Annotated in this window: 108 protein-coding genes, 5 tRNA genes, 6 pseudogenes and 1 riboswitch (1 of these 120 running past the window's edge); of the genes and pseudogenes, 65 read left to right on the top strand and 54 right to left on the bottom strand. The window is 36.6% G+C overall.

What is annotated here, in order from left to right; genetic code table 11:
- The 3 genes from ACYH9I_RS05940 to mdtH form a co-directional block, all read left to right on the top strand.
- Window positions 1–992: the 3' portion of a porin gene (locus tag ACYH9I_RS05940; RefSeq protein WP_483559626.1), read on the top strand. Its footprint begins 151 nt before the window's first position; only the last 992 of its 1,143 coding nucleotides appear in the window; its start codon lies off the left edge, out of view; it ends in the stop codon at window positions 990–992.
- Between the two features lie 135 nt (window positions 993–1,127).
- The gene (locus tag ACYH9I_RS05935; protein ID WP_091346288.1) at window positions 1,128–1,586 is read left to right on the top strand and encodes a methylglyoxal synthase; all 459 of its coding nucleotides are present in this window, start codon (window positions 1,128–1,130) and stop codon (window positions 1,584–1,586) included.
- Window positions 1,587–2,798, top strand: coding sequence for a multidrug efflux MFS transporter MdtH (gene mdtH / locus ACYH9I_RS05930; RefSeq protein WP_483559624.1), 1,212 nt, complete (start codon window positions 1,587–1,589; stop codon window positions 2,796–2,798).
- Here mdtH and ACYH9I_RS05925 read toward each other — a convergent pair.
- Window positions 2,776–3,555: a class II glutamine amidotransferase gene (locus ACYH9I_RS05925; RefSeq protein WP_483559622.1), complete on the bottom strand. Its 780-nt coding sequence runs from the start codon at window positions 3,553–3,555 to the stop codon at window positions 2,776–2,778. The two genes, mdtH and ACYH9I_RS05925, sit on opposite strands and share 23 nt — an antisense overlap.
- A gap of 1 nt (window position 3,556) precedes the next feature.
- Window positions 3,557–4,135 carry a D-sedoheptulose 7-phosphate isomerase gene (gene lpcA / locus ACYH9I_RS05920; RefSeq protein WP_483559620.1) on the bottom strand — a complete coding sequence of 193 codons (579 nt, stop codon included), beginning with the start codon at window positions 4,133–4,135 and terminating at the stop codon, window positions 3,557–3,559.
- Window positions 4,136–4,529: 394 nt separating this feature from the next.
- Between lpcA and ribH the strand changes: the two genes are divergently transcribed.
- The 11 genes and pseudogenes from ribH to gorA all read left to right on the top strand — a co-directional run bounded on the left by ribH (window position 4,530) and on the right by gorA (window position 14,525).
- Window positions 4,530–5,000: a 6,7-dimethyl-8-ribityllumazine synthase gene (gene ribH, locus ACYH9I_RS05915; RefSeq protein WP_091346282.1), complete on the top strand. Its 471-nt coding sequence runs from the start codon at window positions 4,530–4,532 to the stop codon at window positions 4,998–5,000.
- Window positions 5,001–5,004: 4 nt separating this feature from the next.
- Entirely contained in the window at window positions 5,005–5,424 is a 420-nt protein-coding gene (nusB, locus tag ACYH9I_RS05910; protein ID WP_091346280.1) for a transcription antitermination factor NusB, read from the top strand.
- A 21-nt stretch (window positions 5,425–5,445) separates the two neighbouring features.
- Window positions 5,446–6,501, top strand: a complete 1,056-nt coding sequence (locus ACYH9I_RS05905) for a TrmH family RNA methyltransferase (protein WP_483559618.1) — start codon at window positions 5,446–5,448, stop codon at window positions 6,499–6,501.
- Between the two features lie 159 nt (window positions 6,502–6,660).
- Complete coding sequence (gene nadR, locus ACYH9I_RS05900; RefSeq protein WP_483559616.1) at window positions 6,661–7,593, top strand: multifunctional transcriptional regulator/nicotinamide-nucleotide adenylyltransferase/ribosylnicotinamide kinase NadR; 933 nt, start codon at window positions 6,661–6,663, stop codon at window positions 7,591–7,593.
- Between the two features lie 61 nt (window positions 7,594–7,654).
- Window positions 7,655–8,431, top strand: coding sequence for a bifunctional demethylmenaquinone methyltransferase/2-methoxy-6-polyprenyl-1,4-benzoquinol methylase UbiE (ubiE, locus tag ACYH9I_RS05895; RefSeq protein WP_483559615.1), 777 nt, complete (start codon window positions 7,655–7,657; stop codon window positions 8,429–8,431).
- A gap of 14 nt (window positions 8,432–8,445) precedes the next feature.
- Window positions 8,446–9,987, top strand: coding sequence for a ubiquinone biosynthesis regulatory protein kinase UbiB (ubiB, locus tag ACYH9I_RS05890; protein WP_483559613.1), 1,542 nt, complete (start codon window positions 8,446–8,448; stop codon window positions 9,985–9,987).
- A gap of 98 nt (window positions 9,988–10,085) precedes the next feature.
- Entirely contained in the window at window positions 10,086–10,304 is a 219-nt protein-coding gene (gene tatA, locus ACYH9I_RS05885; RefSeq protein ID WP_483559611.1) for a twin-arginine translocase TatA/TatE family subunit, read from the top strand.
- Window positions 10,305–10,307: 3 nt separating this feature from the next.
- Window positions 10,308–10,586: pseudogene (gene tatB, locus ACYH9I_RS05880) on the top strand (Sec-independent protein translocase protein TatB); the annotation flags it as partial.
- Window positions 10,587–10,642: 56 nt separating this feature from the next.
- Window positions 10,643–11,404, top strand: a complete 762-nt coding sequence (gene tatC / locus ACYH9I_RS05875) for a twin-arginine translocase subunit TatC (RefSeq protein ID WP_483559610.1) — start codon at window positions 10,643–10,645, stop codon at window positions 11,402–11,404.
- A gap of 54 nt (window positions 11,405–11,458) precedes the next feature.
- Window positions 11,459–12,883 carry a bifunctional D-glycero-beta-D-manno-heptose-7-phosphate kinase/D-glycero-beta-D-manno-heptose 1-phosphate adenylyltransferase HldE gene (hldE, locus tag ACYH9I_RS05870; protein WP_483559608.1) on the top strand — a complete coding sequence of 475 codons (1,425 nt, stop codon included), beginning with the start codon at window positions 11,459–11,461 and terminating at the stop codon, window positions 12,881–12,883.
- Between the two features lie 289 nt (window positions 12,884–13,172).
- Window positions 13,173–14,525 (top strand): glutathione-disulfide reductase, encoded by a 1,353-nt coding sequence (gorA, locus tag ACYH9I_RS05865; RefSeq protein ID WP_483559606.1) that lies wholly within the window; start codon window positions 13,173–13,175, stop codon window positions 14,523–14,525.
- An 89-nt stretch (window positions 14,526–14,614) separates the two neighbouring features.
- On the opposite strand, the gene ACYH9I_RS05860 is transcribed toward gorA, so the two are convergent.
- Complete coding sequence (locus ACYH9I_RS05860) at window positions 14,615–15,976, bottom strand: MFS transporter (protein ID WP_483559605.1); 1,362 nt, start codon at window positions 15,974–15,976, stop codon at window positions 14,615–14,617.
- A gap of 237 nt (window positions 15,977–16,213) precedes the next feature.
- On the opposite strand from ACYH9I_RS05860, the gene ACYH9I_RS05855 reads away from it, so the two are divergent.
- The 3 genes from ACYH9I_RS05855 (at window position 16,214) to mnmE (ending at window position 18,892) form a co-directional block, all read left to right on the top strand.
- Window positions 16,214–16,786, top strand: coding sequence for a DNA-3-methyladenine glycosylase I (locus ACYH9I_RS05855; RefSeq protein ID WP_483559603.1), 573 nt, complete (start codon window positions 16,214–16,216; stop codon window positions 16,784–16,786).
- The gene (locus tag ACYH9I_RS05850) at window positions 16,787–17,386 is read left to right on the top strand and encodes a YdcF family protein (RefSeq protein WP_483559601.1); all 600 of its coding nucleotides are present in this window, start codon (window positions 16,787–16,789) and stop codon (window positions 17,384–17,386) included. It abuts the gene before it with no gap.
- A gap of 144 nt (window positions 17,387–17,530) precedes the next feature.
- Entirely contained in the window at window positions 17,531–18,892 is a 1,362-nt protein-coding gene (gene mnmE / locus ACYH9I_RS05845; RefSeq protein WP_483559599.1) for a tRNA uridine-5-carboxymethylaminomethyl(34) synthesis GTPase MnmE, read from the top strand.
- A gap of 373 nt (window positions 18,893–19,265) precedes the next feature.
- Here mnmE and ACYH9I_RS05840 read toward each other — a convergent pair whose 3' ends face one another.
- The gene (locus ACYH9I_RS05840; RefSeq protein WP_483559597.1) at window positions 19,266–20,297 is read right to left on the bottom strand and encodes an AI-2E family transporter; all 1,032 of its coding nucleotides are present in this window, start codon (window positions 20,295–20,297) and stop codon (window positions 19,266–19,268) included.
- 532 nt (window positions 20,298–20,829) lie between these two features.
- On the opposite strand from ACYH9I_RS05840, the gene ACYH9I_RS05835 reads away from it, so the two are divergent.
- Both ACYH9I_RS05835 and ACYH9I_RS05830 read left to right on the top strand, forming a co-directional pair.
- The gene (locus ACYH9I_RS05835) at window positions 20,830–22,416 is read left to right on the top strand and encodes a hypothetical protein (RefSeq protein WP_483559595.1); all 1,587 of its coding nucleotides are present in this window, start codon (window positions 20,830–20,832) and stop codon (window positions 22,414–22,416) included.
- 822 nt (window positions 22,417–23,238) lie between these two features.
- Entirely contained in the window at window positions 23,239–24,774 is a 1,536-nt protein-coding gene (locus ACYH9I_RS05830) for a hypothetical protein (protein WP_483559594.1), read from the top strand.
- A gap of 894 nt (window positions 24,775–25,668) precedes the next feature.
- On the opposite strand, the gene ACYH9I_RS05825 is transcribed toward ACYH9I_RS05830, so the two are convergent.
- Complete coding sequence (locus ACYH9I_RS05825; RefSeq protein WP_483559592.1) at window positions 25,669–26,613, bottom strand: hypothetical protein; 945 nt, start codon at window positions 26,611–26,613, stop codon at window positions 25,669–25,671.
- Window positions 26,614–26,738: 125 nt separating this feature from the next.
- On the opposite strand from ACYH9I_RS05825, the gene ACYH9I_RS05820 reads away from it, so the two are divergent.
- Together ACYH9I_RS05820 and ACYH9I_RS05815 are read left to right on the top strand one after the other, a co-directional pair.
- The gene (locus ACYH9I_RS05820; protein ID WP_483559590.1) at window positions 26,739–26,942 is read left to right on the top strand and encodes a heavy-metal-associated domain-containing protein; all 204 of its coding nucleotides are present in this window, start codon (window positions 26,739–26,741) and stop codon (window positions 26,940–26,942) included.
- A gap of 178 nt (window positions 26,943–27,120) precedes the next feature.
- Window positions 27,121–27,579 carry an STY0301 family protein gene (locus tag ACYH9I_RS05815; protein WP_483559589.1) on the top strand — a complete coding sequence of 153 codons (459 nt, stop codon included), beginning with the start codon at window positions 27,121–27,123 and terminating at the stop codon, window positions 27,577–27,579.
- A gap of 72 nt (window positions 27,580–27,651) precedes the next feature.
- Here ACYH9I_RS05815 and thiD read toward each other — a convergent pair whose 3' ends face one another.
- From thiD to ACYH9I_RS05750, 13 genes are all read right to left on the bottom strand, one after another.
- Window positions 27,652–28,446, bottom strand: coding sequence for a bifunctional hydroxymethylpyrimidine kinase/phosphomethylpyrimidine kinase (thiD, locus tag ACYH9I_RS05810; RefSeq protein WP_483559588.1), 795 nt, complete (start codon window positions 28,444–28,446; stop codon window positions 27,652–27,654).
- 11 nt (window positions 28,447–28,457) lie between these two features.
- Window positions 28,458–29,099 (bottom strand): thiamine phosphate synthase, encoded by a 642-nt coding sequence (gene thiE / locus ACYH9I_RS05805; RefSeq protein WP_483559586.1) that lies wholly within the window; start codon window positions 29,097–29,099, stop codon window positions 28,458–28,460.
- Window positions 29,100–29,108: 9 nt separating this feature from the next.
- Window positions 29,109–29,897: a hydroxyethylthiazole kinase gene (thiM, locus tag ACYH9I_RS05800; protein ID WP_483559584.1), complete on the bottom strand. Its 789-nt coding sequence runs from the start codon at window positions 29,895–29,897 to the stop codon at window positions 29,109–29,111.
- 54 nt (window positions 29,898–29,951) lie between these two features.
- Window positions 29,952–30,053: riboswitch (TPP riboswitch) on the bottom strand.
- A gap of 39 nt (window positions 30,054–30,092) precedes the next feature.
- On the bottom strand, window positions 30,093–31,454 hold the full coding sequence (trkA, locus tag ACYH9I_RS05795) for a Trk system potassium transporter TrkA (RefSeq protein WP_483559583.1): 1,362 nt from the start codon (window positions 31,452–31,454) through the stop codon (window positions 30,093–30,095).
- A gap of 108 nt (window positions 31,455–31,562) precedes the next feature.
- Complete coding sequence (gene trpS, locus ACYH9I_RS05790; protein ID WP_483559581.1) at window positions 31,563–32,558, bottom strand: tryptophan--tRNA ligase; 996 nt, start codon at window positions 32,556–32,558, stop codon at window positions 31,563–31,565.
- A gap of 23 nt (window positions 32,559–32,581) precedes the next feature.
- A complete protein-coding gene (locus ACYH9I_RS05785; RefSeq protein ID WP_483559579.1) occupies window positions 32,582–33,277 on the bottom strand; it encodes a phosphoglycolate phosphatase in 696 nt (231 codons plus the stop codon).
- Window positions 33,270–33,947: a ribulose-phosphate 3-epimerase gene (gene rpe / locus ACYH9I_RS05780; protein ID WP_483559577.1), complete on the bottom strand. Its 678-nt coding sequence runs from the start codon at window positions 33,945–33,947 to the stop codon at window positions 33,270–33,272. The genes ACYH9I_RS05785 and rpe overlap by 8 nt, the downstream gene beginning before the upstream one ends.
- A 38-nt stretch (window positions 33,948–33,985) precedes the next feature.
- The gene (locus tag ACYH9I_RS05775; RefSeq protein WP_483559575.1) at window positions 33,986–34,807 is read right to left on the bottom strand and encodes a Dam family site-specific DNA-(adenine-N6)-methyltransferase; all 822 of its coding nucleotides are present in this window, start codon (window positions 34,805–34,807) and stop codon (window positions 33,986–33,988) included.
- 48 nt (window positions 34,808–34,855) lie between these two features.
- Window positions 34,856–35,695 carry an SPOR domain-containing protein gene (locus ACYH9I_RS05770; protein ID WP_483559574.1) on the bottom strand — a complete coding sequence of 280 codons (840 nt, stop codon included), beginning with the start codon at window positions 35,693–35,695 and terminating at the stop codon, window positions 34,856–34,858.
- Between the two features lie 70 nt (window positions 35,696–35,765).
- The gene (gene aroK / locus ACYH9I_RS05765; RefSeq protein ID WP_091346226.1) at window positions 35,766–36,287 is read right to left on the bottom strand and encodes a shikimate kinase AroK; all 522 of its coding nucleotides are present in this window, start codon (window positions 36,285–36,287) and stop codon (window positions 35,766–35,768) included.
- 186 nt (window positions 36,288–36,473) lie between these two features.
- Complete coding sequence (gene gutQ / locus ACYH9I_RS05760) at window positions 36,474–37,436, bottom strand: arabinose-5-phosphate isomerase GutQ (protein WP_483559572.1); 963 nt, start codon at window positions 37,434–37,436, stop codon at window positions 36,474–36,476.
- A gap of 166 nt (window positions 37,437–37,602) precedes the next feature.
- Complete coding sequence (locus tag ACYH9I_RS05755) at window positions 37,603–38,226, bottom strand: LysE family translocator (protein WP_483559570.1); 624 nt, start codon at window positions 38,224–38,226, stop codon at window positions 37,603–37,605.
- Window positions 38,227–38,234: 8 nt separating this feature from the next.
- Window positions 38,235–39,677 (bottom strand): LTA synthase family protein, encoded by a 1,443-nt coding sequence (locus ACYH9I_RS05750; protein ID WP_483559569.1) that lies wholly within the window; start codon window positions 39,675–39,677, stop codon window positions 38,235–38,237.
- 219 nt (window positions 39,678–39,896) lie between these two features.
- Between ACYH9I_RS05750 and ACYH9I_RS05745 the strand changes: the two genes are divergently transcribed.
- The 10 genes from ACYH9I_RS05745 (at window position 39,897) to ACYH9I_RS05700 (ending at window position 49,453) form a co-directional block, all read left to right on the top strand.
- On the top strand, window positions 39,897–40,529 hold the full coding sequence (locus tag ACYH9I_RS05745; protein ID WP_483559567.1) for a nitroreductase family protein: 633 nt from the start codon (window positions 39,897–39,899) through the stop codon (window positions 40,527–40,529).
- A 15-nt stretch (window positions 40,530–40,544) separates the two neighbouring features.
- Window positions 40,545–41,747, top strand: a complete 1,203-nt coding sequence (locus ACYH9I_RS05740) for an FTR1 family iron permease (RefSeq protein ID WP_483559565.1) — start codon at window positions 40,545–40,547, stop codon at window positions 41,745–41,747.
- Window positions 41,748–41,869: 122 nt separating this feature from the next.
- Complete coding sequence (locus ACYH9I_RS05735) at window positions 41,870–42,433, top strand: iron transporter (protein ID WP_091346214.1); 564 nt, start codon at window positions 41,870–41,872, stop codon at window positions 42,431–42,433.
- Window positions 42,434–42,535: 102 nt separating this feature from the next.
- Entirely contained in the window at window positions 42,536–43,795 is a 1,260-nt protein-coding gene (locus tag ACYH9I_RS05730; RefSeq protein ID WP_483559563.1) for a Fe-S-containing protein, read from the top strand.
- 22 nt (window positions 43,796–43,817) lie between these two features.
- Window positions 43,818–45,104, top strand: coding sequence for an ABC transporter permease (locus ACYH9I_RS05725; RefSeq protein WP_483559562.1), 1,287 nt, complete (start codon window positions 43,818–43,820; stop codon window positions 45,102–45,104).
- A gap of 17 nt (window positions 45,105–45,121) precedes the next feature.
- Window positions 45,122–46,264, top strand: a complete 1,143-nt coding sequence (locus tag ACYH9I_RS05720) for an ABC transporter permease (protein WP_483559560.1) — start codon at window positions 45,122–45,124, stop codon at window positions 46,262–46,264.
- 10 nt (window positions 46,265–46,274) lie between these two features.
- Entirely contained in the window at window positions 46,275–46,934 is a 660-nt protein-coding gene (locus ACYH9I_RS05715) for an ABC transporter ATP-binding protein (RefSeq protein WP_483559559.1), read from the top strand.
- A gap of 20 nt (window positions 46,935–46,954) precedes the next feature.
- Window positions 46,955–47,488 (top strand): DUF4418 family protein, encoded by a 534-nt coding sequence (locus ACYH9I_RS05710; RefSeq protein ID WP_483559557.1) that lies wholly within the window; start codon window positions 46,955–46,957, stop codon window positions 47,486–47,488.
- A gap of 85 nt (window positions 47,489–47,573) precedes the next feature.
- Window positions 47,574–48,785, top strand: coding sequence for an ABC transporter permease (locus tag ACYH9I_RS05705; RefSeq protein ID WP_483559555.1), 1,212 nt, complete (start codon window positions 47,574–47,576; stop codon window positions 48,783–48,785).
- A gap of 2 nt (window positions 48,786–48,787) precedes the next feature.
- Window positions 48,788–49,453 carry an ABC transporter ATP-binding protein gene (locus tag ACYH9I_RS05700; protein WP_483559553.1) on the top strand — a complete coding sequence of 222 codons (666 nt, stop codon included), beginning with the start codon at window positions 48,788–48,790 and terminating at the stop codon, window positions 49,451–49,453.
- A gap of 24 nt (window positions 49,454–49,477) precedes the next feature.
- Here ACYH9I_RS05700 and ACYH9I_RS05695 read toward each other — a convergent pair whose 3' ends face one another.
- Together ACYH9I_RS05695 and ACYH9I_RS05690 are read right to left on the bottom strand one after the other, a co-directional pair.
- Complete coding sequence (locus ACYH9I_RS05695) at window positions 49,478–50,059, bottom strand: Maf family protein (protein WP_483559551.1); 582 nt, start codon at window positions 50,057–50,059, stop codon at window positions 49,478–49,480.
- A 1-nt stretch (window position 50,060) separates the two neighbouring features.
- Window positions 50,061–50,465 carry a GNAT family N-acetyltransferase gene (locus ACYH9I_RS05690; RefSeq protein WP_483559549.1) on the bottom strand — a complete coding sequence of 135 codons (405 nt, stop codon included), beginning with the start codon at window positions 50,463–50,465 and terminating at the stop codon, window positions 50,061–50,063.
- 128 nt (window positions 50,466–50,593) lie between these two features.
- Here ACYH9I_RS05690 and ACYH9I_RS05685 point away from each other — a divergent pair, with 128 nt between their 5' ends.
- Window positions 50,594–51,022, top strand: coding sequence for a universal stress protein (locus tag ACYH9I_RS05685; RefSeq protein ID WP_174786922.1), 429 nt, complete (start codon window positions 50,594–50,596; stop codon window positions 51,020–51,022).
- A 239-nt stretch (window positions 51,023–51,261) separates the two neighbouring features.
- On the opposite strand, the gene ACYH9I_RS05680 is transcribed toward ACYH9I_RS05685, so the two are convergent.
- Together ACYH9I_RS05680 and ACYH9I_RS05675 are read right to left on the bottom strand one after the other, a co-directional pair.
- Complete coding sequence (locus ACYH9I_RS05680) at window positions 51,262–52,344, bottom strand: hypothetical protein (RefSeq protein ID WP_483559548.1); 1,083 nt, start codon at window positions 52,342–52,344, stop codon at window positions 51,262–51,264.
- A gap of 252 nt (window positions 52,345–52,596) precedes the next feature.
- Window positions 52,597–53,082: pseudogene (locus tag ACYH9I_RS05675) on the bottom strand (RsmD family RNA methyltransferase); the annotation flags it as partial.
- On the opposite strand from ACYH9I_RS05675, the pseudogene ACYH9I_RS05670 reads away from it, so the two are divergent.
- Window positions 53,080–53,334: pseudogene (locus tag ACYH9I_RS05670) on the top strand (universal stress protein); the annotation flags it as partial. The pseudogenes ACYH9I_RS05675 and ACYH9I_RS05670 overlap by 3 nt on opposite strands.
- A gap of 300 nt (window positions 53,335–53,634) precedes the next feature.
- A complete protein-coding gene (locus ACYH9I_RS05665) occupies window positions 53,635–55,182 on the top strand; it encodes a hypothetical protein (RefSeq protein WP_483559546.1) in 1,548 nt (515 codons plus the stop codon).
- A 110-nt stretch (window positions 55,183–55,292) separates the two neighbouring features.
- On the opposite strand, the gene rlmKL is transcribed toward ACYH9I_RS05665, so the two are convergent.
- Window positions 55,293–57,413 carry a bifunctional 23S rRNA (guanine(2069)-N(7))-methyltransferase RlmK/23S rRNA (guanine(2445)-N(2))-methyltransferase RlmL gene (rlmKL, locus tag ACYH9I_RS05660; protein ID WP_483559545.1) on the bottom strand — a complete coding sequence of 707 codons (2,121 nt, stop codon included), beginning with the start codon at window positions 57,411–57,413 and terminating at the stop codon, window positions 55,293–55,295.
- Window positions 57,414–57,610: 197 nt separating this feature from the next.
- Between rlmKL and ACYH9I_RS05655 the strand changes: the two genes are divergently transcribed.
- On the top strand, window positions 57,611–58,363 hold the full coding sequence (locus tag ACYH9I_RS05655; protein ID WP_483559543.1) for a hypothetical protein: 753 nt from the start codon (window positions 57,611–57,613) through the stop codon (window positions 58,361–58,363).
- Between the two features lie 564 nt (window positions 58,364–58,927).
- Here the strand turns inward: ACYH9I_RS05655 and ACYH9I_RS05650 are convergent.
- The 3 genes from ACYH9I_RS05650 to glmU all read right to left on the bottom strand — a co-directional run bounded on the left by ACYH9I_RS05650 (window position 58,928) and on the right by glmU (window position 62,976).
- Window positions 58,928–59,263 carry a hypothetical protein gene (locus ACYH9I_RS05650; RefSeq protein WP_483559541.1) on the bottom strand — a complete coding sequence of 112 codons (336 nt, stop codon included), beginning with the start codon at window positions 59,261–59,263 and terminating at the stop codon, window positions 58,928–58,930.
- Window positions 59,264–59,754: 491 nt separating this feature from the next.
- Window positions 59,755–61,587, bottom strand: a complete 1,833-nt coding sequence (gene glmS, locus ACYH9I_RS05645) for a glutamine--fructose-6-phosphate transaminase (isomerizing) (protein WP_483559540.1) — start codon at window positions 61,585–61,587, stop codon at window positions 59,755–59,757.
- A gap of 3 nt (window positions 61,588–61,590) precedes the next feature.
- Window positions 61,591–62,976 carry a bifunctional UDP-N-acetylglucosamine diphosphorylase/glucosamine-1-phosphate N-acetyltransferase GlmU gene (gene glmU, locus ACYH9I_RS05640; protein WP_483559538.1) on the bottom strand — a complete coding sequence of 462 codons (1,386 nt, stop codon included), beginning with the start codon at window positions 62,974–62,976 and terminating at the stop codon, window positions 61,591–61,593.
- Between the two features lie 142 nt (window positions 62,977–63,118).
- On the opposite strand from glmU, the gene hemG reads away from it, so the two are divergent.
- The gene (gene hemG / locus ACYH9I_RS05635) at window positions 63,119–63,652 is read left to right on the top strand and encodes a menaquinone-dependent protoporphyrinogen IX dehydrogenase (protein WP_483559536.1); all 534 of its coding nucleotides are present in this window, start codon (window positions 63,119–63,121) and stop codon (window positions 63,650–63,652) included.
- Window positions 63,653–63,817: 165 nt separating this feature from the next.
- Window positions 63,818–65,644 carry a ribosome-dependent GTPase TypA gene (gene typA / locus ACYH9I_RS05630; RefSeq protein ID WP_483559534.1) on the top strand — a complete coding sequence of 609 codons (1,827 nt, stop codon included), beginning with the start codon at window positions 63,818–63,820 and terminating at the stop codon, window positions 65,642–65,644.
- Window positions 65,645–65,681: 37 nt separating this feature from the next.
- Here typA and ACYH9I_RS05625 read toward each other — a convergent pair.
- Window positions 65,682–66,068, bottom strand: a pseudogene (locus ACYH9I_RS05625) (RnfABCDGE type electron transport complex subunit B); the annotation flags it as partial.
- Window positions 66,069–66,094: 26 nt separating this feature from the next.
- Window positions 66,095–67,807: a formate--tetrahydrofolate ligase gene (locus ACYH9I_RS05620; RefSeq protein WP_483559532.1), complete on the bottom strand. Its 1,713-nt coding sequence runs from the start codon at window positions 67,805–67,807 to the stop codon at window positions 66,095–66,097.
- Between the two features lie 140 nt (window positions 67,808–67,947).
- Here ACYH9I_RS05620 and sohB point away from each other — a divergent pair, with 140 nt between their 5' ends.
- From sohB to ACYH9I_RS05605, 3 genes are all read left to right on the top strand, one after another.
- Window positions 67,948–69,057 (top strand): protease SohB, encoded by a 1,110-nt coding sequence (gene sohB / locus ACYH9I_RS05615; protein WP_483559530.1) that lies wholly within the window; start codon window positions 67,948–67,950, stop codon window positions 69,055–69,057.
- A gap of 285 nt (window positions 69,058–69,342) precedes the next feature.
- Window positions 69,343–71,043: an aspartate-alanine antiporter gene (gene aspT / locus ACYH9I_RS05610; RefSeq protein ID WP_483559528.1), complete on the top strand. Its 1,701-nt coding sequence runs from the start codon at window positions 69,343–69,345 to the stop codon at window positions 71,041–71,043.
- A gap of 29 nt (window positions 71,044–71,072) precedes the next feature.
- On the top strand, window positions 71,073–72,668 hold the full coding sequence (locus ACYH9I_RS05605; RefSeq protein WP_483559526.1) for a bifunctional aspartate transaminase/aspartate 4-decarboxylase: 1,596 nt from the start codon (window positions 71,073–71,075) through the stop codon (window positions 72,666–72,668).
- A 279-nt stretch (window positions 72,669–72,947) separates the two neighbouring features.
- On the opposite strand, the gene ACYH9I_RS05600 is transcribed toward ACYH9I_RS05605, so the two are convergent.
- Window positions 72,948–73,520: a hypothetical protein gene (locus ACYH9I_RS05600; protein WP_483559524.1), complete on the bottom strand. Its 573-nt coding sequence runs from the start codon at window positions 73,518–73,520 to the stop codon at window positions 72,948–72,950.
- A gap of 503 nt (window positions 73,521–74,023) precedes the next feature.
- Between ACYH9I_RS05600 and ACYH9I_RS05595 the strand changes: the two are divergent.
- A pseudogene (locus ACYH9I_RS05595) lies at window positions 74,024–74,119 on the top strand (hypothetical protein); the annotation flags it as partial.
- A gap of 41 nt (window positions 74,120–74,160) precedes the next feature.
- Here ACYH9I_RS05595 and ACYH9I_RS05590 read toward each other — a convergent pair.
- Both ACYH9I_RS05590 and ACYH9I_RS05585 read right to left on the bottom strand, forming a co-directional pair.
- Window positions 74,161–75,151 (bottom strand): annotated as a pseudogene (locus tag ACYH9I_RS05590) (integrase core domain-containing protein).
- 263 nt (window positions 75,152–75,414) lie between these two features.
- Window positions 75,415–75,502, bottom strand: a tRNA-Ser gene (locus ACYH9I_RS05585).
- Between the two features lie 193 nt (window positions 75,503–75,695).
- Between ACYH9I_RS05585 and ACYH9I_RS05580 the strand changes: the two genes are divergently transcribed.
- The 6 genes from ACYH9I_RS05580 to ACYH9I_RS05555 are packed head-to-tail and all read left to right on the top strand — an operon-like array spanning window position 75,696 to window position 79,207.
- The gene (locus ACYH9I_RS05580) at window positions 75,696–76,013 is read left to right on the top strand and encodes a TusE/DsrC/DsvC family sulfur relay protein (protein ID WP_483559522.1); all 318 of its coding nucleotides are present in this window, start codon (window positions 75,696–75,698) and stop codon (window positions 76,011–76,013) included.
- Between the two features lie 21 nt (window positions 76,014–76,034).
- Window positions 76,035–76,331, top strand: coding sequence for a cell division protein FtsB (ftsB, locus tag ACYH9I_RS05575; RefSeq protein WP_483559520.1), 297 nt, complete (start codon window positions 76,035–76,037; stop codon window positions 76,329–76,331).
- A complete protein-coding gene (gene ispD, locus ACYH9I_RS05570; protein WP_483559518.1) occupies window positions 76,331–77,041 on the top strand; it encodes a 2-C-methyl-D-erythritol 4-phosphate cytidylyltransferase in 711 nt (236 codons plus the stop codon). Before ftsB ends, ispD begins: the two co-directional genes overlap by 1 nt.
- A 4-nt stretch (window positions 77,042–77,045) precedes the next feature.
- A complete protein-coding gene (gene ispF / locus ACYH9I_RS05565; RefSeq protein ID WP_483559516.1) occupies window positions 77,046–77,531 on the top strand; it encodes a 2-C-methyl-D-erythritol 2,4-cyclodiphosphate synthase in 486 nt (161 codons plus the stop codon).
- 21 nt (window positions 77,532–77,552) lie between these two features.
- Window positions 77,553–78,575, top strand: a complete 1,023-nt coding sequence (gene truD / locus ACYH9I_RS05560; protein ID WP_483559515.1) for a tRNA pseudouridine(13) synthase TruD — start codon at window positions 77,553–77,555, stop codon at window positions 78,573–78,575.
- Window positions 78,576–78,580: 5 nt separating this feature from the next.
- The gene (locus ACYH9I_RS05555) at window positions 78,581–79,207 is read left to right on the top strand and encodes a protein-L-isoaspartate(D-aspartate) O-methyltransferase (protein WP_160401827.1); all 627 of its coding nucleotides are present in this window, start codon (window positions 78,581–78,583) and stop codon (window positions 79,205–79,207) included.
- Window positions 79,208–79,298: 91 nt separating this feature from the next.
- Here the strand turns inward: ACYH9I_RS05555 and pnuC are convergent, their stop codons facing one another.
- Together pnuC and nadR (ACYH9I_RS05545) are read right to left on the bottom strand one after the other, a co-directional pair.
- On the bottom strand, window positions 79,299–79,988 hold the full coding sequence (gene pnuC / locus ACYH9I_RS05550; protein WP_483559513.1) for a nicotinamide riboside transporter PnuC: 690 nt from the start codon (window positions 79,986–79,988) through the stop codon (window positions 79,299–79,301).
- A gap of 2 nt (window positions 79,989–79,990) precedes the next feature.
- Window positions 79,991–81,226, bottom strand: a complete 1,236-nt coding sequence (gene nadR, locus ACYH9I_RS05545; RefSeq protein WP_483559511.1) for a multifunctional transcriptional regulator/nicotinamide-nucleotide adenylyltransferase/ribosylnicotinamide kinase NadR — start codon at window positions 81,224–81,226, stop codon at window positions 79,991–79,993.
- Window positions 81,227–81,553: 327 nt separating this feature from the next.
- On the opposite strand from nadR (ACYH9I_RS05545), the gene ACYH9I_RS05540 reads away from it, so the two are divergent.
- Window positions 81,554–81,733, top strand: a complete 180-nt coding sequence (locus ACYH9I_RS05540; protein ID WP_483559509.1) for a hypothetical protein — start codon at window positions 81,554–81,556, stop codon at window positions 81,731–81,733.
- Between the two features lie 24 nt (window positions 81,734–81,757).
- Window positions 81,758–83,608 carry an exodeoxyribonuclease V subunit alpha gene (recD, locus tag ACYH9I_RS05535; RefSeq protein WP_483559507.1) on the top strand — a complete coding sequence of 617 codons (1,851 nt, stop codon included), beginning with the start codon at window positions 81,758–81,760 and terminating at the stop codon, window positions 83,606–83,608.
- 102 nt (window positions 83,609–83,710) lie between these two features.
- On the opposite strand, the gene ACYH9I_RS05530 is transcribed toward recD, so the two are convergent.
- The 13 genes from ACYH9I_RS05530 to trxB form a co-directional block, all read right to left on the bottom strand.
- Window positions 83,711–84,436 (bottom strand): amino acid ABC transporter ATP-binding protein, encoded by a 726-nt coding sequence (locus ACYH9I_RS05530; RefSeq protein WP_160401819.1) that lies wholly within the window; start codon window positions 84,434–84,436, stop codon window positions 83,711–83,713.
- Complete coding sequence (locus ACYH9I_RS05525) at window positions 84,433–85,167, bottom strand: ABC transporter permease subunit (RefSeq protein ID WP_483559505.1); 735 nt, start codon at window positions 85,165–85,167, stop codon at window positions 84,433–84,435. Before ACYH9I_RS05525 ends, ACYH9I_RS05530 begins: the two co-directional genes overlap by 4 nt.
- 1 nt (window position 85,168) lies before the next feature.
- Window positions 85,169–85,903 (bottom strand): amino acid ABC transporter permease, encoded by a 735-nt coding sequence (locus ACYH9I_RS05520; RefSeq protein WP_160401817.1) that lies wholly within the window; start codon window positions 85,901–85,903, stop codon window positions 85,169–85,171.
- A 152-nt stretch (window positions 85,904–86,055) separates the two neighbouring features.
- Entirely contained in the window at window positions 86,056–86,964 is a 909-nt protein-coding gene (locus ACYH9I_RS05515; protein ID WP_160401816.1) for a glutamate/aspartate ABC transporter substrate-binding protein, read from the bottom strand.
- A gap of 225 nt (window positions 86,965–87,189) precedes the next feature.
- A complete protein-coding gene (gene lnt / locus ACYH9I_RS05510; protein WP_483559503.1) occupies window positions 87,190–88,731 on the bottom strand; it encodes an apolipoprotein N-acyltransferase in 1,542 nt (513 codons plus the stop codon).
- On the bottom strand, window positions 88,724–89,596 hold the full coding sequence (gene corC, locus ACYH9I_RS05505; protein ID WP_091346132.1) for a CNNM family magnesium/cobalt transport protein CorC: 873 nt from the start codon (window positions 89,594–89,596) through the stop codon (window positions 88,724–88,726). Before corC ends, lnt begins: the two co-directional genes overlap by 8 nt.
- Before the next feature lie 117 nt (window positions 89,597–89,713).
- Window positions 89,714–90,181 (bottom strand): rRNA maturation RNase YbeY, encoded by a 468-nt coding sequence (gene ybeY, locus ACYH9I_RS05500; RefSeq protein WP_483559501.1) that lies wholly within the window; start codon window positions 90,179–90,181, stop codon window positions 89,714–89,716.
- 23 nt (window positions 90,182–90,204) lie between these two features.
- Window positions 90,205–90,675, bottom strand: a complete 471-nt coding sequence (gene rlmH / locus ACYH9I_RS05495) for a 23S rRNA (pseudouridine(1915)-N(3))-methyltransferase RlmH (RefSeq protein WP_091346129.1) — start codon at window positions 90,673–90,675, stop codon at window positions 90,205–90,207.
- Window positions 90,676–90,679: 4 nt separating this feature from the next.
- A complete protein-coding gene (gene rsfS / locus ACYH9I_RS05490; protein WP_141671935.1) occupies window positions 90,680–90,997 on the bottom strand; it encodes a ribosome silencing factor in 318 nt (105 codons plus the stop codon).
- A gap of 87 nt (window positions 90,998–91,084) precedes the next feature.
- Window positions 91,085–91,483 carry a hypothetical protein gene (locus ACYH9I_RS05485; protein WP_483559499.1) on the bottom strand — a complete coding sequence of 133 codons (399 nt, stop codon included), beginning with the start codon at window positions 91,481–91,483 and terminating at the stop codon, window positions 91,085–91,087.
- 255 nt (window positions 91,484–91,738) lie between these two features.
- The gene (cydC, locus tag ACYH9I_RS05480) at window positions 91,739–93,373 is read right to left on the bottom strand and encodes a heme ABC transporter ATP-binding protein/permease CydC (RefSeq protein WP_483559497.1); all 1,635 of its coding nucleotides are present in this window, start codon (window positions 93,371–93,373) and stop codon (window positions 91,739–91,741) included.
- Window positions 93,367–95,082 (bottom strand): heme ABC transporter permease/ATP-binding protein CydD, encoded by a 1,716-nt coding sequence (cydD, locus tag ACYH9I_RS05475; protein WP_483559495.1) that lies wholly within the window; start codon window positions 95,080–95,082, stop codon window positions 93,367–93,369. Before cydD ends, cydC begins: the two co-directional genes overlap by 7 nt.
- Before the next feature lie 15 nt (window positions 95,083–95,097).
- Window positions 95,098–96,051 carry a thioredoxin-disulfide reductase gene (gene trxB / locus ACYH9I_RS05470; RefSeq protein WP_091346121.1) on the bottom strand — a complete coding sequence of 318 codons (954 nt, stop codon included), beginning with the start codon at window positions 96,049–96,051 and terminating at the stop codon, window positions 95,098–95,100.
- Between the two features lie 342 nt (window positions 96,052–96,393).
- Here trxB and ACYH9I_RS05465 point away from each other — a divergent pair, with 342 nt between their 5' ends.
- Window positions 96,394–96,579 carry a hypothetical protein gene (locus ACYH9I_RS05465; protein WP_483559493.1) on the top strand — a complete coding sequence of 62 codons (186 nt, stop codon included), beginning with the start codon at window positions 96,394–96,396 and terminating at the stop codon, window positions 96,577–96,579.
- 78 nt (window positions 96,580–96,657) lie between these two features.
- Here ACYH9I_RS05465 and ACYH9I_RS05460 read toward each other — a convergent pair whose 3' ends face one another.
- Complete coding sequence (locus ACYH9I_RS05460; protein ID WP_483559491.1) at window positions 96,658–97,320, bottom strand: NAD(P)H-dependent oxidoreductase; 663 nt, start codon at window positions 97,318–97,320, stop codon at window positions 96,658–96,660.
- A gap of 8 nt (window positions 97,321–97,328) precedes the next feature.
- Complete coding sequence (locus ACYH9I_RS05455; protein WP_483559489.1) at window positions 97,329–98,579, bottom strand: AmpG family muropeptide MFS transporter; 1,251 nt, start codon at window positions 98,577–98,579, stop codon at window positions 97,329–97,331.
- 222 nt (window positions 98,580–98,801) lie between these two features.
- Between ACYH9I_RS05455 and ACYH9I_RS05450 the strand changes: the two genes are divergently transcribed.
- Window positions 98,802–99,791 (top strand): 2-hydroxyacid dehydrogenase, encoded by a 990-nt coding sequence (locus tag ACYH9I_RS05450; protein ID WP_483559673.1) that lies wholly within the window; start codon window positions 98,802–98,804, stop codon window positions 99,789–99,791.
- A 57-nt stretch (window positions 99,792–99,848) separates the two neighbouring features.
- Window positions 99,849–100,922: a lytic murein transglycosylase B gene (mltB, locus tag ACYH9I_RS05445; protein WP_483559487.1), complete on the top strand. Its 1,074-nt coding sequence runs from the start codon at window positions 99,849–99,851 to the stop codon at window positions 100,920–100,922.
- A gap of 99 nt (window positions 100,923–101,021) precedes the next feature.
- Here mltB and ACYH9I_RS05440 read toward each other — a convergent pair whose 3' ends face one another.
- The gene (locus ACYH9I_RS05440; RefSeq protein ID WP_483559486.1) at window positions 101,022–101,903 is read right to left on the bottom strand and encodes a sulfite exporter TauE/SafE family protein; all 882 of its coding nucleotides are present in this window, start codon (window positions 101,901–101,903) and stop codon (window positions 101,022–101,024) included.
- Window positions 101,904–102,058: 155 nt separating this feature from the next.
- Here ACYH9I_RS05440 and ACYH9I_RS05435 point away from each other — a divergent pair, with 155 nt between their 5' ends.
- Entirely contained in the window at window positions 102,059–102,676 is a 618-nt protein-coding gene (locus ACYH9I_RS05435; protein ID WP_483559485.1) for a LysE/ArgO family amino acid transporter, read from the top strand.
- A gap of 158 nt (window positions 102,677–102,834) precedes the next feature.
- On the opposite strand, the gene ACYH9I_RS05430 is transcribed toward ACYH9I_RS05435, so the two are convergent.
- From ACYH9I_RS05430 to ACYH9I_RS05415, 4 genes are all read right to left on the bottom strand, one after another.
- The gene (locus ACYH9I_RS05430; protein ID WP_091346111.1) at window positions 102,835–103,440 is read right to left on the bottom strand and encodes a tetratricopeptide repeat protein; all 606 of its coding nucleotides are present in this window, start codon (window positions 103,438–103,440) and stop codon (window positions 102,835–102,837) included.
- Window positions 103,441–103,778: 338 nt separating this feature from the next.
- Window positions 103,779–103,854, bottom strand: a tRNA-Lys gene (locus ACYH9I_RS05425).
- A 9-nt stretch (window positions 103,855–103,863) separates the two neighbouring features.
- Window positions 103,864–103,939 (bottom strand) — tRNA-Val (locus ACYH9I_RS05420).
- A 35-nt stretch (window positions 103,940–103,974) separates the two neighbouring features.
- A tRNA-Val gene (locus ACYH9I_RS05415) sits at window positions 103,975–104,050 on the bottom strand.
- A 202-nt stretch (window positions 104,051–104,252) separates the two neighbouring features.
- Between ACYH9I_RS05415 and ACYH9I_RS05410 the strand changes: the two genes are divergently transcribed.
- From ACYH9I_RS05410 to tusA, 6 genes are all read left to right on the top strand, one after another.
- Window positions 104,253–105,203, top strand: coding sequence for a PilN domain-containing protein (locus ACYH9I_RS05410; protein ID WP_483559484.1), 951 nt, complete (start codon window positions 104,253–104,255; stop codon window positions 105,201–105,203).
- Entirely contained in the window at window positions 105,193–105,666 is a 474-nt protein-coding gene (locus tag ACYH9I_RS05405) for a hypothetical protein (RefSeq protein WP_483559483.1), read from the top strand. The genes ACYH9I_RS05410 and ACYH9I_RS05405 overlap by 11 nt, the downstream gene beginning before the upstream one ends.
- Complete coding sequence (locus ACYH9I_RS05400; RefSeq protein ID WP_483559481.1) at window positions 105,663–106,034, top strand: hypothetical protein; 372 nt, start codon at window positions 105,663–105,665, stop codon at window positions 106,032–106,034. Before ACYH9I_RS05405 ends, ACYH9I_RS05400 begins: the two co-directional genes overlap by 4 nt.
- Complete coding sequence (locus tag ACYH9I_RS05395) at window positions 106,027–107,355, top strand: secretin N-terminal domain-containing protein (protein WP_483559479.1); 1,329 nt, start codon at window positions 106,027–106,029, stop codon at window positions 107,353–107,355. Before ACYH9I_RS05400 ends, ACYH9I_RS05395 begins: the two co-directional genes overlap by 8 nt.
- A 120-nt stretch (window positions 107,356–107,475) precedes the next feature.
- The gene (locus ACYH9I_RS05390) at window positions 107,476–108,282 is read left to right on the top strand and encodes a Cof-type HAD-IIB family hydrolase (protein ID WP_483559672.1); all 807 of its coding nucleotides are present in this window, start codon (window positions 107,476–107,478) and stop codon (window positions 108,280–108,282) included.
- Between the two features lie 18 nt (window positions 108,283–108,300).
- Window positions 108,301–108,537 carry a sulfurtransferase TusA gene (tusA, locus tag ACYH9I_RS05385; RefSeq protein ID WP_091346100.1) on the top strand — a complete coding sequence of 79 codons (237 nt, stop codon included), beginning with the start codon at window positions 108,301–108,303 and terminating at the stop codon, window positions 108,535–108,537.
- Between the two features lie 46 nt (window positions 108,538–108,583).
- Here tusA and ACYH9I_RS05380 read toward each other — a convergent pair whose 3' ends face one another.
- Window positions 108,584–108,988 carry a protein YgfX gene (locus tag ACYH9I_RS05380; RefSeq protein ID WP_483559477.1) on the bottom strand — a complete coding sequence of 135 codons (405 nt, stop codon included), beginning with the start codon at window positions 108,986–108,988 and terminating at the stop codon, window positions 108,584–108,586.
- A gap of 256 nt (window positions 108,989–109,244) precedes the next feature.
- Here ACYH9I_RS05380 and ACYH9I_RS05375 point away from each other — a divergent pair, with 256 nt between their 5' ends.
- From ACYH9I_RS05375 to ACYH9I_RS05350, 6 genes are all read left to right on the top strand, one after another.
- Window positions 109,245–111,767 (top strand): PBP1A family penicillin-binding protein, encoded by a 2,523-nt coding sequence (locus ACYH9I_RS05375; RefSeq protein ID WP_483559670.1) that lies wholly within the window; start codon window positions 109,245–109,247, stop codon window positions 111,765–111,767.
- Between the two features lie 13 nt (window positions 111,768–111,780).
- Window positions 111,781–112,344 carry a 16S rRNA (guanine(966)-N(2))-methyltransferase RsmD gene (gene rsmD / locus ACYH9I_RS05370; RefSeq protein WP_483559476.1) on the top strand — a complete coding sequence of 188 codons (564 nt, stop codon included), beginning with the start codon at window positions 111,781–111,783 and terminating at the stop codon, window positions 112,342–112,344.
- On the top strand, window positions 112,344–112,601 hold the full coding sequence (locus ACYH9I_RS05365) for a DUF1145 domain-containing protein (RefSeq protein WP_091346096.1): 258 nt from the start codon (window positions 112,344–112,346) through the stop codon (window positions 112,599–112,601). The genes rsmD and ACYH9I_RS05365 overlap by 1 nt, the downstream gene beginning before the upstream one ends.
- Window positions 112,602–112,673: 72 nt before the next feature.
- Window positions 112,674–112,749 (top strand) — tRNA-Gly (locus ACYH9I_RS05360).
- A gap of 388 nt (window positions 112,750–113,137) precedes the next feature.
- Window positions 113,138–114,796, top strand: coding sequence for a hypothetical protein (locus ACYH9I_RS05355; protein ID WP_483559475.1), 1,659 nt, complete (start codon window positions 113,138–113,140; stop codon window positions 114,794–114,796).
- Between the two features lie 225 nt (window positions 114,797–115,021).
- Window positions 115,022–115,261: a hypothetical protein gene (locus ACYH9I_RS05350; protein WP_483559473.1), complete on the top strand. Its 240-nt coding sequence runs from the start codon at window positions 115,022–115,024 to the stop codon at window positions 115,259–115,261.
- The last annotated feature ends 82 nt before the right edge of the window (window positions 115,262–115,343 follow it).

Below are 115,343 nucleotides of genomic sequence, written 5' to 3'. Positions count from 1 at the left end.
AAACAGGCGAAGGTGATAAAACCACTGCACGTTTAGGTATGTCAGGTCAAACTCAAGTGACTGATAGTGTTACTGGCTATGGGCGTTGGGAATATGAAGCTAAAACAGGTACTAATGCCGATAATGAAACACGTTATGCATTTGCTGGTTTAAACTTTGGTGATTTTGGTTCATTCGACTATGGTCGTAATGATGGCGTGTTAAAAACGTTAACGTCTTATACTGACGTATTACCTGAATTTGGTGGTGATGCTTCAGATAATGATCTTTATGCATTAACAGCTCGTACAAAAGCCGTTGCTACTTATCGTAATGCTGATTTCTTTGGCTTAGTTAATGGTTTACGTTTTGCAGTTCAATACGCTGATAATGGTGATAATAGTTCAACTAGTCATTTCAATAAACATGCTAGTGACGATAAACGTGATAGTGCTGAAGCATGGGGATCAGTTGTTGATTGGGATGTGCTTGATACAGGTTTATCTGTTGGTGCTGGTTATGCTCAAACTGGTGGTCATAAAGATGCTAAAGCGTGGTCAGCTGGTATTAAATATGACAACGATAACCTTTATTTAGCAGCATTATATATCCAAGGCAAACAAAAATATGGTTGGGATAATGCATCAACTACTCACAGTGCAAGTGATTTAAAAACTAAAGGCTATGAACTTGTTGCACAATATGGTATTGACTTTGAAGTGGGTCGTTTAACACCATCTGTTGCTTATATTCAACATAAAGTTAAAGATGCATCTAATTATTCAAGTGATGCAGGACTTAAAAGTAATGATTTAGTTAAATATGTTGATGTTGGTTTAACTTATGATTTTAACAAAAACTTACAAGCTATTATCGATTATAAAATCAACTTGTTAGATAAAGATGATATCGGTGCACGCCGTGCTTTATATGAAGATCACTCATTTACCAAATCGCAAATCAATGGCACAACCAAAGATACAGTTGCACTTGGTTTAATTTATCAATTTTAATTGATTGTATGTGATTTTTTTAAAAGGCACTTTGGTGCCTTTTTTATTATCTGTTACCAATTAAATACTCCTTGCACTTTAATTGATACTCTGTTAAAAAATCGATAAAGATAATAATAAATTAGGATAACAATAATGCTCTATACCACACGTAGATTATTGGCTAGAAAAAACATTGCATTAGTTGCTCACGATCACTTGAAGGAATCTTTGCTAAATTGGTGTAACAAAAATCGCGAAATACTCTCTCAGCATAACTTATGCGGTACAGGTACGACAGGGACATTAATTAATAAAGAGACGGGTTTAGATATCAATCCAATGCTTAGTGGACCAATGGGGGGTGATCAACAAATTGGTGCATTAATTGCAGAAGGTAAAATTGATATCCTAATCTTTTTTTGGGATCCACTGAATGCAGTACCCCATGATCCCGATGTCAAAGCACTTTTACGGTTATCGACGGTTTGGAATATTCCTGTTGCCACTAATCAAGCAACAGCCAATGCATTAATTCAGTCTGCTATTTTTACGCAAGAAGTTGATATTGAAATTCCTGATTATCAAAGTTATTTAGCTGACAGAGTCAAATAAATGCCAATACCCTCTCAAATTCGCAAAACAGGTCGACAAATATTACTACTTGATAATTTGTTTATTGTCTTAGGTTTTTATGTCGTTTTCCCACTTGTATCAACCCATTTTGTTAGCCAAGTGGGCTGGAGTGCACTCTTTGTTGGTTTTGCGTTAGGATTTAGGCAATTTGTTCAACAAGGTTTTGGTATTATTGGCGGTGCTATTGCCGATCGATTTGGTGCAAAACCTATGATTGTTGTAGGTATGTTTTTACGCTGTGTTGGTTTTATTTCCATGGCGATTGCAGGTGAGCCTTGGTTATTATTACTTTCTTGCTTACTTTCAGCTTTAGGAGGACTATTATTTGATCCGCCTCGTATGGGACTAACTATTAAATTTACTCGTCCACATGAGCGAGGTAAGTTCATATCACTGTTAATGATACAAGATAATGCTGGAGCAGTAATAGGTGCTCTTATTGGTGGAATTTTGATTGATTATGACTTCCATTTAGTATGTTGGTGCGGTGCTTTTATTTTTTTCTTATGTGGGATTTTTAATATTTTCTTCCTACCGGCTTACCATATTGCTGTTGGTAAAGTTCCTATTGTGAATGGTATGAAAATGGTTGTGAAAGATAAAAAATTTACACGCTATGTTCTTACATTGACTGGTTATTATGTGCTATGGGTGCAAATTATGTTGATGTTACCTTTAACAATCACAAACGTATCAGGTAGCCCAAGTTATGTAAAATGGATGTATGCCATTCAAGCTAGTATTTCACTCATATTGCTTTATCCATTAGCTCGTTGGAGTGAAAAATATTTCAGATTAGATCAGCGCCTTAAATTTGGTTTATTTTTGATGTCATTTGCTTTTATCATTATTGGGTTTACAACACAATTAACATTATTATTATCACTTATTGCGTTATTCTATTTAGGAGCAATTATTGCAGAACCGGCCCGTGAAACCTTATCAACAGTACTAAGTAATCCTAAGGCAAAAGGTAGTTATATGGGATTTAGTCGTTTAGGGCTTGCTCTCGGTGGATTTATTGGTTATACCGGTGCTGGTTGGTTATATGATATCGCTATACAAATGGGATTCCCTCATTTGCCATGGATAGCGTTGACCACAATTGGTCTATTAACTTTAAGCTATCTGCAATATCAATTTAAAAATGAGCCACCAATGCAGCGTGTTAAAATGAGGAAGATTGGTTAATCTTACCATCTTTAAATAAGATTGCCTCGCCCGTATTGAGCTTATGCCATGTTTCATTTGAAGTTAATGGTAATGTAGAAATAATCGTAACAACGTCATTCGGTGTTGTATGTTGTTGAAAGTCAATTTCGACATCTTCGTCCAGCAATTTTGCTTTGCCAAAAGGCGCTTTACGGGTTATCCAATGTAAATTGGTTGAGCAGTAGGCAAACACATATCGCCCATCAGACAATAGCATATTAAATATACCAAGTTGGCTTAACTGACTGGCACATTGTTGAATAAAATTAAATAGCTCAAGATCATTAGTCGGTTTTTGCGAATACTTTTGATGTAGTTGATTTATTAAGTAACAGAAAGCATATTCGCTATCGGTTTCACCAATGGGTTGAAATAGCCCTGTATCTAAATGTTGGTAATCGGTTAATTGCCCATTGTGCGCAAAAGTCCAGTTCTTTCCCCATAGTTCGCGGGTGAATGGGTGGGTATTTTCTAGGGCAACACCACCTCGATTTGCTTGTCGAATATGGGCAATTACGGCTTTAGATTTGATGGGATATTCTTTCACCATTTTAGCAATAGGTGAATAACTGCATGGCTCGGGATCTTTGAATGTTCGGCAGCCTTTTCCTTCATAAAAAGTAATTCCCCAGCCATCTTTGTGGGGACCTTTGTCCCCACCACGTTTAATTAGGCTAGTAAAACTAAAGCAGATATCGGTTGGCACATTAGCGCTCATACCCAATAATTCACACATATTATTTAGCCATCTCTTTTTCAATAAGTAGGATTAGAATATGAATAACTTTGATATGAATTTCTTGCACACGATCTGCATAGCCAAAATGCGGAACACGAATATCGACATCAGCAAGTCCATTCATCTTACCGCCATCTTTACCCGTTAATGTAATGACTTTCATGCCTTTCTGTTTTGCTGCTTCAATTGCTTTCAACACATTAGCAGAATTACCTGAAGTTGAAATACCTAAAAGCACATCGCCTTTTTGTCCAACACCTTCAATATAACGAGAAAAAATATAGTCAAATCCATAATCGTTACCAACACAAGAAATATGACTTACATCAGATATTGCTATTGCAGGGTAAGCCGGACGATTGTCACGATAACGCCCGGTTAACTCTTCAGCAAAATGCATCGCATCACAATGAGAACCACCATTACCACATGATAAAACTTTGCCTCCTTGTTTAAACGAATTGGCAATTAAAATTGCGGCTTGTTGAATCAGTTCAAGGTTTTTATCATCTGAAACAAATTTAGTTAATACGTCAACGGCTTGATTTAACTCATTACGAATATTGTTAATGTACACTACCATTTCTCCTTAATAAATTTATATACCATTTTAATTCGTTCCAAATAGCTTGCAAGTGATAAAAATAAAATTCCTAATTTTGACCAATATTTTCAGGAAAGAATGTGTTTAAGTATAAAAATGAATATCTAAATGAAAATGAATTAAAATCATTACTAGTAGCAAGAAATAAAATAACAACAAAATTTAAATTAATTTTAATATTAACAAATAATATATTTGCAATAGTGAAATTATTTGCGTTTTTTTTAAATAATACCTTGTATATAACTTGGTCGTAACGCTATTTGCCAATAGGATAAGTCTTTAATTTGTGATACAATTTGGTTAGTATTTTTTCACTTAAAAGAAAGTGAAATAACCTTTAAAATAGAATCGATAAGGAATTAATATGCAAACAATTGAGGGTAAAGTGGCTGCACCAAAAGCCAAAGTTGCAATTGTGGTGGCACGTTTTAATCATTTTATTAATGATAGTCTAGTAAGTGGTGCAATTGATGCATTAACACGTATTGGTCAAATTGATGATAAAAATATTACTGTTATCTGGGTTCCTGGTGCTTATGAAATTCCACTTGCCGCAAAAGTTGCTGCGCAGTCGAAAAAATATGATGCAATTGTGGCATTAGGCACGGTTATTCGTGGAAGCACTGCGCATTTCGATTTTGTTGCAGGTGAATCAAGCTCAGGTTTATTAAGTGCAAGCTTAGATAACACTATTCCAGTTGGATTTGGTATTTTAACTACCGAAAGTATAGAACAAGCTATTGAACGTGCAGGCACAAAAGCGGGTAATAAAGGTGCTGAAGCGGCATTAACTGCGCTGGAAATGCTAAATATTATTAAAGCAATTAAGGAGTAATTTAGTGGCATTAGTCAATCCTCGTCGTCGAGCAAGAGAGTGTGCGGTACAAGCAATCTACTCTTGGCAAGTTTCTAAAAACGATCTTGCCGATGTTGAGACCAGTTTTATTGCAGAACAAGACATGAAAGGCGTTGATGCCAAGTATTTTCGTGAGTTATTAAACGGTGTGGCAAAAAATACCATTGAATTAGATGAAAAAATGGCGCCATACCTCACTGAACGCACTGTTGATGAATTGGGGCAAGTTGAATTAGCGATACTTCGAATCGCACTGTATGAATTAATGAAACGTCAAGATGTACCTTATAAAGTAGTGATTAATGAAGCCATTGATCTCACAAAAACGTTTGGTGCAGCTGACAGTCATAAATTTGTTAATGGTGTATTAGATAAAATTGCCCCAACCATTCGTACGCGATAACCGATTAATAGTGAGATTGATATGAACGACAATACCGAAAAAAGCAAACCAACTATTTTTTATGCTAAAAATAGTGAACCGAAAAAGTACTCTCGCTCAGCTAAAGAAAAGCTTAGTGGGTGGAAAGGTAAGCGTAAAGATGATTTATCTCCGTTTAACGCTAAACGTGATCATAATGACCGTATTGAAACGTTCAAACCTCGAAATGATAAATCTGAGTTTTTCAAAAAGAGTTTTACTGTTGAACTTAATCAATCTCAATCAGCCATTGCAAATGATTCTCCATGGCAAAAAAAAGTACGTACTAATGATCAAGCGCCTACATTTGGGTATGATGGTTATCGTCAGTGTAAAGAAGAAACGTTAGTTTATAGTGAAAATAGCTGTAAAGCGGTTTTTAAACATCGACGCACAGCCATTATAAAGCTATTTATTACCCAAGAGATGACTTATCAGTTTAAGAATTTAATCGACTGGTTAGTCAAACAGCGGCTGGGTTATGATGTTGTCTCTAGCGAGCAAATTAGCAAAATAACCCAAACTCAGCACCATGGTGGTGTTTGTTTAATTGTTAAAAAGCGTGTGCCGCTCACATTATTGGATTATTTAGAAAAAAGCAATGATAAAGATCATGATTGCATTTTAGCCATTGACGATGTTAACAATCCTCATAATCTAGGTGGGCTAATACGAAGTGCTGCTTTTTATGGAGTAAATGGCGTGATGTTACGCCAAACCAATTTACTTGATAGTGGTTCAGCTATGCGAGTAGCAGAAGGTGGGATAGAAGCCGTTGCAGCAATTAAAAGTGATGATTTTATTGCTTCAATTGATATGCTTAAACAACATGGCTATCAAGTTGTTGCATTATTACCTTGCCAATCAAAGTCTATTGCATCAAGCGAATTGCACAAAACTCGGTTTAACAAAAAGGTGGTTTTAGTTATCTTTCAGCAAATCAACATGAAGTTGATTAATAATGCTGATGTCACCTTACATATACAAGGTAATGAGAATATGCCCGCGCTTAATATTTCAGTGGCAACAGGCATTTTATTATCAAATTTGAAAAAATAAGCCATGAGGAATTTAGCTTTTATCATCGCCTAATCTATCATTGAAGTGATAAAAGCTATTTTTAATTATTGATAGCTATCAAATAGCATCATTTGGTTAGAAATTGCGTTTTTTTTCTGTAGAGTATTAACAAGTATTTGAATATGGTCGGTAGTAGCTATGGCTAAGTATAAAGTTGGTTTAATTTTTGGTAAGTTTTATCCTTTACATTGTGGTCATATTTATTTGATTGAAAAGGCAATGAGCCAAGTTGATGAATTACATATCCTGCTTGGTTGTGAAGCATCACGCGATAAACAACTTTTTGATAAAAGCCGGCTCCCCAAATACCCTCAAGTAAGTGATCGTTTTTCGTGGTTAAAAGAAACGTTTAAAGATCGCCATAATATTCATATCCATGTACTTGATGAAGCAGGTATTGAGTTTTATCCTAACGGTTGGCAAGATTGGAGTGATCGTGTTAAGCAGCTGCTTGCTGAGCATAAAATTATCCCAAATGTTGTTTTTACCAGCGAACCTCAAGATGTCAAAAATCATGAACACTATTTTGGTTGTTCGGTGGCCATTGTTGATGCTGATCGACATTTTATGAACATTAGTGCCACACAAATCCGTGAAAACCCTTATAAAAATTGGTCTTTTATTGCACAAGCAGCAAAACCATTTTTTGTTAAAAAAGTGGCTATTATAGGTCAAAATGGATTTTGTGATTTACCGATTCAACTGGCTAATATTTATAATACGCAATATGTACCAAATGGATATATTAATTATATTGAGCGGGAAATTTCTATCCACCATAACAAACGCTATTTAAGTGAATCTGATTATATTAAAATTGCAATGTTACACGTTGAACGAGTTACAAAAGCAGTAGAAACAGCAAATAAGATTATTTTTACCGCGATTGATTTTGAAACATTAGCGCAGTATTACAGCCAAATCTTCGATAAAGAAAACGATGTTTTAAAAGCTCTAAAAGACAGTTATCATTTTGATTTAGTCATTCACGAAAAAGACTTAAAACCACTACATTCCCAACTTGAATATTTTGAAACAGTCTCAAAGAAGGTTGAAGCATTATTGATTTAGTTCATCACATTTATTATGGCTTATGCTAAAATAAGGTAAATCTTTGTGATAGGTAAATTTTATGTCTCAACCTTTTGATAATAAAGACAATATAAATCAAGAAAAAATTGATTTTGGTTACACGCAAGTTCCAAAACAAGAAAAAGTAAAACGTGTTGCTGAAGTATTTCACTCTGTTGCCGATAAATATGACGTTATGAATGATCTCATGTCATTCGGTATTCATCGTATTTGGAAAAAAATCACCATTGAATATAGCAGTGTGCGTAAAGGCCAAAAAGTTCTGGATCTTGCTGGTGGCACAGGTGATTTAACGGCAAAATTCTCACAACTGGTCGGTGACGATGGATTAGTTGTTTTAGCTGACATTAATGAATCGATGTTAAAAGTTGGACGAGATAAACTCCGTGATAAAGGCTTATTTAAAAATATCGAGTATGTACAAGCTAATGCGGAAGAATTACCCTTTTCTGACAACTATTTTGATTGTATCACTATCTCATTTGGTTTACGTAATGTCACCGATAAAGAAAAGGCTTTACGATCCATGTGGCGGGTACTGAAGCCTGGCGGACGCTTATTAATTCTTGAATTTTCTAAACCACAATATCAAATACTAAATAAAGCGTATGATTTGTATTCATTTTCCATGTTACCGCTAATGGGGAAAATTGTGGCAAATGATTCTGAAAGTTATCGCTATTTAGCCGAATCAATTCGTATGCATCCCGATCAAAACACCCTGAAAAAAATGATGGAAGATGCAGGATTTGTTGATGTGAAATATCACAATATGACCGGTGGTATTGTTGCGTTACATACTGGCTTTAAATTTTGATGCGATGAATAATAATGACCTTTTTTAGAATTTTTAAAATCTTAACTGTATTTCGAGCCTATAAGTTAAAAGAATTGTTGCCAAAACATCGTTCATCAAAATGGCTTCGCACTTTATTATTCTGCTTTTTTTGGGTTAGACCTAAGGCAAAACATCAAGAAATTGGCGAACGTTTACGACAAGCATTACAAGAATTAGGTCCCGTTTGGATCAAGTTCGGGCAAATGATCTCAACTCGGCGTGATGTTCTACCTAAACACATAGCCGATGCTTTAGCAAAATTACAAGACCAAGTTCCCCCTTTTGACGGTAAAATAGCGAAACAACTGATTGAACAAGCATTAGAACAACCAATTGATTATTATTTTTCCAACTTTGATGAAACTCCGTTAGCGTCAGCATCAATTGCACAGGTGCATACTGCGGTATTAAAATCTAGCCAAGCCGAGATTGTCATCAAGGTTTTACGTCCTAATATTTTACCTATTATCCAAGCTGATATTGGTTTAATGTATTGGGTCGCTAAACAATGTACGAAGCGAATAAAATCAGGCGAAAGGTTACGTGCGGTTGAAATAGTGCATGATTATGAAATGACACTATTAAAAGAGTTAGATTTACGCAAAGAGGCTTACAACACAGCAAGACTACGCGATAATTTTATCAATAGCGATATTCTGTATATTCCTTATGTATACCAAGATTTATGTCGAAAAAATGTCATAGTCGAAGAACGCATTAAAGGCGTACCCATCGCCGATATTAACCAGCTAAAACAACATAAAGTCGATATGAAATTGCTGGCAGAGCGGGGTGTTCAAGCCTTTTTTACCCAAGTTTTCCGCGATAACTTCTTCCATGCTGATATGCACCCGGGCAATATCTTTGTTGATATTACCGAGCCACAAAATCCACGTTATATTGGAATTGATTGTGCCATTGTTGGCATATTGAGTGATGATGACCAGCACTATCTTGCCGAAAACTTCTTGGCATTTTTTAATCGAGATTATCGGAAAATAGCCGAAATTTATATCGCATCGGGTTGGGTGCCAGAAACTACTGATGTTATCGCACTTGAAATGGCCATGCGCAATGTCTGTGAGCCTGCATTTGAAAAACCACTAGCTGAAATATCATTTTCACAGATTTTACTACAGTTATTTCAAGTTGCACGGCAATTTGAAATGGATATTCAACCACAACTTACACTTCTTGAAAAAACGCTATTTTATATCGAAGGGCTTGGACGTCAACTTTATCCTGAACTTGATTTATGGCAAACAGCAAAACCATTTTTAGAAAAGTGGTATCAAGATAAATACAGTGCAAAAAAGATACTACAACAAGCGTTGGAATCGCTACCTAAATGGCGCAACATATTGCCACAATTACCTAAAAAATTAAATGATTACGAACGAATCACTAAACAGATGAATGCGCAATTAAAGCAAATTGATCAACAACTACAGCGTAGCAAAAAACGTGAACGAAATCTGTATGGAATGCTGGGATTAATTTGTGCTTTATGCATTACGATATTAGTCATAAATTAATGATTGAAAACTAATAATTACCTATTAAATTGGTCATATTGGGAATATTATAATTTACGTGTATAATTTGGTTAAATACCACCATTGGAGACAATCAGATGCCAAGCTTACCGCAACTACTCATATTAATCGCTGTAGTAGTATTATTATTTGGAACAAAAAAATTACGTTCATTGGGTTCGGATCTTGGTGAGTCGATTAAAGGCTTTAAAAAAGCAATGAATGATGATGATGGTAAAAAAGATAGTGATAAGTCACAAAAAATCGAAAATACCGACTCATTTGATACTAATACCGATAATAACAAAAAAGAGTAATCCGTGTTTGACATCAGTTTTGGGCAATTACTATTAGTATTAATTATTGGCCTGGTGGTATTAGGGCCAGAACGATTACCTATTGCAATAAAAACCGTCGCAGGGTGGATAAAAGTACTACGCCGAATGTCAGCCACGGTACAGCTAGAGTTGAATAAAGAACTTAAACTGCAAGAATTACAAGACAGCCTAAAAAAGGCTGAACAAAGTGGGCTAACAACGTTGACGCCAGAAATTCAAGAATCCATTAACGATTTAAAGCGTGTAACTGAATCATTACAAAACGAAATCGACTCAGCAACGCAAATCGATCCACAAACACATTCAGATAAAAAATCATGACAGACGACGCTACTCAACCATTAATTGGACATCTTGTTGAACTCAGAACACGGCTTTTACGTTGTATTATCTGTATTTTATTGGTATTAATTTGTTTACTTTATTTTTCTAATGATATTTATCATATTGTAGCAAATCCGCTCATCAGCCAGTTACCACAAGGTAGTAGCATGATAGCAACTGACATTGCCGCGCCATTTTTTACACCGATTAAACTGACTGCGGTGGTTGCGATATTCATCTCTATTCCGTATGTGCTATACCAAATTTGGGGCTTTATTGCGCCAGCACTCTACCAACACGAAAGACGTTTGGTGATGCCTTTAATAGTATCAAGCACGATCCTATTTTATATGGGGATAGCGTTTGCTTATTTTGTGGTGTTTCCATTAGCGTTTTATTTTTTTATTCATACTGCACCGGTTGATGTTGCAATCAATACTGACATTACCAAATACCTCGATTTTGTCATGACTCTTTTTGTGGTATTTGGCTTTGCTTTCGAAGTGCCTGTGGCAATTATTTTGCTTTGCTGGACTGGAATCACTACACCTAAAAGCCTACGTAAAAAACGCCCTTATATTATTGTTGGTGTTTTTGCCGTTGCAATGTTTGTTACTCCACCAGATGTCTTTTCGCAAATATTATTAGCTGTACCTATCTGTTTATTGTTTGAAATTGGCACCTTTTTTGCTCGTTTTTACCAACCGCGTCAAAATGACAATATAGAAGACGATAGCCAAGAATCTGAACAATAGACATAAACAGATAACCAATGAATTAAACAGAACAAGTAAGGATAACGAGTCATAATGAAAACATCATTACCTGATTTTAATTGCGCCAATGTATTAGTTGTGGGCGATATTATGTTAGATCGCTACTGGTATGGGGGGACTAATCGCATATCACCTGAAGCCCCGGTACCTGTCGTTAAAATTGACTCTTTAGAAGAACGCCCAGGCGGTGCAGCCAATGTTGCCATGAATATAACTTCACTTTGTGGTAACGCGCGACTGATTGGCTTAACAGGCATTGATGAACCAGCTAAAATTCTTGATGAACAACTCAGTAAACATAACGTTCACTGTGATTTTGTATCCGTTTCAACGCACCCAACTATCACCAAATTGCGAGTCCTATCACGCAATCAACAATTAATTCGTATCGATTTTGAAGAAGGGTTTGGCAATGTTGATGCAACACCTATTCTTGAACGCATTCAAACAGCATTAACGACTTATAAAGTGTTGGTTCTGTCGGATTATGCTAAGGGCGCATTATCGGCAGTTCAAGAAATGATTAAGCTTGCCAATCAAGCTAATGTACCGATTTTAGTTGATCCCAAAGGTACGGATTTTGAGCGTTATCGTGGAGCAACATTATTAACGCCAAATATGACTGAATTTGAAGCCGTGGTTGGGCATTGTCAAAACGAAGAAGACATTGTCGAAAAAGGTTATCAGCTTATCAAAAAGTATGATCTTAAAGCCTTGTTGGTCACACGTAGTGAAAAAGGTATGACATTACTACAATTAGACAAACCAATTTACCACCTGCCAACTCAAGCCAAAGAAGTTTTTGATGTCACCGGTGCCGGCGATACCGTAATTGCGACATTAGCTGCGGCTTTAGCTGCTGGGCAATCTTTAGAAGAAAGCTGCTTTTTAGCTAATGCCGCAGCCGGTGTGGTTGTTGGCAAACTTGGCACATCGACCGTTTCACAAGTCGAACTAGAAAACGCCATCCGTGCACGAGCTGATGATGGTTTTGGTGTTATGAGCGAAGACGAGCTAAAAGAAGAAGTCCGAAAGGCGCGCATGCGTGGTGAAAAAATTGTCATGACCAATGGCTGTTTTGATATTTTACATGCAGGGCATGTTTCTTATTTGGCAAATGCTCGGAAACTTGGCGATCGCCTAATTGTTGCTGTAAACAGCGATACCTCGGTAAAAAAACTAAAAGGCGAATCCAGACCAATTAACCCACTCATGCAACGAATGATTGTACTAGGTGCACTTGATTCGGTTGATTGGGTTGTTCCATTTGAAGAAGAGACCCCTCAACGACTCATTGCTAATGTCTTGCCCGATGTCTTAGTCAAAGGTGGCGATTATAAACCCGAAGATATCGCTGGGGGCAAAGAAGTTATCGCTGCTGGCGGTAGCGTTAAAGTGCTTAACTTTGAAGATGGCTGTTCCACGACTAATATTATTAATGCTATAAAAAATCGCTAAATCTTATTGTCAAGCAAATCGGTTACTCATTGGAATAACCGATTTGCTTTAGAACGGGAAAAAACAACTATTTATTTTCTTATTTTAATTACGCCTTAAGACAAACTTTAAAAAAATTATCAAAAAACACTCGCAATGTTGACCAAGTCTTTAATAAAAAAATTATTAACAGTTATTGAAAATTAATAGGTAATAGCTATTGTTAAATTTCAAAATTAATACTTTTTTTATTATGCGCTTTATGCAAAGCTAGTGACCAAATTCTGAAAAAGAGTATTAAGGATATTTTATGACCAAACATTATGATTATATTGCCATTGGTGGCGGTAGTGGTGGGATAGCATCGGTTAATCGAGCTGCATCCTATGGAAAAAAATGTGCCATTATTGAAGCAAAATTATTAGGTGGAACCTGTGTGAATGTTGGTTGTGTGCCTAAAAAAGTGATGTGGTATGGTGCACAAATTGCTGAAGCCATTAATCACTATGGTCCTGATTACGGTTTTGATACTACTATTAATCAATTCAGTTGGGATAAATTAATTGCTAGCCGAACTGCTTATATTGATAGAATCCATCAATCTTATGATCGGGTTCTGAATAATAACAACGTTGATGTGATTCATGGATATGCTAAGTTTGTTGATTCTCATACAGTTGAGGTAAATGGTGAACATTATAGTGCCGATCATATTCTGATAGCTGTGGGGGGCAAACCAACGATTCCGAATATCCCAGGTGCGCAATATGGTATCACATCTGATGGATTTTTTGCGCTAAAAGCCTTACCTAAGCGTGTGGCAGTTGTAGGCGCTGGTTATATTGCTTGCGAAATCGCAAGTGTATTACATGCACTTGGCGCACAAACTCATCAATTTGTTCGCAATGCCACGCCATTACGCACTTTTGATCCATTAATTGTTGAAACCTTAATGGAGGTGATAAAAACAGAAGGGCAACAACTTCATACTTTTGCAGTGCCAAAATCCGTTACTAAAAACAGTGATGAGTCATTAACTTTAACACTAGAAAATGGCGAAAGTTATACTGTCGATTGTTTAATTTGGGCAATTGGTCGTGAACCGGCTACAAATGACATGAATTTACAGGCAGCAGGAATTGAAATTGATAATAAAGGCTTTGTGGTCGTGGATAAATATCAAAATACCAATGTACCGGGCATTTATTCAGTCGGTGATGATACAGGTGCCATGGCATTAACACCGGTTGCGGTTGCCGCGGGTCGTCGCTTATCAGAAAGACTTTTTAACAATAAACCTGATGAACATTTAGATTATAATAACATTCCTACTGTTGTATTTACTCACCCCGCTATTGGTACAGTAGGCTTAACTGAGCCAGAGGCGATACAGCAATATGGTCAAGAAAACGTCAAAGTTTATAAATCCACCTTTACGGCCATGTACACTGCAGTTACACAACATCGTCAGCCATGTCGTATGAAGTTAGTGTGCGTCGGTAAAGATGAAAAAATTGTTGGTATTCATGGTATTGGTTATGGTATGGACGAAATGTTACAAGGCTTTGCTGTAGCACTAAAAATGGGGGCAACGAAAAAAGACTTTGATAACACTGTTGCGATTCACCCAACGGCTGCCGAAGAATTTGTAACTATGCGTTAAGCTTTAAGCGTTAAGTGAACCATTAAGACCTACCATTAAAAGCAGGACCACAGTGTCCTGCTTTTTTATGGATTATTTTGTTGATTGTCTTATGGATTAGATACACTGCTAGGTTCGCAACGCCAGCCATTTTTCGCTAATGGATAAAAACCAACGGCTATTGCAATTAATGCCACAAAAGAGATATAAATACCGGCACCTAGATAACTATATTCTCCTAATAAATGTTCAGGACTTAATAGATAAATCGTTAACGTTGGTGTAATAGCGCTAAATAGCGCATAAGCTAAATTATAAGAAAACGACAAACCTGAATAGCGGATTGCTGGTGGAAACGTTCTTGTTCCAATAATTGGTGTCATGGCGATAGAACCAATGAAAAGCCCAAAAACAGCCCAAATTAAATAAAGCTTAGTGAGCGACATATCAGGCGATAATGAACTATAAAAATAGAGACTAGAAACAGCAAGGCCTCCCCAACAAATCATCGAGGTTTTAGTTGAACCAAGCTTATCATCTAACCAACCAAAAATAATACAACCTAATGTTAAGGTTAAAGCGGCAATACAACCACCGATCCGCCAATCAAGGTTAGCAAAATGATATATACCGCCAACAATACGACCTGGGGTAATTAAAATCCCCACCATAATAGCGGTAGACAATGACCACGTTAACAATGCAACAATCACGCAGGCTGTTTTGTGTTTTTGTAGTACGGTAACAACTGGGATATTTTTTTCAATTGCCTTGCGCGCGGCTAATTCCTTGAAAATAGGTGTTTCTGATAAAAAACGGCGCAAATAAACCGAAATAACCCCAAAAATACCGCCAATAATAAACGGAATACGCCATGCGTAATCTAAAATATTTTGTGTCGTAAAACAAAGATCAATAATAATTGTGACAATAAACCCAAGTAAAATACCGCCAGTAATTCCTGATGTTAATGTGCCAACACCAAGTCCATAACGTTGTTTTGGCACATGCTCTGCAATAAATACCCAAGCACCTGGCATTTCGCCACCGATCGCTGCACCTTGCAACATGCGCATAATCAAAAGCAATAGTGGTGCAAAAATACCAATCATTTCGTAAGTGGGTAAAACTCCAATGATGAAGGTAGGTAGCGCCATCATTGCGACACTTAGGGTAAACATCTTTTTACGGCCGACTTTATCGCCAAAATGTGCCATAATAATACCACCCACAGGACGAACTAAATAACCAGCAGCAAAAATTCCCCACGCAAACAGATCTAACGTCAAAGGGGATAATGTATGAGGTAAAAATAGTGGTTTAACGATGGTATCTATATAAAGTGCATAAATAACAAAATCATAAAACTCGAGCGTACCACCTAAAGAAGACAAAACTAACGTTTTTAAGTCCTTACTATTTAATGGACGCGCAGGGGGTTGCCACTGTGTATTGATTTCAGACTGATTCATGAACTAACCTTATTCTTATTGTTAAATTGAGATAAAAAATCAAGAAAACTCGTCTTTTTTGACCTAACCTTATAAAGCACCTCCATTCTGCCACAAAAAAAAGCCTTTTTTTTCATCATAAAAAAATTTAATGAATGACATTAAACTGTATATTTGATTTATAATCTTAATATATTTATATTTTATTGGATAAAAGATATCACCATACCATGGTGGTTAATTCAAAAGGATGATTTAATGATAGACCCAAAAGTAAAGCGTTGCGGTTGGGTGACAAACGATCCGCTGTATATTGCTTATCATGACAACGAATGGGGCATTCCTCAATATGATAGCCTTAAGTTATTTGAAAAAATTTGCTTAGAAGGTCAACAAGCGGGTTTGTCTTGGATCACAGTACTAAAAAAACGGCAAGAATATCGCCGTTGTTTTTTTGATTTTAATCCTGAAAAAATTGTTCAATTGACTGAAAAAGACATTGAATTATTCATGGAAAACAAAGGACTAATACGTAACCGACTAAAGCTAAATAGCATAATCAAAAATGCCCAAGCGTATTTATTAATGCAAAAAAATAACGAAGATTTTTCACAATTTATTTGGTCTTTTGTTGATGGTAATCCAATTACTCATTACTACAAAGACAAAAGCGAACTTCCTGTTAGCACAGAAACCTCTGACAAAATGTCAAAAGCATTAAAAAAGAAAGGTTTTAGTTTTGTCGGTTCAACGATTTGTTATGCTTTTATGCAGTCCATGGGGTTAGTCAATGACCATTTTGAATATTGCTTTAAAAAGGAATTTAAGTGAATGAACATGATACAACTAATAAAGTATGCCGTTATTGCCATACTCGGTTATTTTATTGTCTGCAATGTGGTTATTTTTATCTATACCCAACAACCACCACAAGATAACGCTGACACCATGGTTATTTTAGGATCCCAAGTAGTGGGAACACCTGCGCAGGCACCCCTGACATTACAAACGCGTTTAGAAGTTGCGGTGACTTATCTACACAATAATCCCAACACAAAAGCCATAGTCTGTGGTGGACAAGGTAAAGACGAATCCGCAACCGAAGCTAGTGTAATGGCTGATTACTTAATCAAAAAAGGCATTGAATCATCAAGAGTTTATACAGAAGACAAATCAACTCGCACCGCTCAACAATTTCTTTATGCAAATGATATCTTACCTTTAGGCAAAACCGTCGTTGTCACTAATGATTTCCATTTACTGCGTTCAGTCATGTTGGCTAAACGTTCAGGATTCGAGCAAGTATCAGGTCTCTCTGCGCCGTTGAATTGGTCTAATTTTGATAAATATATTGCAATGATAAGAGAGCCATTAGCATTAGCAAACTCTTGGCTATTTGATCATCCTAAAGAACAACTTAAACAAGAATGATGGTTGCGATGAGATCAGATTTTTATCGATACACTGTTTTTAATTCAATCAGCTAATCAAAGTACCGCCATAAGCAACAGCTGTTTTTACTTGTTGTCCATGGTATCATGGCAACATTGCTGTTTAATTTAAAAATGAATAAAGATGAAATCTGATACTATTGTCGCGCAAGCAACGCCACCCGGTCGTGGAGGGGTAGGTATTTTACGTATTTCCGGCCCCAAAGCGCAAGCGGTTGCCCAAGCTGTATTGGGCAAATTGCCCAAACCGCGTTATGCCGATTATTTACCGTTTTTAGCATCGGATGGCACTACTCTAGATGAAGGTATTGCCTTATTTTTCCCTAATCCTCACTCATTTACTGGTGAAGATGTCCTTGAATTACAAGGTCACGGTGGGCCGATTATTTTAGACTTACTTTTAAAACGCATTCTTGAAATCCCCAATATCCGCATTGCTCGTCCGGGGGAGTTTTCGGAGCGTGCATTTTTAAATGATAAATTAGATCTTGCTCAAGCCGAAGCGATTGCTGATTTAATTGATGCTAGTTCTGAGCAAGCAGCAAAATCGGCAATCTCATCACTACAAGGCGTATTTTCCAAAAAAATACATGCGCTTGTTGAATCATTGATTCACTTAAGGATATTTACCGAAGCAGCGATTGATTTTCCTGAAGAAGAAATCGACTTTTTATCTGATGGCAAAATTGAGACCCAGCTAAATGAAGTTATTACACACTTAAACGAAGTCAGGCAAGAAGCCAAGCAAGGCACACTACTACGCGAAGGCATGAAAGTCGTCATCGCTGGGCGCCCAAATGCCGGTAAATCAAGCCTACTTAACGCACTGGCAGGACGTGATGCAGCCATTGTAACCGATATCGCGGGCACAACTCGAGACGTCTTGCGTGAACATATCCACATTGATGGCATGCCACTACATATTATCGACACAGCTGGACTACGCGAAGCGAGTGACGAAGTGGAAAGAATTGGCATTGAACGCGCTTGGCAAGAAATTGAACAAGCTGATCGCGTATTATTTATGGTTGACAGCACCACTACCAATGAAACCAATCCAGAAAAACTATGGCCAGAATTTATTGAACGTTTACCAAAACAGATGCCTGTCACTGTCATCCGCAATAAAGCTGATTTAACTGGCGAAGCACTAGGATACAGTGAAGTAAACGGCTACTCACTTATTCAACTTTCGGCACGAACAGGTGAAGGCGTTTCCTTACTACGTGAACATCTAAAACAGGTCATGGGCTTTACTAGTAGTATCGAAGGTGGGTTCTTGGCCCGACGTCGCCATCTACAAGCACTAGAAAAGGCTGCCCAGCACTTAAACAATGGTAAGCACCAACTTATCACATTCCATGCTGGCGAATTACTTGCCGAAGAACTGAGGCTAGCGCAAGAAGCCTTAAGTGAAATCACAGGGCAATTTACTTCTGATGATTTGTTAGGTCGCATATTTAGTTCGTTTTGCATAGGTAAGTAAACATACTTTATAAAAAGCGTTCAGAAAAGTAATTGATTTTATTAAATTTATTTTTTTAGTTGTTTTTTGGGCGGGGAACAACCGTTGTTACTTCGCTTAAAATAGTACGGTCAAAAGTTGAAAACTACTTTGTCATAAAAGTAAAAGAGGGTGTAATCATAAAAGTGATAAAAAAGCTATAGCCCCTACCAAGGTGCGGAAAGTGTGGAAGAAGGAGTAACAAGCTAGCCCATCGTATTACCAGCGCTATAAGTTGTGCTATAGCTGTATTCCATTGTTCAACATTTAGCTTGCTAATTGATCAATAATAAACAATTGATTCCTTAATAGCACAACTTATGATAATGGTAACTTGATGAATTAATGATTAAATTTAAATAATTCTTAGCTCTTTTAATGATAATTTAATAAATGCATAAAAAATAGGTGCAAAAATTAAACCAATAATGCCAAAAAGGGTCTCTAAAAAGAGCATCGCAATTAACAATTCACAGATACCGGCATGAATTTTTGTCCCGACTATTTTTGCATTAAGTACATATTCCATTTTATGAATTAAGATTAAATAAACAATAATCCCCATTGCGACGGTAAATGATACGGTAAATGCAACAAAAAAGATTAATCCATTAACAATCAAGTTACCAATAATTGGAATAAGACCAAAAACAAATGTGGCTAACACTAAACTTTTACTAAATGGCAAATGAATGCCAAATACAGGCAAAATAATAAATAGCAAAATAGCGGTCATCATCGTATTAAATAATGCGATCACAACTTGGGACATCGCTACATATTGAAATACTACAACTAACCGATTTAAGCTGGCTTTTAAGGATTTGGTTAATGCTCTTTGTGTAATTTGATTATGCTCAGTGTTGCGTTGATTTTCTTTGTAACCCAAAATTAATCCAATGATCATTCCCACAATTAATATAATTAAATCATGAAATACTTTTTTGATGATAGATTGTAGATAAAAGACATGATCTTTAAGGTAAATCATTATAGTTGATTTAACTTCGTCCAAATCATCAGGTAAATAATGGGTAATACTTGGCGGTAGACTGTTTATTACATTATTGACCACTAATTTCAAATTTATTAACGTTTCGGTTGGATGCTTGGCCATATCAACAAACCAAGCAAATAAATACCAAAAGCCGCCGATAAAAATGCCCATAATCAGTGTCGTGAGTACTAGTACCGAAACTAATTTTGATTGATGACTAAAACGTACCATTTTTCGTGATAAAAAATCATCTAATTTTTGTGTTAACGTATAGGTTAACAAGCCAGCTATCACTGCCGGCATTAAATGAACTTGCATTAAAATAATAAAAAAAACAGAAAACAAAACAAGGCAAAATAGACCTAATTTTTGATTATTACTTAGTGGCATAAAGAAAATTTTCCTTTAATAAAAAATTTATTTAATTAAAACACGATACGTGGTAACGGTAAAAAATTGACAGAATTATAGCAGATAGTTCATTGTTCGTCCTTTTTTGTTACTAATTAAACATGAACTGTTTATAATTTAGTTAAGGATTTTTAACAGGTTAAAGAAAACTCTTACACAACCTAGGTAAAATGCTAACAACTAACAAACTAGTAAAAACAAGAATAGCGTATCCTAATAACAGCCATCTAACTAACCAAAAATCGGTCAGAAAAGGTATTGATTTTATTGAAGTTTTTATGCGGTGTTTTTTTAGTCAAAAATCACTACTCAAAATCATTCCCACACAATCACGTCAACGCAGGTTAACTCAAACCTTGACAAAACTTTACAATTTTTTAACAAAAAAAGTAGCGCATTATTAATCAAGAGGTTATAATTTGATCGCTTACAAAGCAATGGAATGCTCATTAGTTGGGCAGCTGGTTATAAAAAACGAAATAAAAAAATTTTAATTGACAGGGTGATCGAAATGAGTTACCAGATATGGTATCTGGCCTGCCAAACCTGCGCCTTAAATCTTTTTCAGTTTTGCTGTAGTCAAAATCAGATACAGTTCTTATTTTTATCACCGAAGTCATTTCGCTTAGCGAAATCGGCAACTTTACCGGCAGGGTTATCGCCAAGGTCAAGGTGCTTACCTTTTCTATCTAAATTACCAAACTTATTTAGATTAATTGGATTCTCATTGTTCTTCGTGGCATTGTTGCTGTCATATACACAGAGTTCTGTGGCATGTTCACAGGCATTAACGGCGTGTACTTCAAGGACAATAGAGGATAGTGCCCCGTATTTAACGTTTGATGGTGGCCAAACAAGGGCCACATCAACGGATAGTTTGTTGTCTATCAAATTGCAGGATGGTCAAGTTATCACGCCGTCTACTAATACATCAAGTGTATCAAATCCAATAAGATTACCTTATGTAGGGAATACTCTAAGTCATATAGACATGATAGTCCCATCATCGGTTAGTTCAGTGAGTATAAGTGATTTGGTCACTAGGTATAATTATTGGGGTGATGATGATGGTGATGGTCAGGGTACAAATGGAGTTACCGCATCGGGGAATATATCGGTATCATTTACGGATAATAATGGTAATACAGTAAGTCGTAGTGATGCATTAGATAAATGTAAGGCTCCTTATAAGGTAACCTTAAGAAGTACAGGGGGATATTTACAAACACGGTACGGAGTTCCTAATAGGACTGATTTTAGCGGTCAGACGGTGACATATTATATCAATCCGTATGACAGTAGTTCTGTTGTTTGTTACTTTGTGAGTCACGCAAGGCCGATTACTTCTTATGGCTCAGGCGATTCCGCCGGTCCAGCTAACATATGGGATTTTCATAATGGTTTTTTAACTCAGTCAAATGATTATTCATCTTACGACCGAAATTTTCCTACAACGGGTGCTGATGGGTTGTATTTTGAGTTAGAGATGCCTGCAGGAGTGGATGGAAGTCGGTTTACGTGGTCTCCTGTTACTCGTGGTGGAATAACAGCTACAGTCAACTGGACGTCAAGTGGGACGAAGGTAACATTAAGCGGTCCTAAGGCTAATAGTACTCAGATAAATTCAAGTAATCCTAGTCCGCTTACTCCGTTGCCATCTTTGCCACAGACCTTTGAGTTGGTGGGTAGGGATAGTAATGGTAATGAGGTGAAGTATGGATTTGTGTTAAAGCAGTGGTTCGTCAATCGGGTTAATAAACAGGATACACAGTCTAACCAAATATCTTGGTGTAGCAGTTTGGGTTATCGTTTGGCACGGGTAAGTGATTTAACTAACGCGAAGTGTGGTATATCTTCTTCATTCCCTTGTGTAAATGGTATAGATAGCGGCACGCCTAGTTCATCTGTTAATCGTTACATGCGTTACATAGGTGCTGGTTTTTTCGCGGAGTGGGGCTGCATGTCCCGCTACGCTGATACGGGCTTCGTCGGCGCCTATTGGACAAGCGACAACCGGTTCACTGCCAACTCGTACTACGGCAACGTTGACAGCTACAGTGTCAGCCGTCGCCATTACGCTGTTTGCATCGCACCTTAGCTTTTATATCTTATTCCTTAATTCTTAGGCCGCGGGGGCGGTATATGGTGCCTGAGAGGATAATCTAACAAAGAATAAAGCCCCTGCGTAAGTTGGGGCATTTTCCATTAGGGTTGCGCTGTTGCGGCGAAGCCACCATCGCGCCGCCCCCGCCAACGCTGAAAGCGTGGCCGGCAATTCTAGTGATTACGCTGTAGCCGGTTTAAATTTGTGGTCTATTTATAGTACAGCAAGGTTTCGGACGTTTTGACCTTGGGTGGACAAAATAGCTATCGTGACCACGTCCGAGCAAAGGGAATTAAAGCGAATTCCCTTTGCAATCCTACGCTTGGCTACAGAATGTGGCCTACGGCTACCCGACGCCGGCGCTCGGTCTTAACGCACCGGCTATTATCCGTTCCAGACGGAGAATAGCCTCGCCAAACATCCCTGTTTGGCGTGCTAACCTCGCTCTGTTGTCGGCACATTCTGATGCCGGAATAAGACAAACAACATAGCTTTAGGTAGTTTTTGTGTAAAAAACAATGCAATTACATCCAAAAAGTATCTATGTAATATATTTATTTTATTGAAATTTTACTTTTTGTATTAGCAAAAAAACACCACCCAAAGCCATTTTCCAAAACAAGACAACAAAAGCTCAATCTTACCTATTTAATAAAACTTTACAAAATTTCAACAAAAAAAGTAGCGTATTACTAATCAACAGGTTACGATTCAAGCCCCTTTTAAGCAAATAAATGCTCGTTAATTGAGTAAATGGTTTTTAAAAATTAAATAAAAACATTAAGTTAATTGACATGGTGATCGAAATGTGTTATTATGAGTATCATAGTTGGTCTGGTCTGGTCTGGTCTGGTCTGTCAAACCTACGCCCTAAATTTTTTTCATTTTCAGTGTAGTCGAAATCAGACTCATTTCTTATTTTTATCATCAAAATTTTTGAAGTTCTCTAGGTTGTCTAAATTACCTAAATTCGCGTTGCTTTTTGTGTCGTTGTTGTTATTGTCGTATTCGCAAGATTCGCAGGCATTAGCAGCGTATACATCAAAGGTAATTGAGGGTAATGCGCCGTATTTAACGTTTGATGGAGGTCGTACAAAGACAGTAGATACAGATAGTTTATTGTTTATCACATTGTCTGATGGTACAACTGTTACACCATCAACTAATACATCAAGTGTAGCAAATCCGATAAGGTTACCTAATGCAGGGAATCGCTTAGGTGATATAGGTATGTTAATCCCATCATCAGCTAATTCAGTGAGTTTAAATGATTTAGTAAATACATATCATTATTGGGGTGACGATGATGGAGATGGACAGGGTGTAAATGGCGTTACAGCATTGGGAAGTATATCGGTATCATTTACGGATAAAGATGGTAGCGCCGTTAGTCGTAGTGATGGATTAAGTATATGTAGTGCGCCTTATAGGGTAAGGTTAGAAAGTTCTGGTGGAACTTTAACAACACAGTATGGGGTGCCAAGGAGTAGTAATTTCAGTGGCGCGACGGTAGATTATTATATTAATCCGAACTCACCGCAGCCAGTTATTTGTTCAGTCAGGCCGAATCTAAAATTTGGTACAGACGACTACGCAGGTCCATCTAATATATGGAATCCTACTAAGGGCTTTTTAGTTCAGTCAACGAGTTCATCATCTTACGACCGAAATTTTCCTACAACGGGCGCTGATGGGTTGTATTTTGATTTGCTCATAGATGGAGTTGATGCAAGTCAGTTGAGTTGGTCAGTTATCACGAGTGGTGATATAACGGCAACAGTGAGTTGGACAAGGCCACGTTCTGGTACATTCACATCCCCAAGAGGAAAGACCATACAAGCTGATGAATGGATTATAGATAAATCCAGTTATGTAACACGGATAACATTAAGAGGTCCTAGTGCAGATAGCACTCAAATGCAGTCAGCTGATCCTAGTCCGCTTATAAAGCCATCTTTGCCGCAGACATTTGAATTGGTGGGAAGGGATAGTCGTGGTAATAAGGTGAGCTATGGATTTGTGTTGAGGCAGTGGTTTGTCAATCGGGGTAGTGAATTCAAAAAATCTTCAACTCATAAAACATGGTGTAAGCGGTTGGGGTATAGCATGCCAAAGGCAAGGGATTTAAGCAATTCGGTACGTGGTGTCAGCCGGTACAAGCGCTACATAGGAGCAGGGCTTTTCACGGAGTGGGGCTACATGAAAGGTTACTCTGATGCGGGCTTCGTCGGCTCATTCTACTTTGCGGACGGTTACTCAACTGTCGACTCGAGCACCGGCATCATCGGTAAAGACGATAGCAACATGATAAACATAAGGCGCAGCGGCTATGGTATTTGCACCGCACCTTAGCTTTTGTTTCTTAATCCTGGGCCACGGGGGCGGTTATGGTGCAGATAGAGGACAATCTAACAAAGAATAACGTCCCCGCGTAAGTTGGGGCATTTTCCCTTAGGGTTGCGCTGTTGGAGCGAAGCCACAATCGCAGCTCCCTCCACCGCCAACGCTAAAAGCGCGGCTGGCAATCCTAGTGATTATGCTGTGGTGGTTTAAATTTGTAGTCTATTTATAGTAAGGCAAGGTTTCGGACGTTTTGACCTTTAGTGAACAAAATAGCTACAGTGACCACGTCCGAGCAAAGGGAATTAAAGCGAATTCCCTTTGCAATCCCACGCTTTGGCTACAGAATGTGGCCTGCGGCTGCCCGACGCCGGCGCTCGGTCTTAACGCACCGTTTGTGGTATTACTGGTATCATCCTGATACTCGCCTCTTCAAGGCCATCTTCGCTATGCTCAGATGTTCAAATTTGTTCCAGACAAATTTGTCAGACGCAGCACAAACTCGCCAAACATCCTTGTTTGGCGTGCTAACCTCGCTCTGTTGTCGGCACATTCTGACGCCGGAATAAGACAAATAACATAATCTTAGGTGTTTTGGGTGAATTTTTTTGTTAAAAAGCAATGTAATTACATCTAAAAAGTGGTCAGGAAAGGTATTGATTTTATTGAAGTTTTTTATTTTGCTGTTTTTAAGCTAAATCAATCACTTACACAACCTAAGTAAAGGTTGGCATACAACAAATCAACAAAATCACGAATAGAGCGTTTTAATAACATTCATTTAATCACCAAAAAATTGTTCAGAAAAGATATTGATTTTATTAGATTTTTAATTTAACAATCTTTACCCAAAACAAAAAAAAGGCTGCAAAGCAGCCTCTTTCCAGTAAAATAATACCACCAATACTATTTAATTACATAAAAGTTCACATCACGAGTATTTCTGAGAGCATCAACAAATTGCCTCAATTCTTTTCTATAAGTTTTCTCAGGATCGTTTTCTTCTGTACATTTGTCTTCTGCACCATAGCTTTTAGCCATTGCATCATTTGATGCCAAATTGTCGTATGGTTTTGTAAAATCACTACCTTTTAATGTCATAAGATGATTCCAATCATTTAACAGACCTTCCATATATTGGCGACCGGCTTCGCATTTTATGTTATTTAAGTCAATCTTAGGAATAACATATTGGCTTATCTCGCTGAACTTTTTAGGGTTGTAAGGGAAGCTAATGTCTTCTTGTTCATCTTCTTTTAAGAATTCAATAAAGTCGCTTTCACGATATAATTTTCTAAAACGTTGTTGATAAGATTGGTTTTTCTTTAATCTTAGGTCTTGAGTTATTTCTTTTGGGAAAGGCTGATCATAAGAATAATCCCAATGATATTGGCTGTATTCAATAAATACATCATTGATTAATTTTGCTGGCATCTCTATTTCTTGCTCTTTACCATCAATAATGGCTGGGATGTTATTTATTTCTCTGTTTTCTCTTAAGATCTTTTCGTATTGTTCATCATTCATCTCAGAGGTTGAATAGATGACTGTGTATAAGTAATAGTTACTTTGTGTTGGGTTAATAAGACCTAATTCGCCAAATTGAGCCGGTTTTACGACAAAATTGAAGTCGTCATTATTATACGATAAGGTATGTTTGCCATATTCAAATGTATAATTAACACCTGATTTGGCTGGAATCGTTAATTCTTTACCGTCAATAGTGACTTTTATTTCGTTAGCAGTAGGATTGTCAATCCAACGTTGGATACTAGATTGGCTAGCCCCAAAACAACCCACAAGAGTTAAGCTTAAAGTTAATAATAAACAATATGTTATTTTCTTCATCATAATAATTTGTTATAAGTGTTGATTGAAATATGATGCTATCATATTATGGATAAAATTGTAGTAATTTTAGTTTTTTTTATGTAAATTTTTATTAAGACTATAACCAGTAAAATTAGCGAGAATTTATGAAATTAATCGTCAATAATATGAGTTGTCAACATTGTGTTAAAGCAATTACAAAAGCGATCAATGATATCGATCCAAAGGCAAAGGTGACTGTTGATTTAACTAAACGCGAGGTCGATATTGAAAATAGTTCTATTTCGCAAGAATCTGCCATCACTGCTGTTAATGAGGCTGGTTATGAGTTTGTTGGGATTGCGTACTGACTACCTCTATATTTAATGGCACTAGGTTCTTTTGGGGCATCTTTGTTGATGCTACCTTGTTGAAATTTCACTTCAAAACAGAAATAACAAAACTTTGATGAAGGTATCGGCATATTTTGGGGAATGCTAGAATGCTTTTATCTGTTTATTAATAAGCTATTGTTAGAAGGATATAACTATGAAAGGTAAAATATTGAGTGTTACTGTGGCTATTATGGCTTGGTTTTGTGCGGTGTTTTTTGTTAATGCTTATCAGATTGAGTGCCCACAAAATATCAAGGTTAAAGAAGAAGTTGAAAACATGCCTGATGGGTGGGAGGTTTCTGACGATATAAATAGTTTGACTGTATCGTTTAGCAGCATGATTGTTTATTACGATAATCCTTCTAGAATGGGGGCTTTAAAACCAGCAAAAGGAACGGTTGATGGTAAGAAACATGAGTTAATATGGGAAGTTAATCACTATACGGACGCTGAACCTTATTATGTTGTTTGCTCTTATAATGTAAGAAGAATTGAGTTAATAAAAAAAATTGATTTATCAATGAAAAGTTGTTGGGCTGACTATTCTAAAAATGAACAAGGAAAAAAAGGGACACTTACCTGTAGCACAAGTGAAGCAAAGAATCTGCATTAGTTAACGTATGGGATTGGTTGTTATATACAATAGTTGACAACTTAAATCCCATTTAGTTTGTTTATTGTGCGATTACCACCAACGGTAAAAATGGTGTGTTGGTCCAATTCCTTTCCCTATATTTAAATCGTTAGCATGACTAATTGCGCCGTGTAGATAATTTTTGGCTTGGGCTATCGTGTCTGGTAAGCTGTTTTTAGGTAATAATGCGGCAATCGCTGCGGATAATGTGCAGCCTGTACCGTGGGTGTTTTTTGTTTGAATGCGTGGGGCGGTTATTTTAACTGTGTTATTTTGAGTGATTAAATAATCAGGGCTTTCATTGCTGGGCAAATGTCCTCCTTTCATTAATACCGCTTTACAGCCTAACTTGAGTAATTCATGCCCTTGCTTTTGCATATCATCTTCGTTTTTTGCTTCGTCACAATCAAGTAGTGCGGCGGCTTCTGGTAGATTGGGAGTGATGATGGTTGCTAGGGGGAGTAAAAGTTCGCGAATGGCTGTGATGGCGTCAGGTTTTAGTAGCGAATGTCCCCCTTTGGCGACCATGACGGTGTCTAAGACGATGATCGGGATTGGATTGGTTTTTAGCAGGTGGTGGACGGTTGTGACAATCTCTTTATTCATGAGCATTCCCATTTTTACGCTATCAATTTGAATATCTTGATAAAGCGTATTAAATTGGGCTTCAATAAATTCGGGCGAGATCGCTAATACCGCATCAACCCCTTGTGTGCTTTGTGCCGTTAGAGCCGTGATGACCGACATGCCATAGGCGCCGAGTGCAGAAAAGGTTTTTAGATCGGCTTGAATACCTGCGCCACCGCTAGGATCAGATCCTGCAATGGTTAATGCAATTGTTGTCATGATACTATTTCCTATTTAGCTTGCTTGATTTTGTTAATAAGCGATAACGTTGCTTGTTGAATATCTTTTTTGCCACAAATAGCCGAAACCACCGCAACACCGTCAATGCCTGTTTGGATAACATTAGTTACATTATTTTCATCAATGCCACCAATGGCAACAGCAGGGCGCTGCTTTAGTTCTACTAATTTGGTTAACTGTTCGGTTCCCAGTGCTGCCGTTGCATCTTTTTTTGTTGTTGTTGGAAAGATAGGGCCAATACCAAGATAATCAATTAGTTGCCAAGGAGTGGTATCAAGTTGTTGGCGATTAGATATCGAAAGCCCTAACCATTTATCTTTGCCGATGAGTTGGCGAGTGACATCGGCAGGTAAATCACTTTGTCCAATATGTACGCCATCGGCATTAACTGCTAAAGCAATATCCACATGATCATTTATAAATAGTGGGACAGGTGTATCACTTAGCGTTTCTTTCAATGCTAATGCTGCTTGATACCAATCTTTACCTGCCAGTTCTTTTTCTGATCTTAACTGTATAGCGGTTACGCCGTTTTTGACAGCAATTTTTGTTGTATTGACCATACCACTAATACCACCACAGAGTAGTGGATCGAGCACTAAATAAAGGGTTAAATCCAATTGTTTTTTCATCTTCTATCCTTATTCAAGTGATGGATTAAATAGTGAGAGTTGATCTAATAGAGATACTGCAAAGGTGCCTAATCCTTGCTGTTTATTAGCAAGTTCTGAGGCTTTTTTCATCATAAAACATGCTGAGGCGGTAGCAGATAAAATGTCAGGTGAATTGGCTATAAAAGCTGCTACCATGGCGGATAATGAACATCCTGTTCCCGTCACTTTAGTTAAAGCAATATCGCCCCCAGTTATGCTATATACGTTGTTACCGTTAGTGACATAGTCGATATCACCTGTCATTGCAACGATTGTTTGATATTTTTGCGCAAGCTCTTTGGCGGCGTTTAAAGCTGATTGGGGTGAGTCTTGACCGTCAGGTCCTTTTGCCAATGAGTTTTGACCGTTTAGCGCTAATATTTCTGAGGCATTACCACGAATTACCGTTGGTTTTAACGACAATAATTGATATGCAAATTCAGTACGATAATTAAGCGCAGGTCCTACAGCGACAGGATCGAGTACCCATGGGGTTTGTGTTTGCTGAGCTTTAGCTGCTGCTAATAACATACTTGTGGCTATGCTGCTGTGAATGGTGCCAATATTAATCAGTAAACTATCGGCAATGGTAACAAATTCAGCAACTTCTTGCTCTGCAATAACCATTGCCGGTGATGCGCCAATAGCAAGTAGTATATTAGCGGTAAAATTTTGGACTACATCATTAGTTATGCAATGCACTAGTGGGCGTTGTTGTTTAACGTGGTGGATAAAAGCGGTTGCTTGGTTGGTTGGAAATAATTTGACTGCTGGCATATTTATTTCTTCCTTATTATCTTTGCATGTTGGGAAGAATTTGCCAATTTTGTGACTTGATGGCTTAGACTTCCCTACGCTGGCATAATCCAGATCAGGTTCAACGGGTAAAATCTCAGTTTTTTGTTGAAACAAAAAACACCCCGAGTCAAAATTTATTTGTTTATTATGAACTGACTATCTATTTTTAACAAGTTATTGTAATAATTTTTCAATGTCCGTAATTGCCTTTCTATCTGGTAAGAAGATGATAAGGTGATCGTTTTCTTCAATAGTTAGATCGGTATTGACAATAATGACATCCTCACCACGGACTACAGCCCCAATGGTTACACCTGAAGGTATTTTTAAGCTGTTAATGTTTTTGCCGACGAGTCTCGATGTTTCACTATTACCATTGGCAACAATTTCGACAATCTCGGATTCACCTTGTCTTAATGAAACGACTTTAACAACGCCTGTTTGTCTTACATGGCTTAGTAGCTCTGAAATTGTGGCATGTTGTGGTGAAATTGCAATATCAATCACACTATCATTAATCAGTTCAAGGTAGGCTTGGCGTTGAATCAATACAATTACTTTTTTAGCCCCCATCCTTTTGGCTAGCATGGATGACATGATATTGGACTCATCATCACTGGTGACAGCAATAAACAGATCAGTAAGTTCAACTTGTTCTTGTGAGAGCAATTCCTGATCCGATGATTCACCGTGCAGAACTGTGGTATTAGTAAGTTGTTCAGCAATTAATTCGGCACGTTCGGCATTGCGTTCGATTAATTTGACTTGATAGTCGTTTTCTAAACGCTTTGCTAAAGTGACAGCCACGCCACCACCACCACTAATGATGATTCGTTTATAGGGCTTTTCTAGGCGTTGTAACTCACTAGTCACCGCTTTGATATTAACTGGTGGGGTAATGAAATAAACCATATCACCGGCTTCAATTAGGGTTGATGCTAGTGGACGTATAAAGCGATTTTTGCGATAAATTGCGACAACTCGTGCTTCAACATGGGGTAAATGCTCTTTAAGCCCAGAAAGTTCACTACCAACTAAAGCACCACCATAATAGGCAGTAACTGCCACCAAACAGACGCGATTGTCATAAAAAGAGGCAAATTGTAGTGAACCTGGATATTGTACTAATTGACTAATATGATTAGTGATAAGGTTTTCTGGGGCAATAATATGATCGATGTTTATACAATTTTTATTGAAGCAGGAGTGATTTTCATCATTGTATTCAGGTTCTCTGATACGTGCTACTTTTTGTGGAATGTGAAACATCACATGCCCAATCTGGCAGGCTATCATGTTGATTTCGTCAGAGTTAGTAACGGCAACAAGCATATCGGCTGATTCAGCGCCTGCGTCTTTTAGGACTTGTGGATAAGATGATTTTCCACAAATCACTTGTAAATCAAAACGTTCTTGTAGTGATTGCAATTTATCATGGTTTTCATCAACCACTGTGACATCGTTTTGTTTTTCGGTAACGAGATATTCAGCAAGCGCACTACCTGTTTGTCCTGCACCGAGAATAATAATTTTCATAACTAACCCGTATATTTACATGGCTTTAATTATTGCCAATTTACTTAATTTATTAAAGCCATTGCATACTGTTTTATTTTTAGTAATAATCCGCTATTGATTTGGTAACTATACAAAACCGATTGCATCATAGACCTTTTTCAATGTTGGTTCGGCCTTTGAGCGTGCTTTTTCGGCACCTTCTTGCATGATTGAAAATAAGTAACTTTCGTCATCACGATATTCATGATATTTGGTTTGCAAGGTGGTTAACATATCAATCACTTGAGTTGCTACTTCGGTTTTTAAATGACCATACATTTTACCTTCAAACTCTTTTTCAAGTTCGGCAATTGGTTTACCTGTGACACCTGTCAAAATATCAAGCAGGTTTGAAACACCAGCTTTATTTTTTATGTCGTAACGTACCACTGGTGGTTCGTCAGAATCGGTCATTGCTCGTTTGATTTTCTTTTCGATCTCTTTAGGGTTTTCAAGTAAGCCGATGACGTTATTGCGATTCTCGTCTGATTTTGACATTTTTTTAGTCGGCTCTTGTAGTGACATAACGCGGGCGCCCACTTTGGCAATAAATGGTTCAGGAACAGTAAATATATCGCCATAAAGTGCATTAAAGCGCATAGCAATATCACGCGATAATTCAAGATGTTGTTTTTGATCGTCGCCCACAGGTACTAAGTTGGCTTGATAAAGCAAAATATCGGCAGCCATCAGCACTGGGTAATCAAATAAACCGGCATTGATGTTTTCAGAATGACGAGACGATTTATCTTTAAATTGAGTCATACGACTGAGTTCGCCAAAATAGGTGTAACAATTTAATGCCCAGCCTAATTCGGCATGTGCTGGGACGTGTGATTGTACAAAAATAGTGCTCTTTTGGGGATCAATACCACAAGCTAAATAAAGCGCTAGTGTATCTAACGTGGCTTTGCGTAATTTGTTGGGATCTTGGCGTACAGTGATCGCATGTTGATTGACGATACAATAAACGCAATCATATTCACCTTGCAGAGCCACCCAATTTTTTAACGCACCTAAATAGTTGCCAAGTGTTAATTCTCCTGAAGGCTGAGCGCCACTAAATACAATCGGTTTACTCATAATTTGTTCCTAATTTATGCTAATTATTTTTTTGCATCAGCTTTTGGCTGAGGTAATAATGTTAATATCTCTTTAAAATCATCCAATAAAAAATCAGGATTGCTAGTAGCAATCGAAACGCCATAGTTATAGCCATAGCTTAAGGCAACGGTTGGGCAATTGGCATTTTGTGCTGCAGTAATATCGTTTTTAGAATCACCAACAAATAAGAGCTGATCGCTAAACAATCCAAAGGTTGCCATAACTTGATATAAAGGTGCTGGGTGTGGCTTTAATTTAATGACATCACCCCCACCAAGCACTAATGAAAAGTACTCTTTTATACCTAAAGAAGTCAGCAAGGCCGGCAAAAATTGTGCTGGCTTATTGGTAACTAATGCCAGTGGGTATTGGTTGTCGTGCAGTGTTTTTAAGGTTGCTTTGACGTGAGGGAATAACTTGGTTTCGGCATCCATTACTTTATTATAATGTTGATTGAAAAGGGTTTTCGCTTTCGAAAAAAGTTCGCCAGAAGGTGTGGTGCCAATTGCATTAAATACCCGTTCTAACATGATATCAATACCATTACCTACAAAGTTTTTGATCTGTTCGTTGCTGATTGTCGGTAGGGTTAAGTCGGCCAACATTTTTTGTGCCGCTAGTGCAAGCCCCGGTACGCTATCAACGAGGGTACCGTCTAAATCAAAGGCGATTGCTTGAATGTCATTTAGTTTATGCATGTGTCACTCCTGCTAACTCTTTACGCATTGCATCGATAACCGCTTTATAATTCGGTTGGTTAAATATGGCAGATCCAGCAACAAACATGTCTGCGCCGGCTTTGGCTATTTCTGCAATATTTTCGACTTTTACTCCGCCATCAACTTCTAAACGAATATCACGTCCAGATTCCATAATACGCTGTTTTACTTGTTGTATTTTTTTGATTGTAGAAGATATAAATGATTGTCCACCAAAACCAGGATTAACGCTCATGAGTAAAATGATGTCAATTTTTTCCATGATATAATCTAGACAATCAAGTGGCGTGGCAGGGTTAAGTACAATACCGGCAGTGCAGCCGTGATCTTTAATTAACTGTAATGACCGATCCAAATGAACAGTAGCTTCTGGGTGGATTGATATGTTGGTTGCGCCTGCTTTGGCAAATGCAGTGATGAGTTCTTCAACCGGTGATACCATTAAATGAACGTCAATAGGCGCGGAAATACCGTAGTCTCGCAGTGCTTTACAAAACATGGCTCCCATTGTTAGGTTTGGTACAAAATGGTTATCCATGACATCAAAATGGATAACATCCGCCCCTGCATCAAGCACTTTTTGAGTGTCTTCACCAAGACGAGCAAAATTGGCTGATAATATTGATGGCGCAATAATGTATTTTTTCATAACCTACCTCTAATAACTTTCATTATAGTTAAGCCTGTTTATGGCTTTTTATATAATGCTAAAATCTCATCGATTTTTTTGCGACCTTCACCTGCGCAACTAATTGAGCGTCGCATTTCTGCTCGATATAACTGGCTTGCTTTGCTGTAAAGAGTCATTGTGTAATCAGTATAATGATTAGACACTAGCACTGGTATATTTTTTTTATATGCCATGGTTTCGGCTAATTTTGATAAGTTTTTATGCTCTTCAAATCCAAATATATTTGAATAGTAAGCTGTAAAACCCGCTGATTCATTTGGGGATATATAGGGCGGATCACAATAAATTACTGAATTTTTTTTTGCCTGCTTCATTACTTCGTAATAAGGTGCACAAACAAACTGGGCTCTTTGTGCTTTTTCTGCAAAAAAGTAGAGTTCTTTTTCAGGAAAATAAATGGTTTTATAACGTCCAAATGGTACATTAAATAGCCCGCTATTGTTATAACGACATAGGCCGTTATAACAATGTCGATTTAAATAGACAAATAAAAGTGATCTAAAATATTGGTCTTGACTACCATTAAATACATCACGCAGCTGGTAAAATGCATCAGGTTGATTATTTTGAGCAACAAATAGCAATTTCAGATCACGGATAAATTGATCGGGACTTGATTTTAATAATTTAAATAATGAAATTAAGTCATGATTGATATCCGCTAAAATATAACTTTTGTAGTTGGTATTTAAAAATACGGAACCAGCACCGACAAAAGGTTCAATCAGTTGATCGCCTTCTGGTAGATACCGTTTAATTGTGTCTACAAGCTCATATTTTCCTCCAGCCCATTTTAAAAAGGCTCGTCGCTTCTTCAACGGATACTCCTGTTTGTTTTTGCTCGGATAAATAAACGATATCCTTGATTATTTTGCTGCTTTTTCTTTATTAATCGTTGCACCAGATTTAACCCATGGTTTGTCTTTTTGTAGTGCACTTGGTAAAGACTTGATTGCTTTATGTGCCTCATCTACTGATGAATAGTTGCCTTTAATTAAAATATACCATTTTTCATTATTACGTTTAGTTTCATAAACTTGGTAATTAGTTATCTTATGTTGGTTAACAAATTTTTTTACCCCATCAGCTGATTTAGATGCAGTAAGCTGTATGCTATAACTGTTATCTCTTAGCTTTAAATTATTTGTCGTAATTACATTTTTATCAGTTTGATGATGAGATGTTTTTCTATTAATATTGCTTTTATTTTCTCTAGTTTTGGCTGGATTTGCTTTAATATTATTCGAATTGGCAACACCATTTGTATTGGATGGTGGTATAACCGGATTTGTGGGTGCCTCTGGTCTATCTTTTGGATTGCCATTTGAGTTTAAATTATTGTTTGCATCATTAGGTATTTCGGAGCTTTGCTTGTTACCTTGTGTGTTTAGCTCAGCATTTTGTTCTGAGCTGGTTTGTTCCGTATTCATGGACATGTCATCTTGCCCATTTGTAACAGGATCATTTGGTACTTGCGATTCTTCAACACCATTAATCTCTGGTGGCGTTAATGGTGTTGGTTCAGTTTTGTTTGAAGAGCGAAACAAAATTAAACTAAACAATAATAGAATAATAACAACTGCCAGACCAAGAAGAATTCGCTTTTTCTTAAAACAGTCTTGTAGCAATTTTGGTAATTTTGATGAGAGTATAGTGCCTTTATTAGGTTGTTCAGATATATAACGATCTTCTCTATCTACACGCATTTCTACTCCTTAACCTATTAGTAGGTTTATTGCCTTGCTATAACTTACCATCATAAGTGAAAATGATGGTTTAAATTTGCTCTATTTGATCAATGATATAACCAGCAACACCTTTGGCACTTTGTTCATCAGTTTTAATTGTAATATCGGCAATTTCTTCGTAAAGTGGTTCGCGTTTATCGGCTAGCTCTTCATAAAGTTCACGTGGGGTATTACTACCTTGTAATAATGGGCGACGTTTATCTTTTTGTGTTCTTGCCATTTGCTTTTCAATCGTTGTTTCAAGGTAGACAACAATTCCACGAGCGGATAATCGATTGCGTGTTTCTTTAGATAAGACAGAACCTCCACCCGTTGCAAGAACAACGCCTTGTTTTTCTGTCAATTCATTAATGACTTTTTCTTCTCTGGCACGGAATCCTTCTTCCCCTTCTAGATCAAAAATCCATGCGATATCAGCGCCAGTACGTTTTTCAATCTCTTGATCCGAGTCAAAAAAATCCATGCCTAACTGTTGTGCAATTTGTCGGCCTATTGTGCTTTTTCCTGCCCCCATTGGGCCAATTAGAAAGATATTTCGCTTTTCTGCCATTGTAGTTTCATCATCTATTAATTTTGGTTAAAATATACAACACAATATCAATTCGCTATAACTTTATAGTGTCATTCGCGTTATCACTGTGTAACTTTTCTTGGATCTCCGTCTAACGACAAAAATTTAGGTCGGTAATTATCTCAATAGATAGCACCTTTTGGCAATAGGTATTTATCAATAGTTTTAGCTAATACCCGCTTGATGCAAATCATGGATGTTTAACGCGCCTACTAATTCACCTTCGCTATTAACAACGGGAGCAGCGGTAATGTTATGATCATTAAATGATTTTAGTGCTTCAACCGCTTTCCAATTTTCAGGGATGCGATGCCCTGGGCTGGTCATAACGTCCATAATGCTATCTTGTAATGTACCATTTTTTAATAATAATCGACGTAAATCACCATCGGTAAATACACCAATTATTTTATTGTTATCTTGGCAAATTGCAACTAAACCTACACCTGTTCGACTTAATTCTAGCATGGCATCTAATACAGTTGCAGTTTGTGATATTTTAGGAATTCGATCGCCGGTTCGCATTACATCTCTCACATGATTAAGTAATTTGGCTCCTAAGCTACCAGCAGGGTGAGAGCGTGCAAAATCTTCCTCTTTAAAGCCCCGTGCGCGCATGACAGCGATCGCAAGAGCATCACCCATTAATAATGTGTTGGTTGAACTTGACGTTGGCGCAAGTCCCATTGGGCAAGCTTCCTTTTCAATTGAAATATCAAGAATGGCTTGAGCTGATTTAGCCAGTGGCGAATCTAATCCTCCTGTAATAGCAATAACGGGTACATTCATTTCGGCAAGAATAGGTAAAATTAAATTAAATTCCTTGGCTCGTCCTGAATAAGAAATTAAAACGGCTACATCGTTTGGTGTAACCATCCCTAAATCGCCATGTAAGGCCTCCGATGGATGCATAAAAAAAGCTGGACTACCTGTACTTGCTAATGAAGCGGCAATTTTTTTACCTATATGCCCAGACTTTCCAATACCTGAAACAACCACTTTACCGTTGGTGCTTAAAATAAGCTGACATGCGTTAACAAAATCGTTACCTAGCCGATCTGGTAATTTTTGCGCTTCGTGTATCTCTAATTCAAGAAGCTCTCGACCATATTGTAATAATTTATTCATTTCAATTAGCCTATCGAATGAAAATAAGTGTTCAGTGAATTTATAACCGTTAACAAAGGAAAAACGATGATAAAAGCTCAATTGCTACCAGTTTAACAATTAACGGTTGAATATTCAAAAAAGTGTGTGTTTTTTTAACAATATCTACCTATTATCTTTTAATAATCTAAAATCCTAAAGCGACTTTTATTCCCAAAGTTATTAAAATGATACCCAGTAATTTATCAATGATAAATTGAATTTTAAAATAACGGCGTTGTACGCTTTGTGTTTGAAAAATCAACACAACAAAAGGCCACCAAAAAATAGCCTCAATCCAAATAATCAAGGCAACGATGAGCTTATCGAATGTTGATGATTCTGCATTAAGTACTTGAGTAAAGGTAGCTAAAAAAAATAACGTTGCTTTAGGATTAAGTAAATTACATAAAAAACCTTGCATAAAGGCTGATTTTTCTGAAATTGATTGTTTGGTCTGTTGTTTACCTATATAGGTCGTATTTGGTTTTGAGGCAATTAGTGCCTTTATACCAAGCCATATTAGGTAAGCAGCACCCGCATAACGTAAAGCATTATAAAGTAGTGGTGTGGTGGTGATAAGCACTGCAATGCCTGCAACACAATAGCTCATATGAACTAAGATGGCTGTGATGACACCTAAACAGGTGAGTAAAGCCACTTTACGGTTATAACTCAAGCTGTTTTTTAACACCAAAAAGAAATCAGGTCCAGGCGATATCATACCTAAAAAACTAATCGTAGAGACTAAAATTAATGTTTCAACCGTCATTTTATAGCCTATTTGAATTGTTGTGCTGAATTATTGATCGTTGCAATGTTGGATTTATTTTGTTCAATAAATTGTTTTTTATCAAAATTAGGCTCGGTTAAATAGTCTGTCAAAAATTTGGCGTTACTTTCAACTTGTGCACCGTTTAAAATTAAACGTGGCAAATCTATTTGATAAATGGTTTGATCAGGCGTTTTTTGTAGATCTTGTGTACGTGCATTTGTTAATAAATAAAGTTTGCGCTCTTTTTTTGAAAGGCGATTGATTGTTGGTGTGCCAGAACCCATCATTAAGTGATCGGGAAAAATGTAAAATACCGTGTTTTCCAATAATCCTTTATCTTTTAATTGTTGGATAAAAAGCCCTAAGTTATGATCTAACGAAGCTGCAACAAACGACATATTATCCGTCTTTGGTGAAATAACCGATCGCATTCTTTCATCATCAAAACCATTTGGTGCATGAGTTGAAACAGTCGAAACAAACAAAGCAAAGGGTTTGTTTGCTTGGCGCATTTTGCTAATTTGTTTTTGCGCAACATCAAAAATATCTTTGTCATACAACCCAAAAGGTGCTGGTGGATATTGCCCAACATAGTTTTTTTCGGAAATAACTTGCATACCAAACAGCTCAGCAGTATGACCAATGCCAGCAAAATCAGGGCTGGCCATTACATAACGGGTTTGATACCCAGCCTGTTTAAGCACATCCCCCAAACTGACTAAGTTCGTTTTATCTGCACGCATTAATGGCGATGTAGTGTAGCCGCCAATTAAAAAAGGCATACCAGTCATATAAGTATACATCGATGCGGTAGTCCAAGTGCTGCCTGGGCTCATTGGCATATTAGCAAAAAAGGTATAATCTTGACGCAGTTGTCGCAAATTTGGCGTAATGTCTTCAACATCAAAGAAGCCTTGTTCAAATGATTCTAAAGATAGCACAATAATATTTTTACCATGATGACTAATAAGTTGATTTTTATTGATATAGTTAGTCATGTTGAGTGATTGTAACGCTTGATCAAATGGTTTACGAGGTGCGCTAGTTACCTGATAGATTTCGTATAAACGGCTGAATGGGCCATTGTGATAACTAATTGATACAATTGCTACAACGGCTAATAACAAACGAACAATTAAAGGGCATTTGCGTTTGCACCAATTTGCTAGTTTTGATAGCAAAAAGATAAGGGTAAAAAAGACGACAATAACCAAAGCAGCTTGTAATTTAAAAATAAATAGCCCTTCAATGATGTCATTAACGTTTAAATTTACATAAAACTGATAATCAATAAAGCCACCACTAAAGTAGATAGAAGTGAGCTCCATTACGATAAAGACCGTGAATAACGTTATACTTAAAAATTGCCACTTTTTTTGTTTAAAAAACGAGGCAAAAACAATTGTGATAATAAAAAGTGGTAAAACAATCAGTGTCGATAATGGCATAAAATGTGTTGCTCAATTTATTCAAGAATCAATTTTGCTTAAGTATATACTTAATGCGCAAAAAAATAAAAATATCGGCTAATTCAATATCACAAAATACCAATAATAAATAGTGTTACCAAAGGTAAAAATGATAATTGTTACTATTTGATGTTGATAATTGATGTTATTCGCAATAAGATATCCCCCATTCCATTTATTAGAATGTCAGGGGTTACTATGCCGTGTTTTATACGGAAAATCATCGCCTTTTTATCTTTATTTTGCTTTTCTTTTTGTTATGCCGATATTACATTACCGACACCACAAACTAAAGATGGCATGGGTTTGTTTGAAAGTTTGAAAAAACGATCTTCAACGCCAGGCGGCGGTTTTCCTGCTGGTCAAGTTACTGATGATGAGCTTTCGACTGTGCTTTGGGCGGCAAGTGGTTTAAATCGAGGCAAAAACGGTTGGACTGTGCCAATGGCTAATGGTAATCCTCCTTACGTACGAATTTATGTTGCCGGTGAAAAGGGTACTTTTTTATATGAGTGGGAAGGACATTATTTAAAAGAAATTAATAATAAAGATATTCGTGCTGACATTGGTTTACAAAATTTTACTAAGCGAGCGGCTTATTCGTTGATTTTTGTGTCAGATGCGAGTGCATTTACGGATATCAATCCAGAACAAATTGCTAACTTTAGTTACACAGCTGTTGGCGCAATGAGTCAAAATGCCTATCTAGCTGCGACAGCGTTGAAATTAAGCGCCCGTTATATTCATTCCATTAAATCAGACGTCATAATCCAAGAACTAGAGTTACCTGAAGGCAGTAAACCACTTGGTATGCTTTTATTAGGAAAATAAGAGGTAATAACGGGAATGAAAAGATTTATTACACTTGCTTTGCTCCTTATTGCAAGCTTAATGGCCTTTGTACCATCGTCTTATGCGGTAGAAAAAAAATATGAAAGTTGGAATGCCATTATTAGTGAAATGGATGTCATTTTAAATGACGCTTATGATATCTATTTTATGAAAGACGTTGAGCGTGCCAAAGCTCGTGTTAATAATGCTTATTTTGGCTTTTATGAAAAGCACGGGGTAGAGCGTGCTGTTATGTCTTATATTTCGGGTAAGCGTGGCACTGATACTGAATATCAATTTGCTAAAATTAAGCGGTTGATGAGTGATGGTGCGCCAAATAAAGCTGTTCGTGTTGAGATAGATACAATTTTAAAAATGTTGCATGAAGACGCTAACGAATTGGATGGCAAAAAAGAGAGTGGTTGGGGCGTTTTTTTTGCTTCATTTATTATTATTTTCCGAGAAGGTTTAGAAGCGATTTTAGTCATTGCAGCAATTTCAGCTTATCTTGTTCGTTCTGGGAATATGCCAATGGTGAAAGTAGTTTATATGAGTTCACTTGTTGCTGTTTTTGCCAGTGTACTTGCTGCGATAGCACTTCGCTCTGCAATTACAATCAGTGGTGCTAATCAAGAAATTATTGAAGGTTCGGCAATGTTACTTGCAACAGTGGTGTTGTTTTTTATTAGTAACTGGATGTTTTCTAAAGCCGAAGCTGAAGCATGGAAGAGTTATGTCCAAGGTAAAGTGCAAACAGCAATTTCATCAGGAAGTCGTTTTGCATTAGGTTTTGCCGCCTTTTTAGCCGTCTTTCGAGAAGGTGCTGAAACGATCTTATTTTATCAAGCCATGCTAGTTGATGCTCAAGATCATATGGATAAGGTTTGGTATGGATTAGCGGTTGGAACGATTGTGCTGGCAGTGATTTTTATGGTGATTCGTTTTGGCTCAATGAAATTGCCTATTAAACCATTCTTTATTGGTACTAGTATATTAATGTATGTTATGGCAATTGCTTTTGCTGGTGGTGGAGTGAAAGAGTTGCAAGAGGCTGATATTATTTCGGTTACTCCTGTTGATTTTGTTCATTCTGTTGAGATTTTAGGTATTTATCCAACACTAGAGACATTAATTCCACAAGTAATTATGGTGTTTATTGTGGCGTTTGCAGTTATATATTACACATTTAAGCGTAGTCATAAAAATTATAAGCGTTAATAATATAATCCATTTAAAAGAATGGCTTGGAGTGTGAACGGACTCACCACCAATAAATATAGAGACAAGCCTTTAGGAATATTCGTTAAAAAGTCGTTAAAAAGAAAGTGAAGGAGTTTTCAATGAAAAAATTAGTATTATCGGCGGGTATTGCTTCAATACTTGCGTTATCTTCATTTGCTCACGCAGCAGCGCCAGCGCCAGGTGAACAAAAAGGTTTTGAAGAGTTCCCAATTGGTGATGAAGTTACTGTTGGTCCATTACATATTGGCGCAGTTTACTTCCAACCTGTTGATATGGAACCGGCTGGAATGGGTGGGTTGCCAGCTTCAAAATCAGATATGCATATTGAAGCTGATATCTCTGCTGCAGAAGGTAACAAATTAGGTTATGGCGTTGGTGATTTTGTCCCTTATTTGACCGTTAAGTATAAAATACAAAAAGAAGGTAGCGATAAAGCGATCGAAGGTAACTTTATGCCAATGAACGCATCGGATGGCCCTCACTATGGTAATAATATTAAACTTGATGGTGCAGGTAAATATAAAGTCACGTTTACGATTGAAAATCCTGAAAAACAAGGTTATTTATTACACGTTGATAAAGAAACAGGGGTAGAAGGTCGCTTCTGGACTAAACCGATTGAAGTTTCTTGGGACTTTGATTATATTCCACGTGCATGGTAATTGTGTTTTAAACACTAAATATAATTATATTTAATAATTAATAGTCAGTTATTGGTGAGCATTATGCTCACCAATAAAATTTGTAATCACTAGGCAATGAATATGCTTCAATATCTTATCAATATTACCGATAATACTTTCGTTCCGGCCATGATGATGGCGCTACTTAGTGCAGTAGTTGTGAAATCGACACCTAATCATAGTAAAAAAATTATTTTATTCGGTTTTATAGTGGGATTTGTTGCTGCATTAGTTTATGCCGTTTTAAAACGCAACACGGGTTTTGCTGTTCGTGAATTTTATGATCTCGGAGTAATTATACCTTGGGTTATTATTGCTATACCAGTTGTAATAGGTATTTTTTTACAAAAACTTACTGATAATTGCATTGGACGCATTGGCAATGCTGTATTGATACTACTATTTGTAGTAGGTATTGGTTCGATCAGTGCACAATATTTACCTAATTTAATGCTTTACCCGTTTGAATTTGCAGTTGGTATGGATTCTATCTTTAATCATGACTACTTATTTAAGTGGATAGGTTATGGGTTTGCTCTGTTGGTTATTTTGTTAACGGGGTTGTTTGTTTATCGTGCTTGTGATCGATTGTCGACTAAATTTGTTTTTACCATTACTGCATTTTCAATTATTATTTTTGCTATTCAAAATAGCATTAATATTTTACAAATTTTAATTGTTAGACGTTTTATTTCAGCACAGCCTTGGATGATGAAGTTGGTTATTTTCATCCTTGGACATGTTAACTTTTTTATCTTTATTTTTATGGCTATTGTGCTTTGTTTAGCCATTGCTTTATACATCAAGTCTAAAACAACCTCGTTAGTGGGTAGTAATCCAGCTCAAATTCGTAAACTAAAAGCGCAATTGCACAGCAATAGAAGAAGTGCCTTAATGATTATGGCTGGTACGGCAATCACTGCTTATACTGTAACGCGTGCGCGTTATATTTTTGATAAAGGGGTAGAGCTTACACCAGCAGAGCCAGTGACCCCTAATACCCATGGCTTAATTGTTATTCCCCTTGATCAGGTGAACGATGGTAATTTACATCGTTATGGTTATAAAACAACGGATGGTACTTTAGTCCGCTTTATTATTATCAAAAAAAGCGAAAATGCTTATGGTGTTGGATTTGATGCTTGTGATATTTGTGGTGCAAGTGGTTACTACCAACGCGGTAATCAAGTGGTATGTAGTTTGTGTGATGTAGTCATGAATATTGCAACGATTGGATTTTCGGGGGGGTGTAACCCTGTCCCACTTAAATACGAAATTATTGACGGCAATATGGTGATTCGTCCTGCGAATCTTGAAGCAGAAAAAAGTCGTTTCAAATAAAGCGTATTAAAAGGAATAGGTTATGTTTCGCAGAATGTTATTTAGTGTATTAGTTCACCAAAAAAAGAAACTCTTTCTTATTGCCTTAACGGTTGCTTTGGGTGTTTCGCTTGCCACAGCCATGTTAAATGTGATGTTTGACGTAGGGGATAAAGTGAACCAAGAGTTAAAAGCCTATGGCGCTAATCTCAATATCGTTCCTCGTGGTAGTTCTGTAATTAGTGAAATGTATCAACTTGATAACAATGATAAAGGGCAAGCTGTACAGTATATTAAGCAAGATGAACTTGTTAAAATTAAGATGATATTTTGGGCCTATAACATCGTTGATTTTGCGCCTTTTCTAACAACTCAAGCGACCTTTAATGATAAGCCAATTACGGTGGTGGGTACTTGGTTTAATAAACATCTTAACATACCAACCGGTGATCAGGTTGATACGGGCATGTTAGCCATGAAATCGTGGTGGACAATTGACGGTAAGCCAATGACCGATGACAATTTGCAAGGTGTGATGGTAGGTGAAACTATTGCGAAACAGTGGAATTTAAAGCTAGGTGATACGATAGATATTATCTCAATGCAAAACAACAAAAAGCTTACTCTGACAGTGAATAATATTTTTCATAGCGGGGGTGTAGAAGATGCTCAAATTTATGTATCGTTACCAGTTGCACAAGATCTTGCTAATAAAAAAGGGCTGGTTGAGCGTGTTGAGGTGAGTGCATTAACCACCCCCGAAAACGAATTAGCGCGCAAAGCGGCGCAAGATCCGAATAGCTTATCTAGAACCGAGTGGGACACATGGTATTGTACCGCTTATATTAGTTCAATAGCTTATCAAATTGAAGAATTAATGCCTGATGTTAGAGTCAAAGCTATTATGCAAGTGGCTGAATCTGAAGGTGCAATATTACAAAAAACACAATTATTAATGTTATTGCTGACTATCTTATCGTTGATTTGTTCGGCATTGGCGATTTCAAATTTGGTGACAGCTAATGTTATTGAGCGTAGTACCGAAATTGGCTTATTAAAAGCGCTTGGCGCAACCAATACAGCGGTTGCGATGTTAATATTAACTGAGATCTTAATTATTGCCTTACTTGGTGGTTTTTTTGGTTACTTTATTGGGCTTGGCTTTGCGCAAATCATTGGTCATACCGTATTCGGATCATTTGTTCAGCCTAAAATGATCATTGTGCCTTTAGTCCTAATTATGGTTAGCTTGATCACCTTGTTAGGTAGCTTACCGGCATTGCGTATTATGATGTTTTTACGCCCAACAAATGTGCTGCATGGTCGATAAGGTGAAAGGTCACTATCATGATGAATAAAAATAGACGCTTTATTATTAAAACGGTGTTTAGTTCACTTATCCGCCGCCGTTCTCGCATTGCTATTGCCTTGCTTGGTGTTGCAATTGGCGCAACTGTGCTCCTTGGTATGATCACGCTTTGTTATGATATACCACGGCAAATGGGGCAAGAGTTCCGTTCTTATGGTGCTAATCTTCTATTGTTACCTGCTAATAATCAGCGAACGGTGGCAATGACGGATGTTAATAAGGCGGTGAGTTTTTTGCCAAAAGATAAATTACTTGGCGTGACCCCGTTTCGTTATGAGTCCATTCGTAGTAATCAGCACCCTTATACTATTGTGGGAACAGACTTTAAGCAAGTAACTAAAACTAGTCCTTATTGGCACATTGAAGGTACGTTGCCACAAAATCCACATGAAATAATGATTGGTACCGATATTGCTAATTTTGCCAAGTTAACCATTGGTAGCTCTATGACCATTTCGGGTAAATCTAAACAAGACTCACGTTTTGATGAGGACCTGAAAGTCACCGGAATTGTCAAAACAGGGCGCTCTGAAGATGGCTTTATTTTTATTGACTTACATGATTTAGAACAGTTATTTGAAGAAAGTGAACAAGCCGAAGTGGTCGAAGTGAGTATTACGGCGACTGAACTTGAGTTACAGCAGTATATTGAGATACTCAAACAACAATCTAGCACAATCGATCCACATTTGATTAAATGGGTGACAAAATCTGAAACCCTGGTACTTGGTAAATTATCATCGTTACTTTATTTAGTCACTTTTGTGGTATTAATACTAACTATGATTTGTGTGGCCACCACCATGATGACTGTGGTCATGGAACGCCGCAAAGAGATTGGTCTTAAAAAAGCAATTGGAGCAACTAACCAAAGTATCGCAAAAGAGTTTTTAGCCGAAGGATTAGTTTTAGGTATCGTTGGTGGCATGATTGGTGCTATTTGTGGATTTATTTTTGCGCAAATCATCAGTACCAATGTGTTTGGTCGTTCAATTATTATTGAGTTTTATCTAATCCCAGTCACCATTATTATTTCGGCGATAGTCACGGTGATTGCGTGTTTAATTCCGGTAAAACGTGCACTTGAGGTCGAACCAGCTTTAGTTTTACGTGGTGAATAGGATATAAAGTATGAATATACTCGAAGTAAAAAATGTGTCTAAGATTTATGATTCACTGCATGCATTGTCTGAGGTGAATTTAACGGTTGAGGAAGGGAATTGGTTATCAATCATGGGACCATCTGGTAGCGGTAAAACGACTTTGATGAATATCATTGGTTGTATGGATAAACCTTCACTTGGTTCGGTTATTCTCGATGGACAAGATATTACCCAGCTTTCTTTATCCCAATTGACAGAAATTCGCCGAGATAAGATAGGCCTGATTTTTCAACAATTCCACCTAGTACCGTATTTAACAGCATTAGAAAATGTTATGGTCGCCCAGTATTATCATAGTATGGTCGACGAAAAAGAAGCCATGCAAGCACTTGAGCGGGTAGGGCTTGCCGCCCGTGCTAAGCACTTACCACGGCAGTTATCGGGGGGAGAACAGCAGCGAGTTTGTATTGCTAGGGCATTAATTAATTATCCTAAGTTAATTTTAGCCGATGAACCAACTGGTAATTTAGATGAAAGCAATGAAGCGATGGTTATGAACTTACTACATCAACTGCACGAAGAAGGCAGTACAATCATTGTGGTTACTCACTCACCAGAAGTATCAAAACATGCTCAAACCACAGTAGTACTGGAGCACGGCAAAGTCGCGCGTATCATTAATAATTAACCAACAAAAGGTTGTCGTATATGAAAAACCGTATTATTTCGTCAAGTATCTTTATTGTCCTTGGTGTATTAATTATTTTATTTCCATTGTATATCTTACCTGTTTGCCCATCGCCAGAAAACGCTGTGATGCCAGTTGATACAATGAGTCATACCATGAATGATTCAATGGGTGGCACGGTAAGTAATGCTATGGATAGTGCGAGTAGCGAGCTTGCTCATAGCGGACACATGCATGCCGCTGGTGCAGGAAAAATCATGAAGTGTTTTTGGACAGCAAGAGCTGAAATCGGTGTCGGCTGTTTAGTCATTGCCATTGGCGTATTACTACTGATTAGTCGTACTGTTTTTGTTCGAATGGGATTAAGCATGGCTCTTGCCTGTATTTCTTTATTAGCTATGGCTATTCCAACCATTTTAATTGGTGTCTGCTCAAACGAGATGATGCGATGCAATATGGGCTCTAAACCAGCTTTGGTGTTATTATCTTGCTTATTATTTATTGTAGCCGTAGTTAACACTTATTACTTAAATAAAAAGACTAAAAATCGATAGCTAATTGTTAGCAATCATCAACCATACTCATCTTTGCCTGATATAGGCAAAGATAGCCTTTTAATAAGACAAGTAGGAAGTCATCATGCAAGAAAAACCGCTCACCATGGCAAATTTAGCGTGGCGAAACATTCAGCGACGACCATTTCGAAGTTGTTGTTTGATTATTATCATTATGCTTTTTTCTGCAACGCTATTTGGTGGTAGCGTGCTGATGAAAAATCTTAGTCTTGGTATTTCGGGCATGGCTAACCGATTGGGTGCTGATATTCTTATTGTACCTTATGGTTATGAAAAAAATATGGAAGTTGCTCTATTGCGTGGTGAACCAAGTAGCTTTTATTTAAAAGTCGATTTGATTGATAAAATAAAAGATATCAAAGGCATTGATGCTATTTCACCCCAGCTATTTATAGCTTCATTAAATGCGGGATGTTGCACAACAAAAGTACAGTTAATCGGGTTTGAACAGCAGAGCGACTTTGTGATAAAACCTTGGCTACAATCGCAACTGACACAACCGTTAACCGACAATCAAGTGGTTGTGGGTTCCAAAATTAACTCACAAGTAGGGGATGAAATCATATTTTTTAATCATCCCTTCAAAATTGCCGCTAAAATGGATAGTACAGGGATGGGATTTGATACCTCTGTCTTTATGACTATGTCTGCAGCACAATCATTAATGAAAAATGCAAAATTAATTGAAGGGGATGTTGACCATTTTGCTGATTATGCCTCGTCGATTTTTATTAAGGTCAATTCAGATTATCAACCTAAAGATATTGTTAATCAAATTATGCCCAGATATGCCATGGACTATAATATCGATTTTGTTATGACCAAAGGAATGCTAAGCAATATCGCTAAATGGTTAACAGGCTTTTCAACCATTGTCTATAGCTTATCGGCTATTTTTTGGGTGTTAGCCATTATTGTGATTTTTGTGATATTTTCTTCAACCTTAAATGAACGCAAGCGTGAAATTAGTTTATTACGAATACTGGGCGCTTCACGTCGAGATTTAGTTAACATGTTGTTGCGTGAATCGTTAATTATCAGTGCATTAGGTGGAATTGCAGGCATTGTCATTGCGGCAGTATTACTTTATGCATTTAGTTTATTAATCTGCCAATCTATTGGTTTGCCATGTATGAATATTTCGCTATTTGATGCCGTGTTGTATGCAATTGTTGTTTTTATTCTGACGCTAATTATTGGTCCTTTATCAAGCATTTATGGTGCCTTATCAATGACTAAATTTGATACTTATAGTACTCTCAGAGAGGGCGAATAATAATGTTACTGAATGTTAAAAATCTACGTAAAGATTACACAAGAGGGCAACAAACCTTTTCTGCGGTGAATAATGTTAGTTTTTCAATGACAAAAGATGACTTTATTTGCATTATGGGTAAATCGGGCAGTGGGAAAACCACGTTACTTAATATGATTGCAGGTTTACTGACGCCAACACAAGGCAAAATCACTATTAATGATACTAATTTGTTTGAGCTTAATGATCAGCAAGTTTCTGCCTTTCGCAATCAGCATATTGGTTATATTCCTCAAGGTAGCAGTTTGTTGCCTAATTTAACGGCAATTGATAATATTCGACTGCCTTTTTATTTAACTAAGCGAGAAAACCAAAATCCCTTAAATGAAGCCAAGAGTTTGCTTGAAAAAGCCAACATCAGCCACTTACAAGATGCGTATCCAGCTAATATGTCTGGTGGTGAAATGCGCCGTATTGCGATATTGCGAGCGCTGATTTGTAAACCACAAATAATTATTGCCGATGAGCCAACAAGTGATCTTGATGAAGAGAGTGCAACCGAGATTATGCAATTACTTACTCAAATTCATCAACAAGGTACAGCGTTATTGATTGTTACTCATGATCATGATGTTGCCCATTATAGTCAAAAAGTTATGAAAATGTCAGCAGGGCGATTTATTGATTAATGGGTTTATTTATTAGCTGAATTGTTATATTAAAAGTGGATTACAGCCCATTTCGATCATAATTTTATTGAGTTTTAGTAATGGCAATCCAACCAATGAATTAATATCATCGCCTTCTAGTTTATCAAACAGGGTAATGCCCAGTTCGTCACATTTAAAACTGCCTGCGCATTGTAGTGGCATCTCTTTAGCAATATAAGCATCAATTTCCGCATCGTTTAATGAACGAAAGGTCACTTTAAATGGTTCGCAAATGGTGGTTTGTTGTTGAGTTTTGGTATTAATTACTGTCATACCAGTATAAAAATAGAAGGCTTTACCGCTGCTTTGTCGAAGCTGTTTGCGGGCATTATCAACCGTATGCGGTTTGCAAACAATATTATCGTCTAATACGCCGACTTGATCCGATCCTATAATTAAGCTATTTGGGTAGTCTGTCACTAATGACTGCGCTTTAAGCTTAGCTAGCCGAACCACCAATTGCTGAGCTGATTCGCCGACTAGCGGTGTTTCATCGCATACAGGTGGCACACACTCAAAAGGGATAGCTAATTTTTCGAGCACCTTTTTACGTGATGGTGAAGTCGAGGCTAATATGATTCTCATTTTAATTATCTCTTAAAATCCAAGCTGAAAGATGCGCATTAAAACCGATATGGGCATAATAATCAACTGCCTGTGGTGCAGCTAGTAGAGTAATTGAACATGATTTGTCAGTATTGTTTTTCACTTCTTTAATTAATTGCTTTCCGATGCCTTGTCGTTGATAATTTTCATCCACCGCGAGATCTGCCAAATAGGTGATATAAACAAAATCCGTTAAACAACGCGCAATGCCAATCAATTTATCATCATGCCAAGCAGTTACCACCAAATTCGCATTATCTAACATAGCTTGAAAGCGTACGGTATCGGTAAGTGGACGACGTTTGCCTAATGAACAATGACGATAAAGGGTGGTGGCTTGTTCTAGTGTCGGTTTGACATCAGAACGATAAATAATGCAATTCATGTTGATCTCCATCATAAAACGAATAAAAATAATTAAGGATTACATTTAAAATTAGTATCATACTAGCTAGGTAAAACCTGTTTTAGTTTCGCTGAATATATAATCTATAACAAAGCAAGGAGGGAGTTATGTACAAAAAAATTTTAGTTCCTATCGATGTGCTTGAAGATGAATTAACTAAAAAAGTCATTCCACATGTAGAGTGCTTAGCCAGATTGTCTAATGCCGAAGTCATCTTTTTTCATGCCTTGCCTGTTTCATCGGCTATTATCAATGCTTACTCTTTTGGATTTGATGAATTTAAAGATCATGCAACAGTACAAACGGAACAATACCTTCATCAATTAATGGATTCGATTAATTTACCGCATGAACATTTATCTTTTTCTATCGCATTTGGTCATCCAAGAGATGAAATCCTTGCATTAGCTGACGAAATCAAACCAGACCTAATAATTTTAGGCTCGCGTCGTCCCAATATCTCAACGCATCTTTTAGGATCGAATGCGTCAGGAGTGGTGCGTGGAGCTAAAACGGCGGTGCTTGTGATTCGGTAGGTTTAGCATTATATGTGAAGTATGTCTTTTTAGAAGGCACCGTTGTAATTTACTTTTGATCAGTATAGTTAGGTAAGCAGGAGGAATTTAATGTAAAAATTCCCCCTGATAAATAATTTGAGCTTTTAATTTTAGTCACTTAATGTGTAATTTATAAAAGATGCAAAATCAATTACTTCTATCTTTTTTGTCGATATTGATGATAGGACAAAATTAAGCTTTAACTTGGTAAGTTAACGCTAATCATCATCATCTTCTTCATCCTTATCTTTTTCTAAGCTTACTAATGATCGTTTAAAGTACTTGGTTAATAATTCATTGATCTTTATCATATCTTTTAATTGAACAATATTTTTTCTTGTTATTTTTTGGCTGATGTCTTGCAGATCTCCATAAAATACTATTTTTGCACTTTTTTTGTCATTAAGCCATTTTATATAATCTGTCATCTTTTTATCCAAATCGAAACGATACTTTTCAATTACTTCTTGCTTGGTGAAAAGCAACTCATATATTGTAAGCTCTTCATTAGAGTTGATAGTGTAAAAACGCGTATTAATAGAAGAATATGTTGCTTTATTTTGATTGATAGTAAACTTTTTAATCAAAGCCTTAGTGCCTTTATATGTAATATCTACTGTGGGATAAACCTCTAGATTTTTATTAATAAGTATGTCAATTTTTATAGGTGATGTTGAATTGTCCATTGAAAATAAATATTGATTGTAATAACCTGTTGTAAAAGATAGTTGGTGTTTTTTCATATAGTGAATTAATAATTTTAAATCATCTGGGTTTGTGATTTTTTTGCTTAAATTGAGAAAATCATTGAGATATTCTTTTTGTATTTGTAACCCATTTGAAAAAGTAACTTCATAAATATTATCTTTTGTGACAGTTACTGTTTTAACCACAACATCATTTAGATTAGGAATTTTTATTTTTTTCAAATCCTGTACATTTTTCTCTATTTTGCTGTATCGATCTGGTCGAATTAGGTATTTTAGCCCATTAAATTCAATTTCTTTTGAAGAACACAGTTCTTTTAAATAAAAAATTTCACCATTTTCTAGATTAAATTTATAGAATACACAATCATTTGCTACAAAGCTATCAAGGAAGACAGCTTTCATTGCACTATATTTATCTGCTGGCAAGGATATTTTTGTATCTGTAAGTGGATCTGTGTAGAAATGCGAGTATTCGCCAGTTTTTATAACATTGGGATCGTATTTGTTGAGTATAAATTCATCGGCTAATGATGTGCTCGAAATAAAATTTGACAATAACATCAACGCCAAGTAAAAAATTGTTCTTTTCATTCATATCCTTATAAATAATTGTTGGTAATATGTGAGTTATGTTGTACTAGCAATAATAGAGTCGCAAAGATAGTTTAATAAATTAGACTAGTTGTGTTTTATTTATTTGTATTTATTATAATAAAGTATTTTCTAATAAAAAATTATTGAAATAAAGCTATTAAAAAATCAGTTAGAAAAAGTATTGATTTTATTTGATTTTTTTTGTTTGTCTTTTTTTGTGTAAATTAACCGCCTTATTGGCGGTTTTGTTTATTGATGCTTTATAATAAAACAGCAGTGAATTTGTTTATTGCGCTTAAAATCAAGCGATAGCGTTTTATTGGTAATTTCTTGATAGGTTAAACCTAGGTTTTGCATACCAACACTATCCATTTTAAAACCACGCTTATTATTCGAAAAGATAATTGTTCCATTAGGACGTAATAAGCGTTTTAAATCGGTCATCAATTTTAGGTGATCACGCTGAACATCAAAGGTTTCGTGCATGCGTTTCGAGTTTGAAAATGTAGGCGGATCGATAAAAATTAAATCGAATTGCTCATCAGCCTGAGATAAATAGAGCAAACAGTCTGCCTGAATTAATCGATGTTTTTTACCCGTTAAACCGTTTTGTTTTAAATTGCGATCAGCCCATTCCAAATAGGTGCGTGACATATCGACCGTGGTGGTTGATTTTGCTCCGCCAAGTCCAGCATAAACTGTTGCGCTACCTGTATAGGCAAATAGGTTTAAAAAGATCATGCAACAGTACAAACAGAACAATACCTTCATCAATTAATGGATTCGATTAATTTACCGCATGAACATTTATCGTTTTCTATCGCATTTGGTCATCCAAGAGATGAAATCCTTGCATTAGCTCACGAAATCAAACCAGACTTAATTATTTTAGGTTCACGTCGTCCTAATATTTCAACGCATCTTTTAGGATCGAATGCTGCTGGGGTGGTTCGTGGTGCTCAAACTTCGGTATTGGTGGTCAGATAGATTTTAGCCTTACTTATATTTTGAGTACGATTTTGGTTGCTATTTCTCCTTAATGTGTTATAATTTTAAGCATAAAATTATAAAAATGAATATAAAATATAAGGATGGAACAGTAGAGGTTTAGAAGTATGTTAAAATACAATTGCTTCTTAAATAGTCAGAATTACAAGCAAGCAAGCAAGCAAGCAAGCAAGCAAGCAAGCAAGCAAGCAAGCAAGCAAGCAAGCAGAAAAAACATCTGGTTTAAGTTTTCCTAATTTTCATATATCTCTCAATAGTGATTCAAAAATAGCAAAGTTTTTGGCTTACCTTATAAAATCATATATTGGTATTTGTTTGTTGTTAACCTTTAATATCAATGCAGCAAAAGCCTTGGATTCGGTAGATGCTGAAAATCCGTTAAGTACAAAACCTATCTATGTTGCAAAAACAGCTAATGTTATTATGGGGGGCGCACCTTATATAAGTTTTGATGGACGAACCAAAATATCAAGCGCTGAAGATACGCTTTGGATGAGTTATAAAATGGGTAATGAAACTTTTCGATATACCCCAGAAAATAATCCCTCGTCACTCCAAAATCCTATTTTATTACCAGAGTCGTTCAAAACGTTTGCCGATATTGATTCGGTTGTGCCTAAAAATCAACCAATTCCGATTTGGGCAGAACTTCATGAGCAAGAAATAGTATTTAACAGTCGCGACAATAGCGAATATTTTTTTGATGATGATGGCGACAAGATTAAGTCAGGAGCCGGCAGGATAACACTAGTCATAGCTGATAACGGAGATCATCTAGAAAATGACGATTGGTGGATTACTGAACCTGAGTTTGGTTATAAACGTAGTGATCCTATTGATCCTTGCCGTTATAGCTATAGATTGATTTTAATGTCTAGTATCTCATCAATTGCGACTGAATTTGGAGTACCATTTGAGTCTTCTGGGGTGCCTGAAAATGTATGGAAGAATGACCCATGGTCTTTTGAGAGAAAATTTGTTGTATATGTTAAACCGACAGTTTCTACCCCTTATGCCTGTTGGGCATTTCCAGTATATCAATCCGCAACAGCTAAACATATAGGAAATGAATGGAAATCTGGTACTATTGATGTTAGCGATCCAAACGATATTCATCTATATGAAGGACGAAAAAGAGGATTTTTACTACAAAATATTACGCAGCCTGCGTCTAACTTTCCAACCATTGCCGGCGATTCATTACAGTTTACTTTAACCGTTGCTGGTGCCTTGTATAGCGAACTAAGTTATAGTAAACAACCTGCAAATTCAAATATTAGTTTAACTATTAATGATGAATATACTCGAGGTTCTTATTATGGTGAATATCCTAATGAGGCTACTATCACACTATTTGGTCCCAAAGAAGGGCAATCAGACATATCTTTCACCCCTACAACTTTTATAATTTATGCAGACAGAGCTAAAACTAAACCTATATATAGTTTTACAGTCAGTAAATGGCTTATTAAATCAAATTACAATCAGCCAACATTTGAAGAAAGTAGAGAATTCTGTGAAAGTATAGGGTATAGACTTCCGACTATACCAGAGTTAACCAATATGAAAAATCCTGAACTGGATTGGAATCAAGGATATCCTCCTGATTCTGACAATTTTTCGCCTCAAGTTCAACTTAAAGGGGGACTTTATGCTGAATGGGGAGCTGCTGGAAATCTATGGGAACTTCCTTGGGGTGTAAATACTCAGGTTTGGGTAAGCAATCATCACAAAGATGATAACTATTATTTAGTTGACGGGTGGGCACAGATATCTTCAAAGCCAATGACAGAAAAAGCGGGTAGGACGTTTTGTATTTCTCCGTAATCTTGAAAAGTAGTTTTCCCGCAATAAAAAATTGTATAAAAATTATTTGGATAGATAATTGATTTTATTATTTTTTTAAGTGAAACCAACCGCCATGTAGGCGGTTTCATTTATTGATGTTTCACAATAAAACAACAGTGGATCTGTTTGTTACGCTTAAAATCAAGCGAAAGCGTTTTATGGGTAATTTCTTGATAGGTTAAATCTAGGTTTTGCATACCAACACTATCCATTTTAAAACCACGTTTATTATTCGAAAAGATAATTGTTCCATTAGGACGTAATAAGCGTTTTAAATCGGTCATCAATTTTAGGTGATCACGCTGAACATCAAAGGTTTCGTGCATGCGTTTCGAGTTTGAAAATGTAGGCGGATCGATAAAAATTAAATCGAATTGCTCATCAGCCTGAGATAAATAGAGCAAACAGTCTGCCTGAATTAATCGATGTTTTTTACCCGTTAAACCGTTTTGTTTTAAATTGCGATCAGCCCATTCCAAATAGGTGCGTGACATATCGACCGTGGTGGTTGATTTTGCTCCGCCAAGTCCAGCATAAACTGTTGCGCTACCTGTATAGGCAAATAGATTTAAAAAGTCCTTGCCGGCACTTATTTCACCAATCATTTTTCGTGCTAAGCGATGATCTAAAAACAAGCCGGTATCTAAATAATCGGTCACATTAACCCAAAATGCGGTTTTGCGTTGATTAATTGGGTATTCATGTACTAAAAAATAGTCCTGTTTTTGCCCAAGCTTTTGGTATTGCTGTTTACCTTTTTGCTTTTCACGCGTTTTTAATACTAGCTGATCGGCGGTAAGTTCAAGTACTGACATGGTTGCATTGATAATATCAAAAAGTCGCTGGCGCGTTTTTTGTGGATCAATATTTTTAGGTGCGGCATATTCTTGCATTACTATTTTATCTTTATAACGATCGATAGCAACGTTGTATTCAGGTAAATCCGCATCATAAAGTCGATAGCATTCTAGCTGTTCTTGAGCAGCCCATTTTTCTAACTTTTGCTTATTTTTGCGTAATCGATTTGCAAAGTCAGCAGCTGGCAACGTTGGATTATTGATTGGATGTTCAGTGTTACGCTGAGCAATGACATAATTTTTTTGTATACAGTCCAGTGGACCATTTTTGGCTTTGAATTGTCTATCTGCTCGCATTTGTAAGCAATCTAATAATTGTGGTGCGCCGCTAAATAGTGATAATTTCCACCCACCAAAATTTTGTTTAATTTGTTGACCGAGTGCCGTATGCAAAGCAATAAGCGCAGGCTCACTTTCTAAGCGTTCGCCATAAGGTGGATTACTAATAATCATACCGGTTGTTTGTGCTAGTAATGGATTACTTAATTGCGTTACATCTTGCATCGAAAACGTAATTAAATCACCCACGCCTGCTTGGATGGCATTTTGTTTGGCTCGTTCAAGTACTGCTGGGTTATTATCGTAACCAATAAAAGGGGTATTGGGTTTGCAAACATTTTGTTTAGCTGAAAATAACAGCGAATTCCACAAAGTAGGATTAAAGCCTTTCCAAGCAAAAAATCCCCATTGTTTGCGTTGTAATCCCGGTGGGATTTTTGATGCAATCATAGCGGCTTCAATCAGTAGCGTGCCCGAACCACACATTGGGTCAAGTAATGGTTCATCACTTTGCCAACCTGAACGCATAATAATGGCAGCAGCAAGGGTCTCTTTTAATGGTGCTTGCCCCGTTTGCTGGCGATAACCACGCTCATGTAAGCTATTACCACTTAAATCTAAAGACAGTGTGACATGGTTTTTATTTAAATAAGCATGAAGCCGAATATCTGGGTCTTGCTTTGCTACATTGGGTCGTTGGTTGGTATGACGTAAAAAATGATCGACAATGGCATCTTTGATCTTAAGTGCACCATATTGGCTATTACGAATAAACTCATTAACACCAACAAAGTTAATCACAAAAGCGTTATCGACAGCAAAAATATCAGTCCATTTAATATTGAACACGCAAGAATACAGATCTAAATCGCTATAGATATCAAATTCGGCTATTGGCAATAAAATACGCGATGCTAAACGTGACCATAATAGTGATTGATATAAAGTTGTTTCGTTGGCATCAAAATAGACACCGCCTTGCGTAATCTTACAATTGGTTGAACCAATTTGTTCTAACTCTTTTTTTAATAACTCTTCAAGCCCGCGAGATGTGCTGGCAAATAGCGTTTTCATGCATAATCCACTTTACAATAAAATTGCTGGCATTATACCGACTAATTGCAATAGTGGGAAATAAAGGCTAAATTTAGTCAGAAGAATTAGAACGTAGCTCAAATATAAAAATTTTTTTAATCAATTTATTGTATAATTAAATATGATTCGCTACCGTACTTTAATATGAAAATAATGGATATAGGAAACTAATAAGTATGAAAAACTTAGTATCAGTAATATTAGGCATTTTTATTTGTGGTTACTCATATGCTGAAGTAGATACTAAAGTGTATAACAATTATCTTTCATTATACATTCCAGAAATAGCACCACATTCCAAACTAATAAAACATCAAGATATTTATACATCTATTGATTATTCAGATGCAATGAGATTTATAGACGGAAAATTAGTTATAGAATCAAATAATAGAGGTTTAATTATTTTTAGTGGTAGCGAAAAATACAAATCAACACTGTTTTATGATTATGTTAAAAATATTATTGTATGGAATATGAATGATAAACCTTTTACTCAAATTAAATTAACTCTTGATAAAGATGAAAATATTATTGAATCTTCTTCATTAAATAGTTTTAATTTCCATTATCAGTATAATTATGATGAACAAAAAAGATTGGTAATGTCCATGGGAAATGGGGCAAATGTTAATGCAAAAAACCAATTTTTCTATACAAACAATAATATGTTGAAATCTATTTCTGAGGAAAAAAAGATCCTTAAAGCTTTTTATAATAGAAAAATAGAGTTTATTTATGATGATAATAATAAACTGAAGAAAACAATACAAACTCATTATTTAGATGAAAATAACTCAAAAATAGATAAGACAATAATGTGTTATTTCACCGATCATAATGAAAATGGAGATTGGACAAAAAGCCATTGTATTAAAGATGGAAATATTGATTTAGGTGATATAACAAGAATAATAGAATACTGGTGATAAATAAAATTAAAAAGTTAACATCACCCCCCAAAAAAATGAACGCCATGATTTAAATGATATGTCCAGTAGTATTAATCAAACAAGGATAACTCATTATGAAAAACGATTCACTGAAGAACAAATCATAAAATGGTCTCGTAAATAAATTTGTGTATTTACCTATTTTTGAATCACTCTTTTCGCTTTGAATAATTTTTTATTTAGATTTTTTCTGTTTTATATAAGATTTAGGTTTTTCTAACCATGATAAAGGAAAGAATGAATAAAAGAGAAAAAACGCAAATGCAGAAAAAACTAATGGTTTATATTCAGAGGAATAACTAATGATAGTTTTGTGAGCGCAAAGAATAAAAATATGAGTAAATCCAATAATAACACACAAAAATAACATTATTCGCCTTTCCCATCTTAAACGCTTATTTTCCATATAATCTACTCTACTATATCCCCTATAACGAATAGTAACAAAAATAGGTAGAATAGAAACAAGATAAAATAAAATATAAATCAAAATCAAAATAACCACGTTTAACACTTTCTCCTTTTACCTTGAATAATTTTTTATTTAAATTTTTTCTTTTTTATGTGAGATTTAGGACTCTCTAACCATGATATAGGAAAGAGTGTATAAACAATAAGAAATATGTATGCTGAAACTAAAATAGGCTCATAGCCTAAAATAGAATTATCTAGGCTTTCTAATTTACTTTTTAGTTCACCTGCAACTATTATTTGAAAAATTAAAGCGATATAATTAAAAATTAGCGCTCCTCGTTTTTTCCAATTCAATTGCTTATTATATTGGTAATCGCTTATTGTATATTTTCTAAATCGATAAGAAATAATAATAGGCAAAAGAGATAAAAAATAATATGCAATATAGATTAATATAATCATATGTGCTATTCCTTTTCTTAAATATGATAATCGTAATATTTTAAATATTCAGCACCATCTATATGCTAACATAACTAATAATTAGGCCGATTATCGTTATCACTATTATCATCTTTATCCATTATCTTTTTAGTTTCGTTATAAATATTCAAATAATGATAAACTATTACTGATTATTTTAAAATTAATAATAACTTATTTATTTGTTTATATGACTGTTGATCTTCTGAGCCTCGCCAAAAAAGTGAATAGAAGTTGTCTATATGATATAAATAAAAATCATAGAAAAAAAATCATGGTGAAAAAGTTTAACTTTAGCATCGAATTCAAATTGCTCTTTAGTCAGTTTTTTAAATGGTTTTTTAACTAGTTTTTATAGGTAAACTTTGACGTTAGTCTAATTGTGGCTATTCCCACCTGACAGTACAACAAAAAACGTAGCGTAATTTGTTGTACAAATCATTATGGCATTGTATTTAATACAGTCAAACTTACTCCACGGTAACCGATTTTGCTAAATTACGAGGCTGATCAACATCAGTGCCTTTGATTAAAGCAACATGATATGCGAGTAGCTGTGTGGGCACTGTGTAGTAGATTGGTGCGGTAAGTTCTTCAATATGGGGTAGATTGATGATGTGCATGGTGTCATCACTGACAAAACCCGCATCTTGCTCGGCAAAGACATACAGTTGACCGCCACGCGCTCGCACTTCTTCGATATTGGATTTTAGTTTTTCTAGCATTTCGTTGGTTGGTGCCATCACAATCACTGGCATATCCGCATCAATTAATGCAAGAGGGCCATGTTTGAGTTCACCTGCAGCATAAGCTTCGGCGTGGATGTAAGAGATTTCTTTGAGTTTTAACGAGGCTTCCATAGCAATTGGATATTCATCGCCCCTTCCTAAGAATAACGCATGATGTTTATCAACAAATTGCTCTGCTAATTTTTTAATTTGTGGTTCAGACATAAGCACTTGTTCAATGCGGTTTGGCAAGGTTTGTAAGGCGTGGACAATTGCTTGCTCGGTGCTTTGTGCCATATTATTTAAACGTCCTAATTTTGCAACTAGTAGCAATAAAACCGTTAATTGTGTGGTAAAGGCTTTAGTTGATGCAACACCAATTTCAACCCCCGCTTTGGTTAATAAAACGAAATCGGCTTCACGCACGAGTGTGGATGCCGCTACATTACAGATGGCAAGGGTACTTAAGTAATGGTTTTCTTTCGCCAATCGCAAGGCTGCGAGTGTATCTGCGGTTTCGCCTGATTGTGAAAGAGTAATAAATAGACTGTTTTTGCGACGGGCGGGGTTGCGGTAACGAAATTCTGAGGCAATTTCGACATCGCATGGTATACCTGCTAAGGCTTCAAACCAGTAGCGCGCCACCATACCGGCATTATAAGCGGTGCCACAGGCAACAATTTGCACATGCTCAACCTGCTTTAGTATATTTTTTGCATTATCGCCCAGTTCTGATAAATCCACTTTACCATGCGCCATACGACCTTCAAGGGTATTTTTAATCGCATTAGGTTGTTCGTAGATCTCTTTTTGCATATAGTGGCTATAGCCTGCTTTGCTACCCGCATCATATTTTGCATCAGACTCTATACATGGCCTTGTTACTTCATGATGATTCTTGTCTAAGATTGTCACTGTGCGGTGTGTGATAAGTGCGGTATCACCTTCTTCCAAATAGATAAATTGGCGGGTGACAGGTAATAGCGCTAATTGATCTGATGCGATAAAGTTTTCTCCTACGCCACAACCAATAACTAAAGGACTGCCAGAGCGCGTTGCAACTAATATCTCTGGGTTGCGCGTGTCCATAATGACTGTGCCATAAGCGCCTCGTAGTTGCGGGATAGCTTTTTGCACGGCGTCAAATAAGGAGCAATCTTCGGTTGATATAATGTCATGAATTAAGTGGGCAATAACCTCGGTATCGGTTTCTGAACGGAATTGGTAGCCTTTGGCGATCAGCTTTTCACGCAATGGTTCAAAATTTTCAATAATTCCATTATGCACGACAGCGATAAAGCCAGATACATGTGGGTGGGCGTTATGTTCAACTGGTTCACCATGGGTTGCCCATCGAGTATGCGCAATTCCGGTAGTTCCTTGTAGTGGATGTTTTGCAATGGCATCTTTTAGTGCTTGCACTTTGCCAACACGGCGAACGCGTTGCAGTTCGCCGTCTGGTGAAATAATTGCCAGTCCTGCTGAGTCATAACCACGATATTCTAATCGTTTTAGACCTTCCAATAATATTTCAGCAACATCACGTTTGGCGATAGCTCCCACGATTCCACACATAGTTTATTCCTCGTTAGTTAACTTTGTAGGTCGTTTCCAACCAGCAAGTTGTTTTTGTTTAACTCGACTTACGACCAATTCGTTATCATTTACATTATTGGTAACGGTTGTGCCTGCTGCAATGGTTGCGCCTTTACCCACTTTTACTGGTGCAATCAATTGTGTGTCAGAACCGACAAACACATCATCTTCAATAATAGTTTTAAATTTATTGGCGCCATCATAATTACAAGTGATAGTGCCTGCACCAATGTTGACATTACTGCCAATTTCGCTGTCGCCAAGGTAGCTTAAGTGCCCAGCTTTGGTGGCTTTGCCCAGATGTGCTTTTTTTAATTCAACAAAATTGCCGACATGGGCTTGTTCGTCAAGTTGTGAGCCAGGTCGTAGGCGAGCAAAGGGGCCGATAGTACACTGTTTAGCGATAGTTGAATCTTCAATAATGCTATACGGACTGATATTTGAGTTATCATCAATCGTGCAATTTTTTAAGATACAGCCCGCACCAATAATTACGTTATTACCTAGTGTGACATTGCCTTCAATAATTACATTACAATCAATAGTGACATCTTTACCGTGCGAGAGTGTGCCTCGTAAGTCAAAGCGATTTGGATCAAGCAATGTCACACCAGCGAGTAATAAGTGTTGAGCTTGTTGATATTGATATTGCCGTTCTAATGTTGCCAATTGCAGGCGATTATTGACGCCTTCAACTTCAAATGGTTGTACTGGGTGCGAGGTTAATATGTCATAACCATCTTGGTGTGCAAAAGCAATAATGTCGGTTAAGTAAAACTCTTGTTGCGCATTATTGTTGGTTAAACGAGATAACCAATTTTTCAATAATTTACCAGTAACGAGCATGATACCGGTGTTAATTTCATTGATTTTTTGTTGCTCAGGAGTAGCATCTTTTTGTTCCACAATGGCAACGACTTTGCCATTGTGACGTTCAATGCGTCCATATCCAGTTGGATTATCAAGTATTACCGTCAATAACGCGATGCCTTGTTTTGGTTTGCTAGTAATTAAAGTTTGTAGCGTTTGAACCGATATAAGGGGTGTGTCACCATATAAAATTAAGATATCTTCATCATCTTGAATATAAGGGATAGCTTGTTGAACAGCATGGCCAGTACCGAGTTGTTCAGCTTGGTAAACCAGCTGCACATGTTGATTCTTGAGTGTTTCTTCAAGTTGTTCTTTGCCATGGCCATAAACAATATTGATGCGATTAGTATTAAGTTGTTGAACTGTATCAATAACATGTTGTAACATCGGCTTGGCGCCGATTTTATGTAAAACTTTAGGTAGGTTGGAATACATCCGTGTGCCTTTTCCTGCCGCCAAAATAATTGCACTCAGTTTTGGAGGTGAAATTGCCATAATCAGTTCCGGTCTGGTTAAATTAGCCTAATACTATAATCAAAGTTTTTAATGAAATCATCCCCAATCTTTTAATTTTTATCATAAAAAAAGTAATGTTGATATTTACCAATGAGTTTAACAAAAAGAAGGAGGCAATGTTATGAATTCCGTGATGAAAGTTTTATTACTCTATACTACACATGAAAATCAGACATTTAAGATTATGCAACGCATAAAAACGCAACTTAATGGTAAATGTGATTGCGATGTTATTGAACTGCTACCCGATACTAAAATCGATCTAACTCAATACCAAGCAGCTTTATTGGGTTGTTCGATTCGTTATGGGTTTTATAGCAAAGTAATGAAAGCGTTTATTGATAAGCATTATCAGCAATTAAATAAGATGAAGTCTGGATTTTTTGGGGTAAATTTGGTGGCGAGAAAACCGAATAAAAATACGCCAGAAACGAATTTATACACTAAAAAATTCTTAGCTAAAATAGCATGGAAGCCAACTTTTACTGCGGTTTTTGCCGGTGCGCTGTATTATCCACAATATAATTGGTTTGATCGCAATATGATCCGCTTTATTATGTGGTTAGGAAAAGGGGACACTGACGTAACAAAGCCGATGATTGAATATACTGATTGGACAAAGGTAGATGAGTTTGCCGAACAATTTTATACTTAAACACATAGTATTATGAAATCTCTTTATAAGTAAATCGATATTTTCTTAAAGTTATCAAGTGCTCAAGTTCTTTTAAATAAACTTTGTGATATAGATCAACATTTCTATTAAAAAGGTGTACAATACTGCGCCTATAGAATCTGTCTTCTAAGTGGAATTTTAATTGTGATTGAAAATTTAAGAAATATTGCCATTATTGCTCACGTTGACCATGGTAAAACGACTTTGGTTGATAAGTTATTAAAACAGTCAGGTACGTTAGATAATCTACGTGGTGACGATAACGAACGTATCATGGACTCTAATGCGCTTGAAAAAGAGCGTGGTATTACCATTTTAGCTAAAAATACCGCTATTGATTGGAATGGTTACCGAATTAATATCGTTGACACCCCAGGACATGCTGATTTTGGTGGTGAAGTTGAACGTGTTATGTCTATGGTTGATTCTGTGCTATTGCTCGTTGATGCAATGGATGGACCAATGCCACAAACGCGTTTTGTAACGCAAAAAGCATTTGCTTATGGTTTAAAACCGATTGTAGTTATCAATAAAGTTGATCGTCCAGGTGCACGTCCTGATTGGGTTGTTGATCAAGTGTTCGATCTGTTTGTTAATTTAGGGGCTACTGATGAACAGTTAGATTTCCCTATCGTTTATGCTTCAGCATTAATGGGGATCGCAGGTTTAGAGCATGAAAATATGGCTGAAGATATGACGCCATTATTTGAAGCAATTGTTAAATATGTTGAGCCTCCAAAAGTAGATTTAGACGGACCATTCCAAATGCAAATTTCTCAACTTGATTATAATAATTATGTTGGTGTTATTGGTATTGGCCGTATTAAACGTGGTCGCGTTAAACCAAATCAACAAGTAACTATCGTTGATAGTGAAGGTAATAAACGGACTGGCAAAGTAGGGCAAGTTCTTGGCCATTTAGGACTACAACGCTATGAAGCTGAAGTTGCCGAAGCTGGCGATATTATTGCATTAACAGGTCTTGGTGAACTCGGTATCTCCGATACAATTTGTGATAATAGCTGCGTTGAAGCATTACCTGCATTAACCGTTGATGAACCAACTGTAACCATGTTCTTTAATGTCAATAGCTCACCATTTGCTGGTAAAGAGGGTAAATATGTCACTTCTCGTCAAATTCTTGAGCGTTTAAATAAAGAGCTTGTCCATAATGTTGCTCTTCGTGTCGAAGAAACGCCAGATCCCGATGCCTTTAGAGTCTCTGGTCGTGGTGAATTGCATTTGTCAGTACTCATCGAAAATATGCGCCGCGAAGGTTATGAGCTAGGGGTTTCTCGTCCTAAAGTTATCTTTAGAGAAATTGATGGTAAAAAACAAGAACCATTCGAACAAGTTACGCTTGATATTGAAGAACAACATCAAGGTTCAGTGATGGAAGCACTTGGTTTACGTAAAGGTGACTTAACAAATATGCTACCAGATGGTAAAGGTCGCGTACGTTTAGATTATGTCATTCCAAGTCGTGGGCTTATTGGTTTTAGAACTGAATTTATGACCATGACCTCAGGCACCGGTTTGCTTTATTCTACCTTTAGTCATTACGATGATGTTCGTCCAGGCGAAATTGGTCAACGTAATAATGGCGTAATGATTTCAAATGGTACTGGTAAAGCATTAGCTTATGCGCTATATGGCTTACAAGATCGTGGTAAATTATTCCTAGGTCATGGTGCTGAAGTTTATGAAGGTCAAATTATTGGTATTCATACTCGCTCAAACGATTTAACCGTTAACTGTCTAACCGGTAAAAAATTAACCAATATGCGAGCATCGGGTACCGATGAAGCAACAACACTTTCACCACCAATAAAAATGTCATTAGAACAAGCATTAGAGTTTATTGATGATGATGAATTAGTGGAAGTGACACCATTATCTATCCGTTTACGTAAACGTCATTTAACTGAAAATGACCGTAAACGTGCGTTTAGAAGTGGTAATAAAGACTAATTAGTATTAGTGCTATCGTAATACGAAAACCTCGCTATTAAGCGAGGTTTTTTTTGGCTTTTACTCTGGCAATGGCGTCAGCTATTGACTGTTTACGATCGGTGGGGGTGCTGATCTTGTTTGTCGTCGGCATGGTGCGTGGAAACAAAATTGTTGGTGGCACTAACTGATTATGGCCTAATCGCTGTTGCTTTTTCTGAGTTAGCGCTAACTCTTCTGATTCATTCAATACGCGGCCTAACGTACTTAATGTAATACAGTCTGTTGGGCAAGTATTGATACAATTACTACACGAAGTACATAACTGTGGCAGTATTGTGTGCAATACTTGTTTGCTACCGACAATGGCATCAGTTGGGCAAACACGGATGCACTTGCCACAGCCAATACAGTTTTCTTCGTCAATAAATGCTTTATATTGTTGTTGGGTTTGCATAATCACTTCTTGCATTAACTTAAACCTACAATATTACCATCTTTGTCAATATCAATTTGTCTATAAGCTGGATTGGTGCCTAGTCCTGGCATGGTCATTACATTACCAGCATAAACACGAATAAAACCAGCACCAGCAGATATCGCTAAGTGACTAATATCAACATCAAAATCGGTAGGGACATTTTTTAGATTGGCATCAGCACTAATTGACATGGGGGTTTTAGCAATACAAAGAGGCAAATGATCGAGTTTTAATGCTTCGATCTCTTTGATATTTTCCAGTGCTTGTGCTGATAAATTAGCTTTGTTGGCACCGTATTTTTTTACCATAGTTTGGATTTTATCAGCAAGTGACATGTTGTCAGGATAAGGTAATTTGATCTCACTTGGCATATCACATGCTTTGATAACATGCTCAGCCAGTTTTTCTGCGCCTTTACCGCCTTGAGTGAAAACTTCACTCACTTCACAAGCAAACGCCCCATGCTCAATGGCATATTTTTGTAAAAAGGCTAGTTCTTCTTCACTGTCGTGTGGAAAGCGGTTAATAGCAACAATCACTTGTAGCCCATAACTTTTAGCATTGTTGATATGCCACGCTAAATTAGCCGCACCAATTTCAAGCAGCTCCACATTAGAGTCTGAGATTTCTTTTGGAATCGCTTGTCCGGGTTTGATATTATATTTACCGCTGTTAGATTTTAAGCTACGAACCGTTGCAACAAGCACTACACACGAGGCTTTTATTCCTGCTTGGCGATATTTAATATTAAAGAATTTTTCCATGCCCATATCTGAGCCAAAACCAGCTTCGGTTACGACATAATCGGCAAGTTGTAAAGCAATGCGATCGGCAATGACTGATGAGTTGCCATGGGCAATATTAGCAAAAGGCCCTGCATGAATAAGTACCGGCGTATTTTCAACTGTTTGCATCAGGTTTGGATTAATCGCATTTTTAAGTAACACTGTCATAGCGCCCGCAACTTCAAGTTGTTCTGCAGTAATCGCTTCGCCTTGAGTATTATAAGCTAAAATAATGCGCCCAATACGCGCTCGCATATCGTGTAAATCTGAGGCTAATGCTAAAATTGCCATAAGTTCTGACGCTGCGGTAATCTCAAAGCCATCTTGACGTGTAATACCATTAACACCACCACCGACACCAACAGTAATCTTACGAAGTGCACGATCATTATGATCCATCACGCGTTTCCACACAATGCGATTTACATCGATATTAAGACGCGGCAAGCCCGTTTGTGCGGTAAATTCATCGCCCAATCGTTCTTCATGATAAAGGCGCGAATCTAATGCGGCTGATGCCAAATCATGGGCGGCGGTAATAGCGTGAATATCACCAGTTAAATGTAGATTTAAAGTTTCCATTGGTAATACTTCGGCTTGACCACCGCCAGCAGCACCACCTTTTACACCAAATACAGGGCCTAAACTTGGTTGACGGATACAAGCAATGGCTGTTTTACCAATATAATTTAAGCCTTCACTTAGCCCGATAGTATTCACCGTTTTACCCTCACCAAGTGGAGTTGGCGTGATAGCGGTAACTAACACCAATTTGCCGTTAGGTTTGCTTTGGTTGGCTTTAAGAATGGATAAATCGATTTTTGCCACGTGTTTGCCATAAGGCAGGACAAATTCTTCTGGAATGTTGCATTGTTTAGCGATTTCAGTAATTGGGCGTAAAGGCATATTAGTTCTCATCTAACAATAAATTGGACTATCAGTATAAATAATTTAAATAGCCGAATAAAGCGACAATTTTATCTTTATTGATTTTAGGCACAAGTCACAATTATCTTGTTATAATAACTCAATACATTCAATAAAAGGAAAATAGTTAAATGAATTGGTTTTCTGAGTATTCACTTTTTTTAGCTGAAACAGCAACAGTTGTTATTGCAATTTTAGCGATACTTATTTTTATATTAAGCCAACGCCGTAAGTCGGCAACAGTGGCAGGGCGTTTGTCAGTTAAAGACATTAGTCAAGAATATGAGCAAGTTAAAGATGATATGTTAATGTCAAGTATGGACGAACTAGAAGCTAAGCTGTTTATGAAAGATCTTAAAAAACAGAAAAAACTTGAAAAGAAACAAGCAAAATTAGCGGCTAAACAAAAAAAGAAACAAGTTAAAAAGCAAGAAAACTCTGACGAACAGTCAACGCTAGATAATACAACGCAGCTAGCAGAAAGTAATACAGACCAGCAAGCAAAACCAAAATTGTTTGTATTGTCTTTCAACGGCAGTATGGATGCGCATGAAGTTGAAGAATTACGTCAAGAAATTACCGCTGTATTGGCTGTTATTAAACCAGAGGATAAAGTTGTGGTTAAGCTTGAAAGCCCTGGCGGGGTAGTCCATGGCTATGGGCTTGCTGCATCCCAGCTATTACGGTTTAGACAGCGTGATATTCCTTTTACCGCAGTTGTTGATAAAGTTGCGGCAAGTGGTGGGTATATGATGGCATGTACCGCTAACAAAATTGTGGCAGCGCCATTTGCCATTGTGGGGTCTATTGGTGTGGTTGCACAAATTCCTAACTTTAATCGCTTACTTAAAAAACATGATGTGGATATTGAGTTACAAACAGCAGGTGCATATAAACGTACGTTAACCATGTTTGGCGAAAACACCGAAGAAGGTCGCCAAAAATTCAAACAGGAATTAGAAGAAACTCATATTTTATTTAAAGATTTTGTTAAAGAGTATCGTCCAAACGTGGATATCGAACAAGTTGCCACTGGCGAGCACTGGTTTGCAACGCAAGCCAAAGATAAAGGCTTAGTTGACGAAATTAGCACTAGTGATGACTTTATTTTATCTCACTTAAAAACACATAAAATTATCGCTGTTAGTTATCAACGTCGACAAAAATTATCAGAAAAAATTTCGAAAAATGTAATAAAGAGTTTTGAAAAAGTGTTTTTTAGACACGGAAATGGGCTGTGAACAGCCCTTTTATAATTTTTACTTTGCGCACCATTTTATCTTGATATTGTTGCGATTGGCGAATTTCAAAAATTTATTTATAAATTAATTTTTTGTGTATTTCCGTTAACGTTAATAATCATTATATATCACCTTCTAACGATGTCATTAATTGTTAAAACTGAATATCTATTAATCTAATTGCGATTTAATATAAAACTATATTCATACAAATTGGTGGATATGGCTCCATTCTATTACATATCTTTTTCTATTCAAACATCATTACGCTTGAGGACAATTACTATGTTTCAATGGCTTTCAAACTGGATTTTAGATGGGCTTAAACACTCTCCCGAAATTTTATTATTTTTATCGTTAAGTTTAGGTTATTTGATTGGTGGCATACGGATGGGGAAATTCCAACTTGGTGGAGTTGCCGGTTCGTTACTCGTTGCCGTTGCGTTAAGTGTTTTTGGTGTGACTATTGACGCTGGCGTTAAAGCAGTTCTTTTTGCTCTATTTATTTATGCTGTAGGTTATGAAAGTGGTCCTCAGTTTTTCCGCTCTCTGGGTGTTAAAACATTACGCGAAATCTTTTTAGCATTATTTATTGCGGTAGCAAGTTTTGTGACTGTTATCGTATTAGCCAAAATATTTAATTTGGATAAAGGGCTTGCCGCAGGATTGGCTGCGGGTGGATTGACACAATCAGCTATTATGGGTACAGCTTCTGATGCTTTAAGTCAACTTGGTTTAAGCGCAGAAGAGTTAAGCAAAATGCAAGCAAATGTCACCATTGGTTATGCGGTGACTTATATATTTGGTTCTCTAGGTGCCATTATTGTGTGTGTCAACATTTTGCCCAAAATCATGGGTAAAGATATTGCCGATGATGCAATTAAAGCGCAGGCTGAACAGCTTCATGGTTCACTTTTGTTGGGTGCTGATCAAAATTTAGCTTTATCAGATATTAGTGGTCGTTTATACCGTATTACAAATAAGATCAATCAAACGGTTGCACATGTTGAACAAACGGTTAATGGCATCAGTATTGAGCGTATCAAGCGTGGTAATAACATTATTGAAGCAACGCCTGAAACAGTATTAAAGTCAAAAGATATCATTCTGGTTGTTGGTCACCGTGATGCAATGATTCAGGCGCATGATCTACTTGGTACCGAAGTTAATTCAGCATCAGGTATGGATGTTGTGATGAACAAGCTAGATGTTGAAATGCGAAACAACAAGTATGTGGGACAAAATCTTACGCAAGTGCTCGCTTCAGACGAAGTCATGAAACTAAAACATGGTATCTATCTTGTAGCTATTCATCGCGACGGTCAACCTTTGCCTCTTAATAATGATATTTATTTAAAACTGGGCGATGTAATTACCATTTATGGTGCTGATGGTGATCTTCGTCGAGTTGTTGATAAAATCGGTGCCCCAATTACTAAAAGTGAAAAAACTGACTGGATATTTCATGGGTTAGGACTTGTTGTTGGGCTTATTATTGGTTTAATTGTGATTCGTGTTAGCGATATTCCTATTACATTAGGCGCAGGTGGTGGTGCACTTTTATCTGGTTTATTATTTGGTTGGTATCGCTCTCTTCATCAAACTATCGGTAATATTCCAACTGGTGCCGTGCAACTTTTAAAAGACTTTGGCTTAGCTGGTTTTGTAGCGGTTGTGGGGCTCAGTTCTGGTCTTCAAGCAATTAATACTATTAAAGAACAAGGTTTATCTCTATTTCTAATTGGTGTGGTTGTGACCTTATTACCCATGTTGCTTGCTATCTATTTTGGCAAATATGTGCTTGGTTATAAAAATGTAGCGGTATTTGCGGGTGCTTTAGCTGGATCACGTAGTGCTAATCCTGCTTTTGGTGAGGTGCTCAATAAAGCTGGTAATTCAACACCAACTAACTCTTTTGCTATTACTTATGCTTTAGCTAATGTTTTCCTAACTTTATTAGGCCCATTAGTTGTTGCTTTTGTTTAATTGATATATCAAATTAAGGATACAAATGTATGAAAAACAATACACAATACAGCCAATACGCTAATTTAAGTCCTTTTGAGTTAAAAGATAACTTAATTAAACTGGCACAAAGTCATACTGATCGCGTAATGTTAAATGCAGGAAGAGGTAATCCCAACTTTCTTGCCACTTGGCCTCGACAAGCTTTTTTTCAACTAGGTGTGTTTGCAACTCAAGAATCCGAAATGTCATTTTCATATTTAAATGAAGGTGTTGGTGGCATGCCAATCAAAGCTGGATTAACAGGACGCTTTGAGCATTTTATTTGTCAAAACTATAACACTCCGGGAGTTGCCTTTTTAGGTAAGGCTTTTTCTTATATTCGTGACCAACTTGGGTTGGACGAGAATGCCTTTTTACAAGAGATGGTAGAAGGTATTTTGGGATGTAATTACCCAGTACCTGACAGAATGTTACATTTTAGTGAAGATGTGGTTAAAGCCTATATTTTACAACAAATGGGCGCTCAATATCTGGATCGTGATAATATCGATTTATTTGCCGTTGAAGGTGGCACAGCCGCCATGGCTTATATTTTTAATTCAATGAAAGAAAATGGCTTAATCCAAAAAGGCGATAAAATTGCCATTGGTGCGCCAATATTCACGCCTTATCTTGAAATTCCCGAACTCAATGACTATCAACTAGTTGAAGTGTTAATCAATTCTGATCCTAATGCAAATTGGCAGTATCCTGAGTCAGAATTGCGTAAATTAGAAGACCCAGCAATTAAAGCCTTTTTCGTTGTTAATCCATCTAACCCGCCATCAGTTAAAATTGATGATAAAAGTCTAAAAATTATTGCAGATATCGTTCAAAAACGTCCTGAATTGATTATTTTGACCGATGATGTTTATGGTACATTTGCCGATGACTTCCAATCTTTATTTGCGATATGCCCAAAAAATACCATTTTAGTTTATTCATTTTCGAAATATTTTGGTGCGACTGGTTGGCGTTTAGGTGTTATTGCCACTGCACGCGATAATGTCATCGACAAAACGATTAAAGCGTTACCAAGTAAAACCAAACAGATCTTAAATAAACGCTATAGCTCAATTGTTACTGATCCAGAAAATCTAAAATTTATTGATCGATTAGTGGCTGATAGTCGTGCGGTTGCACTAAACCATACAGCGGGTCTTTCAACACCACAACAAGTACAAATGGTTTTATTTGCATTATGCGAAATGATGGATAGCGATCAAAGTTATAAAACCGCTTTAAAATCACTAATCCGACGCCGTGCAGCATCACTTTATCAACATTTAGGTCTTAAACATCAAACAGATGAAAATAGTGTAGATTACTATACGCTAGTGGATCTTGAACATATTTGCCGAGAATTATATGACGATAAATTTGCTAAATGGATCCTCAAAAATAAAAATCCATCTGAAATGTTATTCAGAATTGCTGATGAAGCTGGTGTTGTATTATTACCAGGCAAAGGATTTGCTGTACAGCATCCTTCTGCTCGCGCCTCGTTAGCAAACTTAAATGAATATCAATATGCTGCAATTGGCTTATCAATGCGCAAATTGGCCGAGGAATATTATGCGGAATATAAAGCAAAAAATAAATAGCTAGATAGCTATACTAATAAACCCACACAAAAACCCTAGTTAATCTAGGGTTTTTATTTACTCAATAAAACGTTACGTCACTATCTATTATAAAAATAAATGCCATATAAAAATCAGTCAGAAAAGGTATTGATTTTATTTGAGTTTTTATTTCTTCTTTTGTAAAAGAATAAAGCCGTTTACCGAATAAAATTACAGTTTCAGAGGGCAACTCGATCAACGACTTTAGAGTTATACATTGTATCCATTTACTAGCAATAACAAATTGGTTTGTTGTTTTTATGGATTAACTTTAGGACCATAATTCCAACCTAACATATGTGGTGTGTATTGTTCAACATGACTATTTTCATCATATGGGGCATCCATATCATCTTCATCATCGCTATAAACACCAACAAAGTCTTTTAAATCACCTAGTTCCGGAATTGGAACTAATTGGTCAGTTGAAACTATGTCATCATTCTTAACATAAGTAATACGCCAAACTAAGTCTTTAGCTGCTTCACTTCCATATAAATCATCAGCCAATACTTCTAACGGTTTTAATAGGGTAGTGATATCACCACATAAATCAGTTTCAGCAACACAATAATTAACAGAAAGTAATCGATATACTTTTTTGCCAACAATATATCTTGTAACAGCTTGTTTAGTTTCTTTATATTCATCAATAATAATGACAAAACGGCCATCATCAATATCTGCTGAGTAAGTTAAATATTCAATACCATCGTTTAGAACTTCATGCTGTTTTTTAAATATAGGGGTTTCTTCTGTATTTGGGGCAGCAAATGTGGTTGCTGTAAAAAGTAAAGATAATGCAGTTACTAATTTTAATAGATTATTCATTGTTGTTTATTCCTATATTTTTTTAGAGCATGCTACTATAAATTAAACAGAATATAAATTTAAGATTAATTATCAAAATAAGCTAGAATTTCTAGCTATCCCATAAAAACAACATATTAGCTGATTATTTAAAAATAAATTCAACCAAAAGTTGGTCAGGAAAGGTATTGATTTTATTGAAATTTTTTGACTTGCTGTTTTAAAATGCAGATAGAAAATTATTTAAGCTGATTTGAATGAGAATAGTATATTAGATGATGTGCTGATAAAAAGTGATTAGTTGGTTTATCAGTTTCTAAATAATGCTTGGAGAAGATGGCGGAATCGCAGTCCGCTTTTTTTATGTCTAAAGAATGTTTATTTAGTCTTATTATAAAAAATTAAAATTTTAAAAATCATATTGATAATATGAAAATATGTATGATTTTGTTTAAGAGTGTATTATTAAAAATAACGATTAATGGTATACTAAATGGCATACTATAATTAAATGGAGTTGGTTTATGGCTAAATTATCGGACGCGAAAGCTCGCAATATTAAACCTGAAGATAAGCCGTTACTTCATGGTGCAGTAACTGGTTTGTCATTACATCCATCACTGTAAATACCCCAAACTTAGTACACAGCTCACGTAGAAAATCATGCTGCTTGTTTTAGTGTTTTATACTCAATCGGTGTCATGTTATTTAATGCCTCATGCGGTCTTTCGGTATTATAAATCGTTAACCATTCTTCGGTTATTCTCCTTGCTTGTGCTAAGTTGTTAAAAAGATATAAATCGAGTACTTCAGTACGATAGGTACGATTAAATCGTTCAATATAGCCATTTTGATAAGGACTACCGGGCTGGATATAATCAATGGCTATATCATGTGATTTAGCCCAGTTTATCTAAGTAACGGGTAATTCTTTCTGCTGGTAAGCTTAATGCAATATCAATACCTAACACCTCACGATTAAAGTCATTGATGACATTGAATGTCCTAAATCGCCATTGATTACGGCTACTATCGCTCATAAAATCCATTGACCAACATTCACCTTGTTTATTAGGAACCAATAGCTTTTCTGGTGTTTGTGGGGGGGTTAGCCCTAATATTAAGTTTCAACTCACAATACACCCGATACACCCGTTTATGGTTCCATTTATAGCAGAGCTTTCTGATACTATTAAAACATTTAGGAAAGCCCCAGCGTAAATGCCGGTCTGTGATAGCATTCAACACCTAAATAATCACTGAATCATCCAATAACTTAGGTTGATAATAGTAAGCACAACGGCTTAAGCCAACAATGGCATAACTCATAGCAATAGTAACTGAATGATTTTGTTGTAGTTGCTGTGCCCACGTTTTACGTGCCTTTGTGGGCACTAAAGCTTTTTTATGATTTCTTCCTGAAGCTGGGATTTTAAGCTCAGTTCGGTAAACATCTGCTTAAGCTTGCGGTTTTCAGCTTCCAGCTCCTTGAAGCGTTTGATATCCAAAGTTTCCATACCACCGTATTTATCTCGCCATTTATAGAAAGTTGAATTACCCATGCCATATTTACGGCACAGTCCTTTAATGGGAATACCTGCTTCAGCTTCTTTTAAAATAGCGACGATTTGATGTTCAGTCATTTTTTTCATAATTAAATCCCCTTTACTTTTATCATAGAGAATTTTCTACTTTTTTGCTGTACTATTTAGGGGGTGGTTACAGTATTTGATGAAAAATACAAAATAGTTCGAATATTTTTCGGTGAACGTTCTAAGTGTGGGTTGGTATGGATTAGTTTGGACGAGTATGGAATTAATAAAAAATAGAAAGCAAAAAAATCTACTAAAATCTTTAATAGTAAAGGTTAAAATGGATTTCTTTGGACAACTGTGGAATCTGCCACAAAAATAAATGGCGGAAGCGCAGAGATTCGAACTCTGGGAGGGTCGCCCCTCGCCGGTTTTCAAGACCGGTGCTTTCAACCGCTCAGCCACACTTCCGCAATGGCTGTGAATATTAAAGGAGACTTGCTTATTTGTAAATAGCTATTTTAAGATTTTTTATCGTTTGCTTTAAATTTCACCAAAATTTGTGGAATTTAGGTTATTGAGGGTGAATTCGCCATCAAAATTAGTGTTGGATCTTGATTAATTGAGTATAATACAACAAAAATTAAATCACGTACTTTAAAAAATGTTAGAACAGATAGAAACCGATGATAAAGGTTATTTAAGACATTGGCAGGACTGGACTGTTGAGTTGGTTCCTGAGTTGGCCGTCAAAGAGGGTATTGATTTGACGGATGCACATTGGGAAGTGATTTTATTTGTTCGCGATTTTTACTTAGAATATAAAACCTCGCCAGCTATACGTGCGTTAGTCAAAGCGATGGAAAAGAAATTTGGTGTAGAAAAAGGCAATAGTCGTTATTTGTATAAGTTATTTCCCGATGGTCCTGCTAAACAAGCGACTAAACTTGCAGGTTTACCAAAACCCGTTAAATGTATATAGATAAAGGATAATATTCAATTCATGATAAGATGGAAGCTCCCTTTATTACTATTGGTCGTGCTTGGTTATTTGCAGTATTCTTTATGGTATGGCAAAAATAATGTGTACGATTATCAAGATAATGTCGAAATGTTAATCAGTTTGCGTGCTGACAATGAAAAGTTAAAGGCTCGTAATGAACAAATGTTTGCTGAAATTAACGATTTACAACGTGGTTCTGAAGCTATTGAAGAGCGTGCGCGTAGTCATTTGGGTATGGTTAAACCTAATGAATATTTTTATCGTATTATAATTGATTCAGGCTTGAAAAAACGATAATGCATAATGTGAACCCCAATAATATCATCGCTATTGTGCCAGCAGCCGGAATTGGTAGTCGTATGAATAGCCAAGTTCCTAAACAGTATTTAAAAATCGATTCAAAGACGATTTTAGAACATACGTTAAATAAATTGTTAAGTCATGAGCAAATAAACAAAGTTATTGTTGTTATTAGTCCTGAAGATGACATATTTAATACCCTTTCGATCGCTTTACACGATAAGATTAACGTCACTTTAGGTGGCAAAACGCGAGCCGATTCGGTGTTAGCAGGGTTGCAATTGTTAAATGATGATCAATGGGCTTTAGTTCATGATGCAGCAAGACCTTGCGTTGATCATGATGATATTACTCGGTTAATCACAACGGTAATAAATAAAAAACAAGGTGGCCTATTAGCTACCCGTGTTAGTGATACAATAAAACGAGCGTATCAAGATAATGATACCGTTGTTGATTATTCTGAAGATCGTACTTATTTATGGGGGGCAGCAACGCCTCAACTGTTTAATGCAGGCGAATTAAAATCATGTTTGCAACAAGCGTTAGATCATCGTGTTGCCATCACGGATGAGGCTTCCGCCATTGAGTATTGTGGTGGGCATCCTTTATTGATCGAGTGCCGTCGAGATAACATAAAAATAACGCGCCCTGAAGATTTAGCATTGGCAACTTTTTATTTAACTAAGAAAACTCCAAATAGGTAAAAGTATGAGAATAGGTCATGGATTTGATGTGCATAAATTTGGTGGCGAAGGTCCTATTATCCTTGCTGGTGTAAAAATTCCTTATCAATATGGCCTTATTGCTCATTCTGATGGTGATGTTGTATTGCATGCAATAATTGATGCCTTGATTGGTGCATTAGCATTAGGGGATATTGGTAAGCTATTTCCTGACACGGATCCGAAATATAAAGGCATTGATAGTCGAATATTATTGAAAGAGGTATATACCCTTGTTCAAGCGAAAGGCTATGAATTAGTGAATTTGGATACCACTATCATTGCACAAGAACCAAAAATGCGACCGCATGTTGATCAAATGCGAGTGAATATTGCTGAAGATTTAAATGTTCATTTTGATCAAATTAGTGTCAAAGCGACAACGACTGAGCAGTTGGGCTTTACTGGGCGTAAAGAAGGTATTGCTTGTCAAGCGGTCGTGTTATTAAGCAAAAAGTTTAAAATAGATTAAATTTAAAAATAGGCAATACAGGTGTTAGCACAACTTAATTATTTATATGGAAAACCAACCACTACAGGGCAATATAAACAACAATACGAAGATTTTGTAGTCAAAGAAGATCTTGGTTTTGAACTGACTGGCGACGGTGAACATGTTTTAGTTTTTTTGCAAAAACGTGATTGTAATACAATTTTTGTAGCTGAGCAGTTGGCTAAGTATGTGGGTATTTCAGCAAAGCTAGTAAGTTATGCCGGACTGAAAGATCGCCAAGCTGTTACTGAGCAGTGGTTTAGTTTACATATGCCAGGTCAGCAAACGCCTGACTTTTCAGCATTTGATTTGGCTGGGTGTAACATATTAACAGTCACTCGGCATAATAAAAAATTAAAAGTTGGTGCTTTAAAGGGTAACTATTTTAAAATTATTTTAAAAGATTTAAGTGATCAATCTGAGATTGAATCTAAATTAACGTTAATCAAACAACATGGTGTGCCTAATTATTTTGGTGAGCAGCGTTTTGGTCGTGATGAGAATAATATTACTCAAGCCATAAAATGGGCCAGTGGTGAAATTTCGGTTAAAGATCGCAAAAAGCGTAGCTTTTATCTTTCAGCCGCACGAAGTGCGATTTTCAATGATATTGTCAGCCAACGAATTGCACAAAATTTGCATCAAACAGTGTTGGATGGTGATATATTACAATTAGCACAACGTGGTAGCTGGTTTGTTGCTCAACCTGATGAATTAACGGTATTACAGCAGCGTCTAGAAAATGCTGAGCTTAATATTACAGCTCCGCTGTTAGGAGATTCACCGCTTGGTACATCATATAAAGCGTTAGAATTTGAGCAAAAGTGTTTAGAAAATTGGTCTGAATTTAATGATCTATTTAAAAAAGAACGAGTTGAGACGGTAAGAAGATCATTATTGTTGCGAGCTGAGCAGCTTAATTGGCAATGGTTGGATAGTAGTACGCTTGAGCTTAATTTCTATTTGTCATCAGGTTGTTATGCGACAAGTGTGATTCGTGAATTAATAATAGGAAATGAATAGTCCAAATGCAAAGTTTAAAAATGCAGTCCTTAATTAAATTCCTGCGTCAACACGGAATAAAAGACGATCGTGTTTTAGATGCCATTGCTTCTATTCCCCGGGAGCATTTTGTTGATGAAGCACTTTCGCATCAAGCTTATGATAATCGACCGCTACCAATTGGTAGTGGCCAAACCATTTCTCAACCTTATATTGTTGCAAAGATGACCGAATTGTTGAAATTATCGCCTAATTCCAAAGTCCTCGAAATTGGCACAGGATCGGGGTATCAAACAGCTGTTTTGGCTAAGTTAGTTGATCATGTTTGTTCTGTAGAACGAATTAAAAGCCTACAGTGGAATACTAAACGCCGTTTAAAGCAGTTAGATATTCACAACATTTCAACACGTCATGGGGATGGTTGGTTAGGCTGGCCGGAGCGCGGACCATTTGATGGCATCATCGTGACTGCAGCAGCATCAGAAGTGCCGCTATGCTTGTTAGAACAATTGGCAGATAAAGGTCGATTAGTGATTCCTGTTGGCGAAAACAAACAAATTCTACAGTTAATTGAGCGTGATGGAGATAACTTCGTAACCAAAAATATGGGCGAGGTGATATTTGTGCCTTTGGTTAAAGGCGATATAGAATAGTTCGTACTTATCTAAAATAAAAAATAGAAAATAAAATACTTATTTTCTATTTTTTATACTGAAACATAATTTTTTGACAAATCTAGTATATCTATTCTTTCTGTTCAGAACGTTTCCATTCACAAATTCCATAAATGGCATTAAATAGGTAAATTAAGTACTGTGTTGCGATAATAATGTTGTCGGTATAAATATTTAACCCAATTACTAATACATTTAATATTACCCATAAATACCAGTTAAAAGAGTATCTCATCATTAATAATAACTGAGCAACTAAACCTAATCCAAAGATGAAACAATTAGTAATGAGTTGGTAGCTTGTATTGAATGAACCAATTTTATCGGTTAGATAAATATTGAGAAAGGCTGCAACAATCAGGAAGATGAGTGTATATAAAAATGCAGTTTCATTGAGTGAACGAACCTTAACATTTTTATCATTATCAAGGTTCTGTTTCCATGTAAATAAGCCATAGATATGCGAACAAAAGTAGTACAAAGGCGGTAATCCAGCACCAATATTGCCAACAAGGATATTCGCGCAACATTCTGCAACTGCGGCAAACATACCCAATACATTACCCATGTTTTTACGTTTAGCTAATAGAATGACGCATAATAGACCACAAAAAGCACCTATGTAGGAAGTTGTATAGCGTAAATTGAATTTAGTAAATGGATCAGTGTGTAAAAATGCCAATGTGACACATAATATACAAAAAAACGGATAGAATTTATTGCGTCCAATTAAAATAGTAATGTCGCTTAATTTATTCATAATTAATACTCTTTATCGTCAATAAGTTGGTTAACTAGTTCAATACAGCGCAAATAGCGCTCTTCGTAATCGGGTGAGTCAATTTGAATATAGTTGATATTATTTTTTTCTAAAATTGCGATTAGCAATTTTTGAAAATCTTTACGTTGTTTGGGACTGCCTAAATGGCGTAAACCATCGGCAACCCAAGGGGTATTGTTACCAAGCAAAATGACTAGATCGAAACGGTAGTTATTAATCATCGCTTGTAAAAAAGGGTGCTCTCTACCTTCATATTTTTTACAAAAAGCTTGTGTCGTGACAAAATCAGTATCAATAAAAGAGACTTTATTGGCATGTTTTATTGCAAAATCGATATATTGTGCATGACCTAAGGCAATTTTATCATAATCGGCATATTGCAAAGCTCGTTCATCTCCTCCAAGGTGTGAAAATACATAATCCCGACCATATTCCCAAGCACTGGTAGTATTAAATACATTAGCAAGCTTGTTAACTAAGGTTGATTTGCCACTTGATTCGCCGCCTAAAATAGCTACTGTTCGGACAAAAAACGGTCTGACTTCTGTTGGAATATATTGCCAATTTTTGAGTGGCGCTTGACGGATTTGTGTGCCACTGACTTGCATAAATTGTCGTTTTGGATCGATGAGCACGGTATTTAAATCAAATAGATCTTTATACATTGCAACATCTTGTGGTTCACTTGAGTAAACGCAATCAGGTTTTATTCCCTTTTCTTGAAACAGTTTTTTAACGCGTTCGCTCCACTCATGCCAACCATTTGGATAAGTTGGGATTCCATCTTCTTCTAATAATTCAATGTGGATATTTTTTTGATATTTAAATGTTTGCAGTAGCCAGCGAATCCTATCATTGATAGTGGGTTGACGAGACATGGCACTTTGTTCAAAGAGTGCCATGTCGCGGATTGTGTCGGAACACAGTACGACATATAGTTCATCAACTTGGCTAATTGCACGCTGAATAAGATAAATATGTCCTGTATGTAAAGGATAAAACTTTCCAAAGATAACACCGATTTTTTTGTCTTTGATGGGAGCTTCAATTTGTAAATATTGATGAAGAGATTGTAACTTTTGCGCGCTTGGGTTTTTGATTTTGTCATTGATAAGTTGACTTAGGTAACCTTTAGTCATTTTGCAAGCATCGGCTACGGTTTGTAATGACAAATTTTTTCGTTTGATTGTCTTCTTTAAATAACTGAAGCTATTCATGAAGCCCCCCTTATTTTTTGTTTTTTATTTTTAACAAAATATATATTATTTTACATTATTGTTCAATATATTAAACAAAAATATTTTGCTTTTAATCTAGTTATAATTTAATTTTATTCAAATGGTTAATGGAAAATCCTTAGTTTGAAAGGAACGGTATGAAAATTCAAAAGATAGTTTTTAATTGTGTTTGCAGATAATAATGTAATACTTAATAAGGTCATGATATTACCTCGTTATTTAGTAATAATATTTCACCAAAATATGCTTATACAATTGACGTAAAATGCCAAATAACTGCTTATTGTTGTTTATGATTAGTTACTAATGATTTTAAATAAACCTGTTTCACTTGATGATGCTAAATATGATGGCGCAAAATATAATAAAGAAACGGGTGAATTAACATGGCAATTTAAGCTCAATCTTAGTGAAAATAAAAATCTTACTTTAAGTTTCAAATTGGCTTATCTAAAAGACAAAGTTGACGATATAATTGGCTTATAAATAAATCAATAATAGAAATAGAGTATGTTAAACGAGTGGTTAAACCAATTTAAACAAGATAGCCAAGTTAGTTTGCTTGATATCCACTTAGCAGCGTTTTTAACCAATAGAGCGATGTTAAATAATGATATTATTGTTAAACGTTTTAGTTTTTTGGTTTTATCACTAAGTAGAGAGGTCAGAGCAGGGCATGTTTGTCTTGATCTGATACTCTTAAATTCCACAACGATTGAACCATCGCTCTGGTTAGCTTTAGGCTCGCCAAGTGAGCAAGATTGGAAGATCACGCTTGAACAAGCACGCCATAGTCAGGTTGTGAGTGATGGAACAAACTTCTCTCCCCTTGTCTTTATTGACAATAAACTCTATTTTCAAAGAATGTGGCTGGACGAAAAGAATGTAGCTCAATATTTCAATCATACCACCTTTAATGATCAACCAAGTTATTATCCTGATTTAAACGCTATATTAAATCAGCTTTTTACTCATCAAGAATCTCAGATTGATTGGCAAAAAGTCGCTGTTGCTGCGGCATTAACGCGCAAAGTCGCAATTATTTCAGGTGGACCGGGTACGGGTAAAACAACTACCGTTGCTAAGATCTTAGCAGGAATTTTGTTAACGAATCCTAATGCTCGAATTATGACGGCAGCCCCGACAGGAAAAGCTGCATCAAGGTTAACCGAATCACTAAGCCGAACAATAGAACAACTCGCTTTTATATCACTAAACCTAAAAGCAGAAGCGATCACCTTACACCGTTTACTAGGTGCAAAAGCAGACAACAGTTCATTTACGCATAACAAAAATAATCCATTACATATTGATGTGTTAGTTATTGATGAAGCATCAATGGTTGATCTAAATATGATGGCAAGAGTAATAGAAGCGTTACCAACATCTGCCCGTTTAATCTTATTAGGTGATAAAGATCAGCTTTCATCTGTTGAAGCTGGGGCAGTATTTGGTGATCTTTGTACTTTTATTACTCATGGTTATAGTCAACCGCGCGCAAAAGAGCTAAGCCAATTAACGGGTTATGTTGTGCCTGCTTGCGAACAAACAGCTACAATTACTGACAGTATTTGCTTATTACAAAAGAGTTACCGTTTTAACGAGTCATCGGGTATCGGCTTGTTGGCTAATGCAGTGAAAGAAGGGAGATCTAGTGCGGTTAAACAGTTATTAACAGATGAGTCACTAAACGATATCCAATATCATCTACTATCATCTCAACAAGCTTATTATGGTGTATTACAAGACAGCATTCACCATTATAAACATTACTTACATGTTATTAAGCAACAAGGTACTAGCAACATTGCCGCAGTCTTAGCTAAATTTGCTGAATATCGCTTGCTTTGTGCTGTTAGAGAAGGGCATTTTGGTATAGAAGGTTTAAACAAACAAATTGAATTATTATTAGCGAAAAACCAATTGATTCATGTAAGAAACAAAGAAACGTGGTATGTAGGGCGGCCTATTATGATTTTGCGTAATAGCACTTCATTAGGGCTTTATAATGGTGATATTGGCATTACATTAATGGCCGAACACGATAGTTCAAAATTACGTGTATATTTCCCTTTTGCTGATGGTTCGATTAAAGGATTTTCACCGTTTCGATTACCTGAGCATGAAACGGCTTACGCCATGACTATCCATAAATCACAAGGTTCAGAGTTTGATCATGTGAATATTATCCTGCCAACTGATTATTCTCCGTTACTAAATCGTTCATTGCTTTATACTGCCATTACTCGTGCTAAAAAAACGGTTTCCATTTATGCCACTGAACCAATTTTATTACAAGCTATTAAATCACAAACTCAGAGGCATAGTGGTTTAGTCAGTTTATTGCAAAATAATGGCTAAGTTCATTCCGTTAAGCGTATTAAAACTGATTATTTTATAAGATGGTGTGATAAGTCGAGGAACAAATAATAAAACAGGGCGATGAGCCCTGCAATAATGAAATTAATGGATAATCTTCGCTAAGAAGTCTTTAGCGCGATCGGATTGTGGATTTGTGAAGAATTGCTCTTTTGACGTATCTTCAATAATTTCTCCTGCATCCATAAAGATAACACGATTTGCCACTTTTCGCGCAAAACCCATTTCATGGGTAACAACCATCATTGTCATACCTTCATAAGCTAGCTCAACCATTACGTCTAATACTTCATTCACCATTTCAGGATCAAGTGCTGAGGTTGGTTCGTCAAACAACATTACAATCGGATCCATACATAATGCGCGCGCAATAGCAACACGTTGTTGTTGACCGCCAGAAAGCTGTGCCGGGTATTTATTTGCATGAGCAAGTAACCCAACACGCTCTAAAAGGCTAAGCGCTTTTTCGCGAGCTTCATCATCTGTTCGGCCTAACACTTTAATTTGTGCAAGGGTGAGATTTTTTAAAATAGTTAAATGTGGGAATAATTCAAAATGTTGAAATACCATACCCACTTTAGAGCGTAACTTTGCTAAGTTAGTCGCTTTACTTGTAACTTCAGTTCCATCAATAATAATTTTGCCTTTTTGTACAGGCTCTAAACAATTTACTGTTTTTATCAAAGTTGATTTACCTGAACCTGAAGGACCACAAACCACCACAACTTCGCCTTTACCGACTCGAGTTGTACAGTTTTTTAATACTTGAAATTGTCCATACCATTTTGATACATTTTCTAAGGAGATCATCGATTTATCCCTTTCTTAAAATAATTAACTAAACGTGAAGCAGTAAAACAAATTACAAAATAACTTGCTGCTGCAAAAATAATCATTGAATATTCATCAGTACCACCTCGTGCTTTACCAATTTGCGTTACGCTTGCGCCAAATAGATCAATCAAGCCCATAACATATACTAAAGAGGTATCCTGAAATAAAATAATACCTTGTGTCAATAACAATGGCACCATAGATCTAAAAGCTTGCGGTAAAATAATTAAACGCATTGCTTGGCTTTTGGTCATACCCAATGCATAAGCTGCATGATATTGACCTTTAGCAACAGCATTAATACCCGCACGAATAATTTCAGAATAATATGCGGCTTCGAAAAGAGCAAAAGCTATTATCGCCGATGCAATGTTCACGTTAGCATTACGAGGCAAATTAAAGATATGTATAATGACCTGAGGTAGTGCTAAATAGAACCATAATAATACTAATAATAGTGGAATAGAGCGAAATAAATTAACATAGTTTTTAGCAAAAAAGTTAAGTAATTTATTATTTGATAAACGCATTAAAGCTAGTGCTGTACCCCATACAATACCAAAAACAACAGCTGTGAAAGTGATTTGCACTGTTAACCATAAACCATCAATTAGTACAGGATAAATATTTTCATCTGATACCAATGGAGGTATATTTACAATCCAATTATATAATTGTGTATTTGTAATCCAATCAATTAAATACATATTACCCTCCATGACTCATGTTAGGTAAGCGAGTGTATTTTTCAACAATTCGCATCACAGTAATTACCACATAGTTAATCAACATAAAGGCAATAGTAACACCCAACAAAATTTCAACAATGCTATTGGTAGACTCATTGATACGATCAATTTGACCAATCAAATCAATTAACCCAATTGTTGAAGCAACTGATGAGTTTTTAATAATGTTGGTCATTTCTGATGTTAATGGTGGAATAATACGTCGATAAGCGTTTGGTAATAAAACATACATATAAGCTTGTCGATTAGTTAAACCAAGAGCAATAGCGGCATAGCGCTGACTCTTGGGTAACGTTTGAATGCCAGTTCTAACTTGTTCAGCAATACGAGCTGAAGTAAACAACCCTAGCGCTATTGCGGCAGTGATAAATGCACTTACATTAGGTGATAAGTCAGATATAAACCAAATTTTTAAACGACCACTTAATATTACTGGCAGTATCATATACCACAAGAACATTTGCACTAGTAATGGAATATTACGAAATAGTTGAATATAACCTGCTGCAAAATTATTTAAAAACTTATTGTCTAAAGTTCTACATATTCCCACAAGAGATCCTAGCACAAAAGCGATGATCCACGCAGTAACTGCTAATGAAACAGTCACAAGAACTCCATCTAATAGCCAATTTAAGTAAATACCATCACCGTAAGGGGTGGGTTGAAAAAATAACATCCAATTAAAACTCATTATGGAGTCTAAAAAACTCCACGATAAAGCTGTAATAGGTTCAAAAGATAATGTCCAATTAAAACTCATAATATATTTAATTCGCTAAATTAGATTATGTACTAAATGCGAAAGCATTTAGTACATTGGATTAGAAAGAATAAGAGAAAGTATTAATCTAATGCTTTATCATTAGGATTGGCAAATAGCTCAACCATTTTTGGTGAAATTTCAAGACTCATATTTGCGCCTTTTGGCGGAACAGGTTGAGTAAACCATTTGTTATAGGATTCTAAAGCCTTTCCTGATTTTTGCGCATCAGCAATTGTCTTGTCCATCAATTGTTTAAATTGAGTATCGTCTTTTCTCAACATACAACCATAAGCTTCATAAGAAAGCGGTTCACCAACAATTTTCCATTCAGCAGGATTAATTGCACGAGAACGTTCGCCTGCAAGTAGCGCGTCATCCATTAAAAATGCTGCAGCTCGACCTGTTTCTAACGCTTTAAATGCATCACCATGATCTTTTGGTGTAATAATACGAATACCTAAGTTATTTTTATTATTGATTTGATTTAAACGGATTTCAGAAGTTGTACCTGCTGTCGTTACTACATTTTTACCTTTTAGATCTTCGATACTATTGATATTGCTATCCGCTTTAACTAGGAAGCGCGTACCAACAATAAAAATACTGTCTGAAAAAGCAACTGTTTTTTGGCGTTCAAGATTATTAGTTGTTGAACCACATTCGAAATCATAGGTATAGTTGTTAAGTAGTTGAATACGAGTCTTAGAAGTAACTGGTAAATATTTTACCTTAAGATCAGGTAAGTTTAATTCTTTTTTAACCGCATCAACGATTAAATTAGTATAATCTTGTGAATAACCAATAACTTCTTGTTTTTCACCATAATAGGAAAATGGAATCGAAGATTCTCGATGACCAACAACAATAACACCTGTATCTTTAATTTTGGCTAATGTACCGCTTAGTTCTTCTGCTACAGCCGAACCAGCCATTAACCCTAACATTGCAAATGATAGTACTAATTTGGTTAATTTTGTCTTTTTGTTCATACTCATCTCCTACTGTGTAATCTGTATCATATTAAATATATTTAATATTTTTACAAAGGGCATATATTATAACTTATTTTTTTGTATAAAAGTACTTTTACTGTTTATTTATCTATATCGGAGCTATATGAAATCAGCAATCAGCGTGTTTTTGCTAATAATTGATTCCATTAAAAGTTCTTAAGCCCAATTATATTTAAGCAATAATTATGCCAGTATCATAAATTATGAACGTCTTTTTATCAAAAGTGAGATAAACATCAATGCCATAATGATAAAATAAGGAACATTTCCCCATCTTGCATAAGGCGTTAGCCCAGTTGTGGGGGAAAAAGACGCCGATAAAACACCTGTTTCAAATTGAGGCAATTGTTTAATAATATTTCCATGCTGATCAATAATTGCGGTAATGCCTGTATTGGTACTACGAATTAACGGCCGACCAAACTCAAGCGCTCTCGCTTGCGCCATCTGTAAATGTTGCTTAGGACCAATGCTATTACCAAACCATGCATCATTTGACACCGTCAATAAAAAATCGCTATCAGGAGTAAATTTTTGTCGCATTAAATCTGACAAAATAATTTCATAACAAATAGCAGGCGTAAATTTAAAGCCTTTTATTTCGAGTTGTGGTTGTTTTGCTTCGCCAGATTTCATTGATGACATAGGAACGTTAAGTAATTCCGCAATTGGTTCAAGTACTGATTCTAGTGGCGTAAATTCACCAAAAGGTACTAAATGGTGTTTTTGATAACGATTCGTTGTAGGGTATTGATAGGGTTCCTTTTCGCCCAATACCAATAGTGTATTATAGATATCACCATTGGATTGATAACCGTTTTCACCAAAACGATAATCAATAATACCGACAGCGATTTCAGCATTATGGGATCTGGCTTCGTTGTCAAGATATTGTAAAAATGATTGCTGATTAATTTCGTAATCGGTGATGCTAGCTTCTGACCATATAATGATTTTATTTTCTTCTAGGCTATCTTGAGTGAGTTTAGCATAGGTTTGTAACGTATTATTCAGTTGCTCTCTTGTCCAACGAACTGACTGCGAAATATTGCCTTGAATTAAAGCAAAATTAGCTGAACGCGTATTATCTACCGTTGTCCAATCGATATGGTTGAATGAAATTGGTGCAAAAAAGATCGCAAGCAGTGCAAAAAATGCACCAAAAGTGTGCCTTTTGGGCACTTTTGTGCTAGTGGCCTTTATACCATAAATCAATAAACCACATAACAGCACTAAAAGCAGATTAACACCATCGATCCCAATTACAGGAAAATAAGCATGTAAAGGGCTATCTATTTGGCTATATCCCAATTGCAACCAAGCAAACCCTGTTAAAATATAGCCACGTAAAAATTCGGTGATTTGCCAAAAAATTGGCGCCACAAGTACAAGCTGTTTAAATGAAAATTGCGGAGCAAACCGATTGGCCATTCTTAATAAGAAAGCAAATAGCATAGGGTAGAGCGACAAATAGAGAATTAAAAGCCCCAAAATAATCACAGCTACAAAAGGCGGTAATTCCCCATACTGCTTAATACTGATATAGACCCAGTGAATCCCAGCCGAAAAGTAGCCAACCCCCCAACTTAATCCAAGCAACATGGCCTGTTTTTTTGATTTATCGGCTATAAGCCATAACAGCCCCGTAAACGACACAAAGGCTAAAGGCCAAATATGAAAAGGGGCATAGCTAAATACCGCTATACCACCAAAAAATAGGCTCAATAATATGTGTTTAAACATTGTCAGGTAACTCTAAATTAGGCACTGTTGCCCCTTCTGGAATTGTCACATGGAGTTGAATAATGCGCCGACGATCGGCAATGGTAACTTTAAATTGATAACCATCAATGGTGATGCTTTCGCCACGTAAAGGTAACCGCCCAAAATGTTGCATGACTAGTCCACCGATAGTATCCATTTCATCATCACTAAAATGAGTGGCAAAAATGTCATTGAAATCCTCGACTGGTGTCAGTGCTCGAACGGTATAAACCGAAGGAGACAAGCGACGGATATCGCGATCTTCAACCTCGTCATATTCATCTTCAATATCGCCTACTATCAGCTCTAAAATATCTTCGATAGTTACAAGTCCCGACACACCACCAAATTCATCAATAGCCATCGCCATATGATAACGCTGCATGCGAAACTCTTTTAACATATGATCGACGCGCTTACTTTCAGGCACAACAACAGTAGGTCTAAGGATTTTTTTAAGATCAAAATTATCCACACCTTGGCGAATAAAAATCAACAGATCTTTTGCTAACAAAATCCCTTCAATGTGGTCTCTATCTTCACTAATAACTGGATAACGGGAATGTCCATGTTCAGAAATAATATCTAAACACTGATCAAGAGAGTAATTATCTTTAATGGTAACAATTTGAGAGCGAGGGATCATAATATCACGAATGCGTTGCTCGGCAATATCCATGACGCCTTCAATCATATCAAGCGTATCTGGATCGATAAGCTCGTTTTCTTCGGCTTCGCGGATCACTTCGATCAGTTCTTCTTTATCTTTTGGCTCTGAATTAAATAATTGACTTAACCATAATGCAAACCCTTTTTTAGGTCTCCGGTGATTATCATCACTCATTTGTACTCTTCCTTTCTTGCTTTATTATTAATGTAATATTTCTTACTTAGTGTACTAAATTTGTCTACTAAATGATCTTACAAAATAGCATAAAATCAAACGGTTCATCATACACTTTTATTCATCAATGGGTTGATAAGGATCTTCAAACCCCAGTTGCTGCATAATATCGATTTCGATATTTTCCATTTCTTCGGCTTCGTCGTCAAGAATATGATCATAACCGAGTAAATGCAAACAGCCATGTACAATCATATGCGCCCAGTGCGAAGTTAATGATTTATGTTGCTGCTTGGCTTCGGCTTCGACAACTTGTTTACAAATGATAAGATCGCCCAATAAAGGAACATCAATCTCAATGGGTGATTCAAATGGAAAAGATAACACATTGGTTGGTTTATCTTTATGACGATAAGTATTATTTAATTGTTGACTTTCTTGCTCATCAACAATACGGATAGTCAGTTCAGCATTATCCACAAATTGCGGCAAAATAACCTCTAACCATTGCAAAATTTGCGCTTCGGCTGGTAAATTTTGGTTATCTTCTGTAGCAATTTGTAAATCTAAAATAATTGCGCTCATTTTATTTTGTTTACCTTACTTTATTATTCACGGTGATAAGGATGATTTGTGGTTAAACTCCACGCACGGTAAAGGCTTTCAGCCACAATGACACGCACTAAAGGATGGGGAAGAGTAAGTGGCGATAGTGACCAACTCTGCTCAGCCGCCGCTTTGCAAGCAGGTGATAAACCTTCTGGTCCACCAATTAACAAACTCACATCGCGTCCGTCGACTTTCCAGCGTTCTAATTGTTCAGCTAAATTATGTGTTGTGTATGGTTTACCGGGAATATCAAGTGTCACAATACGATTACTTTTACCGCAGGCATTTAACATCAATTCGCCTTCTTTATCTAAAATTCGCACAATATCGGCATTTTTAGTACGCTTACCAGCGGGTATTTCAACAAGCTCTAACGGCATATCCTTAGGAAAGCGTGCACGATAATCATCAAAAGCAGTGGTGACCCAACTTGGCATCTTCGTACCAACAGCAATCAGCTGAATCTTCACGCCATTAACTCCAAAGCTTCTCTAGTTCGTAAAGCTGACGACTCTCTTCTTGCATGATATGCACAATCACTGAATCCATATCAACCACAACCCAATCGGCATCGCTCTTACCCTCGCTACCTAACACTAAATGACCCTGTTTTTTGGCTTCGTCAAGCAAGTGATTAGCAATAGACGAAACATGACGGTTTGAAGTGCCCGTACAAATAATCATATAATCAGTAATACTCGACTTACCACGGACATCAAGGGTAACAATATCTTTGCCTTTTAAATCATCAATCTTATCAATAATAAAATCTTGTAACGACTGCTGCAAAATAAACTCTCTATGATTAAAAAATAAAGCGCTAGTATATCACGAATTTATAAAATAGCGGTGATGATAACTTACACATATTTTTATTGATTATTGGGATTGTTTTTTCTTTTCTTTTTTTGCTAATCTATCTTCACGCATTTTTTTTATCTGTTCTTTTCTGTTTTTCTTTATTTGGTCTCTTTTCAATTTTTTTTGATTATTTATCGTTAAACGTTCCTCTTTTTTTATTTTATCTTCTACTGTGTCTTTTATTGCTTTTTTTGTTGTATTTTCTGCTTTTGGCTTTTTTTCTCTATATATGCTAAGTGCAGCTAGCACCTCTGTTAACGACGATATAACTACAAAGAATAAAAGTCCTAAAAATAAACCTAATAAAGATGGGTATATTGGATTGTAATTGTGACTAATACGCGGATAGATTCTAACTGTTGCTGCCTCTGCAAAATTAGTATTAAATAAAAAAAGTAAGAAAAATATCGCTTTCATAATACATGCAAACTAACTGAGTAATTTTCAGTTATTTCATTTTATAAAAATAGATAAATGTTAAAGGAAATTTGAACAAGAAAAAAGACCTTATTTTAAGGTAAAAATTTTTTAGAAAAGTCATAAACCAGCAAAACCACAAATTCTCCAAACAACCCAACCAATCCCAACCAAAAAGTCGTCAGAAAAGGTATTGATTTTATTAAAGTTTCTATTTGGTGTTTTTTGTTTAAAAACCACCACCAAATCCACCTTTTACCCCATTGAAACGACCCGATCAAACAACGGATTATCCGTCAAACGATGCGTAACCATCAACAGAGTTTTACCTCTACAAGTTTGTTTAATTAATTGAATAATTTGTTGTTCGGTTTGCTGGTCAAGGCTTTCTGTTGGTTCGTCCATTAAAATTAATGGTGAATTGTGGAGCAATGCCCTTGCTATGCCAATACGGCGGATTTCGCCTCCTGATAGTGAGCGCCCGCCTTGCCCAAGCGGTAACTCTAGCCCGTGCTCAGTACTGAGTAGTTTGTCGAGCTCGACTTGATGTAATACTGTTGTGAGTTGCTCGTCGGTTGCTTGTTCATTACCAATTAATAAATTTTGCCGTAGGCTATCACTAAAAATAGTAATCACTTGCGGGACAACGGCGATCGCTTGGCGAAGTGTAGGTTCATCAAGTTGATTGATTGGGGTGTCGTTAATAAAAATCTCTCCTGAATTGGGGTCCCAACAGCGGTTGATCAAACTTAATAAAGTCGATTTACCGCAACCTGTTTTGCCAATTAGGCCAATGTGTTCGCCAGCTTTGACTGTTAGGGAAAAATCGGTCAATACTGCAAAAGGTTGATTTGGATAGCTAAAATTGATGTTATTTAACTGTAAGTTAGCCGATTTTAAGTCAATAATTTGTCCTTGTGCTTTAAATTGTATATCAGGCTGTTGATTAAAAATGGCGGTAGTGCGAGCGGCCGATGTAAGTACTTGCCCTAAAAAGATAAATGCACCGGGTATAGGCATGAGTATTTCAGCACTGGCAAGGCTGACAAAGACAAATAACGCGACTAAAGGCGATAGCGTGTATTGTGTGATTAGCCATAGCACTAATAATGTTAAAAAACCTGCAATTAGCAAGACAAGCGCACTTGATAGTGCCATTAATGTCGATTGGCGTTGTTGATTGTAAAGCCAATTTGATTCGAGTTCATCCAGTTTTGCGCGATAGCGTGATTGTGCATTAAATAGGGTGAGTTCGGCTTGTCCTTGTAGGTAGTTGATTAATTGTAATCGATATTCGTTTTGTTGTTGTGCCAGTGTTGTTCCTAGTTGTTTGCCAGCTTGATAAAAGATGACCGGTACTACAAGCAAGGTAGAAGTTAGAATGACGCCGATGATTAATGCAATCGGTAAGTTGATACTTGCTAACCCAATAAATAACACGCCAATAGTTATAAGTGCAGTGACAATAGGCGAAAACAACTTTAGATATAAGTGATCAAGCGCATCAATATCGACAATAAAGCGATTAAGCAAGTCGGCTTTTTGGTATTGTGCCAGTTGGTTGGTGCTAAGTGGTAGTATTTTTTTAAACGCTAGAGTTCTTAAATAAGCAAGCAATTTAAAGGTGGTATTGTGGTCAACCAAGCGCTCCATGTAACGCGCAGCGGTTCGTGTTATTGCCGCTGCGCGCACGCCTGCTGCAGGTAACATATAGTTAAATGTATATAACCCTGCTGCACCAGCCACAGCAGTAGACGCTAAAAACCACCCTGATAATGATAGTAAAAATACACTGGCAAATAGGGTTAAGATGGATAGCGATAATCCCAACATAATCTGCCAAAAATAGTGTTTATAGAGTGCAATATATGGGCGTAATGTGGTTAGCATGAACTCTCCTTGTTATGGCAGTATAGTTCCCCTTTTGATAGTTGCCATATTTGGTCAAAATGTTGCATATCGTCATTTTGATGGGTGATGGTGATGCTATTGGTTGCAATATTTTGTTGATCTAAGTTTTGTATGGTTTGTTTGTCTAAACTTGCTGTTGGTTCATCAAGGATGAGTAATTGGCAAGGTTTTAACATGGCACGAGCTAATGCGATTCGCTGGGCTTGTCCTACTGATAATCTGACGGCATCTTCACCAACAGGGGTATCTAAACCCGCGGGTAATTTGGCGATAACTTCGGTCAATTGTGCTTGACGTATGACGGTTTGAAGTTCTTGCTGTGTGGCATTTTGTTTGCCAAGTAAAATGTTGTCGCGCACTGAGCCATTAATTAAGTACGGGTTTTGTCCGATCCAACTAATTTGTTGTTGCCATGTTTTGATATCTATCTGGTTGAATTCGATACCGTTAATTTTGAGCGAGCCTTGGTAAGGTAAAAAACCCAGTAACACTTGCATTAACGAGCTTTTTCCCTCGCCACTTGTGCCAATAAGTGCCAATTTAAAAGGGGCATGTAATGAAAATGACAACGGCCCGACAATAGGTTTTCCTTCGTTTGATATGACAATTAAGTTGTTGGCTTCAATTGTTTGTATCGCTTGATTAAATGGGGTATTGGCTGGTGTTATGTCGGTGTGTTGTTGTGGTGATTTTTGGGTTAAGAACGTTTCGATATTATCGGCTGCGGCAATGGCTTCAGCTTTGGCGTGGTAATAAGTGCCCAGATCGCGTAAGGGTTGAAAATACTCAGGAGCTAAGATGAGCGCAAAAAAACCAGCAAATAAGGTGACTGTGCCATTGTATGAGCCAAAGTTAAATTCACCTAAATACGAAAAGCCAAAATAAACCGCCACAATAGCGATCGAAATAGAAGTAAAAAACTCCAATACCGCTGAAGACAAAAACGCGACTTTTAGAACTTGCATGGTTTTAATTCGAAAATCCTCAGACGCGCGGGCGATTTCGTTGGTCTGTTTTTCGCCTTGGTTGAATAGTCGAATGGTATTAAGACCCTTTAAACGATCCAAAAAGTGGCCGCTTAAATAGGATAGGGCTTTAAAATGACGGCGGTTAATATCCGCAGCGCCCATCCCGACTAAGATCATAAAGATAGGAATGAGTGGCGCAGTGCAAAGCAAAATAGCTGCAGCAGCCCAGTTAAATGGGAAGATCGCAATACAAATTAATACTGGTGCCATACTTGCTAGTCGCATTTGTGGCAAGTAGCGGGCAAAAAAGTCATGTAATTTGTCGACTTGTTCTATCAACAAGGTGCTCCATGCACCAGTGGTGCTTTGATTTAAATAGGATGGACCATGTAATTCAAGTTGGTTAATTAATTGGCACCGAATTTGCTGGCGGACTTTTTTGCCTATGGCAAAGTTGATCTTTTCGCGTAGATAGATTAAACCAGCTCGAGCGAGTAGTACCGCAATTAATGCGCCAAAAAAAGGAAAAATATCCACAAAATGTTGTTGTTCAACAATGATTCTTTGTAAAATTATTGCAAGCAATCCTGCTTGGATAATGATTAATACCGTTAAAATAAAGCCAGTTAAAACTGAAGCTCGCAAATTAGCTTTATGCTTTTTTGCATGCTGTTTTAACCAGCCAAGTAGATAGATCTGGCGTTTTTTATCTAGTGACATAAAGATTTTTACTACTTATTTTAAGTTATCCAAATAGTGTTCAGCATCTAAAGCCGCCATACAGCCTGTACCGGCTGACGTGATTGCTTGACGATAGACATGATCCATTACATCACCAGCAGCAAAAATTCCCTCGACACTGGTTTGAGTGGCGTTGCCTTGCGTGCCTGATTGTACTTTGATATAACCACCATTTAGTTCAAGTTGACCTTCAAAGATAGTGGTATTTGGTTTGTGACCAATTGCGATAAATACGCCTAAAACAGATAATTGTTCGGTCATATTGGGATCTTGTGTACTGCGAATTCTAACGCCAGTCACGCCCATATTATCGCCTAATACTTCGTCGATAACGCGATGCGTATGTAAGATAACTTTGCCTTCCTTAATTTTTTGATCCAAACGGTCCATTAATATTTTTTCAGCTCTAAAGCTATCTCGACGGTGAATTAAATGAACTTCGCTAGCTATATTGGCTAAATACAACGTTTCTTCAACCGCGGTATTGCCACCACCCACTACGGCAACTTTTTGGTTGCGATAGAAAAAACCATCACAGGTTGCACAAGCAGATACGCCTTTGCTTTTGAATGCTTCTTCTGACGGTAAACCTAGGTATTGTGCTGATGCACCAGTTGCAATAATAAGGGCATCACAACTATATTCCGTCTCACTACCAAAAAGTTTATAAGGCTTAGAACTAAAATCAACACGATCGATCTGATCTAAAATAATTTCAGTATTGAATCTTTCGGCATGTTCTTTCATTTTGACCATTAATTCTGGTCCCGTTAAATCGGGTGCACCAGCTGGCCAGTTTTCAAGATCCGTGGTTGTTGTTAGTTGTCCACCTTGTTGCATTCCAGTAATTAACACGGGCGAAAGGTTAGCGCGTGCAGCATAAACCGCTGCAGTATAACCTGCAGGACCAGAACCGAGTATCAATAAACGTGCATGTTTGGTTTTCATTTTAAATCCTTATTTATTTTCAACTTTGCCTATTTTAGACAAAACTGGCGCAATTTATGGCAGTAAGTCTAACATTATCAATCTTTGTCGTGCAAAAAAATTGGTTATTGTAGCAATAGGTAATGACAATAGGCTTTTTTAACGTTAAATAATCGGATTATCTTTTCCTTTTCAGTTCTTTTAAAATTAATTGTGATTTTTAAAACGATATTGTTTTTTGTTTTTGCTTTATTGCATTTAAAATACGCCCCTTTGTTATTCTGAAATTCCTTTTTCTATTATTTGATAATGTAGTTTTGATTATCGATTTATTTGACATCCTAACAAAACGGGGGAGATGCTATGAATAATCCTTCAAAAGAAAGTGTAGAAGCAGTACTTACAAAAATTAATTGGGCGCAAGAGATTTTAAATTCGGTACAACAAAATGTCAGCGATCCTCAGATTGGTAATATTTTATCTGGAATTGCTTTTATTATAGACTCAGCCTCAGCTGATGCCGAAGCACTCTATCAATCAATTGAATAATAACTTTGCCTATTTTTTTATTTATATCTACCTTCATTCGCTATGTAGCGATTGAAGGTAGCAAGTTGCTATATCTGTTTAGTGATTATCAGTAAGGTACGTCGTTAAATCAGCAAGTGGCCAACGAACATGCGCTGCTGGTTCATTGATTCGATAACCAAAAGCTAAACAAAGCCCTACACCAAATGACTCTTTACCAATTTGTGGAATATGTTTTTCTAGCATTTTTATCACTTTATCGTGGTCGAATCCACCAATAGCACATGAATCAATACCGCGAAATGCCGCAGCAGTCATCATATTGGCACAAGCGATGTAATTTTGCATTTCTGACCAGTGATTGATTGTTAAGCCATCAGCAAGCCCTTGTTCGCAAAAATTAATAAATGCTTGGCAGGCAATATCAATAGACGTTTGATTATTTGGATCGGGTAAAGTGCGCGCAATTGCTCGTCGTAAATAATCGCTCTGTAATGTAAAATTATTCGCTTTTCGATAAAGCACAATCACAAAATGTGAACAACTGGTGACTTGTTCTTGATTGTAGCAAACATTACGTAATTCTGCTTTTATTTTGCTGCTATCAACAACCACAAAATGCCATGGTTCCATGCCAAATGATGAAGGAGATTGTCGACCTGCTTCTAAAATGTATTGAATATCATCATTTGTAATTTTTTTTGTGTCATCAAATTTTTTACATGCATGTCTAAAGTCGAATGCTTGGGTTAACTTATCCATATTTTCTCCTAAGATTTGATATTCCATGGGGCAACTTTAAATAATAATAGCATACCTGGAATGGCAAGAATAAAACATAAACCAAAAAAGTTTGTCCATCCTAAATGTGAAGTTAAAACACCGGACATTGAATTTATTAGTGTTCTTGGTATAGCTGAAAAACTAGTTAATAGCGCAAATTGTGTTGCGGTAAATAATGGGCTAGTTTTTTTCGCTATAAAAGTGACTAATGCTGCTGCGCCCATTCCGACACCAATAGATTCAAAGCTAATTACAGTCGCCAATATGATAAGTTGAGTGTAATTAATCGTTAAAAAAGGTCCTTCATAAGATAAAAAAGCAAAACCTAAAATAGAAAACATTTGCACAAAACCTGATATCCATAATGAACGGTTGATGCCATATTTTGAAATAATAAAACCACCCAAAAGAGCTCCAAATAAACTTGGCCAGACCATCGCATTTTTAGCTACAGTTCCTATATGTTTCATTTCAAAATTCATATCTAAATAAAAAGGTGTTGCCAAAGATGTAGCAAGGCTATCACCAAGCTTATAAAATGAAATAAAAGCAATAATAAATAAAGTGTTACGAAATGATTGTCGATGAACGAATTCATTTATTGATTGTTTGAAAATAGATTTATCTGGATGAATTACACTGATATGTGACGGCTCTTTTAAGCTTATTGTAATGAGTAGCATTGGCACAATAAATGCGGCAGTGAATGCGAATACTTCCATCCATGATAGATAATCAGCAAGAAAAAGCGATAATCCTCCAGGAATGAATCCTGATATTCGATAAATATTAATGTGTATACTATTTCCGCTGCCAAGTTCGTTATCGCTCAAAATTTCTCTTCTATAAGCATCAATTGCGATATCTTGAGTTGCAGAAATAAAAGCAGTTAATAAGCTTAAAATAACAACTATTTCGATGTTATTTTTGGGAGTTAAAAAACCATACATAGGCATGATAATTAAGAGCCCGATCTGAGTAAAAAACAACCAACCTTTACGATATCCTAGTGAGAAAGGTGATAACTTATCTAATAATGGTGACCAGAGAAATTTACATAAGTAAGGAATTTGAGTTAATGCAAATGCGCCAATTGTTTTTATGTCTACACCGCCAATTTTTAGCCAAGCGGGAATTAATTGGACGATAAAGAAAAAAGGAAGTCCAGAGCAAAAACCTGTATAGATGCACAACAACATTTTTCTATTAAAAAAAGCATGAGCTAATACTTTATTCATTATTTAACTTTATTGGTTAGTTTTTTTACAAAGTGCTATCATAGCACACAACATTAAAAAATAATGCTACAAGCCAAGATAAACCATTACCTAAAATCATTTTTTCAAGATACCAAAAGTGATACTGAATCTATATATTTTAGTATAAAGATTAATGCCAACAACTAGTTAAAAAAATTAACTATTTACCATGAAAAGGGGTCAAGTAATATGAAAAGTTCTATTAAAGTTGCTGTTTTTAGCAGTAAACATTATGACAAAGAACATTTAGACATCGCGAATAAAAGATTTGGTTTTGATATCGAATATTATGAGCATAAATTAAGTCATAAAACAGTTGTTACTGCCCAAGGTTATAATGCGGTTTGTGCATTTGTTAATGATGAAGTAGATAAAAAAGTGCTACAAAAATTAGCAGGCTATGGCATTAAAATTTTAGCACTTCGCTGTGCAGGGTTTGATAATGTTGATTTAGCCGAAGCCGAAAAATTAGGTATTACTGTTGTTCGTGTCCCAGCTTATTCGCCTGAAGCTGTTGCAGAACATGCGGTGGCTTTGATGATGACCTTAAATAGAAGAACTCATAAAGCCTATCAACGCACCCGTGATGCTAACTTTTCGTTAGATGGTTTGACAGGATTTAATATGCACAATCGTACTGCTGGCGTGATTGGTACAGGAAAAATTGGTCAAGCAGTCATCCGTATTTTAAAAGGTTTTGGTATGCATATTCTTGCTTATGATCCTTATCCTAATGATATTGTGGTTGAATTAGGCGCGCAATATGTTGAGTTAGATGAACTATATGCAAAATCCGACGTGATTACGCTACATTGCCCAATGACACCTGAAAATTATCATTTACTGAATAAAGAGTCTTTCAAAAAAATGAAAGATGGTGTGATGATTATCAATACTAGTCGAGGGGCATTACTTGATGCAACAGCGGCTATTGATTCATTAAAACAATCCAAAATAGGCGCTTTGGGAATGGATGTTTACGAAAATGAACGAGATCTCTTTTTTGAAGACAAATCGAATGATGTTATTTTAGATGATGTGTTCCGTCGTTTATCTTCTTGCCATAATGTTATTTTTACTGGTCATCAAGCATTTTTAACGCAGGAAGCATTGTTGAATATTTCGGATACGACATTAAATAACATTAAACAAATATCAGAAGGTAAACCGTGTCCTAATATTGTTAAATAATAATAAATATCTTATGATGTTGTCGATTTTTTAATTACTTAAGATATGGGTTTTTTTATGCAGCGCATTGCCATTTTTATTAGCATAATTTTATTGCTTGCAGCTTGTAGTAGTGAGAGATCTTCAACATCTCCAATGAAAGAACATCGTGGACATACCAATGTTAAAGGTGGTGTTTATCTTGAAAAAGATCACAATCCATCCCAAACCACTAGTGCGCCATTAGCTATCGATAAAGAAAAGTTTATCGATAGAATGGTCAGTAAACATGGTTTTAATCGGCAACAGTTGCGCAATGTACTTGCACAAACCAATAAATTAGATTGGGTTATTAATTTAATGGATAAACAAGCACCAAAAGCCGGCTCATCGACAGTGCCGAATGGTGCTTGGATTCGATATAAAAATAAATTTATTACGCCGAGTAATCTTCCTCGAGGTGTTGATTTTTGGAACCAATACCAAAAAGAATTGCAGCGCGCTTATAATGAATATGGCGTGCCTCCCGAAATTATTGTCGGTATTATTGGTGTCGAAACAGGTTGGGGTAGGGTAATGGGTAAAACAAAAATTATTGATGCCCTATCAACACTGGCTTTTGACTATCCAAGACGTGCGCAATATTTTTCTGAAGAATTAGAAGATTTTTTAGTTATGTGTCGTGATGAAGGCGTTGATCCCTTTGATTTAAGTGGATCGTTTGCTGGTGCAATGGGATATGGACAATTTATGCCGTCTGCATTTAGACGTTATGCTGTTGATTTTAACCATGATGGTCATATTGATTTATGGGATCCAGTTGATGCTATCGGTAGTGTTGCGAATTACTTTAAGTCGCACGGCTGGCAACGAGGCAAAAAAGTAGCGGTTATGGCAAATGGTCAAGCGCCGTCACTAGATACAGGCTTTAGCACAAAATATTCAATTGAAATACTAGCAAAAGCTGGATTAAAACCACAAAGCTCTTTAGATGGGCAGACTCAGGTCAGTTTGTTGCGCCTTGATATGGGCGACAGCTACCAATTTTGGTATGGATTACCAAACTTTTATACTATTACCCGTTACAACCATAGCACGCATTATGCCATGGCTGTTTGGCAATTAGGGCTTGCGGTTAAAGATGCAAGATAGTTGTTTGTATTAATCTGTTAGTACTGCCTATTGGTTTTATGTTCTAGCCGGTTTTAGATAAGGTCGCAGTTGCGACCTTTTTTGTGTCTATTTATCATATTAAGAAATGATTAGCTTTATAGCTAGCAATAATAAAAAGATACCAAAAAACCTGATTAGCTTTTTAATTGATAATTTTTGCGCAATTTGCACTCCCACTTTAGCCATGGGGATACTTGTTAGCATAATAACCAATGCAGCAGGTAAATAAATAAAACCTAAACAATATTGTGGTAATTGTGGATTATTCCAACCTGCGATTATATAGCCAATGGCTCCACTAATTGCAACAGGCACAGTAAAAGCTGCCGATGTGCCAATGGCTTTACGCATATCAATGCCACATCTTTGCAAAAATGGCACGACTAATACACCACCACCCACACCGACAAGGGCGGCAAAAATACCAATTAACGTGCCGGCAAAGATAAAAATTTGATTGTTAAAGGGAACCGTTTGACTAACTGGATTTTTGTTTTTTTTGTCTATTTGTAAAATAAATTTAAAACTTACATAAATAAGAAAGATAATAAATACCCATTTTAACCAACTGCCTGGGATATAGGGAGTCATATAAGAACCACCTAACGTGCCAATCATACAGCCTAAAACCATTTTTTTTAGAATTGGCCACTGAATATTATGGTTTTTGTTGTGAATATAGCTAGATGACAAACTAGTGCCAATGATGGTGGCTAATGATGTTGCAATGGCAATATGGTTAACCCAAGGATATCCAAGGTTAAAATAATTTAAGGTAAAAATTAAAGATGGTACAATTAATGCTCCACCGCCAACACCAAACATACCGGCTAATAATCCAGCGGCTGCACCTATTGAAAGAAAAATAATACATTCAAGAATCATATGAGAAAAATCAGTTTGATTGTTATTTAAACGATTATACTGAGTAAGCGTCTGAGAAGCTATCTGTGACAACAATTATATTCACTATTTATGTCCAAAAAATTTTAGAAATATACGCATTTTAATATAAAAGCTTAAATGATAAAGAGATGACCACCCAATTAATATCGCCTATACTATTTTGAAATCAGGTAAATATGATTAGTTTTTTAGGTGTCAGGTGTCTTAATATGTTAGAAGATGTAATGCAAGGCGCATTAATTTCGGCAAGTTTAATTATTGCTATTGGTGCTCAAAATTTATTTGTTCTTAAGCAAGGACTATTAAAAAATCACATCTTTTTTGTAGCGGTAATCTGTTTTATTTGTGACTTTGCCTTGATGTCAGTAGGTATTTTGGGGGTGGGTTCGTTTATTAGTACTAATCTATTAATAACTCGCATTCTTGCCATTTTAGGGGCGTTTTTTTTGATCTGGTATGGATTTTCAGCTTTTAAAAGTGCCATTCAAGGCAATAGTTACATGCAAATTGAACCTCAAGATCCGCAAAATAACCGTTTACTCAAAGTGGTACTGGCAACCTTGGCTGTTACCTTGCTTAATCCTCATGTTTATTTAGATACCGTTGTTATTGTGGGTGGTATTGCTGGCACATTAACAAGTGAACAAAAATTGGCATTTTTGATTGGCGCGGTTTGTGTTTCGTTTATTTGGTTTTTTGGAATAGGTTATGGTGCAAGACTATTAACGCCACTGTTTAAACAGAAAAAGATGTGGGTCATATTGGACTTCTTGGTAGGTTGCGTGATGTTTTATATTGCTTATCGATTAGTTTTGTTTATTTTTTAGTTAATTAAAGAGCCAATTGATTTTAGTTGAAGATGATTCGTATATAAGACGTCATCAAGCTGTTATTGGCTAGTTGGTATTTAATTTCTCCAAACTATGAGAACAATATATCCATTTGTTATGATTTAAGATCTTTGATGTGTTGGATTATTTTATTCTTAATAACAACCACAATCATTATTACTAGCTTGTTTTTTCTTAGCTTGTTGTTTGGCTACAATAGCATTGACTTTTTTGGTTACAATAACTAAATTCTCTTTGGCGTCAGAATAGTTCTGTTCAGCTGCTTTAGTAAACCATTGTTTAGCTTTAAAGTAGTTCTGTTTTACTCCTGTGCCTTTGTAATAGATCGTTGCTAAGGTATATTGAGCAACCGCATCACCTTTTTTCGCTGCTTTAGTATCCCATTCAATTCCTTTTGAATAGCTTTGCTTTGTCCCTTGTCCATTATAGTACAATAAAGCTAAGCTATGTTGAGCAGCAACATTGCCTTGATTGGCTGCTTTTTCAAACCACTGCTTTGCTTGTGTATAATCGGGTTTAGCTTCTTGTTGTTCAAATCCATTTTCGACGGCTTTAAAATGACGTCTTTTAGTATATGAGCCGTCAGCATACATAAGACCTAAATGATATTGTGCTTCAGCATCATTTTGTTTGGTTGCTTTTTGATATTCCTCATTAAAATCAAATAAAGGTTGTTGCTCAGCATAAGTAGCAGTGCTAAAACACAAAACTAGTAATAATTTAGCAAGAAACTTCAGCATAAAGATTCCTTTAAAAAAATAAATAACTTACTTATTTTATCGTATTTATTTTTTTAGTATAGATTATTTAAATTTGTTCAGGACAAATTTGTCGAACGCTGGCGTTCTCATCGCTTTTTTTGTTTTTAATTAGATTGATTTGATTGACTTAGGATTTATGTAGTTAAATGGTGGGTCGTGAGCGATTATTCGGCACGTCGTGTGCCTCACCCCTTCGGGGCCAACACTGCGTGTTGTTCAAATTTGTTCCAGACAAATTTGTCGAACGCTAGCGTTCTCATCGCTTTTCTTGTTTTTAATTAGATTGATTTGATTTACTTAGAATTTGTGTAATTAAATGGTGGGTCGTGAGCGATTCGAACGCTCGACCAACGGATTAAAAGTCCGCTGCTCTACCGACTGAGCTAACGACCCATCTAGAGATGGTGGGTGATACCGGGTTCGAACCAGTGACCCCCTCCTTGTAAGGGAGGTGCTCTCCCAACTGAGCTAATCACCCCAAGTGTTTTATTACTAAAACGTCACGGTAAAGATTGGTGGGTGATACCGGGTTCGAACCAGTGACCCCCTCCTTGTAAGGGAGGTGCTCTCCCAACTGAGCTAATCACCCTTACCGTGTGGGTGTGCATTATAAGGCACGGCTTATTTCAGTCAACCTTTTTTTTTAAATTTCTCTAAAATCGACTTCGTTCGGTTTAATTTTAAACATTTTTTGGGTGATAGTTCGCAAAAATCACTTTTGTTTATTTTTATTTAGTCAAGTGGCATTATGATTAAGTGATTAGGTTATCAAAATAAAAAGTTAATCAATCATGGTTTTTAATAAAAAACGCGTTATTATTTATGTTGAACCTACCATTTTACGCTATAAGGCAGTAGGCATCACTAAGCAAAACACTGCATTGACCATTAATGATGACCTAATTGCATTTAATTATCAAAATGCCGCAGATATTGAATTTTTCATTGGTGAGTTACAAAAAAAATTTACTAGGCGCACACAATACGAACTTAATTTAGATATCAACTTAATTCAAACGCAACAACTAGCCTTACCCGATGTAAAGCTAAAATTAAGTGAATTGATTTTATATGTTGAAGCTAACATTTATAAATTATTTCAATTGCCTGCTAAAAAGGTACTTTTTGACTTTGTTTATCCAACTAAACAAAACAAACATGTTACCGTGATGATCGTTGAACGCGATTATATTGAAAGTTGGATTAATCTTTTTAAAAAGCATGAACTATTATTAACATTTGCCGGTTATCGATTCGATAATTCCAAAATTAATTTTTTACCATGGCGTCAAGAAAAGCAAACAAAGCACCAGCGACAATTAACCTACGTGGTTGCTAGTTTAATTGGCATAATTAGTTGTTTGCTCTGTTATCTTTGGATTCAAGCCCGAAATGAGCTACAACATTACGACCAAAAATTGTTAGAACAGCAAGAGGTAGTGCAAAAGCTCACTGCTGAATTATCTCATTATTTACCTAACCCATCATTAAGCCACAAACAGATTCAAGATGTTTTATTGTTACTTTCGGCGCAGTTACCGTCTGTCATTTGGATAGACTCTTTTTATTATGAACAACAAAAAATCAGGATCGACGGACAAAGCTTTAGTTATGTTGAATTGACTAAGTTTAATCAAAATCTGTTAACGCTAAAAAATATCAGTAACAGCCAAATAAATAGCGTCTCATCTAATAAAACCAGCTTAGTTTTTGAAATGGAAATGCGTTTAAATGAACAGTGATTTTTTTTATCGCCCTATTTGGCAACAATATTTGGTGTCTGTTTTATGCTGTTTAGCGGTTTCTGTGATGATTTATCTATTTTTTATTCACGATATTGAGCAACAAGCAAAATTAAAAAGCAACACATATCAGCAAAAAATCACTGAAACGGAGTTACTACAAGCAAAAGTGAAGCGTTATCAGACAAGTAAAAATAGTTTATATAGTTTAATATCAGAACAAGATCTTGCACAAATGATCGAACAACATCACCTCGTGTTGAGTTCCTTTAAGCGCTATCAAACAGCCCAAACCGTTAATTGGGATATTGAGTTAAATGGTCAATTTTTTGATTTTATGAATTTGATTGCGTCATTGATGGATGATTTTTATTTTCTTGATTTTCAAAATTTAAAAATCAGCAAACAAGATCAACAGTTACAGATCATGTTTACGTTATTGTTCAAAAAGGATAACGAATGATACGTTATATATATCAATACATCGGTTTATGCTTTTTTATCTGTTTTGACCTTAAGGCTAATGTTCCTTTAGAACGAGATCCGTTTCAACCCTATTATTCGGTTTCATGCAGTGAACAAACCGAACAATTGCTTGAGCAGATCCAAATTTGGCATTTTAGGGGGATGATGAAACAGATTGATCAACCTTATCAGCAAATTTGGTTATCATCTGATAATCAGTGGCTAGCGATAACCGATGACACAGTGCCAAACATTTTGTTTCCTTGGCATATGCAATCTTTACTTAACGACAAAATTATTTGGCAAGCCGATTTACCTAATTATTGCCATCAGACTGTATCATGGACAATGCCTCTCAATGAATAACAACAATATCCAAAAACAACGGCTAAACCACTATATTAGCCGATTTACTCAAGCCAAAATCAATTTGGCAAACGCAATTATTTCTATTTTTTTTATGATTGGTATAAATGCTAGTCATGCCAATATTGATCAATCATTAAATGTAGAACAGCAAAACAATATCTCAATGACATTTTACCAAACGGATATTGCCATTATCCTACAGGCATTAGCCGACAGTCAGCAAATGAATTTAGTCATGTCAGAAGATGTAGCAATCAAGCAGACCATTAAACTTAACAATGTTAATTGGCATAAAGCGTTAAAAATTGTATTAAACTCAGCAAATTTACAAGCTGAAATTGATGATAATATTCTGTTCGTATCCAAAGCGCCCGATCCAGATATTTTAATGCAAAAACAACAATTAGCGCAAAAAGAACAAGAACTCAACCAACCGCTTAATTCGTTATCAATAGCTATTAATCATGCTGATCCAACTACCTTAATCGAAACAATTCAACAGCAAGGGCTATTATCAGAAAGGGGAAAGGTCACACACGATAAACGGACTAACTCGCTCATTGTCACCGATCTAACCAAACAATTTAACCAGATCGAAAAATTAATCAAAGCACTGGATAAACCCATGCCTCAAGTCCATATATCAGCGCATATTGTCACCATGAGTGATGAAAGTATGTCAGCGCTCGGTATTAAATGGGGGTACACCGGCAAGTCATCACAATTATTCGATAAGTTCGATGTTGGCCTTGGTGTGGCACATCCTACTACCTCGGTGGGGTTTAATTTAGCAAAACTATCGGGCAGTTTGCTTAATTTAGAACTATCAGCACTTGAATCTGAAAATCAACTTGAAATCATCGCTAGTCCTAATTTACTTACCGCTAATCAAAACATGGCTTCAATAAAACAAGGTACCGAAATTCCTTACGAGGTATCTAGTGGTAGCAATGGGGCGACATCAATTGAATTTAAGCCCGCGGTATTGGGGCTAGAAGTGACGCCCAAAATAGTGTCTGATGATCGTATGATTTTAGATTTATATATTACACAAAATACGGCAGGGCGCTCAATAAAACGTAGCGATGGTGGTGAAGCGTTAGCGATTGATACCCAAGAAATCAAAACACAAGTGCAAATAAAAAATGGCGAAACTGTCGTCTTAGGGGGGATCTTTCAACAAGTTAATACTAACAATAACCGCAAAGTTCCTGGTGCTGGTGATATGCCAGTTATTGGCAATTTATTTAAACACAACAGCAAAAAACAACAAAAACGCGAGTTAGTTATTTTTATTACGCCACAATTGGTTGAGTAAATGTTAACGGAGTTGTATCATACTTTAACTTGTTTTAGCCTTTGCTTTGATATGTAATTATTGTTCAAAGTATATTATTTTTAGCTATTGTTATTACAATTTATTATAAAAGTAGAGAATATTATGCATGTTGTTGCTTCTGATTTAGATGGGACTTTATTAACTCCTGAACATAGCTTATCACCTTATACCAAACAAGTTCTTCAAGCATTACGCAAAAAAGACATTCATTTTGTTTTTGCAACAGGAAGACACCATATTGATGTTGCCCAAATGCGCGAAAATATGGAAATTGATGCTTTTATGATAACTTCAAATGGGGCAAGAGTGCATGATAGCCAAGGTAATTTAGTCTTTAGCCAAAGTATTATCCCATCGCTTGCTAGTGAAATTGCCCAAATGAGCATGGATGACCCATTAATTTATACACATGTATATCGTGGTGATGATTGGTTAATTAATAAAGAAGATACATTTTCATTAGAATTTTTTCGAGATACACAGTTCACTTATCAATTATTTAATCCACTTGATTTTTCAACCGATGATATTGCTAAAATTTATTTTACGACGACCGATGATGCACTTTACCCACACCTGGTTCAGTTAAAAAATCGGTTAGAGGCAAAATTTGGCAATAAAATTAGTGTTGCTTTTTCAACATTAAACTGCCTTGAAGTCATGGCCGAAAACGTCTCTAAAGGTAGTGCATTAAAAAAAGTGGTTGAAAAATTGGGTTACAGTTTAAAAGACAGCATCGCTTTTGGTGACGGCATGAATGACTACGAAATGTTAAAAGCCGCCGGTAAAGGATGTATAATGGAAAACGGTAGCTCTGAATTAAAGGCATTATTGCCACAATTAGAGGTCATCGGTTCAAATGCACAAGATGCCGTGCCTCATTACCTAAGTAAACTATTTTTATAATTATCAAATATATCTAAAATGAATATAACTATCGACAAAGAACTCAATACGCTTGGATTGCGTTGCCCTGAACCGATCATGTTAATAAGAAAATCTATTCGAGAACTTGCCATAGGGCAAGTTCTTCATGTTATTGCTGATGATTTTGCTACAACTCGCGATGTCCCTAGCTTTTGCCGCCATATGGATCACGAATTACTCTCATCGCAAATAGAATCTGAACCATACCAATACTGGATTAAAAAATCGCATTAGTGAAACGGCTTTTTCAGGTAAATTTTTAATACAATATGGGGTTGTGTCAATTTAATTCAATTTGTTTTAGATAATAACGTAATGTTCGCCAATCATGAGGCTGAAAGTTATCAATCATTAACCAAAGCGTACCATATTTACCATCGCGTCGAGATTTTAAATTTAAAATAACAACATAACGGAATATCAATGGTTTATGCATCAAATACCAGCGCTGTTTGTGCCAATATAGTTGATTGATATAGTGAAATAACGCAAACTCGCCTTTAATTGTTTTCAAATAGCATAGACAACGCCACCATTCTATTATCAATAATGGAATGATAATAAAGGTATAACAATTTAAAGTAGTGTCGGCAAACAAAACTAAACAAAGTGTTATTAATACTGAATAAAAAAGCGTTGCAATGCATAATTGTTGCTTTGATATGCTAAGTTGTATACTCCACATAATGCTTGCTCTACTAAGTTAAAATAGAATTATTTCATGATCATGATAAAAATTGCTTAAAATAAAACAAAAGATGGGAGATAATGCGCACAATTTTGTGTGATTTAATCAATGAGAGATCAAACATTCGCATTTTTTGAAATGCCAAAATGAAGATCCTTACCTAAAGGTTGATGAATATTGGCGCAGAAAATTCTGATGCCACTATTTTGCCTTAAAATGAATATAGGAAAGATTTGTGATATTTGTTAGAGTTTTGAAATTGCTTCTAAAATTATTCATCGGTTTATTTCTTTGTGCTTTAGTTATTGGCATTGCTGGTTATGCTTATTATTCAAAGGAACTTCCCGACGTTGCAACATTAAAAGATATTCGCTTACAAACACCAATGCAAGTGCTAAGCAAAGACGGTGAATTAATTGCTATTTTTGGTGAACGACGCAGAACACCATTAAAATATAACGAAATCCCTCCAATGGTGGTTAACGCAGTTATTGCAACAGAAGATGCCCGTTTTTACGAACATTTTGGTATTGACCCGATTGGTATTGTTCGAGCGATGTATATTGGTTTGAAGCATAAAGGATTTTCTCAAGGCGGTAGTACCATTACTCAACAAGTCGCGAAAAACTTCTTCCTAACGCCTGAAAAGAGCATCGCACGTAAAGCCAAAGAAATCATCCTTGCTATCCGCATGGAAAAAGAGCTATCAAAAGAAGAAATCATGGCTTTATACCTTAACATGATCAACTTTGGCTCAAGAGCATATGGCGTTGCTGCAGCATCTTACACATTTTTTGGCAAAACCCCAGATCAATTAACCATTGACGAAGCAGCCTTATTAGCAGGTTTACCTAATGCACCATCGGCATATAATCCAATTGCTCACCCAGATCGTGCATTAATTAGACGTAATTGGGTATTAGGACGTATGTTAGATCAATCCTATATCACCCAAGCTCAATACAACGAAGCCATTAAAAAACCTCTTGGCACAAGCTATCATTCGCCACAAATCGAATTTTCAGCGCCTTATGTTGCCGAAATGGCGCGACAATTTATGTATGATAAATTTGGCGAAAATGCTTACACCGACGGCTACAAAGTCTACACGACTATCTCAAAAACTGACCAAATAGCGGCGACAGAAGCGGTTCAAAAAAATATTATCGATTATGACATTAGACATGGCTACCGTGGTCCTGAAAAAATCCTATGGCAACCGAATGAAACGGCATGGGATCCTGAAAAGATCCAACAAACACTTAACAAATATATATGCTATAGCGGCATGTGCCCAGCGGTGATAATGGCCGTATCAGATCAAGAAGCTACCGCTGTATTAACCGATAAAAGTAATATTACTATTAGCTACCAAGATATGAAATGGGCACGTCCATTTATTAGTGACTCACGACAAGGCGCATTCCCGAAAAAAGTGTCGGATACTCTCAAAGTAGGGCAGCTTATTTGGGTTAAAAAATCGGGCGACAATTGGGGACTTGCACAAATTCCAGCGGTTAATGCTGCGCTTGTATCACTTGATTCCGATAATGGTGCTATCAAAGCCATTGTTGGGGGTTACGATTTTAACTTAAGCAAATTTAATCGCGCTACACAAGCCTTAAGGCAATTAGGCTCGAACATAAAACCATTTATTTATACCGCCACTTTAGAGCAAGGTTTGACAATGGCGACACTACTCAATGACGCACCTATTGTCCGCTCAACGGGTAGTGAAACATGGCGCCCCAAAAATTCACCGCCAACTTATGCGGGGCCATTACGGTTAAGAATTGGCCTTGGAATGTCTAAAAATGTAATGATGGTCAGGGCATTGCGCGCTGTAGGGATCGATTATGCAGCAGAGTATTTAGAGCGTTTTGGCTTCCCTAAAGAAAACATCTCGCATAACGAGTCATTAGCGTTAGGTTCGGCATCATTTACACCACTACAAGTTGCAAGAGCTTATTCCGTTATCACTAATGGCGGCTACCTAATTACGCCATATTTGATTGAAAAGATAGAATACAACAATGGTGCAGGCACTATATATCAACATCAACCAGTGATTGCTTGTCACGACTGTAACGACGATATCAACACAGCGGGTACTAAATCTGTGGCATTAGACAGTGTCGAAAATGAATCGAACGAATCAGATAGCGAAGAGCCAGAACAAGCTAACCTTAAAGCTGACGACAATTTAGTATTACCTGACATCAATCCAGACGAAAAAAATACAGATGTCACACCAAAATATGCTCCACACACAGTCAATAGTGGCATTGCGTATATCATGAAAGACGGACTTCGATCTATTGTATTTGGTGGCTCAGATTGGCAAGGAACTGCATGGCGTGTAAAAGCATTAGGTCGAAAAGACGTCGGTGGTAAAACAGGTACCACCAACGCGTCTAAAGACGTTTGGTTTTCTGGATTTGGTGGTAATATTGTTACCACTGTTTGGATGGGGTTTGATGACCACCGACGTGATTTAGGCCGAACATTCCGAGCCGAAGCCGGTGCCGTAACGGCAAACCCGGTATGGGTCGATTATATGAAAGTCGCCCTAAAAGATGTTCCCGTAAAAGAAGATGTCAAACCTGAAAATGTCATTTCGGTCACGATTGATCAAAAAACTGGATTATTACCAAGCTCAAGCTCAAAAACCATGTCAGAATATTTTATAAAGGGCACTGAGCCAACGGGTTATGCAACACAAGAAGTGGGCACCAAAGTTATCGACTCTGAAGGCAACTCATCAGAACTATTCTGATAAAGGATTTAACATGAATGGTTCAATCAGAATTATTGGCGGAAAGTGGCGTGGACGAAAATTATCGGTGCTTGACAAACAAGGACTACGTCCAACCACAGACCGCATCAAAGAAACCTTATATAACTGGTTAATGCCAGTTATCCAAGGCAGCCATTGCTTGGATTGTTTTTCTGGTAGCGGATCTCTCGGCTTTGAAGCCGCATCAAGGGGCGCCACAAGCGTCACCTTACTGGAAAAAGACAAACAAGTTGCCCAGCTACTCAACAAAAACAAACAGTTAATTGCGAGCGATGCTATCGACATTTATCACACCGACACCCTCGCGTGGCTTAACAAACCTGCATCCAAACAGTTTGATATGGTATTTATCGATCCGCCGTTTCACCAATCCTTAGTCGCAAAAACGGTTAGCCTACTTGAACACAACAACTGGCTCAAACCATCGGCTTATATCTATATTGAAGCAGAAATCGAGCACGACCTAACAACCTATATTCCAAATAACTGGCACTTACATCGCGAAAAAACTGCCGGCCAAGTTCACAGCTACCTTTTTATACGGGAAGATAATTAATGTTCATCTTTATTGGCAAAACCTTATATTCGTTAATGTGGTTATTTTTATTATTTAACCTAATTTGCCCTTACCCAAAACCAGCCAATATTGTTGCCAATATAGGCTTAATTGCCTTTGTGGTTACCCACGGCTTACAAGCATGGTTCCTAAGCTCAACCATGACCAAGCAAGAAAAGCAACAAGACAAATTCAAAGTACTACGCCTGTTCCTATTTGGCGTTTTTGAATCACTTAGTTGGAAAGATAAAAAATAATGGCAAAAAGTGGTTGCTAGATACAAATTTTTTTGTATAATGCTCACCACTTCTTTTGAAGCACCTCAATAAGCGGGAATAGCTCAGTTGGTAGAGCACGACCTTGCCAAGGTCGGGGTCGCGAGTTCGAACCTCGTTTCCCGCTCCAAATCTTAATAATGCATTTATTCCTCATATTACAAAAACTAAATAAAGCCTAAACAAGACTTTTTCTATTTATTAGTCAAATAAAAACAACAAAAACTTCAGTAAAATCAATACCTTTTCTGACCGATTTTTGAGGGGGAATTAAGTCGATTTTAACCGAAAACAATCACCAAAACCATTTCCCAAAACACGCTACCAAAAGCTTAACCGCCCGCAATTAACAAAACTTTACAAATTTTTAACAAAAAAGGTGGCGAATTATTACTCAGGCGGTTATAATTCAAGCGCTTTTAAAGCAAGGGAGTGCTCATTAGTCGAGCAGTCAGTTATAAAAAATGTAAATAAAACAAAAAATTACTTGACAGGATGATCGAAATGCGCTATCATACTTGGCATCTGGCATCTGGCATCTGGCCTGCCAAACCTATGCTCAAAATCTTTTTCAATTTCACCGTAGTCTAAAACAGACACAGTTCTTATTTTCATCAGCGAGGTCATTTCGCGTAGAGAAATGGACGTCGTCATCGAGGTATTTTCAGGCGATGTTTTCGTCGGGTCCTTCGGCCACCTCTTCGGCAAAATTATCGTCGATATCCAAGTGGTTATTAAAGCCGCCATTGGTATTCAAACCGGCATTATGGTTTAGACCTTCATTGTTATCTAAATTGTTATCTAAATCGGCGTTGTTCTTCGTGTTGTTGTTCTTGTCGTATTCACAGGGTTCTGTGGCATTAACGGCCCAGACATCAAGGGTCATAGAGGGTAGTGCGCCGTATTTAACATTCGACGGTGGTCGGACAAAGGCAATATCAACAGATAGTTTGTTGTCTATCAAGTTGCAGGATGGTCAGGTAATCACGCCGTCTACTAATACATCAAGTGTATCAAATCCAATCAGGTTGCCTTATGCAGGGAATACTTTGGATGATATAGATATGATAGTCCCGTCATCAACTAATTCAGTGAGTTTAAGTGATTTAGTCACTCGATATAATTATTGGCGAGATGATGATGGGGATGGACAGGGTGGTAATGGAGTTACCGCATCGGGGAGTATATCGGTATCGTTTAGGGATAGGGGTAACAGTACAGTTAGTCGTAACGGTGCATTAAGTATATGTAGGGCTCCTTATAGGGTAAGATTAAGTAGTACAGGGGGATATTTACAGACACGTTATGGTGTTCCTAATAGAACTAGTTTTAGTGGAGCTACGGTGGATTATTATATTAATCCGTATGGTGGTCCTGTTGTTTGTCGCGTAACGCCGAATTTGTATTTGGGTGGCACTCTGCGTCCGGGCGACGACAGCAAGTACGCCGGCCCATATGACATGTGGCATCCTAATTTGGGTTTTGTAACTCGGTCAAACGATTCTGCATCTTACGACCGAAATTTTCCTACAACGGGTGCTAATGGGTTGTATTTTGATTTGCAAATAGCTGGAGTCGATGGACGTCAGTTGACGTGGTCTACGTTCAGGCGTAGTGGTATAACGGCTACAGTGACAAATATAACACGTGGTGACTCACAGGCTGTTCTTTTTGAGGGAAACGCTGTCGCACGTGTTAAGTTAAGTGGTCCTAGTGCTGATAGTACTCAAATAAGCTCAAGTCGTCCTAGTAGGCTTACTCCGTCGCTATCTTTGCCACAGACAGTTGTGTTGGTCGGTAGGGATGGTAGTGGTAATGAGGTGAGGTATGGGTTTGTCTTAAAGCAGTGGTTCGTCAATCGGGGTAATAAAGTTGGTTCTCAATCTACCCAATCCACTTGGTGTCGTGGTTTGGGTTATCGTCTTGCTAGGGTAAGGGATTTAACCAATTCAAACTATAACAATTTAGACGCAAATCATTACAAGCGTCACATAGGTGCTGGTTTTTTCGCGGAGTGGGGCTACATGAACTACTACGCTGATGCGGGCTTCGTCAACGGCAACTACTGGACGAGCGACGCAACAGGTAGCAATGGGTTCGATGTCAACTCGGGCAACGGCTATGTCCTCAGTTACAGTGCTTCCAGCAGCTTCTATGCTGTTTGCACCGCACCTTAGCTTTTATTTCTTATTCCTTAATCCTTGGGCCGCGGGGGCGGTTATGGAGCCTGAGAGGACAATCTAACAAAGAATAACGCCCCCTCGTAAGTTGGGGCATATTCCCTTAGGGTTGCGCTGTTGCGGCGAAGCCACAATCGCGCCGCCCCCCGCCGCCGGCGACGCTGAAAGTGTCGATGGCGGTGGCTCAGGGGTAAAATTAAATAAATAAAGAGAAGTCATGTAATGGAAATAGAACAAAAATTAGCATTAAGTAAAAATCCGATACATTTTTTGAAAGAAGGTCTTTTTTTAAAGGCTTATAACCAATCGTTTTATGTGATGAGTCAATTATTAGGATTTAACCTAAAGCCGATAATCAAGCATATTAAAAAACTCGACCAAATTATTGTATGTGGTGGATTTCCGGCTAATGTCATCAATAAACGTTATCCTAATGTGTTTTTGGGTTGGTGGATAAAATGAATTGAGTGCAGTGGTTTCGGACGTTTTGACCTTTAGTGAATAAAATAGCTCTCGTGACCACGTCCGAGCTAAGGGAATTAAA

The organism is Gilliamella sp. X-23 (assembly GCF_057063545.1).
Note: the sequence above shows the minus strand (reverse complement) of the source record. Positions and strands in the feature narration are given on the sequence as shown.

Excerpts from the sequence above, each read along its gene's own strand:
- ACYH9I_RS05935 (WP_091346288.1), top strand. The coding sequence starts at position 1,128 with ATGCTCTATACCACACGTAGATTATTGGCTAGAAAAAACATTGCATTA.
- mdtH (WP_483559624.1), top strand. The coding sequence starts at position 1,587 with ATGCCAATACCCTCTCAAATTCGCAAAACAGGTCGACAAATATTACTA.
- ACYH9I_RS05925 (WP_483559622.1), bottom strand. The coding sequence starts at position 3,555 with ATGTGTGAATTATTGGGTATGAGCGCTAATGTGCCAACCGATATCTGC.
- ribH (WP_091346282.1), top strand. The coding sequence starts at position 4,530 with ATGCAAACAATTGAGGGTAAAGTGGCTGCACCAAAAGCCAAAGTTGCA.
- ACYH9I_RS05905 (WP_483559618.1), top strand. The coding sequence starts at position 5,446 with ATGAACGACAATACCGAAAAAAGCAAACCAACTATTTTTTATGCTAAA.
- nadR (WP_483559616.1), top strand. The coding sequence starts at position 6,661 with ATGGCTAAGTATAAAGTTGGTTTAATTTTTGGTAAGTTTTATCCTTTA.
- ubiE (WP_483559615.1), top strand. The coding sequence starts at position 7,655 with ATGTCTCAACCTTTTGATAATAAAGACAATATAAATCAAGAAAAAATT.
- ubiB (WP_483559613.1), top strand. The coding sequence starts at position 8,446 with ATGACCTTTTTTAGAATTTTTAAAATCTTAACTGTATTTCGAGCCTAT.
- tatA (WP_483559611.1), top strand. The coding sequence starts at position 10,086 with ATGCCAAGCTTACCGCAACTACTCATATTAATCGCTGTAGTAGTATTA.
- tatC (WP_483559610.1), top strand. The coding sequence starts at position 10,643 with ATGACAGACGACGCTACTCAACCATTAATTGGACATCTTGTTGAACTC.
- hldE (WP_483559608.1), top strand. The coding sequence starts at position 11,459 with ATGAAAACATCATTACCTGATTTTAATTGCGCCAATGTATTAGTTGTG.
- gorA (WP_483559606.1), top strand. The coding sequence starts at position 13,173 with ATGACCAAACATTATGATTATATTGCCATTGGTGGCGGTAGTGGTGGG.
- ACYH9I_RS05860 (WP_483559605.1), bottom strand. The coding sequence starts at position 15,976 with ATGAATCAGTCTGAAATCAATACACAGTGGCAACCCCCTGCGCGTCCA.
- ACYH9I_RS05855 (WP_483559603.1), top strand. The coding sequence starts at position 16,214 with ATGATAGACCCAAAAGTAAAGCGTTGCGGTTGGGTGACAAACGATCCG.
- ACYH9I_RS05850 (WP_483559601.1), top strand. The coding sequence starts at position 16,787 with ATGAACATGATACAACTAATAAAGTATGCCGTTATTGCCATACTCGGT.
- mnmE (WP_483559599.1), top strand. The coding sequence starts at position 17,531 with ATGAAATCTGATACTATTGTCGCGCAAGCAACGCCACCCGGTCGTGGA.
- ACYH9I_RS05840 (WP_483559597.1), bottom strand. The coding sequence starts at position 20,297 with ATGCCACTAAGTAATAATCAAAAATTAGGTCTATTTTGCCTTGTTTTG.
- ACYH9I_RS05835 (WP_483559595.1), top strand. The coding sequence starts at position 20,830 with ATGAGTTACCAGATATGGTATCTGGCCTGCCAAACCTGCGCCTTAAAT.
- ACYH9I_RS05830 (WP_483559594.1), top strand. The coding sequence starts at position 23,239 with ATGAGTATCATAGTTGGTCTGGTCTGGTCTGGTCTGGTCTGTCAAACC.
- ACYH9I_RS05825 (WP_483559592.1), bottom strand. The coding sequence starts at position 26,613 with ATGATGAAGAAAATAACATATTGTTTATTATTAACTTTAAGCTTAACT.
- ACYH9I_RS05820 (WP_483559590.1), top strand. The coding sequence starts at position 26,739 with ATGAAATTAATCGTCAATAATATGAGTTGTCAACATTGTGTTAAAGCA.
- ACYH9I_RS05815 (WP_483559589.1), top strand. The coding sequence starts at position 27,121 with ATGAAAGGTAAAATATTGAGTGTTACTGTGGCTATTATGGCTTGGTTT.
- thiD (WP_483559588.1), bottom strand. The coding sequence starts at position 28,446 with ATGACAACAATTGCATTAACCATTGCAGGATCTGATCCTAGCGGTGGC.
- thiE (WP_483559586.1), bottom strand. The coding sequence starts at position 29,099 with ATGAAAAAACAATTGGATTTAACCCTTTATTTAGTGCTCGATCCACTA.
- thiM (WP_483559584.1), bottom strand. The coding sequence starts at position 29,897 with ATGCCAGCAGTCAAATTATTTCCAACCAACCAAGCAACCGCTTTTATC.
- trkA (WP_483559583.1), bottom strand. The coding sequence starts at position 31,454 with ATGAAAATTATTATTCTCGGTGCAGGACAAACAGGTAGTGCGCTTGCT.
- trpS (WP_483559581.1), bottom strand. The coding sequence starts at position 32,558 with ATGAGTAAACCGATTGTATTTAGTGGCGCTCAGCCTTCAGGAGAATTA.
- ACYH9I_RS05785 (WP_483559579.1), bottom strand. The coding sequence starts at position 33,277 with ATGCATAAACTAAATGACATTCAAGCAATCGCCTTTGATTTAGACGGT.
- rpe (WP_483559577.1), bottom strand. The coding sequence starts at position 33,947 with ATGAAAAAATACATTATTGCGCCATCAATATTATCAGCCAATTTTGCT.
- ACYH9I_RS05770 (WP_483559574.1), bottom strand. The coding sequence starts at position 35,695 with ATGCGTGTAGATAGAGAAGATCGTTATATATCTGAACAACCTAATAAA.
- aroK (WP_091346226.1), bottom strand. The coding sequence starts at position 36,287 with ATGGCAGAAAAGCGAAATATCTTTCTAATTGGCCCAATGGGGGCAGGA.
- gutQ (WP_483559572.1), bottom strand. The coding sequence starts at position 37,436 with ATGAATAAATTATTACAATATGGTCGAGAGCTTCTTGAATTAGAGATA.
- ACYH9I_RS05755 (WP_483559570.1), bottom strand. The coding sequence starts at position 38,226 with ATGACGGTTGAAACATTAATTTTAGTCTCTACGATTAGTTTTTTAGGT.
- ACYH9I_RS05750 (WP_483559569.1), bottom strand. The coding sequence starts at position 39,677 with ATGCCATTATCGACACTGATTGTTTTACCACTTTTTATTATCACAATT.
- ACYH9I_RS05745 (WP_483559567.1), top strand. The coding sequence starts at position 39,897 with ATGCCGTGTTTTATACGGAAAATCATCGCCTTTTTATCTTTATTTTGC.
- ACYH9I_RS05740 (WP_483559565.1), top strand. The coding sequence starts at position 40,545 with ATGAAAAGATTTATTACACTTGCTTTGCTCCTTATTGCAAGCTTAATG.
- ACYH9I_RS05735 (WP_091346214.1), top strand. The coding sequence starts at position 41,870 with ATGAAAAAATTAGTATTATCGGCGGGTATTGCTTCAATACTTGCGTTA.
- ACYH9I_RS05730 (WP_483559563.1), top strand. The coding sequence starts at position 42,536 with ATGCTTCAATATCTTATCAATATTACCGATAATACTTTCGTTCCGGCC.
- ACYH9I_RS05725 (WP_483559562.1), top strand. The coding sequence starts at position 43,818 with ATGTTTCGCAGAATGTTATTTAGTGTATTAGTTCACCAAAAAAAGAAA.
- ACYH9I_RS05720 (WP_483559560.1), top strand. The coding sequence starts at position 45,122 with ATGATGAATAAAAATAGACGCTTTATTATTAAAACGGTGTTTAGTTCA.
- ACYH9I_RS05715 (WP_483559559.1), top strand. The coding sequence starts at position 46,275 with ATGAATATACTCGAAGTAAAAAATGTGTCTAAGATTTATGATTCACTG.
- ACYH9I_RS05710 (WP_483559557.1), top strand. The coding sequence starts at position 46,955 with ATGAAAAACCGTATTATTTCGTCAAGTATCTTTATTGTCCTTGGTGTA.
- ACYH9I_RS05705 (WP_483559555.1), top strand. The coding sequence starts at position 47,574 with ATGCAAGAAAAACCGCTCACCATGGCAAATTTAGCGTGGCGAAACATT.
- ACYH9I_RS05700 (WP_483559553.1), top strand. The coding sequence starts at position 48,788 with ATGTTACTGAATGTTAAAAATCTACGTAAAGATTACACAAGAGGGCAA.
- ACYH9I_RS05695 (WP_483559551.1), bottom strand. The coding sequence starts at position 50,059 with ATGAGAATCATATTAGCCTCGACTTCACCATCACGTAAAAAGGTGCTC.
- ACYH9I_RS05690 (WP_483559549.1), bottom strand. The coding sequence starts at position 50,465 with ATGAATTGCATTATTTATCGTTCTGATGTCAAACCGACACTAGAACAA.
- ACYH9I_RS05685 (WP_174786922.1), top strand. The coding sequence starts at position 50,594 with ATGTACAAAAAAATTTTAGTTCCTATCGATGTGCTTGAAGATGAATTA.
- ACYH9I_RS05680 (WP_483559548.1), bottom strand. The coding sequence starts at position 52,344 with ATGAAAAGAACAATTTTTTACTTGGCGTTGATGTTATTGTCAAATTTT.
- rlmKL (WP_483559545.1), bottom strand. The coding sequence starts at position 57,413 with ATGAAAACGCTATTTGCCAGCACATCTCGCGGGCTTGAAGAGTTATTA.
- ACYH9I_RS05655 (WP_483559543.1), top strand. The coding sequence starts at position 57,611 with ATGAAAAACTTAGTATCAGTAATATTAGGCATTTTTATTTGTGGTTAC.
- ACYH9I_RS05650 (WP_483559541.1), bottom strand. The coding sequence starts at position 59,263 with ATGATTATATTAATCTATATTGCATATTATTTTTTATCTCTTTTGCCT.
- glmS (WP_483559540.1), bottom strand. The coding sequence starts at position 61,587 with ATGTGTGGAATCGTGGGAGCTATCGCCAAACGTGATGTTGCTGAAATA.
- glmU (WP_483559538.1), bottom strand. The coding sequence starts at position 62,976 with ATGGCAATTTCACCTCCAAAACTGAGTGCAATTATTTTGGCGGCAGGA.
- hemG (WP_483559536.1), top strand. The coding sequence starts at position 63,119 with ATGAATTCCGTGATGAAAGTTTTATTACTCTATACTACACATGAAAAT.
- ACYH9I_RS05620 (WP_483559532.1), bottom strand. The coding sequence starts at position 67,807 with ATGAGAACTAATATGCCTTTACGCCCAATTACTGAAATCGCTAAACAA.
- sohB (WP_483559530.1), top strand. The coding sequence starts at position 67,948 with ATGAATTGGTTTTCTGAGTATTCACTTTTTTTAGCTGAAACAGCAACA.
- aspT (WP_483559528.1), top strand. The coding sequence starts at position 69,343 with ATGTTTCAATGGCTTTCAAACTGGATTTTAGATGGGCTTAAACACTCT.
- ACYH9I_RS05605 (WP_483559526.1), top strand. The coding sequence starts at position 71,073 with ATGAAAAACAATACACAATACAGCCAATACGCTAATTTAAGTCCTTTT.
- ACYH9I_RS05600 (WP_483559524.1), bottom strand. The coding sequence starts at position 73,520 with ATGAATAATCTATTAAAATTAGTAACTGCATTATCTTTACTTTTTACA.
- ACYH9I_RS05580 (WP_483559522.1), top strand. The coding sequence starts at position 75,696 with ATGTTAGAACAGATAGAAACCGATGATAAAGGTTATTTAAGACATTGG.
- ftsB (WP_483559520.1), top strand. The coding sequence starts at position 76,035 with ATGATAAGATGGAAGCTCCCTTTATTACTATTGGTCGTGCTTGGTTAT.
- ispD (WP_483559518.1), top strand. The coding sequence starts at position 76,331 with ATGCATAATGTGAACCCCAATAATATCATCGCTATTGTGCCAGCAGCC.
- ispF (WP_483559516.1), top strand. The coding sequence starts at position 77,046 with ATGAGAATAGGTCATGGATTTGATGTGCATAAATTTGGTGGCGAAGGT.
- ACYH9I_RS05555 (WP_160401827.1), top strand. The coding sequence starts at position 78,581 with ATGCAAAGTTTAAAAATGCAGTCCTTAATTAAATTCCTGCGTCAACAC.
- pnuC (WP_483559513.1), bottom strand. The coding sequence starts at position 79,988 with ATGAATAAATTAAGCGACATTACTATTTTAATTGGACGCAATAAATTC.
- nadR (WP_483559511.1), bottom strand. The coding sequence starts at position 81,226 with ATGAATAGCTTCAGTTATTTAAAGAAGACAATCAAACGAAAAAATTTG.
- ACYH9I_RS05540 (WP_483559509.1), top strand. The coding sequence starts at position 81,554 with ATGATTTTAAATAAACCTGTTTCACTTGATGATGCTAAATATGATGGC.
- recD (WP_483559507.1), top strand. The coding sequence starts at position 81,758 with ATGTTAAACGAGTGGTTAAACCAATTTAAACAAGATAGCCAAGTTAGT.
- ACYH9I_RS05530 (WP_160401819.1), bottom strand. The coding sequence starts at position 84,436 with ATGATCTCCTTAGAAAATGTATCAAAATGGTATGGACAATTTCAAGTA.
- ACYH9I_RS05525 (WP_483559505.1), bottom strand. The coding sequence starts at position 85,167 with ATGTATTTAATTGATTGGATTACAAATACACAATTATATAATTGGATT.
- ACYH9I_RS05520 (WP_160401817.1), bottom strand. The coding sequence starts at position 85,903 with ATGAGTTTTAATTGGATGTTATTTTTTCAACCCACCCCTTACGGTGAT.
- ACYH9I_RS05515 (WP_160401816.1), bottom strand. The coding sequence starts at position 86,964 with ATGAACAAAAAGACAAAATTAACCAAATTAGTACTATCATTTGCAATG.
- lnt (WP_483559503.1), bottom strand. The coding sequence starts at position 88,731 with ATGTTTAAACACATATTATTGAGCCTATTTTTTGGTGGTATAGCGGTA.
- corC (WP_091346132.1), bottom strand. The coding sequence starts at position 89,596 with ATGAGTGATGATAATCACCGGAGACCTAAAAAAGGGTTTGCATTATGG.
- ybeY (WP_483559501.1), bottom strand. The coding sequence starts at position 90,181 with ATGAGCGCAATTATTTTAGATTTACAAATTGCTACAGAAGATAACCAA.
- ACYH9I_RS05485 (WP_483559499.1), bottom strand. The coding sequence starts at position 91,483 with ATGAAAGCGATATTTTTCTTACTTTTTTTATTTAATACTAATTTTGCA.
- cydC (WP_483559497.1), bottom strand. The coding sequence starts at position 93,373 with ATGCTAACCACATTACGCCCATATATTGCACTCTATAAACACTATTTT.
- cydD (WP_483559495.1), bottom strand. The coding sequence starts at position 95,082 with ATGTCACTAGATAAAAAACGCCAGATCTATCTACTTGGCTGGTTAAAA.
- trxB (WP_091346121.1), bottom strand. The coding sequence starts at position 96,051 with ATGAAAACCAAACATGCACGTTTATTGATACTCGGTTCTGGTCCTGCA.
- ACYH9I_RS05465 (WP_483559493.1), top strand. The coding sequence starts at position 96,394 with ATGAATAATCCTTCAAAAGAAAGTGTAGAAGCAGTACTTACAAAAATT.
- ACYH9I_RS05460 (WP_483559491.1), bottom strand. The coding sequence starts at position 97,320 with ATGGATAAGTTAACCCAAGCATTCGACTTTAGACATGCATGTAAAAAA.
- ACYH9I_RS05455 (WP_483559489.1), bottom strand. The coding sequence starts at position 98,579 with ATGAATAAAGTATTAGCTCATGCTTTTTTTAATAGAAAAATGTTGTTG.
- mltB (WP_483559487.1), top strand. The coding sequence starts at position 99,849 with ATGCAGCGCATTGCCATTTTTATTAGCATAATTTTATTGCTTGCAGCT.
- ACYH9I_RS05435 (WP_483559485.1), top strand. The coding sequence starts at position 102,059 with ATGTTAGAAGATGTAATGCAAGGCGCATTAATTTCGGCAAGTTTAATT.
- ACYH9I_RS05430 (WP_091346111.1), bottom strand. The coding sequence starts at position 103,440 with ATGCTGAAGTTTCTTGCTAAATTATTACTAGTTTTGTGTTTTAGCACT.
- ACYH9I_RS05410 (WP_483559484.1), top strand. The coding sequence starts at position 104,253 with ATGGTTTTTAATAAAAAACGCGTTATTATTTATGTTGAACCTACCATT.
- ACYH9I_RS05405 (WP_483559483.1), top strand. The coding sequence starts at position 105,193 with ATGAACAGTGATTTTTTTTATCGCCCTATTTGGCAACAATATTTGGTG.
- ACYH9I_RS05400 (WP_483559481.1), top strand. The coding sequence starts at position 105,663 with ATGATACGTTATATATATCAATACATCGGTTTATGCTTTTTTATCTGT.
- ACYH9I_RS05395 (WP_483559479.1), top strand. The coding sequence starts at position 106,027 with ATGAATAACAACAATATCCAAAAACAACGGCTAAACCACTATATTAGC.
- tusA (WP_091346100.1), top strand. The coding sequence starts at position 108,301 with ATGAATATAACTATCGACAAAGAACTCAATACGCTTGGATTGCGTTGC.
- ACYH9I_RS05380 (WP_483559477.1), bottom strand. The coding sequence starts at position 108,988 with ATGTGGAGTATACAACTTAGCATATCAAAGCAACAATTATGCATTGCA.
- rsmD (WP_483559476.1), top strand. The coding sequence starts at position 111,781 with ATGAATGGTTCAATCAGAATTATTGGCGGAAAGTGGCGTGGACGAAAA.
- ACYH9I_RS05365 (WP_091346096.1), top strand. The coding sequence starts at position 112,344 with ATGTTCATCTTTATTGGCAAAACCTTATATTCGTTAATGTGGTTATTT.
- ACYH9I_RS05350 (WP_483559473.1), top strand. The coding sequence starts at position 115,022 with ATGGAAATAGAACAAAAATTAGCATTAAGTAAAAATCCGATACATTTT.